The sequence below is a fragment of the Tessaracoccus rhinocerotis genome (assembly GCF_007197885.1).
GTDB classification, from domain to species: Bacteria; Actinomycetota; Actinomycetes; order Propionibacteriales; family Propionibacteriaceae; genus Arachnia; species Arachnia rhinocerotis.
In genome coordinates, this window is record NZ_VKKG01000002.1 from 338,054 (window position 1) to 452,344 (window position 114,291).

104 protein-coding genes and 1 riboswitch (2 of these 105 only partly in view) are annotated in these 114,291 nt (G+C 70.2%); of the genes, 57 read left to right on the forward strand and 47 right to left on the reverse strand.

The window, feature by feature from the left end; all coding sequences use genetic code 11:
• The 4 genes in view from FOJ82_RS06700 to FOJ82_RS06715 are tightly spaced (at most 44 nt apart) and all read right to left on the reverse strand, a layout consistent with a single transcriptional unit that may run on beyond the window.
• Positions 1-712, reverse strand: the 5' portion of a protein-coding gene (locus tag FOJ82_RS06700; RefSeq protein WP_143937686.1) for an N-acetylglucosamine kinase. It extends 182 nt beyond the left edge of the window; 712 of the gene's 894 nt are visible here — the first part of the coding sequence; it begins with the start codon at positions 710-712; its stop codon lies off the left edge, out of view.
• On the reverse strand, positions 709-1,734 hold the full coding sequence (locus FOJ82_RS06705; protein ID WP_143937687.1) for a DUF2510 domain-containing protein: 1,026 nt from the start codon (positions 1,732-1,734) through the stop codon (positions 709-711). Before FOJ82_RS06705 ends, FOJ82_RS06700 begins: the two co-directional genes overlap by 4 nt.
• Positions 1,735-1,778: 44 nt before the next feature.
• Positions 1,779-2,636, reverse strand: coding sequence for a DUF2510 domain-containing protein (locus FOJ82_RS06710; RefSeq protein ID WP_143937688.1), 858 nt, complete (start codon positions 2,634-2,636; stop codon positions 1,779-1,781).
• Between the two features lie 7 nt (positions 2,637-2,643).
• Positions 2,644-3,483: a DUF2510 domain-containing protein gene (locus FOJ82_RS06715; RefSeq protein WP_185975661.1), complete on the reverse strand. Its 840-nt coding sequence runs from the start codon at positions 3,481-3,483 to the stop codon at positions 2,644-2,646.
• Between the two features lie 178 nt (positions 3,484-3,661).
• Here FOJ82_RS06715 and FOJ82_RS06720 point away from each other — a divergent pair, with 178 nt between their 5' ends.
• Positions 3,662-4,954 (forward strand): glutamine synthetase family protein, encoded by a 1,293-nt coding sequence (locus FOJ82_RS06720; protein ID WP_221933070.1) that lies wholly within the window; start codon positions 3,662-3,664, stop codon positions 4,952-4,954.
• A gap of 17 nt (positions 4,955-4,971) precedes the next feature.
• Here the strand turns inward: FOJ82_RS06720 and FOJ82_RS06725 are convergent, their stop codons facing one another.
• On the reverse strand, positions 4,972-5,445 hold the full coding sequence (locus tag FOJ82_RS06725) for a sterol carrier family protein (RefSeq protein ID WP_143937691.1): 474 nt from the start codon (positions 5,443-5,445) through the stop codon (positions 4,972-4,974).
• Positions 5,446-5,522: 77 nt separating this feature from the next.
• Here FOJ82_RS06725 and FOJ82_RS06730 point away from each other — a divergent pair, with 77 nt between their 5' ends.
• Complete coding sequence (locus tag FOJ82_RS06730) at positions 5,523-8,441, forward strand: bifunctional [glutamine synthetase] adenylyltransferase/[glutamine synthetase]-adenylyl-L-tyrosine phosphorylase (protein ID WP_143937692.1); 2,919 nt, start codon at positions 5,523-5,525, stop codon at positions 8,439-8,441.
• Positions 8,442-8,446: 5 nt separating this feature from the next.
• Here the strand turns inward: FOJ82_RS06730 and FOJ82_RS06735 are convergent, their stop codons facing one another.
• The gene (locus FOJ82_RS06735) at positions 8,447-9,163 is read right to left on the reverse strand and encodes a DsbA family oxidoreductase (protein WP_143937693.1); all 717 of its coding nucleotides are present in this window, start codon (positions 9,161-9,163) and stop codon (positions 8,447-8,449) included.
• Between the two features lie 58 nt (positions 9,164-9,221).
• Positions 9,222-9,356: riboswitch (FMN riboswitch) on the forward strand.
• A gap of 75 nt (positions 9,357-9,431) precedes the next feature.
• On the opposite strand from FOJ82_RS06735, the gene FOJ82_RS06740 reads away from it, so the two are divergent.
• From FOJ82_RS06740 to FOJ82_RS06755, 4 genes are all read left to right on the forward strand, one after another.
• The gene (locus FOJ82_RS06740) at positions 9,432-10,277 is read left to right on the forward strand and encodes an ABC transporter permease (protein WP_143937694.1); all 846 of its coding nucleotides are present in this window, start codon (positions 9,432-9,434) and stop codon (positions 10,275-10,277) included.
• Positions 10,274-11,278 (forward strand): ABC transporter substrate-binding protein, encoded by a 1,005-nt coding sequence (locus FOJ82_RS06745; protein WP_143937695.1) that lies wholly within the window; start codon positions 10,274-10,276, stop codon positions 11,276-11,278. Before FOJ82_RS06740 ends, FOJ82_RS06745 begins: the two co-directional genes overlap by 4 nt.
• 225 nt (positions 11,279-11,503) lie before the next feature.
• A complete protein-coding gene (locus FOJ82_RS06750; RefSeq protein ID WP_143937696.1) occupies positions 11,504-12,874 on the forward strand; it encodes a dicarboxylate/amino acid:cation symporter in 1,371 nt (456 codons plus the stop codon).
• 66 nt (positions 12,875-12,940) lie between these two features.
• A complete protein-coding gene (locus FOJ82_RS06755) occupies positions 12,941-13,360 on the forward strand; it encodes a glutaredoxin family protein (RefSeq protein ID WP_143937697.1) in 420 nt (139 codons plus the stop codon).
• Positions 13,361-13,420: 60 nt separating this feature from the next.
• Here the strand turns inward: FOJ82_RS06755 and glnA are convergent, their stop codons facing one another.
• The gene (gene glnA, locus FOJ82_RS06760; protein ID WP_143937698.1) at positions 13,421-14,842 is read right to left on the reverse strand and encodes a type I glutamate--ammonia ligase; all 1,422 of its coding nucleotides are present in this window, start codon (positions 14,840-14,842) and stop codon (positions 13,421-13,423) included.
• Positions 14,843-14,956: 114 nt separating this feature from the next.
• Between glnA and FOJ82_RS06765 the strand changes: the two genes are divergently transcribed.
• The gene (locus FOJ82_RS06765; RefSeq protein WP_143937699.1) at positions 14,957-15,376 is read left to right on the forward strand and encodes an RDD family protein; all 420 of its coding nucleotides are present in this window, start codon (positions 14,957-14,959) and stop codon (positions 15,374-15,376) included.
• Here FOJ82_RS06765 and FOJ82_RS06770 read toward each other — a convergent pair.
• Genes FOJ82_RS06770 through FOJ82_RS06780 form a run of 3 tightly spaced genes read right to left on the reverse strand, consistent with a single transcriptional unit; the run spans position 15,344 to position 17,468 of the window.
• Positions 15,344-15,946, reverse strand: a complete 603-nt coding sequence (locus FOJ82_RS06770) for a TetR/AcrR family transcriptional regulator (RefSeq protein WP_143937700.1) — start codon at positions 15,944-15,946, stop codon at positions 15,344-15,346. The two genes, FOJ82_RS06765 and FOJ82_RS06770, sit on opposite strands and share 33 nt — an antisense overlap.
• On the reverse strand, positions 15,943-16,737 hold the full coding sequence (locus FOJ82_RS06775) for an ABC transporter permease (RefSeq protein ID WP_143937701.1): 795 nt from the start codon (positions 16,735-16,737) through the stop codon (positions 15,943-15,945). Before FOJ82_RS06775 ends, FOJ82_RS06770 begins: the two co-directional genes overlap by 4 nt.
• A complete protein-coding gene (locus FOJ82_RS06780) occupies positions 16,734-17,468 on the reverse strand; it encodes an ABC transporter ATP-binding protein (RefSeq protein ID WP_143937702.1) in 735 nt (244 codons plus the stop codon). The genes FOJ82_RS06775 and FOJ82_RS06780 overlap by 4 nt, the downstream gene beginning before the upstream one ends.
• A 165-nt stretch (positions 17,469-17,633) precedes the next feature.
• On the opposite strand from FOJ82_RS06780, the gene FOJ82_RS06785 reads away from it, so the two are divergent.
• From FOJ82_RS06785 to FOJ82_RS06825, 9 genes are read left to right on the forward strand one after another with little or no spacing between them, the layout of a single operon-like run.
• Complete coding sequence (locus FOJ82_RS06785) at positions 17,634-19,130, forward strand: S8 family peptidase (RefSeq protein ID WP_143937703.1); 1,497 nt, start codon at positions 17,634-17,636, stop codon at positions 19,128-19,130.
• Positions 19,127-19,699 (forward strand): RNA polymerase sigma factor, encoded by a 573-nt coding sequence (locus FOJ82_RS06790; protein ID WP_143937704.1) that lies wholly within the window; start codon positions 19,127-19,129, stop codon positions 19,697-19,699. The genes FOJ82_RS06785 and FOJ82_RS06790 overlap by 4 nt, the downstream gene beginning before the upstream one ends.
• On the forward strand, positions 19,696-20,169 hold the full coding sequence (locus FOJ82_RS06795) for a hypothetical protein (protein WP_143937705.1): 474 nt from the start codon (positions 19,696-19,698) through the stop codon (positions 20,167-20,169). The genes FOJ82_RS06790 and FOJ82_RS06795 overlap by 4 nt, the downstream gene beginning before the upstream one ends.
• 1 nt (position 20,170) lies before the next feature.
• Complete coding sequence (locus FOJ82_RS06800; protein WP_143937706.1) at positions 20,171-22,663, forward strand: CHAT domain-containing protein; 2,493 nt, start codon at positions 20,171-20,173, stop codon at positions 22,661-22,663.
• A 59-nt stretch (positions 22,664-22,722) separates the two neighbouring features.
• The gene (locus FOJ82_RS06805) at positions 22,723-23,670 is read left to right on the forward strand and encodes a metal ABC transporter substrate-binding protein (protein WP_221933055.1); all 948 of its coding nucleotides are present in this window, start codon (positions 22,723-22,725) and stop codon (positions 23,668-23,670) included.
• Positions 23,667-24,416, forward strand: coding sequence for a metal ABC transporter ATP-binding protein (locus FOJ82_RS06810; protein WP_143937708.1), 750 nt, complete (start codon positions 23,667-23,669; stop codon positions 24,414-24,416). The genes FOJ82_RS06805 and FOJ82_RS06810 overlap by 4 nt, the downstream gene beginning before the upstream one ends.
• Positions 24,413-25,321: a metal ABC transporter permease gene (locus FOJ82_RS06815; protein ID WP_143937709.1), complete on the forward strand. Its 909-nt coding sequence runs from the start codon at positions 24,413-24,415 to the stop codon at positions 25,319-25,321. Before FOJ82_RS06810 ends, FOJ82_RS06815 begins: the two co-directional genes overlap by 4 nt.
• Positions 25,318-26,190: a metal ABC transporter permease gene (locus tag FOJ82_RS06820; protein WP_143937710.1), complete on the forward strand. Its 873-nt coding sequence runs from the start codon at positions 25,318-25,320 to the stop codon at positions 26,188-26,190. Before FOJ82_RS06815 ends, FOJ82_RS06820 begins: the two co-directional genes overlap by 4 nt.
• 9 nt (positions 26,191-26,199) lie before the next feature.
• Entirely contained in the window at positions 26,200-26,871 is a 672-nt protein-coding gene (locus tag FOJ82_RS06825) for a metal-dependent transcriptional regulator (RefSeq protein ID WP_143937711.1), read from the forward strand.
• A 36-nt stretch (positions 26,872-26,907) separates the two neighbouring features.
• Here the strand turns inward: FOJ82_RS06825 and FOJ82_RS06830 are convergent, their stop codons facing one another.
• Genes FOJ82_RS06830 through lipB form a run of 4 tightly spaced genes read right to left on the reverse strand, consistent with a single transcriptional unit; the run spans position 26,908 to position 31,078 of the window.
• Entirely contained in the window at positions 26,908-28,671 is a 1,764-nt protein-coding gene (locus FOJ82_RS06830) for an ABC-F family ATP-binding cassette domain-containing protein (protein ID WP_143937712.1), read from the reverse strand.
• A 7-nt stretch (positions 28,672-28,678) separates the two neighbouring features.
• Complete coding sequence (locus FOJ82_RS06835) at positions 28,679-29,446, reverse strand: DUF4191 domain-containing protein (protein WP_143937992.1); 768 nt, start codon at positions 29,444-29,446, stop codon at positions 28,679-28,681.
• Positions 29,443-30,387: a lipoyl synthase gene (gene lipA, locus FOJ82_RS06840; RefSeq protein ID WP_143937713.1), complete on the reverse strand. Its 945-nt coding sequence runs from the start codon at positions 30,385-30,387 to the stop codon at positions 29,443-29,445. The genes FOJ82_RS06835 and lipA overlap by 4 nt, the downstream gene beginning before the upstream one ends.
• Positions 30,388-30,397: 10 nt before the next feature.
• Positions 30,398-31,078, reverse strand: a complete 681-nt coding sequence (lipB, locus tag FOJ82_RS06845) for a lipoyl(octanoyl) transferase LipB (protein ID WP_246099787.1) — start codon at positions 31,076-31,078, stop codon at positions 30,398-30,400.
• A 72-nt stretch (positions 31,079-31,150) separates the two neighbouring features.
• Between lipB and rarD the strand changes: the two genes are divergently transcribed.
• Positions 31,151-32,038, forward strand: a complete 888-nt coding sequence (rarD, locus tag FOJ82_RS06850; protein WP_143937715.1) for an EamA family transporter RarD — start codon at positions 31,151-31,153, stop codon at positions 32,036-32,038.
• Between the two features lie 33 nt (positions 32,039-32,071).
• On the opposite strand, the gene sucB is transcribed toward rarD, so the two are convergent.
• The gene (sucB, locus tag FOJ82_RS06855) at positions 32,072-33,871 is read right to left on the reverse strand and encodes a 2-oxoglutarate dehydrogenase, E2 component, dihydrolipoamide succinyltransferase (protein ID WP_143937716.1); all 1,800 of its coding nucleotides are present in this window, start codon (positions 33,869-33,871) and stop codon (positions 32,072-32,074) included.
• A gap of 58 nt (positions 33,872-33,929) precedes the next feature.
• Positions 33,930-35,327: a dihydrolipoyl dehydrogenase gene (locus tag FOJ82_RS06860; protein ID WP_143937717.1), complete on the reverse strand. Its 1,398-nt coding sequence runs from the start codon at positions 35,325-35,327 to the stop codon at positions 33,930-33,932.
• Between the two features lie 90 nt (positions 35,328-35,417).
• Between FOJ82_RS06860 and FOJ82_RS06865 the strand changes: the two genes are divergently transcribed.
• Positions 35,418-36,314 (forward strand): hypothetical protein, encoded by an 897-nt coding sequence (locus FOJ82_RS06865; RefSeq protein WP_143937718.1) that lies wholly within the window; start codon positions 35,418-35,420, stop codon positions 36,312-36,314.
• A gap of 21 nt (positions 36,315-36,335) precedes the next feature.
• A complete protein-coding gene (locus tag FOJ82_RS06870; protein ID WP_143937719.1) occupies positions 36,336-36,674 on the forward strand; it encodes a hypothetical protein in 339 nt (112 codons plus the stop codon).
• Here FOJ82_RS06870 and FOJ82_RS06875 read toward each other — a convergent pair.
• Positions 36,668-38,167, reverse strand: a complete 1,500-nt coding sequence (locus tag FOJ82_RS06875; protein WP_143937720.1) for a leucyl aminopeptidase — start codon at positions 38,165-38,167, stop codon at positions 36,668-36,670. The two genes, FOJ82_RS06870 and FOJ82_RS06875, sit on opposite strands and share 7 nt — an antisense overlap.
• Before the next feature lie 56 nt (positions 38,168-38,223).
• Between FOJ82_RS06875 and FOJ82_RS06880 the strand changes: the two genes are divergently transcribed.
• Entirely contained in the window at positions 38,224-38,559 is a 336-nt protein-coding gene (locus FOJ82_RS06880) for a hypothetical protein (RefSeq protein WP_143937721.1), read from the forward strand.
• On the opposite strand, the gene FOJ82_RS06885 is transcribed toward FOJ82_RS06880, so the two are convergent.
• A complete protein-coding gene (locus FOJ82_RS06885) occupies positions 38,532-38,738 on the reverse strand; it encodes a hypothetical protein (RefSeq protein WP_143937722.1) in 207 nt (68 codons plus the stop codon). The two genes, FOJ82_RS06880 and FOJ82_RS06885, sit on opposite strands and share 28 nt — an antisense overlap.
• Positions 38,735-39,391: a DUF3043 domain-containing protein gene (locus FOJ82_RS06890; protein ID WP_143937723.1), complete on the reverse strand. Its 657-nt coding sequence runs from the start codon at positions 39,389-39,391 to the stop codon at positions 38,735-38,737. The genes FOJ82_RS06885 and FOJ82_RS06890 overlap by 4 nt, the downstream gene beginning before the upstream one ends.
• A 131-nt stretch (positions 39,392-39,522) precedes the next feature.
• Here FOJ82_RS06890 and FOJ82_RS06895 point away from each other — a divergent pair, with 131 nt between their 5' ends.
• From FOJ82_RS06895 to FOJ82_RS06925, 7 genes are all read left to right on the forward strand, one after another.
• A complete protein-coding gene (locus FOJ82_RS06895; protein ID WP_143937724.1) occupies positions 39,523-40,338 on the forward strand; it encodes a PspA/IM30 family protein in 816 nt (271 codons plus the stop codon).
• Positions 40,335-40,703, forward strand: a complete 369-nt coding sequence (gene pspAA / locus FOJ82_RS06900; RefSeq protein ID WP_185975662.1) for a PspA-associated protein PspAA — start codon at positions 40,335-40,337, stop codon at positions 40,701-40,703. The genes FOJ82_RS06895 and pspAA overlap by 4 nt, the downstream gene beginning before the upstream one ends.
• A 23-nt stretch (positions 40,704-40,726) precedes the next feature.
• Positions 40,727-41,584 (forward strand): glycerate kinase, encoded by an 858-nt coding sequence (locus FOJ82_RS06905; protein ID WP_143937725.1) that lies wholly within the window; start codon positions 40,727-40,729, stop codon positions 41,582-41,584.
• 85 nt (positions 41,585-41,669) lie between these two features.
• Complete coding sequence (locus FOJ82_RS06910) at positions 41,670-42,017, forward strand: HesB/IscA family protein (protein ID WP_143937726.1); 348 nt, start codon at positions 41,670-41,672, stop codon at positions 42,015-42,017.
• 108 nt (positions 42,018-42,125) lie between these two features.
• A complete protein-coding gene (gene ctaC / locus FOJ82_RS06915; RefSeq protein WP_143937727.1) occupies positions 42,126-43,007 on the forward strand; it encodes an aa3-type cytochrome oxidase subunit II in 882 nt (293 codons plus the stop codon).
• Complete coding sequence (ctaD, locus tag FOJ82_RS06920) at positions 43,004-44,746, forward strand: aa3-type cytochrome oxidase subunit I (RefSeq protein ID WP_425472487.1); 1,743 nt, start codon at positions 43,004-43,006, stop codon at positions 44,744-44,746. Before ctaC ends, ctaD begins: the two co-directional genes overlap by 4 nt.
• On the forward strand, positions 44,743-45,141 hold the full coding sequence (locus tag FOJ82_RS06925) for a cytochrome c oxidase subunit 4 (RefSeq protein WP_143937728.1): 399 nt from the start codon (positions 44,743-44,745) through the stop codon (positions 45,139-45,141). Before ctaD ends, FOJ82_RS06925 begins: the two co-directional genes overlap by 4 nt.
• 71 nt (positions 45,142-45,212) lie before the next feature.
• On the opposite strand, the gene FOJ82_RS06930 is transcribed toward FOJ82_RS06925, so the two are convergent.
• The 9 genes from FOJ82_RS06930 to ctaE form a co-directional block, all read right to left on the reverse strand.
• Positions 45,213-46,376: an ABC transporter permease gene (locus FOJ82_RS06930; RefSeq protein ID WP_143937729.1), complete on the reverse strand. Its 1,164-nt coding sequence runs from the start codon at positions 46,374-46,376 to the stop codon at positions 45,213-45,215.
• On the reverse strand, positions 46,373-47,254 hold the full coding sequence (locus FOJ82_RS06935) for an ABC transporter ATP-binding protein (RefSeq protein ID WP_143937730.1): 882 nt from the start codon (positions 47,252-47,254) through the stop codon (positions 46,373-46,375). The genes FOJ82_RS06930 and FOJ82_RS06935 overlap by 4 nt, the downstream gene beginning before the upstream one ends.
• 89 nt (positions 47,255-47,343) lie before the next feature.
• The gene (locus FOJ82_RS06940; RefSeq protein WP_221933072.1) at positions 47,344-47,991 is read right to left on the reverse strand and encodes a response regulator; all 648 of its coding nucleotides are present in this window, start codon (positions 47,989-47,991) and stop codon (positions 47,344-47,346) included.
• Positions 47,991-49,250, reverse strand: coding sequence for a sensor histidine kinase (locus FOJ82_RS06945; RefSeq protein WP_221933056.1), 1,260 nt, complete (start codon positions 49,248-49,250; stop codon positions 47,991-47,993). Before FOJ82_RS06945 ends, FOJ82_RS06940 begins: the two co-directional genes overlap by 1 nt.
• Complete coding sequence (locus FOJ82_RS06950; protein ID WP_143937731.1) at positions 49,247-50,701, reverse strand: GuaB1 family IMP dehydrogenase-related protein; 1,455 nt, start codon at positions 50,699-50,701, stop codon at positions 49,247-49,249. Before FOJ82_RS06950 ends, FOJ82_RS06945 begins: the two co-directional genes overlap by 4 nt.
• 88 nt (positions 50,702-50,789) lie before the next feature.
• Positions 50,790-52,514 (reverse strand): cytochrome bc1 complex cytochrome b subunit, encoded by a 1,725-nt coding sequence (gene qcrB, locus FOJ82_RS06955; RefSeq protein WP_143937732.1) that lies wholly within the window; start codon positions 52,512-52,514, stop codon positions 50,790-50,792.
• Positions 52,514-53,593 (reverse strand): cytochrome bc1 complex Rieske iron-sulfur subunit, encoded by a 1,080-nt coding sequence (gene qcrA / locus FOJ82_RS06960; RefSeq protein ID WP_143937733.1) that lies wholly within the window; start codon positions 53,591-53,593, stop codon positions 52,514-52,516. The genes qcrB and qcrA overlap by 1 nt, the downstream gene beginning before the upstream one ends.
• Complete coding sequence (qcrC, locus tag FOJ82_RS06965) at positions 53,590-54,390, reverse strand: cytochrome bc1 complex diheme cytochrome c subunit (RefSeq protein ID WP_143937734.1); 801 nt, start codon at positions 54,388-54,390, stop codon at positions 53,590-53,592. The genes qcrA and qcrC overlap by 4 nt, the downstream gene beginning before the upstream one ends.
• 26 nt (positions 54,391-54,416) lie before the next feature.
• Complete coding sequence (ctaE, locus tag FOJ82_RS06970) at positions 54,417-55,094, reverse strand: aa3-type cytochrome oxidase subunit III (protein ID WP_484421957.1); 678 nt, start codon at positions 55,092-55,094, stop codon at positions 54,417-54,419.
• A 216-nt stretch (positions 55,095-55,310) separates the two neighbouring features.
• Here ctaE and FOJ82_RS06975 point away from each other — a divergent pair, with 216 nt between their 5' ends.
• Together FOJ82_RS06975 and trpD are read left to right on the forward strand one after the other, a co-directional pair.
• Positions 55,311-55,724, forward strand: a complete 414-nt coding sequence (locus FOJ82_RS06975) for a response regulator (protein WP_143937736.1) — start codon at positions 55,311-55,313, stop codon at positions 55,722-55,724.
• Positions 55,721-56,755 carry an anthranilate phosphoribosyltransferase gene (trpD, locus tag FOJ82_RS06980; RefSeq protein ID WP_143937737.1) on the forward strand — a complete coding sequence of 345 codons (1,035 nt, stop codon included), beginning with the start codon at positions 55,721-55,723 and terminating at the stop codon, positions 56,753-56,755. The genes FOJ82_RS06975 and trpD overlap by 4 nt, the downstream gene beginning before the upstream one ends.
• Here the strand turns inward: trpD and FOJ82_RS06985 are convergent.
• Together FOJ82_RS06985 and FOJ82_RS16945 are read right to left on the reverse strand one after the other, a co-directional pair.
• Entirely contained in the window at positions 56,742-57,398 is a 657-nt protein-coding gene (locus FOJ82_RS06985) for a prepilin peptidase (RefSeq protein ID WP_143937738.1), read from the reverse strand. The genes trpD and FOJ82_RS06985 overlap by 14 nt on opposite strands.
• A 119-nt stretch (positions 57,399-57,517) precedes the next feature.
• Positions 57,518-58,453 (reverse strand): sunset domain-containing protein, encoded by a 936-nt coding sequence (locus tag FOJ82_RS16945; RefSeq protein ID WP_143937739.1) that lies wholly within the window; start codon positions 58,451-58,453, stop codon positions 57,518-57,520.
• 128 nt (positions 58,454-58,581) lie between these two features.
• Between FOJ82_RS16945 and FOJ82_RS06995 the strand changes: the two genes are divergently transcribed.
• Positions 58,582-59,091, forward strand: a complete 510-nt coding sequence (locus tag FOJ82_RS06995; RefSeq protein WP_143937740.1) for a peptidylprolyl isomerase — start codon at positions 58,582-58,584, stop codon at positions 59,089-59,091.
• On the opposite strand, the gene FOJ82_RS07000 is transcribed toward FOJ82_RS06995, so the two are convergent.
• A complete protein-coding gene (locus FOJ82_RS07000) occupies positions 59,078-60,871 on the reverse strand; it encodes a DEDD exonuclease domain-containing protein (protein ID WP_143937741.1) in 1,794 nt (597 codons plus the stop codon). The two genes, FOJ82_RS06995 and FOJ82_RS07000, sit on opposite strands and share 14 nt — an antisense overlap.
• Positions 60,872-61,021: 150 nt before the next feature.
• On the opposite strand from FOJ82_RS07000, the gene FOJ82_RS07005 reads away from it, so the two are divergent.
• From FOJ82_RS07005 to FOJ82_RS07045, 8 genes are all read left to right on the forward strand, one after another.
• A complete protein-coding gene (locus FOJ82_RS07005) occupies positions 61,022-62,137 on the forward strand; it encodes a ScyD/ScyE family protein (RefSeq protein WP_143937742.1) in 1,116 nt (371 codons plus the stop codon).
• Positions 62,138-62,483: 346 nt separating this feature from the next.
• A complete protein-coding gene (locus tag FOJ82_RS07015; protein WP_143937744.1) occupies positions 62,484-63,572 on the forward strand; it encodes a C40 family peptidase in 1,089 nt (362 codons plus the stop codon).
• A gap of 29 nt (positions 63,573-63,601) precedes the next feature.
• A complete protein-coding gene (locus FOJ82_RS07020; RefSeq protein WP_143937745.1) occupies positions 63,602-64,342 on the forward strand; it encodes an alpha/beta hydrolase in 741 nt (246 codons plus the stop codon).
• 36 nt (positions 64,343-64,378) lie between these two features.
• The gene (locus tag FOJ82_RS07025; RefSeq protein WP_143937746.1) at positions 64,379-65,143 is read left to right on the forward strand and encodes a lysophospholipid acyltransferase family protein; all 765 of its coding nucleotides are present in this window, start codon (positions 64,379-64,381) and stop codon (positions 65,141-65,143) included.
• Positions 65,144-65,156: 13 nt separating this feature from the next.
• Positions 65,157-66,323 carry a sensor histidine kinase gene (locus tag FOJ82_RS07030; RefSeq protein ID WP_143937747.1) on the forward strand — a complete coding sequence of 389 codons (1,167 nt, stop codon included), beginning with the start codon at positions 65,157-65,159 and terminating at the stop codon, positions 66,321-66,323.
• Entirely contained in the window at positions 66,284-66,988 is a 705-nt protein-coding gene (locus tag FOJ82_RS07035; RefSeq protein WP_143937748.1) for a response regulator, read from the forward strand. The genes FOJ82_RS07030 and FOJ82_RS07035 overlap by 40 nt, the downstream gene beginning before the upstream one ends.
• A 61-nt stretch (positions 66,989-67,049) precedes the next feature.
• Positions 67,050-68,435, forward strand: a complete 1,386-nt coding sequence (locus tag FOJ82_RS07040; RefSeq protein ID WP_143937749.1) for a class II 3-deoxy-7-phosphoheptulonate synthase — start codon at positions 67,050-67,052, stop codon at positions 68,433-68,435.
• The gene (locus FOJ82_RS07045) at positions 68,432-69,454 is read left to right on the forward strand and encodes a threonine aldolase family protein (RefSeq protein WP_143937750.1); all 1,023 of its coding nucleotides are present in this window, start codon (positions 68,432-68,434) and stop codon (positions 69,452-69,454) included. Before FOJ82_RS07040 ends, FOJ82_RS07045 begins: the two co-directional genes overlap by 4 nt.
• Here FOJ82_RS07045 and FOJ82_RS16160 read toward each other — a convergent pair.
• From FOJ82_RS16160 to pknB, 5 genes are all read right to left on the reverse strand, one after another.
• A complete protein-coding gene (locus FOJ82_RS16160; protein ID WP_185975664.1) occupies positions 69,441-71,222 on the reverse strand; it encodes a PQQ-dependent sugar dehydrogenase in 1,782 nt (593 codons plus the stop codon). The genes FOJ82_RS07045 and FOJ82_RS16160 overlap by 14 nt on opposite strands.
• 64 nt (positions 71,223-71,286) lie before the next feature.
• Positions 71,287-72,768 carry a PQQ-dependent sugar dehydrogenase gene (locus FOJ82_RS07060; RefSeq protein ID WP_185975665.1) on the reverse strand — a complete coding sequence of 494 codons (1,482 nt, stop codon included), beginning with the start codon at positions 72,766-72,768 and terminating at the stop codon, positions 71,287-71,289.
• A gap of 91 nt (positions 72,769-72,859) precedes the next feature.
• On the reverse strand, positions 72,860-74,773 hold the full coding sequence (locus FOJ82_RS16165; protein ID WP_185975666.1) for a fibronectin type III domain-containing protein: 1,914 nt from the start codon (positions 74,771-74,773) through the stop codon (positions 72,860-72,862).
• A 108-nt stretch (positions 74,774-74,881) separates the two neighbouring features.
• Positions 74,882-76,126: a hypothetical protein gene (locus FOJ82_RS07085; RefSeq protein ID WP_143937757.1), complete on the reverse strand. Its 1,245-nt coding sequence runs from the start codon at positions 76,124-76,126 to the stop codon at positions 74,882-74,884.
• 55 nt (positions 76,127-76,181) lie between these two features.
• The gene (gene pknB, locus FOJ82_RS07090) at positions 76,182-78,320 is read right to left on the reverse strand and encodes a Stk1 family PASTA domain-containing Ser/Thr kinase (protein WP_143937758.1); all 2,139 of its coding nucleotides are present in this window, start codon (positions 78,318-78,320) and stop codon (positions 76,182-76,184) included.
• 181 nt (positions 78,321-78,501) lie between these two features.
• Between pknB and FOJ82_RS07095 the strand changes: the two genes are divergently transcribed.
• Positions 78,502-79,179, forward strand: a complete 678-nt coding sequence (locus FOJ82_RS07095; RefSeq protein WP_143937759.1) for a beta/alpha barrel domain-containing protein — start codon at positions 78,502-78,504, stop codon at positions 79,177-79,179.
• Here the strand turns inward: FOJ82_RS07095 and FOJ82_RS07100 are convergent.
• Both FOJ82_RS07100 and FOJ82_RS07105 read right to left on the reverse strand, forming a co-directional pair.
• Positions 79,152-81,530 carry an HAD-IC family P-type ATPase gene (locus FOJ82_RS07100; RefSeq protein ID WP_143937760.1) on the reverse strand — a complete coding sequence of 793 codons (2,379 nt, stop codon included), beginning with the start codon at positions 81,528-81,530 and terminating at the stop codon, positions 79,152-79,154. The genes FOJ82_RS07095 and FOJ82_RS07100 overlap by 28 nt on opposite strands.
• Entirely contained in the window at positions 81,520-82,611 is a 1,092-nt protein-coding gene (locus FOJ82_RS07105; RefSeq protein WP_143937761.1) for a polyprenyl synthetase family protein, read from the reverse strand. Before FOJ82_RS07105 ends, FOJ82_RS07100 begins: the two co-directional genes overlap by 11 nt.
• Positions 82,612-82,676: 65 nt before the next feature.
• Here FOJ82_RS07105 and FOJ82_RS07110 point away from each other — a divergent pair, with 65 nt between their 5' ends.
• A complete protein-coding gene (locus FOJ82_RS07110) occupies positions 82,677-83,468 on the forward strand; it encodes a carbon-nitrogen hydrolase family protein (protein ID WP_143937762.1) in 792 nt (263 codons plus the stop codon).
• On the opposite strand, the gene FOJ82_RS07115 is transcribed toward FOJ82_RS07110, so the two are convergent.
• A complete protein-coding gene (locus tag FOJ82_RS07115; RefSeq protein ID WP_143937763.1) occupies positions 83,455-84,624 on the reverse strand; it encodes a pyridoxal phosphate-dependent aminotransferase in 1,170 nt (389 codons plus the stop codon). The genes FOJ82_RS07110 and FOJ82_RS07115 overlap by 14 nt on opposite strands.
• Before the next feature lie 74 nt (positions 84,625-84,698).
• Here FOJ82_RS07115 and FOJ82_RS07120 point away from each other — a divergent pair, with 74 nt between their 5' ends.
• Positions 84,699-85,598, forward strand: a complete 900-nt coding sequence (locus FOJ82_RS07120) for a methylenetetrahydrofolate reductase (protein ID WP_143937764.1) — start codon at positions 84,699-84,701, stop codon at positions 85,596-85,598.
• Here the strand turns inward: FOJ82_RS07120 and FOJ82_RS07125 are convergent.
• The 4 genes from FOJ82_RS07125 to FOJ82_RS07140 all read right to left on the reverse strand — a co-directional run bounded on the left by FOJ82_RS07125 (position 85,552) and on the right by FOJ82_RS07140 (position 89,869).
• Entirely contained in the window at positions 85,552-87,768 is a 2,217-nt protein-coding gene (locus tag FOJ82_RS07125) for a HelD family protein (protein ID WP_143937765.1), read from the reverse strand. The two genes, FOJ82_RS07120 and FOJ82_RS07125, sit on opposite strands and share 47 nt — an antisense overlap.
• 61 nt (positions 87,769-87,829) lie before the next feature.
• Positions 87,830-88,384, reverse strand: coding sequence for a DUF1707 SHOCT-like domain-containing protein (locus FOJ82_RS07130; RefSeq protein WP_143937766.1), 555 nt, complete (start codon positions 88,382-88,384; stop codon positions 87,830-87,832).
• On the reverse strand, positions 88,381-89,562 hold the full coding sequence (locus FOJ82_RS07135) for an FAD-binding protein (protein WP_143937767.1): 1,182 nt from the start codon (positions 89,560-89,562) through the stop codon (positions 88,381-88,383). The genes FOJ82_RS07130 and FOJ82_RS07135 overlap by 4 nt, the downstream gene beginning before the upstream one ends.
• A 37-nt stretch (positions 89,563-89,599) precedes the next feature.
• Positions 89,600-89,869, reverse strand: coding sequence for an acylphosphatase (locus FOJ82_RS07140; protein WP_143937768.1), 270 nt, complete (start codon positions 89,867-89,869; stop codon positions 89,600-89,602).
• 250 nt (positions 89,870-90,119) lie between these two features.
• Between FOJ82_RS07140 and FOJ82_RS07145 the strand changes: the two genes are divergently transcribed.
• Genes FOJ82_RS07145 through dinB form a run of 4 tightly spaced genes read left to right on the forward strand, consistent with a single transcriptional unit; the run spans position 90,120 to position 95,636 of the window.
• Positions 90,120-90,392: a DUF6504 family protein gene (locus FOJ82_RS07145; protein WP_143937769.1), complete on the forward strand. Its 273-nt coding sequence runs from the start codon at positions 90,120-90,122 to the stop codon at positions 90,390-90,392.
• Positions 90,392-90,724, forward strand: coding sequence for an SAV_6107 family HEPN domain-containing protein (locus FOJ82_RS07150; protein ID WP_143937770.1), 333 nt, complete (start codon positions 90,392-90,394; stop codon positions 90,722-90,724). Before FOJ82_RS07145 ends, FOJ82_RS07150 begins: the two co-directional genes overlap by 1 nt.
• The gene (locus FOJ82_RS07155) at positions 90,721-94,464 is read left to right on the forward strand and encodes a DNA polymerase III subunit alpha (RefSeq protein WP_143937771.1); all 3,744 of its coding nucleotides are present in this window, start codon (positions 90,721-90,723) and stop codon (positions 94,462-94,464) included. The genes FOJ82_RS07150 and FOJ82_RS07155 overlap by 4 nt, the downstream gene beginning before the upstream one ends.
• On the forward strand, positions 94,461-95,636 hold the full coding sequence (gene dinB / locus FOJ82_RS07160) for a DNA polymerase IV (RefSeq protein WP_143937772.1): 1,176 nt from the start codon (positions 94,461-94,463) through the stop codon (positions 95,634-95,636). Before FOJ82_RS07155 ends, dinB begins: the two co-directional genes overlap by 4 nt.
• A 4-nt stretch (positions 95,637-95,640) precedes the next feature.
• On the opposite strand, the gene FOJ82_RS07165 is transcribed toward dinB, so the two are convergent.
• The 4 genes from FOJ82_RS07165 to FOJ82_RS07180 all read right to left on the reverse strand — a co-directional run bounded on the left by FOJ82_RS07165 (position 95,641) and on the right by FOJ82_RS07180 (position 100,525).
• On the reverse strand, positions 95,641-96,036 hold the full coding sequence (locus FOJ82_RS07165) for a DUF3040 domain-containing protein (protein WP_185975667.1): 396 nt from the start codon (positions 96,034-96,036) through the stop codon (positions 95,641-95,643).
• 75 nt (positions 96,037-96,111) lie between these two features.
• Positions 96,112-98,289 carry a transglutaminase TgpA family protein gene (locus FOJ82_RS07170; protein ID WP_143937774.1) on the reverse strand — a complete coding sequence of 726 codons (2,178 nt, stop codon included), beginning with the start codon at positions 98,287-98,289 and terminating at the stop codon, positions 96,112-96,114.
• Entirely contained in the window at positions 98,286-99,536 is a 1,251-nt protein-coding gene (locus FOJ82_RS07175; RefSeq protein WP_143937775.1) for a DUF58 domain-containing protein, read from the reverse strand. Before FOJ82_RS07175 ends, FOJ82_RS07170 begins: the two co-directional genes overlap by 4 nt.
• Positions 99,537-99,538: 2 nt before the next feature.
• Positions 99,539-100,525: an AAA family ATPase gene (locus tag FOJ82_RS07180; protein ID WP_143937776.1), complete on the reverse strand. Its 987-nt coding sequence runs from the start codon at positions 100,523-100,525 to the stop codon at positions 99,539-99,541.
• A gap of 187 nt (positions 100,526-100,712) precedes the next feature.
• Between FOJ82_RS07180 and mraZ the strand changes: the two genes are divergently transcribed.
• The 12 genes from mraZ to FOJ82_RS07240 all read left to right on the forward strand — a co-directional run.
• Complete coding sequence (gene mraZ / locus FOJ82_RS07185; protein WP_143937996.1) at positions 100,713-101,147, forward strand: division/cell wall cluster transcriptional repressor MraZ; 435 nt, start codon at positions 100,713-100,715, stop codon at positions 101,145-101,147.
• Between the two features lie 140 nt (positions 101,148-101,287).
• Positions 101,288-102,250 carry a 16S rRNA (cytosine(1402)-N(4))-methyltransferase RsmH gene (rsmH, locus tag FOJ82_RS07190; RefSeq protein ID WP_143937777.1) on the forward strand — a complete coding sequence of 321 codons (963 nt, stop codon included), beginning with the start codon at positions 101,288-101,290 and terminating at the stop codon, positions 102,248-102,250.
• Positions 102,247-102,762 carry a cell division protein FtsL gene (ftsL, locus tag FOJ82_RS07195; RefSeq protein ID WP_143937778.1) on the forward strand — a complete coding sequence of 172 codons (516 nt, stop codon included), beginning with the start codon at positions 102,247-102,249 and terminating at the stop codon, positions 102,760-102,762. Before rsmH ends, ftsL begins: the two co-directional genes overlap by 4 nt.
• A gap of 290 nt (positions 102,763-103,052) precedes the next feature.
• Positions 103,053-104,816, forward strand: coding sequence for a peptidoglycan D,D-transpeptidase FtsI family protein (locus FOJ82_RS07200; RefSeq protein WP_143937997.1), 1,764 nt, complete (start codon positions 103,053-103,055; stop codon positions 104,814-104,816).
• On the forward strand, positions 104,809-106,344 hold the full coding sequence (locus FOJ82_RS07205) for a UDP-N-acetylmuramoyl-L-alanyl-D-glutamate--2,6-diaminopimelate ligase (RefSeq protein ID WP_143937779.1): 1,536 nt from the start codon (positions 104,809-104,811) through the stop codon (positions 106,342-106,344). The genes FOJ82_RS07200 and FOJ82_RS07205 overlap by 8 nt, the downstream gene beginning before the upstream one ends.
• Positions 106,341-107,771 carry a UDP-N-acetylmuramoyl-tripeptide--D-alanyl-D-alanine ligase gene (locus FOJ82_RS07210; RefSeq protein WP_143937780.1) on the forward strand — a complete coding sequence of 477 codons (1,431 nt, stop codon included), beginning with the start codon at positions 106,341-106,343 and terminating at the stop codon, positions 107,769-107,771. Before FOJ82_RS07205 ends, FOJ82_RS07210 begins: the two co-directional genes overlap by 4 nt.
• Positions 107,768-108,838 carry a phospho-N-acetylmuramoyl-pentapeptide-transferase gene (gene mraY / locus FOJ82_RS07215; RefSeq protein ID WP_143937781.1) on the forward strand — a complete coding sequence of 357 codons (1,071 nt, stop codon included), beginning with the start codon at positions 107,768-107,770 and terminating at the stop codon, positions 108,836-108,838. The genes FOJ82_RS07210 and mraY overlap by 4 nt, the downstream gene beginning before the upstream one ends.
• Positions 108,820-110,301, forward strand: a complete 1,482-nt coding sequence (murD, locus tag FOJ82_RS07220) for a UDP-N-acetylmuramoyl-L-alanine--D-glutamate ligase (protein WP_143937782.1) — start codon at positions 108,820-108,822, stop codon at positions 110,299-110,301. Before mraY ends, murD begins: the two co-directional genes overlap by 19 nt.
• Positions 110,302-110,304: 3 nt before the next feature.
• Positions 110,305-111,552, forward strand: coding sequence for a putative lipid II flippase FtsW (ftsW, locus tag FOJ82_RS07225; protein WP_143937783.1), 1,248 nt, complete (start codon positions 110,305-110,307; stop codon positions 111,550-111,552).
• Entirely contained in the window at positions 111,549-112,646 is a 1,098-nt protein-coding gene (murG, locus tag FOJ82_RS07230; protein WP_143937784.1) for an undecaprenyldiphospho-muramoylpentapeptide beta-N-acetylglucosaminyltransferase, read from the forward strand. Before ftsW ends, murG begins: the two co-directional genes overlap by 4 nt.
• Complete coding sequence (murC, locus tag FOJ82_RS07235) at positions 112,643-114,094, forward strand: UDP-N-acetylmuramate--L-alanine ligase (protein ID WP_143937785.1); 1,452 nt, start codon at positions 112,643-112,645, stop codon at positions 114,092-114,094. Before murG ends, murC begins: the two co-directional genes overlap by 4 nt.
• On the forward strand, positions 114,091-114,291 hold the 5' end (the start) of the coding sequence (locus FOJ82_RS07240; RefSeq protein WP_143937786.1) for a cell division protein FtsQ/DivIB. It continues 525 nt past the right edge of the window; 201 of the gene's 726 nt are visible here — the first part of the coding sequence; it begins with the start codon at positions 114,091-114,093; its stop codon lies beyond the right edge, outside the window. Before murC ends, FOJ82_RS07240 begins: the two co-directional genes overlap by 4 nt.

Consider the following 114,291-nt stretch of genomic DNA (forward strand, 5'->3'; position numbering starts at 1 on the left):
CCCGGGGCTCGGCCCCGACGCTGCGCAGGCCCGAGGCGACGCTGTCGGCCAGGTGGCGGCCCGCCCGCAGCGAGATGTCGCGGCAGACCGTGTCGGTGGCGGAGAGCTCGGAGACCACACGCGCCCACGCGGCCACCCGCTTCACGCGGCCGGTGTCCGCCTGGATCTCGAGGTAGAGGCGGGCCAGGTCGCCGAACTCGCGCTCGGCCACGGCCGTGAGCTCGGTCCGGGGGCCGCGGCCGTCGAAGGCGGCCAGCACGGCGCTGAGCGCCTCGCGCCCGATCCAGAACCCGGAACCGAGGTCGCCCAGGAGGTGGCCCCAGCCGTCGACTCGCAGGACGCGTTCCGGGCCGACGGCGAGGGTCACGGCGCCGGTCCCCGAGGCGATGACGGCGCCCTGGGAGACCCCGAGCGCGCCCAGGTAGCTCGTGGCGGAGTCATGGGCGAGCAGGACGCTGCCGGCCGTGCCGCCCAGCAGGTCCGCGAGGGCCGCGGCGGAGTCGCCCGGGCCGAGGCCGGAGACTCCCGCGGCCACGACGTCCACGCGCCGGCCCTGCAGCGCGGACCCGACCAGTTCGGCGAGCTGCTCCAGCAGCGGACGGTGGCTGAGGATGCCGCTGGACTCCGGGCCGGGGCGGGTGTGCCCACCCTCGGTGAGCAGGGTTCGGATGCCCGACTGGCCGCCGTCGAGCGAGAGCTGTGTGAGGGTCATGAGAACACCAGGTCCGCGAAGGCTTCCTGCACCAGGTCGTAGTCCTCCTCGGAGCTGTCCGGCACCACCGCGATGCCGACGTGCAGTTCTCCGTCGCGCTCGGCGGTGACCACGGTCACCCAGTCGCGGCCGACCCCCTCGACCCCGGTGACGTCGACGTCGACGTCCAGCCAGGTGACCGCGTTCTCTGCCTGCGAGTCGAACGCGAAGACCGTTGCCCCGGCGAGGTGGTCGCCGTAGAACTCCGAGCTGAGCATGCACTGGGCGAGCCGGACGGCGGCCTGTTCGTGGCCCTCGAACCCGTCAGCCGCGTCGAGGGTCCCGACTGTGACGCTGGCCATCCAGTCGTTGCCGTAGTCCTTGTACTGCGAGTTGGAACCCCACACCCAGGGGTACTGGATGGGCTGGGCCGTGAAGCCGGGCACGGCGGGGAAGCTGAGGCCGAGGCTGGACTCGATGCGCCCCTCGGCGTTCTCCTCGCCGCGGGCGTCGTCGGCGGTGCCCTCGCACTCGAGCGGCGTGAGGGTGTCGCCCTCGGCCACGGTGGTCACGGCCTCGTCGGTGGGCTCGGGCTCCGGTGTGGTCGGGTCGGGCTTCGGGTCGGTCGTCTCCGGCGCGGGCGTCGTCGGGTCCGGCTCGGCCGTGGTGGCGGCCGGCTCCGGGGTCGTGTCCTGCTGCGTGGTCGCGGTGACCGAGGGGGCGGTCCCGGGCGTGGTCTGCGGGGCCGCGTCACGGAAGAACAGGAGCCAGGTGCCCAGGCCGATGATCAGGGCCACCGACACCGCCAGGGTGATCCAGAGGGCGAGGGTGCTGCCGCCCCGCGGGGCCTGTGGCGGCTGGCCGGGCTGCTGCTGGTGCTGGGGCCCGTGGCTGCCCGGCTGCGGCGGGTACTGCTGCGGCGGGTTGCCCGGGTACTGCGGGTACTGGCTGGGTTGCTGGACCTGGTCGGTCCAGCGGACGCCGTCCCAGTACCGACGGCCGCCACCGCCTCGAGGATCTGGGTACCAGCCGGGTGCAGACATGGGACAGATTCTAGCGATCGGGGCAGTGTGCGGGGGATCGGCGATCAGTCCACCCGCAGGGTGTCGGTGGCCTCGGCCACCTCCTGCAGGTTCTCCTCGTGGTCGATCGTGGCGCAGGAGATGAAGATCGAGAACGTCTCCGCATCACCGAGGTCGAGCACGATGATGTCCACGACGTCGCCCTCGATACCCTGCCCGAAGTTCGCGACGCGCACGTTGGCGGTGATCCGCCAGCCGCGCTTGCCCTGGAGTTCGAACTGCTCGTTGAGGAGGTCCTCCCGCCCGGAGAAGTCGTTGAACAGGGAGGAGGACGACATACAGGCCATGATCGACTCCGCAGCCTGCCGCGGCGAGGTGAAGCCCTCCTCCTTCCTCACCGTCCCGACGCTGAGGTTCGACTGCCAGCCATCGACGATGATGCGGGTCTGCGAGTTGTGGTCGTAGATCCAGGGCATGTAGACGGGGTCGGCGCGCCAGTCGTCACGGGCCTCGAAGGACAGCCCGCCGCCGTGCATGCGTCCGTCGGGTGCGATCTCGGAGCGGTCGTCGTCGCTGTTGTCCGGGCACTCCACCAGGTCACCGGGGCCGAGGTCGTCGGGGTTCGTGGGCGTCTCCGTCGGCTCCAGCTCGTTCCACTGGCTGCCCGAGGGCCGGGCGGAGTTGGTGTCCTCCGGGGTCTGCGGGAACAGCGCGGCCGGGCGCCACAGCAGCGCCACGAGCACCGCGCCGGCCACCACCAGCGCCACCACGAACCAGATCCAGGACCTGCGCCCGCCCGGGCCTCCGTCGGGAACCTGGCTCCCGGCGCTGCCGCCCGAGGTCTGGTTGGTCCACGAGTTGCCGTCCCAGTAGCGAAAACCTCCGCTGTTGGCGGGATCCGGGTACCAGCCGGGTGCTGACATCGGCTGCTCACCTCCTGCTGAGTGATTCGAGGGCCGCGGCCACCTGGTCCTTGCGGTGCTGGTCCTCGATCGGCGCCTGGGTGTGGAAGAGGGTGAGGCTGTCCTCGTCCCCGGCGTCGAGCACCACCACCACGATCTCGTCTCCCGTGACGGGCTGGTCCGGGACGTTCCAGAAGTTCTGGCGGATGATCCAGCCGCTGACGCCGTCGGAAGTGGTGAACGCCTCGTCGGCCAGCGGTTCGCGGTGGTCGAGGGTGCGGTAGTAGTACGAGGTCGACATGCAGTCCGACAGTTGGTGGGCGGCGGTGCGTGGGTCAGCGCTGAAGTCCTCCTTCGACACCTGCCCGATGGCCGTGATCGCGACCCATCCCTGAGCCACCTCCTCCACCTGGCCGGAGCGCTCGGAGGCGAAGTCGATGGTCCAGCCGCCGCCGTCGTCCCAGCCGGGTACCCCCATGAACCCCATCCCACCCGAGACGTACCAGTCGCCCTGTGGGCCCAGGTCGTAGCCGTCCACGTAGGGGCAGGCGACGGGGCGGCCCTGGCCGTCGGTGGGCTGCGGTGAGGTCGGGGTCTCGGTGGGCTCCATCTCGTTCCACTGGCTGCCGGTGGGCTTGGCGGAGTTCGTGTCCTCCTGGGCTGCGAACGGGTTGCTGCTCCAGGGGCGGAAGATCAGGAGGGCGACCACCACCCCCACGGCGACCAGCGCGACGAGCACGGCGTAGAGGGGCTTGTTGCTCCGGCCCGTGCCGGTTGCGGAGCCGACGACGGGCGCCCAGGACCTGCCGTCCCAGTAGCGGGGTTGGCCAGAGCCGCTGGGATCTGGGTACCAACCGGGCTGACTCATGTGCCCATTATTGCCAATGCCGCAGGTCAGGTCGTCGACCGATCGGCGGATGCAGCGTTTCGGCGGGCTCCCCTCCACCGAATCGGGGCGCCCACGAACGGCGAACCGAAACACGCTCGTCACATTCACAAGGCACAATTGACGCATGGATAGGCAAACGGAGTACGTCCTGCGCTCGATGGAGGAGCGTGACATCCGATTCGTGAGGCTCTGGTTCACCGACGTCCTCGGCTCACTGAAGTCGGTGGCGATCGCGCCTGCGGAGGTCGAGGGCGCCATCTCCGAAGGCGTCGGGTTCGACGGTTCGGCGGTTGAGGGCTTCGCACGGGTCTTCGAGTCGGACATGGTGGCCCATCCGGACCCGTCCACGTTCCAGGTGCTGCCGTGGCGCCAGATGGAGCGCGGCACCGCCCGCATGTTCTGCGACATCAGCCTGCCCGACGGCTCCCCGAGCTTCGCGGACCCCAGGTACGTCCTCAAGCGCGCGCTCAACAGGGCCGCGGAGGCCGGGTTCACGTTCTACATCCACCCCGAGGTGGAGTTCTTCCTGCTGCGCGAGCTCAACCCGCCGGTCCCCCTCGACGAGGGCGGCTACTTCGACCACACCACGCTCGGCGACGGCACCGACTTCCGCCGCGACGCCATCACCATGCTCGAGCAGATGGGCATCTCGGTGGAGTTCAGCCACCACGAGGCCGCCCCCGGGCAGCACGAGATCGACCTGCGCTACGCCGACGCCCTCACCATGGCGGACAACATCATGACCTTCCGGGTGGTGATCCGCGAGGTCGCCGTGAACCAAGGTATCCACGCCACCTTCATGCCCAAGCCCTTCTCCGACTTCGCCGGGTCCGGGATGCACACCCACATGTCGCTGTTCGAGGGGGACACCAACGCCTTCTACGACGGCGCCGACGAGTACCGGCTGTCCAAGACCGCGCGTCACTTCATCGCCGGCCTGCTGAAGCACGCCCCGGAGATCACCGCCGTCACCAACCAGTGGGTCAACTCCTACAAGCGGCTCAGCGGCGGCAGCGAGGCCCCCACCTACGCCTGCTGGGGACGCGCGAACCGCTCGGCGCTGATCCGCGTGCCGCAGTTCTCGCCGGGCAAGTCGTCCTCCGCGCGGATCGAGTACCGCGCCCCGGACTCGGCCGTCAACCCCTACCTCGCCTACGCGTTGATGCTGAACGCGGGCCTGGCCGGGATCGAGGGCGAGTACGAGCTCCAGGAGGAGACCGAGGACGAGGTGTGGCGCCTGTCCGACCGCGAGCGCAGGTCGCTGGGGATCCAGTCCCTGCCGCGCAACCTCGACGAGGCGCTGCGGATCATGGAGAACAGCGAGCTCGCTGCCGAGACGCTGGGCGAACACGTCTTCGAGTACTTCATGCGCAACAAGCGCGAGGAGTTCGAGGTCTACCGGGCCCAGGTGACGCCCTGGGAACTGGAGCGCCACATCCGCGTCCTCTGAGGGACGCGGCGGGTGCTTCAGAGGGGGAACGCCCTGGCGGCGTCGGCCGCGTGCGCCCCAGAGGCCGTGAGCTGTGGCCGGGCCGTCTCCCAGTCGATCCAGCCCGTGGCCAGCCCGAGGAACACCTCCGGCGAGATCTCCACCACGTTCGGTGGGGTCCCGCGCGTGTGGCGGGAGCCCGTCTCGAAGCCGATCTGCACCGCCGCGTACGGCGGCACCCGTACCTCGATCGTCGCGCCCGGGTGCAACTTGCCGAGGCGGCTGCACGCGGCCCTGGCCGTAGCGGCCGTCAACGCGTCGCCGAGCTCCAGGTGATGCTCCTGCGCGGACGAGGCCAGGTCCAGGAGGGTCTGCGTCAGGTCCGGGCGCTTGCGGTTCAGCTCGGCGTCGAGGCTGAGTTGGTGGCCGGCGGCGCGCGGGCAGTCGACGGCGAACAGGCAGGCGATGAGGTCCCGCGCGGCGCTGACGACGGGTGCGGTCGGCTTGAACACACCCTCAGGCTAGTCGAGCCGGTTCCGCGACCTGGCAACACCCCCTGCGAGGCGCCCATGCTGGATAGTCTGGCCGGATGAGCAGGGTGACCACGACAGTCGGTGACTTCGCACGCCGGGGCTTCGACTCGGCGTCCGGGGCCGCCACCGTGTGGCGCCGGTGGCACGAGGCCGTCGGGGGCCCACCGCCCGTCGGGCTCGACGTCTTCGAGCCGGCGGCGTACCGGGACCAGGCGCTCGAGGCGCTCGCCAGGATGTGGGAGGCGGACGCCGCGCTCGTGGACCGCATCGTCGCCGAACCCGACTGGCTGCGCCGCGTGGTCCTGGTGAGCGGAGCCTCCAGCGCTCTGGCACGCTTCCTCGTCAGGCACCCCGGCGAGGCGGAACTCCTCCGGAGCGCGGGTGAGCACCGCACCCACCAGGAGTGGCGGGAGTTCTTCGAGGGGCGGTGCGCGCCCGTCGACGGCGTGGTCGAGGGCAACGCGGACGTCCTGCGCAGGGCCAACCACGCGGCGCTGTGCGAGATCGCCGCCCGCGACCTGTCGGCCCCCGACCCGTTCGCGATCATCCACAAGGTGGGCGCCGAGCTCAGCGCGGTCGCGGATGCCGTCCTCGAGATGGCGCTGGCCCACGCGCGCTCCGAGGTGCCCGGCTGGGAGAAGGTCCGGCTCGCAGTGCTCGCCATGGGCAAGTGCGGCGCGGGCGAGTTGAACTACATCTCGGACGTGGACGTCATCCACGTCGCCGAGCCCGTCGAGGGGGTGGGTGTCGACGAGGCCATGGCGATCGGGGGACGGCTGGCCGGCGCCCTGGCGCGGGTCTGCTCCGCCCACAGCCGGGAGGGCACGATCTGGCCGGTGGACGCGGCCCTGCGGCCCGAGGGCAAGGCCGGTCCGTTGGTCCGCACGCTCGACTCCTGCCGCAAGTACTACTCGGATTGGGCCAAGAACTGGGAGTTCCAGGCACTCATCAAGGCGCGCCCCGCCGCCGGTGACCTGGCCCTGGGGCAGGAGTTCTGCGACATGGTGGGGCCCAAGGTGTGGCAGGCCGGCCAGCGCGAGGGCTTCCTGTCCGAGGTGCGCGCGATGCGGCAGCGCGTGATCTCCTTGATCCCGGACAAGCACGCGGACACCGAGATCAAGCTCGGTGCCGGCGGGCTGCGCGACACCGAGTTCTCCGTCCAGTTGCTGCAGCTCGTCCACGGCCGGGCCGACGACCGGATCAGGGGGCGGGGGACCTTCGAGGCCCTGCGTGCCCTGGTGATGACCGGCTACATCGGCCGCTCCGACGGCGTGGAGCTCGAGAACGCCTACCGCTTCCAGCGCGTGCTCGAGCACCGCGTGCAGCTGCTGAACCTGCGGCGCACCCACCTCCTGCCCGAGGACCCGATGGCGCTGCTGCACGTCGCCCGTGGCCTGGCCAGCACCCCCGATGAGGTGGTTGCCACGTTCAAGAAGTCCCTGCGCAGTGTGCTGCGGCTGCAGCAGCGCATCTTCTACTCGCCGCTGCTCGACGCCGTCAGTTCGCTGCCCACCGACACCCTGAAGCTCTCCGACAACGCGGCCCAGACCCGGATGCGAGCCCTCGGGTTCCTCGACCCGCGCTCGGCCCTGGGCCACATCAAGGCGCTCACCAAGGGTTCCTCGCGCAGCGCCGAGATCCAGCGCCAGCTGCTGCCCGCGATGCTGCAGTGGTTCGCGGAGGGTCCCAACCCGGACTTCGGGCTGCTGGCCTTCCGGCAGCTCTCGGAGACGCTCGGCAGCACCAGCTGGTACCTGCGAGCCCTGCGCGACGAGGGATTCATGGCCAAGCGGCTGGCGCGGATCGCGTCGTCGAGCCGCTACGTGGTGGACCTCCTGCGGCGCGCTCCCGAGATGGTCCAGATGCTGGCCAGCCGGGAGGAACTGCGTCCGCGCACCGCGGCCGAGCTCTCGGCCTCGATGACCAGGGCAGCCGGTCGCCACGAGGACCCTGGCAAGGCGATCGCCTCCGTGCGGGCGATGCGACGCTCCGAGCTGTGCCGGATCGCGCTCAGCGACGTGCTGGGCGAGGGCGACCTGGACACTGTCTGCCTCGGCCTGTCCAACCTGGCTGCCGCCTCGATCGACGCGGCGCTGGTGATCGCGGGCCGCGGGACGGACGCACCGCCGGTGGGGGTGATCGCGCTGGGTCGCTGGGGCGGACGCGAGATGAGCTACTCCTCCGACGTCGACGTGATGTTCGTGGTCGACGACGACACCGGCCCAGAGGCGTTGGCCGCCGCCACGCAGGTGGTGCGCGTGGCCTCGGACATCCTGGGCAAGCCGGGGCCGGACCCGGCGCTCGTGATGGACTCGGACCTGCGTCCCGAGGGCAAGGACGGACCGCAGGTGCGCACCGTCTCCTCCTACCTCACGTACTACGAGAAGTGGTCCGCCACGTGGGAGGCCCAGGCGCTGGTGCGTGCTCGCGCCGGGGCGGGGGACAGGGACCTGGCGGCGCGGGTGGTGGCCGGGATCGACCACCTCCGCTACCCCGACGGCGGGCTGGGCCACAAGCAACTGGTCGAGATCCGCAAGCTGAAGTCGCGGATGGAGTCCGAACGGATCCCGCGCGGGGTGCCACGGGAGCGGCACCTGAAGCTGGGCAAGGGCGGCCTCTCCGACGTCGAGTGGACGGTCCAACTGCTGCAGTTGCAGCACGGCGCGGAGCTGGAGTCGTTGCGCACCACCTCGACGATGGAGGCGCTCGTGGCCCTGGAGCAGGAGAAGCTCCTGACGCAGCAGCAGGCGACCGCGCTGCGGGAGGCGTGGCAGCACGCCAGCCGCCTGCGCAACGCGATCATGCTGGTGCGCGGCCGGGCCAGCGACTCACTGCCGGCCGACTACCGGGAGCTGGCCGCCATCGCCGAGCTGATGGGGGACCACTCGGGGCTGACCTCCCACCTGCTGGAGGAGACCCGGCGGCTCCTCAGGCGCGCCTCCCAGGTGGTGGACAGGATCTTCTGGGAAAGCTGAGCCCCTCAGCAGCCCTCGGGACCGCAGGCGGGCGCGTTCTCGGTGCCGGGAATGGTGATGAACGACGGCGTGGCCGGCTTGATCTCCTCCCACACCTGCTCCAGGACCTGGGTGAACACGGACGAGTCCTGCGCGCCGGAGACGCCGTACTTGCCCTCGAAGACGAAGAACGGGACGCCGCTGACGCCGATGGCGCTGGCCTGGTCGATGTCGGCGCGGACGGCGGCGTTCAGCTCGTCGCTGACCAGGGCCGCGCGGGCCGCGTCCTCGGTGAGGCCGTTGTCGGTGCCGATCCGCACCAGGACCTCCTCGTCACTGATCGCCTCGCCCTTCTCGAAGTGGGCCGACAGCAGCGCCTCCTTGACGGCGTCGACGTCGAGCCCGGCCTGCTTGACCGCGTGCAGCAGCTGGTGGGCCTTCATCGAGTTGGCGGGCACGAGGGAGTCGAAGTCGTAGGAGAGCCCTTCACCGCGGGCCACCTCGGTGACGTGCGCGAGCATGGCTGCCACCTGGTTGGCGGGCATCCCCTTTGCCTGCTCAAGGTACTCGTGCTCGGAGAGCTCCGAGCGCTCCGGGAGCGTGGGATCCAGCTGGTAGGAGTGCCAGGTGACCGAGACCTGGTCCTTGGCCCCGAAGCCGTCCAGGGCCTTCTCGAACCGCCGCTTGCCGATGAAGCACCACGGGCAGGCGATGTCGGACCAGATGTCGATGTTCAGAGTCATGGGACCCAGTGTAGTTGTAAAATCAACTACATTGGGGTGATAGGATCCAGCCACACACAGCGTGTTCCGGGGTCGGTGAAAGTCCGAACCGGCGGTTACAGCCCGCGACCCTCCCACTGCCGCAAGGCGACCGGAGGTTGACTCGGTGGAACTCCGAGGCCGACAGTCAGAGTCTGGATGGGAGGAACGCGTGGTTGCGGTCGCGCCCTGACGGGTCGACCGCCGCTGAGCGAACCCCGGAACCTGACAGGAAGGTACCGGGGTTCAGTTGTCCACGAAGGAGCGCAGCAGGGCGCGTGAGTTCGCGCGCCTCGGCGTCTGGTCCGCCTACCCGGCGCGGACCCGTCCGGCCCACGGCCCGGAGCGGTGGCTGCCCGCCACCGTGGCCGCCGTCGCCCTGCTCGGGGTCTGGCTGGCCGCCACCCGCGGCGACCTCGTCCCGGACGCGTTCCTGCCCGACGCCTTCGCCGTGTGGGACCGGCTCGTCGTGTGGACCGGCAACGGCACCATCTGGCGCTACCTCTGGCCCACCGTCGTCGCCGCGCTGATCGGCTCGGCCATTGCCGTCGTCGCGTCGCTGGTGCTGGGCATCCTGATCGCCCACTCCCGCCTGCTGGGAGCGGTCATCGAGCCGTTCGTGGCCTTCTCGCAGGCCATTCCCCTGGTGGCCATCGCGCCGCTGCTCGCGCTGTGGATCGGCTACGGCATGGTCCCAATCGCCGTGCTGTGCGCCCTGGTTGCGTTCTTCCCGATGGTGACCACCACCGTCGTCGGGTTCCGCAGCCTGGACATGCGCATGGTCGAGAACGCGTGGCTCGACGGGGCGGGCTTCCGCGCCCGGTTGTGGCACGTGGAACTGCCAGTCGCCGCGCCCGCGATCCTGGCCGGGATCAGGGCCGGCTTCGTGCTGTCCATGACCGGCGCCATCGTAGGCGAGTTCGTCATCGGGGGCGCCGGACTCGGCACCCTGCTCACCATCTCCCGCGAGGCCACCGACACCGTCGGCGTCTTCGCCGTCCTCGTCTGGATCGCCGCCGTGGCGCTGGTCCTGCAGGGCATCATCCAGGCCGCGGAGCACATCAGCGTCCGCCGACTCCAAGGAGAGACCACATGAACCTTCGACGCCGCACCCTGCTCGCGGGCGCGCTCGGGCTCCCGCTCACGGCGCTTGCCGCCTGTGCGCCGCAGGAGCAGGCGCCGCCGGAGTCCGCGCAGCCCACGGATGTAAAGACGAGGCTCACCGTCGGGCTCACCTACATCCCCAACGTGCAGTTCAGCCCCTTCTACCTGGCGGTGGCGCAGGACGTGTTCGCGCGCAGCGGGCTGGACGTGAGGCTGCGACACCACGGCGCCCAGGAGGACGCCTTCGGTGCCCTGCTCTCCGGCGAGGAGGACGTGGTGTTCGCCTCCTCCGACGAGGCGGTCGTCGCGGCCGTCCAGGCCCCCGAGCTGCGGACCTTCGCCACGGCGTACCAGACCTTCCCGGGCGTGGTGATCGTCCCTGCGGACGCAGGTGTCACCACTGTCGCTGACCTGCGCGGCCGACGCGTCGGGATCCCCGGGCACTTCGGCTCCACCTACTACTCCGCCCTGGCCGCCCTCCACAACGCGGGCCTGGACGAGGCCGACGTCGAGCTGACCGACATCGGGTTCACCCAGGTGGCCGCCCTCAGCTCCGGCAAGGTGGACGCCATCGTCGGGTTCACCAACAACGAGACCGTCCAGTTCCGGATGTCCGGCTTCGACGTCGTGGAGCTGCCCGTGCAGCCCGCCGACGAGGTCTCGCTCGTCGGCCCCGGCCTCGTCACCGTCGCCGGGCGCCTGGAAGACGCCGTCCTGTCCCGGGTCGCCGAGGCGATGCGCGAGGCCGAAGCCATGATCATCGCCGACCCGGAACTGGCGATGACCGCCACGCAGGAACACGTCCCGACCCTGGCCGACGAGGCGCAGCGCGAGGCCGCAGCGGCAGTGCTGGAGGCCACCTCGGGTCTGTGGTTGCGCGACGGTGAACCCAGCGTGGCGGTCGACGAGGCGGCCTTCGAGCGCATGGGCGGTTTCCTCGTCGACGTCGGGATCATCGAGACCGCGCCGGCGGAGACGACCATCATCCTCTGAGGGACGGCTACGCCCACGGCGAACTGGTTTTGACGAACGACTTGGGCGGTGTTTGGATGGGCCCCATGGACCTGATGCTCGTGACCCGCCCCTGGGTCGACCTGTGCCGTCAGCGCTCCACGGCCTGTCGAGTCTGACTCCGGACCGTCTCCCAGCCCGATCGTCCAGCAGGGCACTTCCGTGCGCACCCCGTGCGATCCCCGAATACCCAGAGAAGAGACCGGCATGTCCGCAACCCGTGAGGCCGCCGCCGAAGAGGCGTCGCCCGAGAAGACCCCCTCCAGGAAGAACCCGCTGAGCAAGTTCAGCGTCCAGGTCGTCATCGGCCTGGTCGCGGGCGTGGCGCTCGGCTTCGTCGCCGTCGGCATCGGTACCGGCGCCGACGGCGAGCCGAACTGGCTCACCGCCACCCTCTCCGAGATCGGCGGCGCCTACGTCAACCTGCTGAAGCTGCTGGTGGTGCCGCTGGTGGTCACCGCGGTGATCAGCTCCATCGCCCGCCTGCGTGAGGTCGCCAACGCGGCGCGCCTCGCCGTCCAGACCCTGGTCTGGTTCGGCATCACAGCCCTCGCCTCCGTGGTGGTGGGCCTGGCCGTGGGGCTCGTCTCCGGCCCCTGGCTCACCGCCGGCGTCTCCGGGGAGGGTGCCGCCGAGCCGAGCCGCGTGGGCTCCTGGTGGGCGTTCCTCGCCGGACTGGTCCCGAGCAACATCTTCGGCCTCGAGGTGGGCCTGCGCGGATCGGCCGAGGCCGGGTTCACCGCCAACCCGAGCTTCAACGTGCTCCAGATCATCGTGCTGTCGATCGCCTTCGGCGTCGCCGCCCTCAAGGTGGGGGAGAAGGCCGCCGGGTTCATCGAGTTCACCGAGTCCGCGCTCGCCGTCGTGCAGAAGGTCCTTTGGTGGGTCATCCGCCTCGCCCCCATCGGCACCGCCGCCCTCATCGGGCGCGCCATCGCCACCTACGGCTGGAACTCGCTGGCGTCGCTGGGCACCTTCGCCATTGCGATCTACGTCGGACTGCTGCTGGTCTGGGTGATCGTCTACCCGGTCATCCTGCGCGCCCACGGCCTGTCGGTGCTGCAGTTCTACAAGAACGTCTGGCCCGTCACGACCCTCGGGTTCGTCACCCGCTCCTCGATGGGCGTGCTGCCCGTCACCGAGCAGGTGACCGAGCGAAACATGGGCGTGCCGCGCTCCTACGCCAGCTTCGCGGTCCCGCTCGGCTCCACCACCAAGATGGACGGTTGCGCCGCGATCTACCCGGCGATCGCCGCCATCTTCGTGGCACAGTTCTACGGCGTGGAGCTGGGCATCACGCACTACCTGCTGATCGCGTTCGTGTCCGTGCTCGGCTCCGCCGCCACCGCCGGCACCACCGGCGCGACGGTGATGCTCACGCTGACGCTGTCCACCGTCGGGCTCCCGCTCGAGGGGGTCGGCCTGCTGATCGCCGTCGACGCCATCCTCGACATGGGCCGCACGGCGCTCAACGTCACCGGCCAGGCACTGGTGCCCACGATCGTCGCCAAGCGCGAGGGCATCCTCGACGAGGACGTCTACAACTCCAACCCGGAGTTCGAGGGCGTCAAGATCTGACACCGCCGAAAGGCACCTGCTGCCGCGGAGGGGTCGGGTCGAACGGCCGGAGCGTACGGTTGTGCCATGAGGGAACGCAACATCGCCGTGGCCACGTCCATGCTGCCCATCGTGCTCGCCGTGGTCCTGGTGCTCACCGGTGACGCCAGCCCTTGGTGGGCGGCGGCGGCCGTGGTCGTCGGCGGTGGACTGGCCTGGTTCCTGCTCCGCGGGGGGCGGCACACGCCGTGGGAGAGGGCGCGCCGGCTGGTGGCGCCCGGCCACGCGGTGGTGTTCTGGAAGCCGGGCTGCAGCTACTGCGAGCGGCTGCTGCGCGCGCTGGGCGACGACAGCCGCGTCACCTGGGTCAACGTCTGGAAGGACGAGGCGGCCAACGCCGAGTTGAGGAGCCACAACAACGGCGACGAACTGACCCCGACGGCGCTCGTGGGCCCCGAGGTCCTGCGCAACCCGAGCGCCGACGAGCTCCGGGCCGCCCTGGCCTGAGGTTCCCCGAACGCAGGAAGGCCCCCGCCGAGTGGCGGGGGCCTTCGAGCAGTCAGCGGCTCAGAGTGCGTAGTACAGCTCGAACTCGTGCGGGTGCGGACGGACCTGGATGGCCTGGATCTCGGCGCGCTTGAGCTCGATCCACGTCTCGATCAGGTCGGGCGTGAACACGTCACCGGCCAGCAGGAACTCCTGGTCCTCCTCGAGCGCGTCCAGCACCGCGCCGAGCGTGGTGGGCACGGTGTCGACGGTCGCGTGCTCCTCCGGCGGCAGCTCGTAGAGGTCCTTGTCGATCGGGGCCGGGGGCTCGATCCGGTTCTGGATGCCGTCGAGGCCGGCCAGCAGCATGGCGGCGAACGCCAGGTACGGGTTCGACGACGGGTCCGGGCAGCGGAACTCGACGCGCTTGGCCTTCGGGTTGGACCCCGTGATCGGGATGCGGATGCAGGCCGAACGGTTTCGCGAGGAGTAGACCAGGTTCACAGGAGCCTCGAAGCCGGGCACGAGGCGGTGGTAGGAGTTCACCGACGGGTTGGTGAACGCCAACAGGGCCGGGGCGTGCTTGAGCAGGCCGCCGATGTACCAGCGGGCGGTGTCGGAGAGGCCGGCGTAGCCGTTCTCGTCGTAGAACAGCGGGTCGCCGCCGTCCCACAGCGACTGGTGGCAGTGCATGCCCGAGCCGTTGTCGCCGAAGATCGGCTTCGGCATGAAGGTGGCGGTCTTGCCGGCCTCCCAGGCGGTGTTCTTGACGAGGTACTTGAACTTCATCACGTCGTCGGCGGCGGTCAGCATCGTGTTGAAGCGCCAGTTGATCTCCGCCTGGCCGGCGGTTCCGACCTCGTGGTGCGCACGCTCGACGATCAGTCCCGAGTTCTCCATGTGGCGCACGATGTCGTCGCGGAGGTCGCCGAAGTGGTCCACCGGGGCGACCGGGAAGTAACCACCCTTGTACTTGACCTTGTAGCCACGGTTGCCGCCGTCCTCGACGCGGCCGGAGTTCCAGGCGCCGGCCTCGGAATCGATGTGGTAGTAGGCGCTGTTCGACGTGGAGTCGAAGCGGATGTCGTCGAAGACGTAGAACTCGGCCTCGGGGGCGAAGTAGGCGGTGTCGGCGATGCCGGTGGAGCCGAGGTAGGCCTCCGCCTTGCGCGCGATGTTCCGCGGGTCGCGGGAGTAGGGCTCCTTGGTGAGCGGGTCATGCACGAAGAAGTTCACGTTCAGCGTCTTCGACTTGCGGAAGGGATCGACGAATGCGCTGGTGGGATCAGGCAGCAGTGCCATGTCCGACTCGTGGATCTTCTGGAATCCCGTGATTGACGATCCGTCGAAGGACAGGCCGTCGGTGAACACCTCCGGGCCGAAGGATCCGGCCGGGACGGTGAAGTGCTGCATGACGCCCGGCAGGTCGCAGAAGCGGCAGTCGATTGTCTCGATGCCCTCTTCCTTGACGTAGGCCAGGAGCTCTTCTGCGCCGTTGAACATTGGTGGTTTTCCTCCATTTTGGCTTGTGACTGTGGAGAGCCTATGGGCCCGCGATTGCTCCACAGTTGCTGCAGGGTAACAGCCACGTTACACAGGCCCGGATAAGCTTCGGGCGTGACGGACAACAAGCTCTATCCCGGTTCCACCCTCGGCCTGCCTGCCGCGGGGCGCGGTTCACTGGCCGGGTGGTGGCCCCGGATCGGGGCCCTCGTGGGTGACTGGGCGGCGAGCACGGTGGTGGCGATCGCCATCTTCGGCTGGGCCGGCGTCTACCAGGACGCTCGCGGCTCCTTCACCGTCCTCGGCGTCTACCTCGTGGAGGCCACGGTCCTCACGATCCTCACCGGGGGCTCGTTCGGGCAGCTGATCGCGCGCATCGGCGTGATCCGCGTCGACGGCGGGCCGCTGGGCATCTGGCGCCCCGTCGCCCGTACGCTGCTGAAGTGCCTGGTCATCCCGCACGTGGTGCTGGGGGCCGAGCGGCGGGTCATGACGGACCTGCTACTGGGCACCGCCGTCGTCAACCGCCGCTGACGGCAACTCGCCCGTCAGGTAGCGCTGGATCGTCGGGCCGACGAGTTGCACCACCTCCTCGCGCGGCATCGAGGCCATCGGCTCCATCCGCACGAGGTACTTCGCGACGAAGATCCCCACGAACTGTGAGCCGACCAGCACCGCGCGCTTCGCCCGCTGCTCCGGAGGGCCGTCCAGGTGGCCCACGAGCAGCCTGAGGATCCGGTCGCCGACGAACCGGCGCAGCAGGTCCGGATGGCTCGCGATGCCGCTGCGCATGACGGCCCGCAGCGCCGGGCCCGCCGGCGACTCCATCAGGCCGAGGGCTGCGCGCACCAGTTCCTCACCCCACTCATGCCGGGGGAAGGACGTGACCCGCTCGATCAGTGAGTCCGGCGACGCCCCGCGCGAGAGGACCTCATCGAACAAGTCGTCCTTGCTGCCGAAGTAGTGGTGGATCAGCGCCGGGTCGACGCCCGCCTCGCGCGCGATCGCGCGCATGCTCACGCCGTCGAAGGACTTGGCGGCGAACAACGATGCCGCGGCGTCGAGGATGCGCGCCCGGGTGCGCTCGGACTTGGCGGGGCTCATCGGGACTGCCTCGGCATCGAGCGGGAGGCCACGAACAGGAAGACGACGACGATGCCCGCGAGGAGGCCCAGCCGCCCCCAGGTGGCGCCGGAGACTGTCTCGTTCGCGGCGACGTCGACCACCGAGTCCACCGCCCAGGTCATCGGCAGGAAGTCGGCCACCACGCCCAGCACGTCAGGCATGTGCTCCTTCGGCACGAACAGGCCGCACAGGAACAGCTGGGGCCCGATGAACACCGGCATGAACTGGACGGCCTGGAACTCGGTCCTCGCGAACGCACTGGCCAGCAGGCCGAAAGCGACTCCGACGAGTGCGTCCAGCAGCGCGATCAGGATCAGCATCCAGGCGGTCCCGGCGATCTCGACACCCATCGGTCCCAGCACCAGCAGCCCGAGGAGGGTGGCCTGGGCAACCCCCAGGAACCCGAACACCGCGCCGTAGGAGGCCAGCAGGTTCCAGCGGCTCAACGGGGTGGTCAGCAGTCGCTCGAGGGTTCCCGAGGTGCGTTCCCGGAGCATGGTCACAGATGTCACTATGAACATCAGCATCATGGGCAGGATCGCGAGCATCATGGGTCCGATGGTGTCGAAGGGTGCCCGCCCGCCCGGCGGGACCGGCACGTCGACGAATGCGTACCAGAGCAGCGAGACCAGGACCAGGGGCATCACGATGATGATGCCGATGGTGCGCGGGTCGGCGCGCAGTTGCGCCGCGATCCGCCCCGTGGTCGTCAGCGCTGCCGGGAGGTGGGGACGCGTGCGGCTCGCTGCGTGCCGTGCCGTGGTCGTCATGCCGCCACCTCCTGCTTGATGAGGGTGAGGAAGGTGTCCTCGGGCGTGGCCGCTCCGGTGCGCTCCTGCAGCTCGTCGATCGGCGCGTGTGCCAGGAAGTGGCCCTCGCGCATCAGCAGGATCGAGTCGCAGCGGGTGGCCTCGTCCATGACGTGGCTGGAGACCAGGAGCGTCGTTCCCTGCCGTGCGAGTGCGTGGAAGTGCTCCCACAGCGACTCCCTGGTCAGGGGGTCGAGGCCGACGGTCGGCTCGTCGAGGACCAGGAGCTCCGGCGACCCGACCAGCGCGCAGGCGAGCGAGGCGCGGCTGGCCTGACCGCCGGAGAGGATCTCCACCCGCCTGCCGGCCAGGGCGGTGAGCTCGACGGCGTCCAGCGTGCGCGCGACGTCGTCGGGGCCGGCCCCCACGAGGCGTGCGAAGTGGGCCACGTTGTCGCGGATGGACAGGTCCCTGTACACACTCAGCGTCTGGCTGGTGTAGGCCACCCGGCGGCGCAGCGCCTCGTCGGCCGCCGGCCGGCCGAGCACGGTCAGCGATCCCGAAGTGATCCGCTGCACGCCCACCATCGCGCGCATCAGGGTGGTCTTCCCGCAGCCCGACGGGCCCAGGAGTCCGGTGACCGAGCCCGGGGCGAGGTCCATCTCGAGCCCGTGGAGGACCTCGTTCCCGGCCCGGTGCACCACCAACGCGCGGGCCGAGACAGCGGATTCCACAAGCGTTGAATTCAACATGTGTTGAACGCTACGCCGCTGCCATCGGCTCCGCAAGGGTTCGGCGTAACCGGCTCCGTGCGGCGGGGTTGGCCACTAGGCTGCCGCAGAGGGGTCCGGGGATGTATCACAGCTTGCGCGGGGCCCTCTTGGGAGGTGTCAGGAACCAACAGTGGAGGGACCCGAATGTCACCGCAGGAAGCCGTACTGAATCCGTACCCGCAGTTCGACCCCTACGTCGCGGCGGCCTGGGGGATCAGGGTGGCCACGTCCGAGGCCGGTCGCGCGACCGCCTACGTGGCCGACTCGCTGCTGGTCACCTCGGAGCGGGGAGCCATGGCGGGTCTGGTCGACAAGGTGGCGCGGGTGGCGAAGGAACTCGGTCTGGGGCTGGAATCCACAGACCTGGGTGTTCCCGCCGAGACGGACCTCCCCGGCGAGGGAATCGTCGCCGAGACCAACAAGATCACCCTCCACGGCGTGGCCGGACCCGTCGATGCGCTGACGGTGCTGGAGCGCGTGGGGGAGGGGCAGGGCGTGGCCCTGGACCACATGCTGGTCGCGACGCCCTACTACGCGGGGATGCCGTACTACGCCGGAATGCCGTACTACGCGGGGATGCCCTACTACGCGGGGATGCCGTACTACTCCGGCGTCGGGGCCGCCGCCAGCAGCTACGGTGCGCCGGGGATGGGAGGACGTGCGCCGGTGTCAGTGGTGCTGCCCGACCCGGCCTGCCGCCGCCGCGAACTGAAGCGGCCACCCGTGGTGGTGATCCCGGACACGGGCCTCGAGGACCATCCGTGGTTCCGTGACCCGGCCCTGGCCACCTCGGAGGTCTACGTCGACGGGCAGCTGCTCGGCCGCTTCGGGACCGTTCCCGGCTCGGCCACACCGGAGCCGCCCCGCAACCCACTCGACGGCAGCGTGCTGCCCTACGCCGGCCACGGAACCTTCGCGGCCGGCCTGGTCCGACAGCTCTGCCCGGAGGCCCGGATCCTCGGCATCCCCGTCATGGCCGACGACGGGGTGGTCGCGGAGTCCTGCCTCCTCGCCACGCTCAACTCGCTGCGCTCGCGCCAATTGGACGCCATCGCCCAGGGCCGCCACGAGGACCTGTTCGACGTGCTCTCGCTCTCTCTCGGGTACTACCACGAACGGCCCGAGGACGCGCTGTCCGACGGCCCGCTCATGCTGGTGCTGCAGCAGCTCGGACGCCTCGGGGTCCTCGTGGTGTGTGCGGTGGGCAACGACTCGACGACCGCGCCGAACTTCCCGGCCGCCTTCGCCGTGGAGCCGCACGCCCCCGACGCACTGCCGATGGCCGGGGTCGGGGCCACCAACCCGGACGGCACCGTTGCCTACTTCAGCAACGCCGGGCCCTGGGTCGGCTGCCACCGCCCGGGGGCAGCCGTGGTCAGCACCATGCCGGTGGCGCTCGGCGGCGACCGCCAGTCCATGGCCGCGATGCAGCTTCCGGCCCAGCAGCGCGGGACCATCGACACCGACGACTTCTCCGGCGGCTTCGCCACCTGGAGCGGCACCTCGTTCTCGGCGCCCGTGCTCGCCGGTGAGCTGGCCGCCCGGCTGGCCGCCGACGGCCGCCCCGGGGTGGAGCTCGAGGAGGCCGTCGAACTCGGTTGGTCGGCCCTTGCCGACGAACTCGGATGGAAGCGGCCATGACCGCCGCCACCAGCCTCGCGGAGCGCGCCTCCACCCTCTTCGAGGGCTACCGGGACGGCGAGCCGGGGCGCCTCGACGGGCTCGTGGAACTGCTCACCCCGACGCTGTGGCACGTCGCGCGCGCCTGTGGCCTGGACCGCTCCGACGCCGAGGACGTCGTCCAGACGGCGTGGCTGCGGCTCGTGGAAAAGCAGGCCACCGTGGAGAACCCCAAGGTGGTCCTCGCGTGGCTCGGCACCACCGTGCGGAGGGAGGCCTGGCGGGTCCGCAAGGAGCGCCGCCGCTCGATGACGTGGGAGGAACCCCCGGAACAGGCCGACGCCGGCCCCGACCCGGCCGACGCCGCGGTGCTGGGCGAGACCCAGCGTGTCCTGTGGGGGCACTTCAGGAAACTGACGCCCCGTTGCCAGGCACTCCTGCGTGTGGTGAGCCGGGGCGGGCGGCCGGACTACGCGGTCCTGGCCGAGACCCTCGGGATGCCGGTCGGCTCGATCGGACCCACCCGCGGCCGCTGCCTGGCCGCCCTGCGCAAGGCGCTCACCTCCGACCCGACCTGGAGCCAGACATGACCGAAGCCTTCCAGCAGCCCATGGACGAGCTCGACGAGGAGATCCTCGAGCAGGTCCTTGACCTCTTCGACGCCCTCGACCCACCGCCGGCGGACCTCACGGAGGAGGTCGTGGTCGCCATCTCGCTCGCAGCCCTGGACGCAGAGATCGCCACCCTGCAGGACGAGTCCGCCCTGTTGTTGCGCACCACCGGAGCGTCCCCGACCGATGCCGTCACGTTCACCAGTTCGGCGGTGCAGCTGATGGTCTCCACCTCCGAGGACGAGGGCGACAACCTCCGGATCGACGGCTGGGTCACCGGGGGCGGCGTCGAGGTGGAGCTGATGCGCGGCACCGAGTCCACCCCGGCGGTGGCCGACGCCCACGGCCGGCTCGTGTGGCGGAGAGTGCCCCGCGGCCAGGTCCGGTTCCTGATCCACCCCCCCGCGTCCGGAGCGCGGCCCGTGCTGACGCCGGTGATCGAGCTCTGAGGTGACTGGGACGGACCCCGTCGAACAGGCCGGGGAGGCCTACCAGGAGGCGCGGGCAGCGATCGCGCAGTACCGCCTCCAGGACGCGCGCGCCCACATCGCCCGGGCGCTGGAGCACCTGGGTGGGGCCGAGGCGTCGGAGGAGCGGTTCGAACTGGGGATCCGCATCCGTGTGACCCGGTCCTGGCTCACCTCCGACTCCGACGGGCTGGCCGCGGCCCTGGCGGAGGTGGAGGCCGTGCGTGAGGAGGCGGCCGCCGCGGGGCGGGACGACCTGCGGGCCGTCACCCACGTCCAGGCCGGTGTGCTTCGTGCCCGGGCGGGATTCGTGGAGGAGGCGCTCGACGAGTTGCGGCCGGCGGTGGAGCTGTCGGCACGCCTCCCGGTCGAGGACCGCGTCAGGCTCCTGCTGAACAAGGGCACCATGGCCTCCGAAGTGGGGCACCTGGCCGAGGCGGCCACGGACCTGTCCGCGGCCGCCGCCCTCGCCGTCGACCTGCCGGACCACGCCTTCATGGCGATGCACAACCTCGGGTTCGTGGAGTACCTCCAGGGCGATCTCCCTGCCGCGCTCCACACCATGCGCATGGCCGACGACCTGGACGCACCCGTGGACCGCTCAGTGTCGCGCCTCGACCGGGCCCGCGTGCTGATGGAGGTGGGCCTGCTCGACGACGCGGCGGAGCTGCTGGCTCGCACGGTCGAGGACATGCGCGGTGCGGGGATGGCCGACGAGCTCACCAGCGCGCTGCTGGACCGAGCCAGGTGCGAGCTGCTGCGGGGCAACACCGCCACCGCCTCGGAGCTGGCCGAGGAGGTGGTCGCACGCGCCGACGAGCGCGGCGAGCAACTCAGGTCCCTCGCGGCCGCCGGGGTGCGCGTGGAGGCACTGCTGGCAGGTGGAGCCGACGACTCCGGGGCCGCCGAGGAGGCGGCTCGCCTCGTCACCGCTGCCCGGTCAGCCGGCATGGGGCTGCTCGCGGACCGGGCGGAGGCCGTGCGCGTCATCGCGGGGTCGAGGCTCGGGGCCGTGGCACCCGACGACGCCACCCGCGCCGCGCTGGAGCGGCTGGCGGCGTCCCCCTACTTCACCACGCGGCTGCTGGCCGGCCGCGCAGAACTGGCGTTGACCCCCGACGAGGAGCGCCGCGCGGACGTCGTCGCCGGGGCCATCGAGGACCTCGCCCGCGCCAAGTCCGGCATGGCGAGCCTCGACCTGCGCACGGCCCTCACCGTCCACGTGGAGCCGATCCTGGCGATGGACCTGGAGCGGGTCGTGGCCCGTGGCGACGCCGCCGGGGCGCTCGTGGTCACCGAACGGTGGCGGGCGGCCCTGGACACCGTCCCTTCGGTCAGGCCGTCGGCGGACCCCGACGTCGCCGCCCTGTGGTCCCGGCTCAGGAAGCGGCACGAGGAGTTGCGCGACGCCCCGGCCGAGGCCGTGGCCGGTCTGCAGACGGACGTGGCCGAGCTCGAGCGGCAGTTGCGTGAGCGGTCCTGGCGGGGTGCTGGGGAACGGCTCGAGCGGGGGACCGGCGGGCCGCGGGGGACACAGCACGCCGAGCCGAACCTGCTGAGCTACTTCTGGGCCGACGGCGGAGCGCACCTGGTGCACGTCCCACCCGGCGAGCCCGCCCGGCTCGCCCGAGTGGGCCCGGCGGACGAACTCTCCGAGCTCGTGACGCGTGCGGTCTCCGACGCGGCGGCGCTCTCCCACGCCCCGCCCGGACCGTTGGGGGCCGCAGTGCGCAGCTCACTGGAGGAGGAGTTGGCCGAACTCGACCGGATGCTCCTGCCACCCGAGCTCGGGCCGGGTCCCGTCGTGGTCGTCCCCAGCGGCAGGCTCGCCCGCCTGCCCTGGGGCATGCTGCCCCGGCTGCGGCAGCGGGGACTGACCCTGGCGCGCTCGGCCGCGCTCTGGCGCGACGGCGCGACCGCAGTGACAGGCGGCCCGCGCGTCGCCGTGGCGAGCGGCCCGGAAGTGGCGCTGGCACAGCAGGAGATCGGGCGCGTGGCCGCGAACTGGGAGCTCGCGGAACTCGTCCCCGGGGAACCGGGCGCGGTCAGGGAGGCGCTGCGCCACCACGACGTCGTCCACGTGGCCGCGCACGGCCGGCACCGGGCCGACAACCCGCTGTTCTCCTCGATCCGTCTCCACGGCGGCTCGCTGTTCGCGCACGAACTCGAGGGCCTGGACGTCCGATCGAGCCTCGTGGTGCTGTCCGCCTGTGGTGTCGGCAGGGCGAGGCTGCGTCCCGGGGACGAGGCCCTGGGCCTGACCTCGAGCCTGCTGGCTCTCGGTGTGCGGGCGGTGGTCGCGCCGCTGACCGACGTGCCCGACGCGCTGGCGTGCGAGACCATGGCCGCCCTGCACCATGGCCTGGCCCGGGGCATGCCAGGGCCGGAGGCCTTGGCCGCGGCGGCCGGTGGCGACCCCCTTGCCCGCAGCTTCACGTGGTTCGGTTCCGACTGGAGGGCACATGTTTCGCAGTGACTAACTTGAAATGTTCGAGGGGTCGAACTTAAGATCTGGGAATCAACATGGAGGTTCCCGTGCGAGCGAGTGCGACGAGGTTCCTGCCGGTGGTGCTGGCCAGTGCGGTCGCCCTCGGCGGGTGCGGCACTGCCGCGGGCGCCGGCGAGGAGTCGCTGACAGTCGTTGCCACCACCGGCTACCTCGCCGACGTCGCGGCCGAGGTCGCGCCCGGAGCCAGCGTCACCACCCTCGTCGGCCCGGGTGGCGACCCACACACCTACCAGCCCTCCACCCGGGACATCCAACAGATCCTCGACGCCGACCTGGTCCTCTGGACGGGGTTGCGACTTGAGGCCCAGATGGAGGAGGTGCTGCGCGGGCAGGACGAGCGCCAGCTCGCCGTAGCGGAGACGCTGCCGGAGCACCTGCTCCTGGGACTGGAGAGCACGGGTGCCGACGGCGTGCCGATGAGCGATCCGCACGTCTGGAACAGCCCGGAGGCCTGGGCGCTGGTGGTGGGTGAGGTCGCGGCCCGGCTCGCGGCCGTCGACCCGGGGGGCGCCGTCGGGTATCGGGAGCGGGCGGACGCCTTCGTCGTGCAGATCGCCGAGGCCGACCGGTGGGCGGGCGCGCTCATGGCAGCAGTCCCCGAGACCGACCGCATCCTGGTCACGGGCCACGACGCGTTCAACTACTACGGGCACACCTACGGCCTCGAGGTGCGCGCCACCGACTTCATCTCCACCGACGCCCAGCTCAGCGCCCGCCAGCTCAGCGAGTTGGCCGACCTCGTCGCCAGGGAGCAGGTGCCGGTCGTCTTCGCCGACAACCAGGCCAACCCCCAGGCGATCACCAGCCTCACCGAGGCGGTCGCGGCGCGGGGGTGGGACGTTGCGATCTCCGACGCCGAGCTCTACGCCGACTCGCTGGGCGTCGGCCCGGAGGTGGACAGCTGGCTGGAGGTCTTCGAGCACAACACGCGCGCTATCGCCGCCGCCCTCGGAGTTCCGGAGGAGGAACGATGACCGAAACACCCGCCTGCTCGGTGCGCGGGCTCAGCGCCGCGTACGGGACCACGCCCGTCCTGCGCGACGTGGACCTCGAGGTGCCGCGCGGCGTGGTGCTGGGGGTGGTCGGTCCCAACGGTGCTGGCAAGTCCACGCTCCTGAAGGCGATGCTCGGCCTGGTGCCCCCGCTGGCCGGGCAGGTCGAGTTCTTCGGGCGCCCGCTGTCGCGGGTCCGGGCCCGGGTGGGGTTCATGCCGCAGGCCACCACCGTCGACTGGGACTTCCCGACCACCGTGCGCGACGTGGTCACGATGGGCACCTACGGCTTCCTCGGATGGCTGCGTCGCCCGGGGCGGGTGGAGCGGGAACGCACGGGCCGGGCGCTGGAGCAGTGCGGCATCGCCGACCTCGCGCGCCGGCAGATCGGGGAGCTCTCCGGAGGCCAGCGCCAGCGGGTCTTCCTGGCCCGCACCCTGGTCTCGGAGCCGGACCTGTACCTCATGGACGAGCCCTTCGCGGGCGTCGACGCCCGCAGCCAGCAGGCGATCGTCGGTGTGCTGCACGGGTTGCGGCAAGCCGGCCGGACGGTGGTCATCGTGCACCACGACCTGGCCACCGTGCGGGACTACTGCGACCACGTCGCGCTCCTCAACGGCACCGTGGTCGCCAGCGGCCCGGTCGACGCCGCGTTCACTCCCGAGAACGTGCGCCGCGCCTACGACGTCGCGACGGCCGACGACCCCTTCCTGGACGTCATCGGATGAACCTGTTCGAGTTCCTCGGGAACCACACCTACCGGATGGTGTTCCTCGGAACCGCTGCCATCGGGCTGGCGTCCGGGGCGCTCGGCGCGTTCGCGTACCTGCGCAAGCGCTCGCTGGTCAGCGACGTGATCTCGCACGCGGCGCTGCCGGGGGCGCTGGGGGCGTTCCTGGTCGCCGTCCTGCTCGGTCTCGACGGCCGGAGGCTCGCGCTGCTGCTCTTGGGGGCCCTCCTGGTCTCGGGTCTGGCGGTGGCGGCCTCCGGCCACATCGCCCGCGCCTCGAAGGTCCGCGTCGACACGGCCATGGCGATCGTCCTGACGGTCTTCTTCGGCGCGGGAATGCTGTTGATGAGGGTGATCTCCGACGGTCCCTACCCGGGCAAGGGTGGAATCCAGGACTACCTGTTCGGCAACGCGACGGTGATCACCCGTGCCGACCTCGCCACCATCGTCGCGGTGGCCGCCCTCGCCATCGGTGTGATGGTGGTGTTCTGGAAGGAGTTCTCGCTGCGGACCTTCGACCCGGCGCACTCGGCGTTCCTCGGCTTCGGGCGAAGAGTGGACGGCCTGATGTCGGTCGCCCTCGTGCTGGCCGTCGTGATCGGGGTGAAGGCAGTGGGGCTGGTGCTGATGGTGGCGCTCGTCGTCACCCCGGCCGCCGCCGCGCGGCAGTGGACGCGCCGACTGCCCACGATGGTGGCCCTGTCCGCGCTGATCGGGGCGATGGGCGGCGGTCTGGGCACCTACGTCTCGGTGAACCTCGGCGCCGTCCCCCCGGGACCGGTGGTGGTGCTGGTGCTGTTCACGGTCTTCGTGGTCTCGCTGCTGCTGGCCCCCGGCCGCAGCGTGGGCCACCGGCTCGTGCAGCGCGCACGGGTCCGCAGGGCCCTGCGGGAGACAGCATGAGCTTCCTCGTGGGCGTCGTCCTGCTCGCAGTCGTCACGGCCGTCGCGTGCGCGCTGCCGGGGACCTTCATGGTCCTGCGCCGCAGCTCGATGCTGGTCGACGGCATCAGCCATGCCGTGCTGCCGGGAATCGTGCTGGGCTACTTCCTCACGCGCAATCCGGACTCGCCGTGGCTCCTACTGGGCGCGGCGCTGTCCGGGCTCCTGGTGGTGCTGGGCAGCGAGTACCTGACCCGGACCGGCCTGATCGCCGGTGACGCGCCACAGGGCCTGGTGTTCCCCGCCCTGTTCAGCGTCGGCGTGATCCTGGTCTCGCTCGAGTTCTCCGACGTCCACCTGGACACCCACACCGTGCTGGTGGGTGACCTCAACCTCGCGGGATTCCGGCAGCTGACAGTCGGCGGCCTCGACGTCGGACCCGCCGCGCTCTACGTCATGGCCGGCGTCGCCGTGCTGAACGGCGCGTTCGTCTGGCTGTTCTATCCCCGCCTCAAGCTGGCGACCTTCGATCCCGCGTTCGCCCGCAGCCTGGGGATCCCGACGGGCCTGCTCAACACCGCCCTGATGCTGCTGGTGGCGGTGACGGTGACCGCCGCGTTCAACGTGGCGGGGGCGATTCTCGTGATCGCGCTGATGGTGGTTCCCGCAGCCTCGGCGTTCCTGCTGACCAAGCGCCTGTCGCGGATGATCGCCGTCACGCTGGTGATCGCCGTCGGGGGTTCGTTCGCGGGCTTCTGGTTGGCGTACTTCCTCGACGCCCCCACCAGCGCCGGGATGGCGGTGTTCCAGGGGATCGTGTTCGCCGCGGTGTTCGTGGCCACTCAATCACGGCGAACGGTGCCGGTCGGCGGCGCCGCGGCGGCCCGGTAGGCTCCGAGCATGTCGGTCTCCGAGCTCTCGGCCAGCGCGCAGAACCACCTGAAGGTGATCTGGGGCTTGCAGGAGTGGTCCGACGACCCGGTCCTGCCGTCCACGATCGCCGAGAAGTCGGGGCTGCGGCCCTCGTCGGTCTCCGGCGCGATCTCGAAGCTCGTGGAGCGCGGCCTCGTGGAGCACGAGCCCTACGGCGCGGTCCACCTCACCGATGCGGGCCGCCGCCTGGCGCTGGACATGGTGCGCCGGCACCGGCTGATAGAGACGTTCCTGGTCCGGGCCCTCGGGTACGGCTGGGACGAGGTCCACGACGAGGCGGAGGAGCTCGAGCACGCCGTCTCCGACCTGATGGTCGAGCGCCTGGACGCGTTCCTCGGCCACCCGCGGCGCGATCCGCATGGTGACCCGATCCCGGCCGTCGACGGCTCGGTCCAGCAGCCGCGGGCGGAGCGCCTCTCGACGGTTGCCCCGGGCCGCTACGTCGTCGAACGGATCTCCGATGATGATCCGGACCTGCTGCGGTTCTTCGCGGACAACGGCATCGAACTCGACGTGGAGCTGGTGGTGGGGGAGGGGCCGGCCTACTCGGGGGCCATCACGGTCGGTGTGGGCGGCGGGGCACCGTTGCCGCTGGGTCGCGCCGCGGCCGAGGCCGTGCGCGTTTCCTCCCTGGACTGACCCGCACCAGGCATTCGCCGGTGGCCCGGTCGGCGCTCAGTCCTCGGCGGCCTCGAGCCACGCTTCCTCGAGCTCGTCCTTGCGGGTCTCGGCGGCCCTGAGGTCGGCGTCGAGCGCGCCGAGCGACTCGTAGTCGCTGGCGGCCGCGGCCATGGCGACGTGGATCCGCTCGATCTCCGCCTCCACCTTCCCCAGCTGTGACTCGAGCCGGGAGAGTTCCTTCTTGCGTTGCCTGTCCTCCGCGGAGCTCGAGCGCTTCCTCGGACCGGCGGCCTGTTCGGCGGCCGCCGCGTTCGCCTCGGCGACCCGACGGCGGGCGAGGTACTCGTCGACGCCGCCCGGCAGCAGCACGCAGGAGCCGTCCCCGAGCAGTGCGTAGCTGACGTCGGTGACCCGCTCCAGGAAGTACCGGTCGTGGCTCACGACGATCAGGGTGCCGGGCCAGGTGTCGAGGTAGTCCTCGATGACGTTGAGGGTGTCGATGTCCAGGTCGTTGGTGGGTTCGTCCAGGATCAGGACGTTGGGCTCCTCCAGGAGGATCCGCAGGAACTGGAGGCGACGGCGCTCACCGCCGGAGAGTTCCCCGATTCGGGTGACGAGCTTGTCGCCGGTGAACCCGAAGTCCTCGAGCAGGTTCCCGGCGCTCGCGTCGCGGCCGGTGGCGAGCTTGGTCTCCTGCTTCAGGCGGGTCACCGAACCCAGCACGGTGTCACTGTCGTCGAGTTCACCGACGGCCTGCGAGAGGTACCCCACCCGCAGGGTCTTGCCGCGCTTGATCTTGCCGCCGTCCACGTCGCGGGTTCCGACGAGCAACTCCAGCAGGGAGGTCTTGCCGGCGCCGTTGACGCCCACCAGACCGATCCGGTCACCGGGGCCGATCGACCACGTCAGGTGGTCCAGCAGGGTGCGCTCGCCCGCGCGGTAGACGACGTTCGTGAGGTCGAAGACGTCCTTGCCGAGGCGGCTGATCGCGAACTTCTCCAGACCCAGCTTGTCGCGTGCGGGCGGGACGTCACTGATGAGCTGCTCAGCCGCGTCGATGCGGAACTTCGGCTTCGACGTGCGGGCCGGGGCCCCCCGCCGGAGCCAGGCGAGTTCCTTGCGGGCGAGGTTCTTGCGGCGGGCCTCGTTCGAGGCCGCCTGGCGCTGCCGCTCCACCCGCGCCAGGACATGGGCGGCGTAGCCGCCGTCGTAGGCGTCGACGACCCCGTCGTGCACCTCCCAGATGTGGTTGCACACGGCATCGAGGAACCAGCGGTCGTGGCTGACGACGAGCATGGCCAGGCCCGCCCGCGTGCGCTCGGCGAGGTACTCCGCAAGGAACGAGACGGCCTCGACGTCGAGGTGGTTGGTGGGCTCGTCGAGCACGATCAGGTCGTGGTGGCCCATCAGCACCTCGGCGAGGCCGACGCGCCGACGCTCGCCGCCGGAGAGGGTCTCGATGGGACGGTCGAGCTCGATGCCGGCGAGCAGGGTGTGCACGAGCAGCCGACGCTGCGGCACGGCCGCCCAGACGTGGTCCGGCGCGTCGTCCAGCAGGACCTTGCGGACCGTCTCGCCGGGGACGCCGACGTGCTGCTGCCCGAGGACGCCGATGGACACGGAGTTGGAGATGGTGACGCGGCCCTCGTCGGGCTCCAACTGGCCGGTGAGGATTCGCAGGAGGGTGGACTTGCCGTCGCCGTTGCGTCCGACGACGCCGATCACCTCACCGGCGGCGATCCCGAGGGAGACCCCGTCTAGCAGGGTGCGGGTTCCGAAGCCGTGGGTGACGGATTCCAGGTTTACGAGGTTCGCCACTTGTTGATCAGCGGCCGCGCATGGCCTGGCGGGAGCCCTTGGTGCTGAGCGGGCCCTTCGGGATGGGCAGCTTCGGGCGCATCGCGTCGAGGGCGCGCAGTCGGGCCTGCACCTCGACGACCTTGGCCGGGCTGAGCTGCTTGGGGAGCTTCTTGATGTGGTCCACGAGCTTGTCCAGCGGCACCTGGCCGGCGCCCTTGCCCATCTGGACCACCTGGACCACGACGCCGTAGGAGACCTGCTCGTGCTTGCGCTTCTCGCTGGCGAGCTGGGCCTTCAGCGCCTTCGCGTCGCCCTCTCCGATCAGGATCAACCCGCCGGGGCCGATCGCGCGGTGGATGACGTCCACCGAGTTGCGGTTCCGGGTGGCGGTGATCACCGGGGTGTAGGACCACTTCTTGGGCAGCATCTGCAGCGCGACCTCGGCGGAACCGGCCTGGCCCTCGTAGCGCTTGTAGGCGGCGCCCTTGGCGCGGCGCACGAAGATCAGCATGGCCACCAGCAGGCCGGCCATCAGCCCGGTGACCAGCCACATCCACCACGGCGGAACGAACAGGCCGATGACCACGAACACCGCGGCCGTACCCAGTCCCGCACCCAGGAGGATCCAGGGCAGGGGCTTGTCGTGCTGCGCGGTGACCTTGTAGGACTCGCGGATCTGGCGCAGTTGCCCCCAGTCCGCGGGGTCGGTGGAGTTCTTCCTGCGCAGCTTCTCGGCCCTTGCCTCGGCCTTCTGCCGGGCCGCCAGTTCCTTGGCCTTCTCGCTTGCCATCAGCTCTCCCAAATACTCTTCTCGTTGCGGGCACCCATCGCGGTCCGGTACAGGCGTCCAGCTCGGTAGGACGAGCGGACCAGCGGCCCGGACAGCACTCCAGAATATCCGATCTCCGTGGCCTCCTGCTCCAGCTCCTCGAACTCCTCGGGGCGGACCCAGCGGTCGATCGGGTGCAGCGTCGCGTTCGGGCGCAGGTACTGGGTGATGGTGATCAGTTCGGTGCCTGCGTCGTGGAGGTCCTGCAGCGCCTGCGAGATCTCCTCGCGGGTCTCGCCCATGCCCAGGATCAGGTTGGACTTGGTCACGAGGCCCTCGTCGCGCGACCACTGCAGCACCTCGAGGGAGCGGTCGTAGCGGAAGCCGGGACGGATCCGCTTGAAGATCCGCGGCACGGTCTCCACGTTGTGGGCGAACACCTCGGGGCGGGCGTCGAAGAGTTGCTGGAGGAGCTCCCGTCGCCCCGAGAAGTCCGGCGCCAGCATCTCGACGCCGACGCCCGGGTTCACCGAGTGGATCTGGCGGATCGTCTCCGCGTAGAGCCAGGCGCCCTCGTCGGGGAGGTCGTCACGGCACACACCGGTCACCGTTGCGTAGCGCAGCCCCATCTTCTTCACCGAGCGGGCGACGCGCATCGGCTCGGCGGGGTCGTAGCCCTCCGGCTTGGCGGAGGTGATCTGGCAGAAGTCGCAGCGACGGGTGCACTGGTCACCTCCGATGAGGAACGTGGACTCCCGGTCCTCCCAGCACTCGTAGATGTTGGGGCAGCCGGCCTCCTGGCACACGGTGTGCAGGTCGCCCTCGTTGACGATGTTCTGCAGGTCCTTGTAGTTGGGGCCCATCTTGGCGGTGGTCCGGATCCAGGAGGGTTTGCGCTCGATCGGAGTCTCCGAGTTCTTCGCTTCGACGCGGAGGAGACGACGGCCTTCTGGTTTCACTGTCACGCCAGCCACCCTACCCTGCCGCACCCGCGCCGCGGCCGGGGGCCAGCTCGCCACTCAGGTGCCTGGTGAGCAGTGGCTCCAGGTCCGCCGCGACGCCAGCCACCGTCCACTCACCCGGGGCCTCCTCGACGACGGAGGTCACGCCCGCGTCCGCGATCCCGCAAGGGATGATGTTCGCGAAACGGGTGGTGCTGGGCTGCACGTTGAGGGCGAAGCCGTGCATCGTCGTGCGCCTTGCCACCCGGACCCCGATGGCGCAGATCTTGCGTTCGGGACGCTCGCCGTCGGCGTCGAACCAGACGCCCGTGCGCCCCTCCACCCTGCGGGGTGCCAGGCCGTAGCCCTCCAGGAGCTCGATGACGGCTGCCTCGAGGCGACGCACGTGGTCAACGACGCCGACGCCGTCGGCAAGGTGGACGATGGGGTAGCCGACGAGTTGGCCGGGCCCGTGGTAGGTGATCCGTCCGCCGCGGTCCACGTCCACCACGGGGGTGCCGTCGAAGGGACGCTCCTGCGGCTCGGTCCGGCGTCCGGCCGTGTACACGGGCATGTGCTCGTTGAGGATGACGTGCCCCGGCCGGAGGTCGGCCGCGACCTGGGCGTGTATTTCGCGCTGGTAGTCCCAGACCTCGCGGTAGTCAGTCAGCGACGGCTCTCGTCCCAGTCCCAGGTACTCGTAGGTCAACGTCACCTCGCCATCGTAGCCCCGGTCCCGGGAGCCCCGGATTGGTGTTCGGGTCCGCGCAGGGACGAGGATGCACCCATGGACAAGGGGTTGCTCTACGGCGGTGGTGCCTACCTGCTGTGGGCGCTGTTCCCGCTGTACTTCAAACTGCTGGAGGACTCGCCGGCCCTGGAGATCATCGGCTACCGGGTGGTGTGTTCGCTGCTGTTCTGCGTCCTGCTGCTTGCCGTCGGGCGGCAGTGGCGAGCGGTGCGCGCCGTGCTGTCCAACCGGCGCGCCACCTGGACGCTCGCCCTCGCCGGAGTCCTGGTGACCGCGAACTGGACGTTCTACGTCGTCGGGGTGAACTCGGGACGCACGCTGGACGCAGCACTTGGCTACTTCATCAACCCGCTGGTGGCCGCGGTGCTGGGCGTCGCCGTGCTGGGGGAGCGCCTGAGCCGGGTGCAGTGGGTGGCCTTCGCCGTGGGCACGCTCGCGTGCGCGGTCCTGATCGTGGGCTACGGCCAGGTGCCGTGGATCGCCTTCGGCGTGGCGGGCACGTTCGGTGTCTACGGACTGATCAAGAAGCAGGTCGGGGCCAAGGTGCCGGCCCTGGTCGGTCTCGGGGTGGAGACGGCCGCGGTGACGCCGGTGATGATGGCCTACCTGGTGTGGCTGGGGTTGGCCGGGGGCTCCACCGCCGACCCGGGCACGGCCTACGGCTGGTTGATGTACCTGGCGGGCCCGATCACGGCAGTCCCGCTGCTGTTGTTCGCGGCCGGCGCCAGGCGACTGCGCCTCGTCACGCTGGGGATGATCCAGTACATCGCGCCCATCGGGCAGTTCGTGCTCGGCTGGCTCGTCTTCGACGAGCCGATGCCCGCCCAGCGGTGGGTGGGGTTCGTGCTGGTGTGGACCGCGGTGGCGATGTTCGTTGCCAGCGCCGTGTCCCGGGTGGGACGCAGAGGGCGGCAGCCGGCGTGAACCGACTGCCGCCCATCGACGGTGGAGCTGGGCTCAGAGGCCGAACTCGCTGCCGAAGTCTCCCTCTTCCAGGCGGGCCTTGACGGCCGACAGGAACCGAGCCGCGTCCGCGCCGTCGATGAGGCGGTGGTCGTAGCTGAGCGAGAGGTACATCATGTCGCGGATCGCGATCGTCTGGCCGCCGAACTTGTCGATCACGACCACGGGGCGCTTCACGAGCGCACCGGTGCCGAGGATCGCGGCCTCGGGCAGGTTGATGATCGGCGTGTCGAACAGCGTTCCGGCCGAGCCGTAGTTGGTGATGGTGAAGGTGCCGCCGGACAGGTCGTCGGGGCCGACCTTCCCGTCCCGCGTGCGCTTCGCCAGGTCGCCGATCTTCTTGGCCAGGCCGGTGAGGTTCAGGTCTCCGGCGTCCTTGATCACCGGGACCATCAGTCCGCGCTCGGTGTCCACCGCGAGGCCGATGTTCTCGACGTCGTGGTAGGTGACAGTGCCCTCATCGGTGTCGATGGTGGCGTTCACGACCGGGAACTGCTTGAGGGCCTCGACCACGGCGGCCGTGATGAACGGCAGGTAGGACAGCGAGGCTCCCTCGCGCTTCTTGAAGTCGTCCTTCACCTGCGCCCTGATCCGGCTGATGGAGGTCAGGTCCACCTCGACCGTCGCGGTGAGCTGGGCCGAGCCCTGCAGCGAGGCCACCATGCGGCTGGCGATCACCTTGCGCATCCGGCTGAGCTTCTCGGTCTTGCCACGCTTGGCGGTGTCGACAGGTGCGGCTGCCTTGGCCGCCGGTGCGGCTGCGGGTGCCTTCTCCGCAGCCGGAGCGGCTGCCGGCTCGGCGGCCGACTTCTTCGCGGCCTCGGCGGCGGCGAGCACGTCCTGCTTGCGGATGCGGCCGCCGACACCGGTGCCGGTCAGTCCCGACAGGTCGACGCCGTGCTCCTTGGCGAGCTTGCGCACCAGCGGGGTCACGTAGGTGGCGTCGCCCTCGGCCTCGGCCGCCCGGCGAGCCACGGCCGCCTTCACGGCCTCGGACTGCTCGGGCTTCTCGGCGGGAGCCGGAGCCTGCTTCGGCTCCGGTGCGGGCGCTGCCTTCTCCGGCTCCGGCTCGGGTTCCGGCTCGGGCTCGGGCTCGGGTTCCGGCGCGGGCTCGGGCTCGGGTTCCGGCTCGGGAGCGGCAGGAGACTCCTGCTCGGAGGTGGCAGCTTCACCGACGACGGCGAGGACGTCGCCCACCTGGGCCACGTCGTCCTCGTTGAAGCGAACCTCCAGCAGGGTTCCGGCGACGGGGGAGGGGATCTCGGTGTCGACCTTGTCGGTCGATACCTCGAGCAGCGGCTCGTCCACCTCGACGGCGTCGCCGACCTCCTTGAGCCAGCGGGAGATGGTGCCCTCGGTCACGGACTCGCCCAGCGCGGGCAGCGTGACCTCGGTGGACTCGCCGGTGGACGCCGGCGCCTTCTCTGCTGGGGCCTCGGCCGGGGTTGCCTCCTCAGTGGGTGCTGCCTCGGCTGGTGCGTCCTCGGCGGGTGCTTCGTCAGCAGGCTCCTCAGCGGCGGCGTCGTCGGAGCCGGAGTCCGAGGACCCGGACTCGGCGGCGTCCCCGACGACGGCCAGGACGTCACCGACCTGGGCCACGTCGTCCTCGTCGAACCGGATCTCCAGCAGCACCCCGGCGACGGGGGAGGGGATCTCGGTGTCAACCTTGTCCGTCGAGACCTCGAGCAACGGTTCGTCGACCTCGACGGTGTCCCCAACCGCCTTCAGCCAGCGGGAGATGGTGCCTTCGGTCACGGACTCGCCCAGGGCCGGCAGGCTTACTTCGGTGGACATGGGTATGTGGCTCCTTCGCTGAGCTTTGTCTGGCGTTCGGTTCCTAGACTAGCCCGCCTCAGCCGTGCATGTGCAGCGCGGCCCCGGCCAGCTGGAGGTTGGCCTCGGCGAGCGCTTCACCGAGGGTCGGGTGTGGGTGGACGACGTCGCGCACGTCCTCCGGAGTGGCCCGCCAGTTGACGAGCAGGGCGCCCTCGGTGATCAGTTCCGCCACGTCGTCGCCGATGGCATGCACCCCTACGATCTCGCCCCCCTTGCGGCGGATGATGCGAACCAGGCCCGGTTCCCTCTCGCCCGGTGCGCGCAGGATGAGGGCGCGACCGTTGCCGCGCAGGTGGAAATCGGCGGTCTCGACCTCCCCGACGGAGCGCGCCTGCTCCGTGGTCATTCCCACCGAGGCCACCTGGGGGGAGGAGTACGTGATGCGGGCGATGTCGCGATCCTTGGGCAGGACGGGAACACCGGGGAACCTGCCCTCGAGCTGCGCGATCCGCTCCGCCACGAACATGCCGTGCGCGTAGCCGCGGTGCGCCAGCTGGGGCCCCTTGACCAGGTCACCGACGGCGAACACGCCGCGCTGCGAGGTGGCGAGGAACTCGTCGACGGCGACGTGGGCCCCGTCCAGGCGCAGTTCCGTCTCGGCCACCGGTGCGACGTTGGGGCGTCGCCCGACGGCCACCAGCACCAGGTCCGACGACAGCGCCTCGCCGCCGACGGTGACCTCGACGCCGTCGTCCGTGGCCCGGGCGCCCTCGACGGCCGCCCCGAGCCGGAGGTCGATGCCGCGCCGCCCCAGTTGCCGGGCGAGGATCTCGCTGAGGTCGGGCTCCTCCGTCGGTAGGAGGCGGGGGAGGGCCTCGACGAGGGTGACCTCGACACCGAGGTCGTTCCACATGGACGCGAACTCGACTCCGATGACGCCGCCGCCGATGACGACTGCACGTCGCGGCAGCCGCTGCAGCCGGAGTGCGTGCTCGCTGGTGATGATGCGTTCCCCGTCCACCGGCAGGCCGAGCGTGACCGGCTCGGCGCCGGTTGCCACCACGATGTTGCGGGCGCGCAGGATGGAGCCGTCGAGGTCGATCCCGGGCCCGAGCTCGTCCACGACAAGGCGCCCGTCGCCGGGGACCACCTCGACGTTCCGGGAACGCAGCAGTCCCTCGAGTCCCTTGTGCAGCCCTCCGACCACCTGCTCCGCGTACTCCCGGACCCGGGCCGCGTCGACGTCGCCGCCCTGCGCGCTGATTCCGAAGGAGGGGGCGGCCGCCACCGTCCGGCGGACGTCGGCGGCGTGCAGCCAGGCCTTGGTCGGGATGCAGCCACGGTGCAGGCAGGTGCCGCCCACCGGTCCGCGGTCCACCATCACCACGCCGAGTCCCAGTTGGGCGGCGCGCAGCGCGGTGGCGTATCCGGCCGAGCCGGCTCCCAGGATGGCGACGTCGTGGCGTTCAGTCATGGGCCCAGTCTGGCACGCGGTGCAGTCGTGGTGCCTCCGGTGACCTCCTGCCGTACTAGGATGCCCGGGCAGCGCCCTGCGTGGATGCGGATGGAGTTGATCGCCGTGAAGTCGTTCGTCGGAAGGCCGACTGTGCTGGCTCTCGTCACGGTCCTCGCCGCCTCGGCGTCCTTCGTGGGGGCCGTGCAGGTGGCCACCGCGGCCCCCGTGGTGGTCGAGCTCGCCGCCACGGAGATCCTGCCGGGCGGCGAGACCAGCATGACCATCAGTGGCTGTTCCGTCGGGGCCGAGCTGGTGGTCTTCGACGGCTCCGAGCAGGAGGGCCGCAGCATCGTCGTCGCCGACGAGACCCTCCCGATGACCGTGCCCGTCTTCCACGACTCCTTCCCGCTGGCTGCCGGAGGCCGGGGCGTCACGGTGCAGGTGGGTGCGGACTGCCTGCCGGCGGCGGGGTCGCAGGAGGCTCCGACGCAGTCCCGCCAGAACGTCTACGTCTACGGCAGCTGGCTCACCGCCGAGCCCGAGGAGTTCACCGTCGGCTCCCCGGTGACCTTCACGGCCGGGGACTTCCCCGCAAGCAGCCTGGTCTCGGTCGAGCTCTATGCCGCGGGGGGAGCCGAGCTCCTGTTCACCTCCCCGCTCGGGACCGCCCGCGAGGACCGCAGCGTCAGCGGGGTGGTCACCTTCCCCGCGGAACTGGAGTGCGGCACCTACGCGCTGGACGTGGTCTCGGGCGACTTGTTCGTCGCGGCCGAGCTCTACATCTGCGAGGAACCCGAGCCGACCCCGACCCCGACCCCGACGCCCAGCCCGAGCCCCACGCCGACGCCGTCGGCCACGTCAGCGGCGACCTCGACCCCGGCAGCGGCTCCGGAGCCCAGCACCAGCCCGACCCGCACCGCCACGGCCACGCCGTCGGCCACCTCTGCGGCGACGCCGGCCGGTCAGCGACGTGCAATGCCGGGCCTTCCGCGCACCGGCAACTGACCAGACGGGCATACTGGCTGCGTGGGATGGTTCAGACGACGCAAACAGCAGGCACAGGCCGATCGGGAGTCCCGCGAGGTCCCCGACGGCCTGCGTGAGCACCTGTCCCAGTTCGTGAGGAGCCGCCGCGGCGTCGAGGCGTGGCTCGAGCAGCCCACCAGTTTCAACAAGCCGTCCATCCTGCTGGTGGCCGCCGACGGCGAGTCCACCCGACGGGCCATCCCGTCGGTGGACTACGGCTACGAGTTCGCCGCGGACCACGACCTCCCGGCCTACGACGCGGGAGTCGTGCCGTACCCGCAGCGCATGCGCGACTACGGCGCGGACAAGCGCCGCGCCGCACGTCGCATCGTCTACTGAGCCGCCAGCTGGGTGGCCAGCGCCACCAGCGTGCGCACCGCGACACCCGTGCCACCCTTGGGTGTGTATCCGTGGGGGGCGTCCTCGTTGTTCGCCGGCCCCGCGATGTCGAGGTGGGCCCAGGTCACGCCGTCGGGCACGAACCGCTGCAGGAAGGCCGCGGCGTGCAGCGCACCGCCCCAGCGGTTCTTTCCCCCGGAACGGAAGTCGGCGATGTCCGACTTCAACTGCTCTCGCACGTCGTCGGTGATGGGCAGCTGCCAGAACTCCTCGCCGGCCGCCTCGGCCGCGTCCAGGACCCGGTCAGCGGTTTCGTCGTCGGAGGCCATCAACCCAGCGATCCGCATGCCCAGCGCCACCATGCACGCGCCGGTGAGGGTTGCGACGTCGACGATCATGTCGGGCTGGTCGAGTGCGGCCCGGCCGATGGCGTCGGCCATCACCAGCCGGCCCTCGGCGTCGGTGTTGTAGTTCTCCACGGTCTGGCCGTCGAACATCGTCAGGACGTCGCCGGAGCGGTAGGCGGACCCCGACGGCATGTTCTCCGCCATCGCCGCGTAGCCAGTGACCTTGATCCTCAGCCCCAGCGCCGCGATCGCCTTGACCGCCGAGATGACGGCGGCCGCACCCGACATGTCGAACTTCATGCCGGCCATGCCGCCTGCGGGCTTGATGTCGAGGCCGCCGGAGTCGAAGGTGATGCCCTTGCCCACCAGCGCCAGGTGGAACTTCGCGCCACGGGGGGAGTACTGCATCCGCACCAGCCTCGGCTTGCGGCTCGAGCCGCCACCCACCGCGAGGATGCCACCGTAGCCGCCCTTCTCCAGGGCCTTCTCGTCCAGCACCTCGACGGTGACGCGCTCGTCCCTGAACGCCGTGCGGGCCTGCTCCGCGAAGGTCTCGGGGTACAGGACGTTCGGGGGGAGGTTCACCCAGTCGCGGGCGCGGTAGACCGCCTCCGAGACCACGGTGGCCGTGGAGATGGCCTGCTTGAGAGGGCCGGAGGAGGCGGCAACGAGGGTGATCGCCTCGACGGCTGCCTGCTGTTCGGACCTGCTGACCCGGGGCGCGGAGTAGGCGCCGAGCGCCGAGCCCTCAGCCGCAGCCTGGACCAGTTCCGGGTCCGCCAGCTCGAGGGAGACCGCCACGGAGAGCTGCTTGGCGCCGCTCAGGCCGGCGACGGTTCGGAGAGCGCAACCGGTGGCGCGGCGCAGCCGGTCCGGGGTGACGTCCACGTCACCCAGGCCCACCACGACGACCCGCCTCGGGCACGGGGGAAGCACGACGGTGCTGCCGAGCTTGGTGGTGGCGCCCAGCGAGAGGGCGAGGTCGAGCAGCTTCTCCGACAGCGCCTTGCGGGCGGCCCGCTCCAACTCGGGCGTGGCGCCGACGAGTGTGGGCCTGCCGGAGGTCTCGGCGAGGCCGAGCACGACGACGTCGGCCGATGCCTCGATGGTGGCGGACAGTTTCAGGTCAGGCAGAGTTCGAGTCACGTCGGCCAGCCTACTCACTGGCCCGGCGCAGGGTGGGGCGGGTAGCCTTGCTCGACGTGATGAGACGTCTTGGCCTGTGGGCCTTCGTGGTGGCAGGCCTGGCGCTGGTGGCGTGGGGAGTGGCCACCGTGGTCGCCCCGTCGGCGAGTTGCCGCGGCGTCGAGATGCATCCCGGTGACACCTGCTCCTACTACGCCCGGGACGACACCAGCACCGAGCGCCTCCAGACCTACGACCAGCGCATCGCTGCCGCGCGCGAGCAGGGCCCGACCGTCATCGTCGTGGGTGCTCTCGCCGCGGCGTTCGGAGTGTTCGTGGCGCTGCGCCCCGCTGCCGGGGCCGCGCGTGAGGTGCCGGCGGAGGCTCAGTCGTCCAGCGACATCGGCCCGTAGACGAGCCGGTCCTCCTCGAACAGGCTGACGTCGGCGACGCCGTGGCCCTGCAGGTCGGTGTGGAACAGGCCGAGCCACTCCTCGGCCCGGGCCTGGTCCTCGAACTTCGGCAGCAGCCCGCCGGCCGCGAGATCCGCGACGTCGTAGTCGCCCGAGATCGGCTCCCAGCGGTAGCTCATTCGAATCCGCCGCGGGGGATGGTCGGGGTGGGGCGGCGGAATCGGCGAATCATCAGCGCCCGGTTGAACATGTACATCAGCAGGCCGCGCTTCGGCGTGCCCGGGAGTCGCTCGTCCAGGATCTTCTTGAAGCTGCGCCACATGAAGAAGGTGTTGATCACCGCGGCACCCATCAGGACCCACAGGCCGAGGGCGATGGAGGAGCTCAGGGCAAGGTTGCTGGTGGTGAACATGACGGCAGCCATGATCACGATCATCGCGGGCAGCATGAACTCGTTGATGGTCCAGCGGGAGTCGACGAAGTTGCGCAGCAGGACCCGCTCAGGGGAGCGCTCCTGCCGGTCGAACGCCTCGGCCTGCGACTCGGCCCTGGCGGCCCTGTCCTTCTTGCGTTGCTCCTTGGGGGTCAGAGTGGGGTGAAGCCGCTCCATCCGCTCGGCCTCGGCCTGCTTGCGCGTGCGGGTGGGGGCTGCCTTCTTCTGCGGCTGCCGGGGGACGACGATCTTCTCGGGGCCGGCACCGGCACCCGCGGCGGGGGCATCGGCCCGCTCCGGCTCCTGCACCGGCTCTGTCCTCGGGGTCAGCGAGACCCGGTCCAGCCGCTTCGTGCTGGAAGTCTTGTCGGTGCGCTCATAAGGGCGGAACAGTCCCACGATGAATTTTCCTCCGGTCCGTGAAAGGCACAGTCTAGTTGACCGAACCCGGGTCGAATCAGGGTTGCACCCCTCGCGGGTGCGCTGTGCAGCGGGTAGCGTTGTCCGCACACCGCTCTGGAAGGAAAACTGTGGCAGGCATCTTTGAACGAATCGCCTTGATGTTCAAGACCAAGACGAACAAGGTACTTGACAAGTACGAGGACCCGAGGGAAACCCTGGACTACTCCTACCAGCGCCAGCTCGACCTGCTGCAGAACGTGCGCCGCGGCGTCGCGGACGTGGCCACCAGCCGAAAGCGCGTCGAGCTGCAGGCGCAGAAGATGAACCAGGAAGTCGAAAAGCTCACAGTGCAGGCCCAGCGTGCGCTTGAGGCCAACCGTGAGGACCTCGCCCGTGAGGCACTGACCCGCAAGAGCGGCCTCCAGACCCAGCTCGCGGACCTGCAGACGCAGCACTCCGCGCTCCAGGGCGAGGAGGAGAAGCTCGTCCGGGCCAGTTCCCGCCTCCAGGCGAAGGTCGATGCGTTCCGCACCCGCAAGGAGACGATCAAGGCCACCTACTCCGCCGCGGAGGCGCAGACGCGGATCAACGAGGCCTTCACCGGCATCTCGGAGGAGATGGGCGACGTCGGGCTCGCCATCCAGCGGGCCGAGGACAAGACCCTGCAGCTGCAGGCGCGTGCCTCGGCCGTTGACGAGTTGCTGGCCTCCGGCGCCCTCGAGGACCCCACCGGCAGCACGCGTGACGACATCACCCGCGAACTGGACGCGCTCGCCTCGGACGCCACCGTCGAGAACGAGCTCGCGGCCATGAAGGCCCAGCTCACCGGCGGCCCCGACCCCCGCGCCCAGATCGACGCACCGTCGGCGCAGGCGACGCCGGGACGGGCCCCCCAGGGCCAGCAGGGCCACCCGCAGGCGGGACCGGCGGAGGGCCAGGCATGATCGTCAGGATTCTGGGCCGCGGGCAGTGGGTGATGGAACCGGAGCAGTTGATCGCCCTCAACGAGATCGACGCCGCGGTGGAAAAGGCCGTGGCAGACGGTGATGCCGTGGCGCTCAAGGCGGCGCTCGAGGAACTGGTCGAAGGCGTGCACGCCCACGGCGTCGAGGTGCCGGATGAGGTGCTCGCCGAGTCGGACCTGGTCCTGCCAGACGTGGATTCCACCGTCGAGGAGGTCCGCGCCCTGCTGGACAGCCAGTCGGAGTACTACGGGCTGATTCCCGACGCGGAGAACTTCGAGGGCGAGGCGGACGTCGTGCGTGCCGAGGGCGTCGAGCCCGGCACCGCCGAAGAGCCCAGCCCTTGAGAGTCCTCGTAGCATCCGACGCCATGGCGGGCCTCGGTCCGAGGTCCGCCTCGGAGGTCATCGCAACCGCCTTCGCCGAGCAGGGTGCCCAGGTCGCCGTCATTCCTCTCGGGAGTGGCGGCGACGCCCTTGCCGACGCGCTCTCGACCATCGACTCGGCCGCCGAGCTCGTCGTCGCATCCGACATGGACGCGCTGCTGGGATCCCTCGTGGCGGGGGAGAGCCCGCTCTACCTGGACCTGACCGGGCTGGCGCCCGTGCCGCTGGCGGAACTCGTGGCCGCGGCGACCCCTGAAGTGGTCGGGAGGCTGCGACGCGAAATCGGTGGGCGCCCCGTCGCGGCCGTCGTGCCCGACGACGGCGCGGACGCACCCCTCACGGGACTCTCCGGGATGCTCGCCGAACTGGGCCGCCGTCGCGGCGCCGAACTGTCCGAGACCATCTCCGAGGACACCCGCGCGGAGAAGTGGGCTGCCGCCATCGGGACGGACCCGCTCGCACCGGGAGCCGGAGCGCTCGGTGGGCTGGGAGCCATGGTCCAGGCCCTCGGCGGCACCGTGACCTCCGGCCTGGAGCTGTGTCTGTCGGCCTACCGGGCACCCGAGGTGATGGCCAGGGCCGACGTCGTCGTGACCGGCACCGCGCAACTGGACTTCCACGCAGTCGGCGGACCCGTGGTCAAGCGCCTGGCACAACTGGCCGAGGGTGCGCTGCGCCCCATCGTGGTCATCGCCGGACGAACGTTCGTGTCCGCTCGCGAGCTCAGGCTCGCGGGGATCGAGGCCGCTTACGCGGTGCTGCCGGGTGCCGGGGACGACGTGCCCTCCGTGGAGCAGCTCGCCGCCGCCGCGCAGCAGGTGGCCACCACTTGGCGTTGGTGACGCACCCGAGACCAGGGTTGCGTTTCCGATTGTGGGCGTACACTGTGGAGTCGTACCCGCTTCAACTTCTCTCCCGGGAGCAAACGTGACAGACACCCAGACCGAAATCTCCGGCATCGTCCTCACCGACGTCGCCGTCAGCAAGATCCGCTCACTCCTGGAGGGTGAGGGCCGCGACGACCTGAGCCTGCGCATCGCGGTGCAGCCCGGTGGCTGCTCCGGGCTCCGGTACCAGCTGTACTTCGACGACCGCTCGCTCGACGGCGACGTGGCGAAGGACTACGACGGCGTCAAGGTCGTCACGGACAAGATGAGCGCTCCCTACCTCGGCGGCGCGAGCATCGACTTCGTCGACACGATCGAGAAGCAGGGCTTCACCATCGACAACCCGAACGCGACCGGTTCCTGCGCCTGTGGAGACTCCTTCCACTGAGGAATCCCCGGATCACGACACAGTCGTGTCCAACAATGCCACCCCGCCCGGCACAACGGTGCCCCGGGGTGGCTTTTACGTTAGTGTGTGGGCAGTAGTGGCAAGCAGATGGGAAGACAACCTGTGACTGGGAAACTTGGGCGTGCCAGGGGCCGCTCCGGACGTCTCCTCCGACGAGTGGCAACGCTCGGTGGTGTCGGGGCGCTCGGGCTCTTGGCGGGATGCTCCGGGCAGGCGGCTCGTTTCGGCCTTCCGGAGGCTGCGTCGGCGCAGGCGCCGAACATGGCAAACCTGTGGGTCGGCGCTTGGATCGCGTCGCTGATCATCGGCGGACTCGTATGGGGTCTGATCGGTTGGTCCGTGATCCGGTACCGCCACAAGGAGGGCATCAACTCCGCCCCCCGCCAGACCAAGTACCACCTGCCGCTCGAGCTGCTCTACACGCTCGTGCCGTTCCTGATCGTCGGCGTCCTGTTCTTCTACACGGTGCGCGCCGACGACGCGATGAAGGCGCAGTCCCCGAACCCGGACGTCGTGATCGACGTGATCGGTCAGAAGTGGTCATGGACCTTCAACTACAACGAGGCCGACAATCCGGCGATCGGCACGGACGCCCATGAGGTGGGCACCCTGGAGAAGATCCCGGACCTGTACCTACCCCTGAACAAGACCGTCCGGATCAACCTGAACTCCCCGGACGTCATCCACTCCTTCTGGGTCCCGTCGTTCTACTACAAGCTCGACGTCGTCCCGGGTCACCCGAACTCGATGGACGTCACGCCCACCAAGCTCGGCGTCTTCGATGGCAAGTGTGCCGAGCTGTGCGGCACCTACCACTCACTCATGCTCTTCGAGGTCCACATCGTGACCGAGGAGGAGTACAACGAATACGTGAAGGAACTTGCCGCCAGCGGCAACGCCGGCGTCAAGGAGCTTCCCACCAGCTCCGAGGACACCCTTCCCGAGTACGAGAACGAGGGGGAACATTGAGCAGCATCGCAGCCCGGGCGACTTCCGCCGAGGAGCGCCCCGCCCAGCGTGCGGCAGAGTCCACGCAGGGCGCACACATCATGAAGTACCTGACGACCACCGACCACAAGGTGATCGGCAACATGTACTTCTTCACCACGATGGTCTTCTTCGCCTTCGGCGGCCTCCTGGCGCTGGCCATCCGTGCGGAGCTCGCCAACCCGGGCATCCAGTTCCTGAACTACGAGACGTTCAACCAGTTCTTCACGATGCACGGCACGATCATGCTGCTGATGTTCGCGACGCCAATGTTCGCGGGCTTCGCGAACGCGATCCTGCCGCTTCAGCTCGGTGCACCCGACGTCGCCTTCCCGCGCGTCAACGCATTCGCCTACTGGCTCTACCTGTTCGGGTCGCTGATCGCCTGCGCCGGCTTCCTGAGCCCGGGCGGCGCCGCCAGCTTCGGCTGGTTCGCCTACGCCCCGCTGTCGAACTCGATCCACTCGCCGGGCACGGGCGGTGACATGTGGCTGATGGGCCTCTACCTGCTCGGCTTCTCGTCGATCCTGGGTGCCGTCAACTTCATCACCACCATCATCTGCATGCGGGCACCGGGCATGACGATGTTCCGCATGCCGATCTTCAGCTGGAACATCCTGGTCACCTCGATCATGGTGCTGATGGTGTTCCCCGTGCTGGCCGCCGCGCTCCTGGTGCTCGGGTCCGACCGGATCCTGGGCAGCCACGTGTTCGACGCCGCCAACGGCGGACCGATCCTGTGGCAGCACCTGTTCTGGTTCTTCGGGCATCCCGAGGTCTACGTGATCGCGATCCCGTTCTTCGGCATCATCACCGAGGTCCTGAGCGCCTTCAGCCGCAAGCCCGTCTTCGGCTACTACGGCCTCGTGTTCGCCACCCTGGCGATCGGCACGCTCTCGGTGTCGGTCTGGGCCCACCACATGTTCGTCACCGGCGCGGTGAACCTGCCGTTCTTCTCCTTCATGACGTTCCTGATCGCCATCCCGACCGGCGTGAAGTTCTTCAACTGGATCGGAACCATGTGGCGGGGCGCGATCACGCTCACGGCCTCGATGTTGTTCGCGATCGGCTTCCTGACCACGTTCCTGTTCGGTGGTCTCACCGGCGTCATCCTCGCCAGCCCGACCCTCGACTTCCAGGTCTCCGACACCTACTTCGTCGTCGCCCACTTCCACTACACGGTGTTCGGCACCGTCGTGTTCGCCACGTTCTCCGGGTTCTACTACTGGTGGCCGAAGTTCACCGGCAAGATGCTCAACGAGACCTGGGGCAAGGTGCACTTCTGGCTCCTGTTCTTCGGGTTCCACACCACCTTCCTCGTCCAGCACTGGCTGGGTGTCGAGGGCATGCAGCGACGGATCGCCGATTACGGCGCCTGGGAGGGCTTCACGCTGCTCAACCAGGTCTCCACCTTCGGAGCCTTCCTGCTGGGCGTCTCGATGCTGCCGTTCATGTGGAACGTGTGGATCACCCGCAAGTCCCCGAAGGTCACCGTCAACGACCCGTGGGGCTGGGGCCGTTCGCTGGAGTGGGCCACCTCGTGCCCGCCGCCGCGCCACAACTTCCACTCGCTGCCGCGCGTGCGTTCCATGCACCCGGCGTTCGACCTTGCACACCCGGAGCTCGCCGAGGAGGACGAGGCGGAGTTCGCCGAGTTGCTCGGGCAGGAGTCCGAAGACGATGAGGAGCTCGAGCTCCTCGGGGGAGGTAAGCAGCAGTGAGGGCCGAGAAGTGGACATTCTGGTTCATCGCGATCTACTTCGGCATCGTCGCTCCGGTCTACTGGATCGTCGCCCGTGAGATCGCAGGCACCTTCGCGCTCGGCTTCACCGCCCTGCTCGGGGTCATCATCGCCGCCTACCTGACGATCACCGCGCGCACCTTCGACCCCCGCCCGGAGGATCGCAAGGACGCCGAGGTGATCGAGGGCGCCGGCGAGTACGGCTTCTTCGCCCCGTCGAGCATCTGGCCCTTCTGGGCCGCCGTCACCGCGGCACTGATCTTCCTGGGCCCGGGCACCGGCCAGTGGTGGATCAGCCTGCTCGGTCTGGGCATGGGCGTCTGGGCGCTGTCGGGCTGGCTCTTCCAGTTCTACCGCGGCGACTACAAGCACTGACGAGACGGACTCCGTCCGAACCGAGAAGGACCCGCACCCCGACCGGGGTGCGGGTCCTTCTGCGTGCCGGCTCAGGAAGCCTTGGAGAACAACTCGCCGAGCTTCAGGATGCCGGAGGTCTTCATCAGGCCCCGGCGGTAGATCAGGGAGCCAAGCCTGATGCTGAAAACCATGAAGACCCCGCACAGCAGCAACGCGACCAGGGCGTCGAGCCAGCCAGCGGTGCCGTTCAGGAGCCGCTGGGGCATCACCACGCTGGAGACCACGGGAACATAGCTGAGGACGGTGGCGAGCGACCCACGGGCGAAGAAGCCGGCCAGGTAGACGACCATCAGGATCATCATGAGTGGCATCGTCGTGTTGTTGATGTCCTGCACCCTGGTGGCCATCGCACCAGTGGCGGCCCAGAGGGTGCTGAGCGCGGCGAAGCCGACGACGAAGAACAGGACGAACCAGCCGATGTTGGGCAGCAGCACCGGCAGGAAGGCGCCGAACTCGGTGATGGAGACCCCGATGGCGCCCATCGCGATGAACAGGAGCAGCTGACCCAGCGCCATGATGGTGTTCCCGAGGGCCTTGCCCACCAGCAGGTCGCGAGTGGGCACAGCGGCGCTGAGGATCTCCACCAGCCGGGACTCCTTCTCCTCCACGACGCTCTGGGCGATCTGCAGTCCGTAGAACATGGCGGACATGAAGAACAGGACGGAGAACACCATTCCCGTCACGAGGGCCACCACTGCGTCGTCGGCGACCTGCTCGCCGGCGAGCCGGACCTCCACCTGCGAGCCGACCTCCAGTTCCGCGGGGTCGATCCCGAGGGCCTCCGCGTTGGTGGCGGTCACGTACTTCGTGATGGCGCTCTGGATCGCGCCGGTGCTGGTCTCGATGCTCTCCACGACGAGGTCCCAGCCATCGTCGGTCCGGCTGATCCCGGCGTCGATGGACCCGGCCTCGATCGCCGAGTCGAACTCGTCGGCGGGCATCTCGACCACGTCGATGGGCTGCTCCGACTCCGCCACGGCTATGGCCACCACCTCGCGGCCTGCCTCGTCAGTCACACCGACGGTCATGTTGCCCTGTGCGGAGGCGAACAGGAAGCTTGCCCCGAGGCCGAGCCCGATCAGTGCCACCACCACGGCCGTGGAGATCCAGAAACCCTTGTCGGCGAGTTTCGCCATGATCTCGCGCCTCGCGACGATCCACCAGGGGAACCTCGGCTTGGTGTAGGTCTTCATCGGGTCACCTCTCGGTAGATCTCGCTCAGTGGGCGGACGGTGGGGCCGAAGGCGCGCACGGCACCCCGGCTGATGGCCTCGTGGAGCACCGCCTGCTCGGAGGCGACGTCGGTGAACGCCACGTGGGCCTCGCGACCGTCCAGGTCCAGGACCTGGACGCCGGGGAAACCGCGCAACCAGCCCAGGTCGACCTCGCTGCGGATCCGGTGCTGCGACTGCCCGGCCTCGCGCAGCTGCTCGACCGAGCCGTTCGCCACCACCCTGCCCTTGGCGAGGATGATGATGTCGTCGCACAGCCGCTCCACCAGGTCCAGCTGGTGGGAGGAGAACAGCACCGGGACGCCGCGGGCGGTGAACTCGCTGAGCACGGTGAACATCTCGTCCACGGCGTCCGGGTCGAGACCGCTGAACGGCTCGTCGAGGATCAGGCACTTGGGGTTCGCCATGACCGCGGCGGCGATCTGGACGCGCTGCTGGTTGCCGAGGGACAGCTTCTCGAGCTTGTCGCGCATCCGCTCCCCGAGGCCGAACCGCCGCAGCAGGTGCTCGGCCGCCTCACGTGCCTCGCGGTGCGGCATGCCGTGGAGCTCGCCCAGGTACACGAGCTGGTTGCGCACCGGTTGCTTGGGATAGAGACCACGCTCCTCGGGCATGTAACCGAACTGTGCGCGGTCGGCTGCCGTCACGGGCGCTCCGTGCCACAGCACTTCTCCCGAATTCGGCTGCAGCAGCCCCATCACCAGACGCATGGTGGTGGTCTTGCCGGCGCCGTTGCCACCGACGAAGCCCGTGAACTTGCCCGGATCCACCTCGAACGACACATCGTCGACCGCGGTCAGGTCTCCGAAGCGTCGGGTCAGGTTCTTGATCTCCAACATATGTGCTCCCTTCCACCGACAACGATGGCAGCCGGGCGGCGCACCGGGCATCGGGCAGCCGGGTGAGATGTGGAGACAACGCCTCCTCCTCAGGAGGGAGAGACGAGTCCGTTCTCGTAGGCGTGGATGACTGCCTGGACCCGGTCGCGGACGCCGAGCTTGGCCAGACAGGCGGACACGTGGGTCTTCACGGTGGCCTCGCCGACGAACAACTCCTCGGCGATCTCGGCGTTGGACAGGCCCCGGGCGACGAGCACCAGCACGTCCCGCTCCCGGCCGGTGAGGCGCTCGAGTTGAGGGCTGGTGGCGGGCGGGCGGCGTCGGCCCGCGACCGCCTCCACGATCACGCGGCGTGTCACCTCGGGGGCCAGCAGCGCCCCGCCGTCGGCGACCGTGCGGATGCTCTCGACCAACCGCTCCGGCTCGGCGTTCTTCAGCAGGAAGCCCGCGGCGCCGGCCCTGAGCGCCTCGAACAGGTAGTCGTCGCGGTCGAAGGTGGTCAGGACGATGACCTCGGGACCGTCGGTCGAGGTGATCCGTCGGGTTGCCTCGATGCCGTCCATGACGGGCATCTCGATGTCCATCAGGACGATGTCGGACTGGGTGGCGGCGGCGAGCTCGACGGCCTCGGCTCCCGTGCCGCACTCGCCGACGAGCTCGATGTCGTCCTCCACGCTGAGCATCAGCGCGAACGCCCGGCGCACGAGGACCTGGTCGTCCACGAGGATGATCCGGATCACCGGGCGCCCCCGACAGCCAGGGGGAGCCGGGCGCGCACGCGGTAGCCGCGTGTCTGCCGGGGTCCGATCTCCGTGGAGCCGCCGAGCGCCTGCACCCGTTCGCGCATTCCCACCTGGCCCAGCCCGCCGCCGGCCGTTCCCGTACGTGGGAGCCCGTCGTCGAGCACCTCCACCTCCACCATGTCGGGCTCGAGGCGCAGCACCACTCGGGCGCTGGTGGCCGTGGAGTGCTTGCGCACGTTGGTCAGGGCCTCCTGCACGACCCGGTAGAGGGTCGCCGACTGGGACACGGTCAACCGGTCGACGAGCTCCTGCTCGCCGACCAGGTCGTGCTCGACGCCCAGGCCGAGGGTGGCGACCTCCTCGAACAGCCCGGGCAGCTGGCCGAGGCTGGGCCGGGGGCCGCTCGGGTCCTCGTCGGGGTTGCGCAGGGAGCCCAGGACGGAGCGGAGCTCCGAGACCGTCTGGCGGGCGGAGTCCTCGACGGTGCGCAGTGCCTGGGCGGCCGCCTCCGGCCTCCTCTCCATGGCGCGGCGGGCGGCCGCAGCCTGGACCCCGATGAGGGCGACGTGGTGCGCCACCGAGTCGTGCAGCTCGCGTGCGATCCGCAGGCGCTCCCCGACGATGGCCTGGCGGGCCAGCTGGCCGGCCTGCTGCTCGACGAGCTGCTCCGACTCCGCCAGCTCGTGGTCGGAGCGGGCCCTCAGCCAGGCGTTGCGACCCAGCCAGGTGGCGCCCCCGAAGTAGGCGATGTTGACCAGCACCTGCGAGACCACGAGCGGGATCGGGACGTCCTCGTCGGTGGCGCGCAGCGACGCGATGCCGCCGGCGATGTCGATTCCCACCCAGGCTGCCATGCCGAGGAGCACGGCGAGCGTGGCGAGCATCAATGCCTCGCGGTTCCTGGCCCATGCCATGGCGGAGTAGAGGCCGAGGAAGTAGAGCACCTGCATGCCCGGCTGGATGACGACCAGTGGCATGAGCAGGCCCACGACGAGGAAGTGGACTCCGGTGGCCAGCAGCAGCACCAGGACGGGGAACCGCCTGCGGAACGCGATCAGCACGCCCGCGAGACCGATGGCAAGCAGGGACCAGGGCAGCTTGGCCTCGTCCTCGTAGCCGGGCAGCGAACTGGTGCCCAGCTGGCCGGTGACCGACAGCACCATCAGGGCGAGCGCCACGACGACGTCCTTTCGGACACCGCCCGTCGGCATCGGGCGGACGAACGAGTCGTCCAGCCCGAAGAAGTCTCTCACCAGCTCTTCTCCACGGGCCGTCCCTCCTCGAACCCGGAGCCGGACTGGACACCCACCACGGCGCGCTCGGCGAACTCGGTCAGGTTGCGGGCACCCGCGTAGGTGGCCGACGAGCGCACGCCGGAGGTGATCCAGTCGAGCAGGTCCTCGATGCCGGGGCGGGCCGGGTCGAGGTACATCCGCGAGGATGAGATGCCCTCCTCGAAGAGGGCCGCCCGGGCCCGGTCGTAGGCCGACTGCTCACGCGTGCGCTGCCGCACGGCGCGGGCCGAGGCCATGCCGAAGGATTCCTTGTACGCGCGGCCCTCGTGGTCGAACAACTGGTCGCCGGTGGACTCGTGCGTCCCGGCGAACCAGGACCCGATCATCACCGAGCCCGCGCCCGCCGCCAGGGCCAGGGCGACGTCGCGGGGGAACTTGACCCCGCCGTCGGCCCAGACGGACTTGCCGAGCTCGGCAGCCGCGCCCGCCGCCTCCAGCACCGCCGAGAACTGGGGGCGGCCGACGCCGGTCTGCATGCGCGTGGTGCACATGGCACCGGGGCCGACGCCGACCTTGATGATGTCCGCACCGGCCTCCACCAGGTCCACCGTGCCCTGTGCGGTGACAACGTTGCCGGCGACCACCAGGACGTGGCGTCCCGTCTCGCCCGCGTAGGCGTCGCGCACGTCCCGCGCCACGCGCAGGGCCCCGATCATCTTCTCCTGGTGCCCGTGCGCGGTGTCCATCACCAGCACGTCAGCACCGGCCTCGAGGGCGGCGCGGGCCTTGGCGGCCACGTCGCCGTTGATCCCGACGGCGACGCCGGCCCGGAGCCGGCCCTGCTCGTCCAGGGCGGGGGAGTAGATGTTGGATCGCAGTGCGCCCTTGCTGTTCATGATGCCGACCAGGCGCCCGCCGTCGACCACGACGGCGACCTTCTGGTGCTGCTCGGAGAGCTTGTTGAACACGTCCTCGGGGCTGGCGCCGACGTCCATCAGGCTGACGTCGGTGGTCAGCACGTCCTTGGCCTGCGCGAAGCGGTCCGCGCTCCTGGCGTCCGACGCGCTGACCAGGCCGAGCACCTCGTCGCGCTGCACCACGACGGCGACGCCGTGGGAGCGCTTGCCGATGAGGGTGAGGGTCTCGCCCACGGTCGTGTCGGGGGCGACGGTGATGGGGGTGTCGAACACCGGGTGCGCGGCCTTGACCTTGGAGATGGAGCGGGCCACCACGTCGGCCGGAATGTCCTGCGGGAAGATCGCCAGCCCGCCGCGCCGCGCCATCGTCTCGGCCATCCGGCGCCCGGAGACGGCCGTCATGTTGGCGGCCACCAGGGGCAGTGGCGTGGCGAGGCCGTCGGTGGAGGTGAGGTCCACGTCCAGGCGGGAGGTGACGTCGGATCGGCCCGGGACCATGAACACGTCGGAGTAGGTCAGGTCGTGGGCCGGGGTCTCGTTCAGGAATCGCACGGGCCAAGTATGTCAACTCCCGGTCCGGAAGACGAAGCAGGCCCGCCCCACGTGGGGCGGGCCTCCTCGGCCGGGTACTGGGCCCGGGTCAGTCGTTGGCGGGTTCGGGCTGACGGTCCTCGAGTGCCTGGTGCTCCGCCTGGCCCTCGAGTTCGTGGCCGTCCTCGCCGTGGTGGTCGGCCTCGGCGATCTCCGCGGCCGTGGGCTTGGGGACGTCGTGGCCGAGGTACCAGCGCGACAGGCGGGCACGCGTGCTGGAGACCTCCTGCGAGATCCGCACGCCGTTCTCGTCGGTGTCCGGGGACACCTCGAGGGGTTGGCGCTGGACGTGCTGGGTCAACAGGAACTTCTCGTTCTCGTGGATCGGCAGGTGCGGCTCGGAGTAGCCGCCGCCGGGGGAGCGCTGGATGATGCCGGTCTCGGAGCCGTGCAGCACCCGTTCGCGGTCCTTGCGCTGCAGCCCGAGGCAGATCCGCTTCGTGACGATGAACGCGATGACAGGACCGAGGAACACCAGGACCCGCAGCGCGACCGTGATCGCGTTCAGGCTGAGGCCGAACCGGGTGGCGACGATGTCGTTGCCACCGGCGATCAGGAACAGCGCGAAGCAGACCATGCCGGCAACGCCGAACGCGGTGCGCGTGGGGGCGTTGCGCGGACGCTGCAGCAGGTGGTGCTCGCGGGTGTCGCCGGTCAGCCAACGCTCCACGAACGGCCACAGCCCCAGCAGGGTGAACAGCAGGCCCATCAACCCGACACCGGGCAGGAACACGTTCCAGGACCAGGTGGTGCCCAGCACGTGGGTCTCCCAGCCGGGCATGATGCGCACGGCGCCCTCGAGCCAGCCCATGTACCAGTCCGGCTGGGAACCGGCGGTCACCTTGGCGGGGTCGTAGGGCCCGTAGAGCCAGACCGGGTTGATCTGGACCAGGCCGCCCAGCAGGACGCTGAACCCGAACACGACGAAGAAGAAGCCGCCGGCCTTGGCCGCGTAGACGGGGAAGACGGGGTATCCGACGACGTTGTTCTCGGTGCGGCCGGCGCCGGGGAACTGGGTGTGCTTGTGGTAGACCACGAGCGCCAGGTGCAGCGAGACCAGGCCGAGCAGCAGGCCGGGGACCAGCAGGATGTGCACCATGTAGAGGCGCGCGATGATCAACTCGCCCGGGAACTCACCACCGAAGACGAAGAACTCCGCCCAGGTGCCGATGATCGGGATGGATCGGATCAGGCCGTCGGCGAACCGCAGGCCGGTGCCGGAGAGCAGGTCGTCGGGCAGCGAGTAGCCGGCGAACCCGGCGATGGTGGACAGTGCCATCAGGCCGATGCCGACCAGCCAGTTCACCTCGCGCGGCTTGCGGTAGGCGCCCGTGAAGAACACGCGAAGCATGTGCACGAACGCGGCGGCGACGAACAGCAGGGCGGCCCAGTGGTGGATCTGGCGGACCAGGAGGCCACCGCGCACGTCGAAGCTGATGTGCAGCGTGGAGGCGAACGCCTCGGAGACCGGGATGCCCTTCAGGAGCTGGTAGGTGCCGTCGTACTCGATCTCGGCCATCGACGGCTTGAACCAGATGGTCAGGAACACGCCGGTCAGCAGCAGGATGATGAACGAGTACAGGGCGATCTCGCCCAGCAGGAAGCTCCAGTGGTCGGGGAACACCTTGCGCAGGGCGAATCGGCTGATCTTGCCCAACCCGACTCGGTCGTCGCCCCACTTCAGTGCTGGGGCGGCAGGGTTCCGCTTGGTGGTGGGAGCCACGGCGGGCTCGATGACGGGGGAGGCGTCACCGATCGTGGTTGGCCTTGCCATCACTGGTCACCGTCCTTGAAGTCTTCACTCGAGTCGCGCTCGAAGTAGCTGGGGCCCACGGGCACCGTGAAGTCGCTCTGCGCGACGAGGTAGCCGTCGCTGCTGACCTTGATCGGCAGCTGGGGCAGGGAGCGGGCCGCGGGGCCGAATACCACCACGCCGGAGTTGCCGAGGTCGAACGTCGACTGGTGGCACGGGCACAGCAGGTGGTGGGTCTGGCGCTCCCACAGGCTGATGGGGCAGCCGACGTGGGTGCAGATCTTGGAGTAGGCGAGGATGCCGCTGACGTGCCAGTCCTTGCGGGAGTCCGGGATCTTGATCGACTCCGGGTCCATCCGGACGATGACGAGGGAGGACTTGGCCTTCTCGACCTGGAACGCGGAGCCGTGGAACTGCTTCAGGTTCTCGGGCTGCGCGTTGACGAGCTGCCCGATCTCGAGGTGCTCGGGACGGATGGGCCGCCACGTCTCGTCGTTGACGAGCTTGACGCCCTCGGCCCAGATGGTGCGCTCGATGGTCTCGGCGCGCTTGCTGCGGGTGGGCCACGGGCCCATGTCGGCCAGCAGGACGACGGCCGGGAGCACCGCGAACCCGAGGGCGCCGGCGAGGGCGCCGCCGATGAGCTTGCGACGGCCGAGTCCGGACTGCTTGGCGCCGGCCTCCCACTCCTCGACGAAGACCGCACGGTCCTCCTCGCTCGAGGCGGCGGAGTGGCGCATCTCAACGCTCTCCTCGTCGCCCATGATCACGCGGGCCCACTGGATCAGCGCGAGCCCGATCAGCAGCACCGCGAGGCCGGAGGTGAGACCGAGCCAGAAGTTCTGTGCGTTGGCGGTGAGGAAGTGCACCTCGCCGAAGCGGACGTCCAGCAGCAGGTCGTTCGGGACGGCGAAGTAGACCACCAGGAACGCGATGGCCAGCAGCGGGACTGCGGCCAGCATGCCGACGACGGCGGCGTAGGCGCGGTTGCCCGCGGCCTCGTTGGCGTCGGTGTAGCGCTCGACGTGCTCCTCCAGTCCGGGGTTCGGCACCGAGTGGCCCAGGTCGGGGTCCTTGACGGGCAGGTTGTCGTGGCTCATCGGGCTCGGGCCCCCTTCTTGGCGATCCAGCCGCCGACGATGATCAGGCCGCCGATGCCGACGATGAAGATCCAGAATCCCTCGGAGACCGGGCCGTTGCTGCCGATGGGCTGGCCGCCGTATGTGGGGGCGTCCTGCTGGGCGTCGATGAACCCGATGATCTTGCGGACGTCCTCGTCGTGCAGCACGTCCTTGGAGAACACGGGCATCTGCTGGGGCCCGGTGCGCATGGCCTCCCAGATGTGCACGTCCTCGGTCTCGAAGAGCGAGGGTGCGTACTTGCCGTTCGGCAGGGCGCCGCCGCCGCCGACGATGCCGTGGCAGGCGGAGCAGTTGGCGCGGAACAGGGCGCCGCCCTGGGCGACCTCCTCAGCGGTGAGGCCCTCGGGGGAGTACTGGTCCTCCTGCGGGACCTCCGGTCCGGTGCCCAGCGAGGCGACGTAGGCGGCCACGGCGTCGATCTGCTCCTGGGAGTAGATGACGGGGCGTGCGGGGATCTGGACCTCGGGGCGGGCGGCGGGCATGCGTCCGGTGCCCATCTGGAAGTCGACGGACGCCGCGCCCACGCCGATCAGGCTGGGGCCCTGGGTGGTGCCCTCGCCGTTGAGGCCGTGGCAGGAGGAGCAGCTGACGTCGAAGAGGGCCTTGCCCTCCTCGATCTGCTGGGTCATCTCCGTCTCGGCGGAGGTCTGCTGGGGGGCGACGAACGAGTAGCCGAGCCCGACGGCCAGTAGCGCCAGCACGAGCAGCAGCGGCTTCGCCGCCGAGTGCTTGCGTCGCTTGGACAAAAACTTCACGATGTTCTCCTGGTTGTCTCTCGGGCTCAGCGGAGGAAGTAGAGGACGCCGAACAGGACGATCCAGACCACGTCGACGAAGTGCCAGTAGTAGCTGACGACGTGTGCGGAGACGGTCTGCTCGTGGGTGTGGGTCCGCGTCATGTACGAACGTGCCAGAACGAAGAGGAAGGCGATCAGGCCGCCGATGACATGGAGGCCGTGGAAACCGGTGGCGAGGAAGAAGATGGACCAGTAGACGTTGGTCGAGATGAAGAAGCCCTCGCTGAACAGCGTGAAGTACTCCCACACCTGGCCCGCGACGAACGCGGAGCCCAGGACGAAGGTGATGGTGAACGCCTGCCGCATCCCCCACTTGAGCGGGTTCAGCCAGGGGCCGTTCACGCGGCCGCGCTCGGCGGCGTTCGCGCCGATCTGGCAGGTGAACGAGCTGAGCACCAGGATCGCGGTGTTGATGCTGCCGAAGGGCACGTCGAGGTGCGTGGTCATCGAGTCCCACAGGCTGACGCCGTCGCCGGCCTGCTGCGTCGTGACGTTGCGGATCCAGAAGTAGGCCGCGAACAGGGCGGCGAAGAACATGAGTTCACTGGCGAGCCAGATCATGACGCCGACGCTCAAGGTGTCGGGGCGCCCCTTGGGCTTGTTGAGGCGGGACGGTGCGATGGGGTGGATCGCGTCCGTCGGGACCTCAATGGGTGTTGTCAAAGTCTCATGTTTGCTGGCCACGCGCCCCATTATGGCCGCAAACGCCCCGGTATGCACAAGGTAGAACGGTTGTGTCCGTACACCACCTGTGGTACCGGGTGCCGACCGGGGTGCCCTAAGGCCTCTCGTGGCCCCATGGCACGAGGTTGGCTACGATTCGTTCCAGGTGCAAAGGTAGCGATACCGCGGATCGCGGTGGCGAGGATGGCGAAAGACATGAGTGACGACCGAGACACCCTGAAGGTGCTCCTGTTCTCCGACGACCGGACGGTTCGTGAGGACATCCGACTCACGCTCGGACGCAAGGTGGCCCGGGACCTCCCCGAGATCGAGGTGTTCGAGGTCGCGACCGGACCCGCGCTGCTGCGCACCCTGGACGCGGGCGGCACCGACTACTCGCTGATCATCATGGACGGCGACGCGCAGCCCGAGGGTGGCTACGGCCTGGCGCACCAGGTGAAGAACGAGTACGTGGACTGCCCGCCCGTCCTGCTCCTGATCCGCCGCGTCGCCGACGCCTGGCTCGGGACCTGGACCCAGGCCGAGGCGCTCTCCCCGTTCCCCGTGGACCCGATGCGCCTCCCCGAGCAGGTTGCCGAGCTGCTGCGCGGCAAGGTCGTCGCCCCGTGAGTTTCTCGTGGCCCGACATCCTCACCGGACTCGTCCGGAGCGAGGGGCTCGAGGCCGAGGCCGCCGAGTGGGCGCTGAACGAGATCTTCAACGGCCGTGCCAGTGAGGTCCAACTCGCGGCCCTGCTCGTCGCGCTGCGCGCCAAGGGCGAGACCGAGGACGAGATCTCGGGCCTGTCCGCCGCGATGCTCGCCAACGCCACACCGATCCTCCTCGACGACGAGGCCGTGGACGTCGTCGGCACCGGCGGGGACCGTGCAAACACCGTGAACATCTCGACCATGTCCGCGATCGTCGCCGCCGCGGCGGGCGCGAAGGTGGTCAAGCACGGCAGCCGCGCCGCGTCGTCGCAGGCCGGGACCGCCGACACCCTCGAGGCACTCGGGGTCAACATCATGCTCGAGCCCTCCCGCCAGGCCGCGGTGCTCGACGAGGCCGGCATCGTGTTCCTGTTCGCGCAGCTCTACCACCCGGCGATGAAGAACGTCTCCGGCGTGCGCAAGCAACTGGCGATCCAGACCACCTTCAACTTCCTGGGCCCCCTGTCCAACCCGGCCCGTCCCAGGGCCATGGCGCTCGGGGTTGCCAATGACGACATCGCCCCCGTGATCGCACGGGTGCTCGCCGGCCGCGGTGTGCGCGGCCTCGTGTTCCGCGGCTTCGACGGACTGGACGAGCTGACCACCACGTCGCCCTCCGACGTGTGGCTGGTCACCGACGGACGCGTCCACCGCACCACGCTCGATCCGCTCGACCTGGGCCTGCAGCCCTCCGCGCCGGCGGACCTGACCGGCGGCCCGGCCGAGCACAACGCCCAGGTGGTCCGTGATCTCGTGGCAGGCAAGTCGGGCCCGGTGCGGGACATCGTTGTGCTGAACGCGGCCGCCGCGCTGCTGGCCTACCGCGGGGTGAGCCCCGTACTGGACCTGGTGGAGCAGCTGCGCGAGACCATGACCGACGTCCGGAGCGCTATCGACTCGGGTGCCGCCGAGGCGCTGCTGGGCAAGTGGGTGGAGATCACCAACCGCTGAGCCACGTCGCCAGCACGGGGCCGAGCCACAGCGCAGGCCCGTACGGGAAGTGCGCCGGGCCACCGCGGCGACGGTTGCCGACGGTGTGGGCCACAGCCCACAGGGCTCCCACCGAAGTGCCTGCCAGGATGCTGGTGAGCCAGTGCTGCGGACCCGACGAACCGGCGACGACGCCCACGATGGCCGCCAGCCGCACGTCCCCATAGCCGAACCCGGTGCCGAGCCGCCACACCATGTGGAACAGCCCGAGTGCCGCGAGTCCGCCCGCCAGCCCGGCGAGCGCGGCGCGCCAGTCCGTGGTCCCGAGCGCGATCAGCCCGAGGAGTACCTGCGCCAGGCACAACTGGTTCAGCCTGCGGGGCAGCCAAGTGGTGCGCAGGTCCACCCACACCAGCGCTGCGCCGGCGCCCAGGTAGGCGGTCCACAAGAGCAGGCGCGGCTCGCCGGCGCCGGGCAGCACCAAAGTCGCGGCGAGGAGGGCGAGGACAGCGGCTCCGAGCACGTCGCGCGCGCCGGCCAGGGCGCCGTAGTCGGGGGCAGTCTCGCCCTCGTCGAGATGCGGCGCGGGGAGCCTTGGGACCACGAACCGCTGGTGCAGGGCGGCGGAGGCCGTCGCGGCGGCTGCGGCCAGGACCCAGATCATGGCGCGAGGCTATCGGCGCACCGGTCCGCTGCGCAGCGGTGGCCGGCTGCCTGTGGAAAAGTGCAGGGAATGCCAGAGGCGCCCACCGGGATCTCGGTGGGCGCCTCTGGCGGAATGGGTCAGCGCTGGGCCTTGGTGAAACCGGCGGCCTGGGCTGCCTCCTCGGAGTTGAACCAGACCTCGGCGATGGTGCGCTCGTACCCGCCGGAGCCGGCGAGGTGGTACTTCTTGGAGCGCTCGTTGCCCTTGATGGCGAAGCCCTCGGGCGGGTTGCTCCCGACGTAGGCGCCCTCACCGTACTCGGGAGTGGCAGTCGCGTCGGTCGACTCCGTGGTGGGAGCGTCCTCTGCGGCGGTGGCCGTCTCGTCGACGGCTTCCGTGGCGGTCTCCTCGTCGACGGGCGAGCCGTCGGTGGGGGCGTCGGTGGCCGTGCTCGGAGTGGCCTCCTCGTCGCGCATGCGCGCGGCCGTCGCGAAGCTGTCGTTGTTGTTCACGTAGGCCTTGGAGGGCTCGTGGGCGGTCCAGCCGTCGTCCTTGGGGGTCAGGAAGTGACGGACGGCGGCCACCGCGCCCGCGACGATGGCGCCGATGGCGACGACCTTCCCGAATGCCTTGAGCTTTCCGCCCTTCTTCTTCGGCTCGAGTTCGCCCTTGAGGGCAAGGGCCGCGGCCTCGCCGCGCTTGCCGGCCTCGACGAGGGCGGGGTGTTCGGCGACGTCGTGCAGCATCGTCTGCAGGCGGGGGAGCAGGTCGTCGGAGACCTTGTCCTTGGCGGCCTCGACTGCCGGCGCGACCTTGTCCAGGGCGTCGCGGATGTGCGGCTCCCAGGAGTCCAGCCTCTTCGAGGCGTAGTCGGCGGCGCGGACCCCAGCGTCCCTGGCGGCCGGGACGGCCCGCTTCTGGGCCTCGTCGATGATGCCCGCAGCAACCTTCTGGGCCTCGCCCAGGAACTCGGATGCGCGCGCGATTCCATCGTCGAGGACCTTCTGGCCGGCGTCGGCGGTGGTGGCGGCGGCTTCTGCGGCGGCCTTCTTGAGCTCTCGTGTCTTGTTCACGATTTCCTCCAATTGGTTTGGCTCGTGGTCGAGCGTCTACCACGCTACCGCGTCGTGGGTTCCCGACATGGCAATTTGGGCCGCACCCAGTAGGTTGGCCGGACAAGACCTCCAACGAAAGGACGAGAATGAGCACCGCGACCCTCCACACCACCGTGGGCGACATCGTCATGGAACTGTTCGACGACCAGGCGCCCGTCACCGTCGCCAACTTCACCGGACTGGCAGGCGGCACCAAGGAGTACCGCGACGCCGAGACCGGTGAGACCAAGACCGGGAACTTCTACGACGGAATCAAGTTCCACCGTGTCATCGACGGCTTCATGGTGCAGACCGGCTGCCCGCTCGGCACCGGTACCGGCAACCCCGGCTACCAGTTCGCCGACGAGTTCCACCCCGAGCTGAGCTACGACCGCCCGTACCTGCTCGGGATGGCCAACGCCGGCCCCGGCACCAACGGTTCGCAGTTCTTCATCACAGTCGTCCCCACCCCGCACCTGAACCGTCGCCACACCATCTTCGGTGAGGTCAAGGACGAGGAGAGCCGCAAGGTGGTGGATGCGATCGCCGAGACCGAGACCGACTTCCGTGACCGTCCCACCACTGACATTGTGATCAAGTCCGTCACCCTGTCCTGACCCTGTGCCGACGGCGGCCGGCCCGGTGGTCGTCCGCCAGTTCGGGCGGGAACGCCAGGTCCAGCGCCGGGGCCCTCCTGCCGATCAACTCTGCGGTGAGGGCCTCGGGCTCCAGGCCCGCGTGCAGGGGCCAGGACCACTCGCCGTCGACGGACAGCAGCCGCACGCCGTCGGATTCCAGCCAGGCCGCGATCCGCTCCGCCTCCTCGACGCTGCCTGCGGGGATTCCCCCGTCCGGTTGCAGCACGGTCTCGGAGACCCCCGCCAGTTCCCGTGCGACCTCCCGGACCTCGCTGGTGGTGGCCGTGGCCGCGCCGGCCAGCTTCCCGAACCGGATGACATGGATGGCCCAGCCCGTGCCCTCCCGGGCCGTGGCCACGATCTCCCGGCAGGCCGCCAGCGAGCGGAGCCGGTGGTGGCGCACCGAGGTCCGGTAGAAGGCCTTCAACCGCTCGGTGACCGCGGCGGCCTCCTCGAAGCGCTCCTCCTGCGTGAGCCTGCCGAGCCGTTCCCTGACCGAGCGGAGCACGGGCCGCACGTCGAGCGCCCACGCGCGGCGCACCTCCTCCACCACCGCTGCGTAGCGCTGCGCGCCGTCGCCCAGCTCGCACGGTGCCAGGCACCTGCCCATCTCCGCCAGCGCGCAGGACTGGGAGGGCCTCGTTGCCGAGAGCCGACCCCCACACTGCCGCAGCGGGTACGCCTCGTGGATGGCCATGGCCGCCTCCTGGGCGGCCTCGGTGGAGCTGAAGGGCCCCCAGAACGTCCCCTTCCCGGTCACCTTGCGCACCACCGACAGGCGGGGGAAGGCCTCGTCGGTCAGTTTCAGCCACTGGAGCTTCTTCTGGTTCCTGGAGCGCCGGTTGTAGCGCGGTGCATGCGCGGCGATCATCCGCAGCTCCCGCACCTCGGCCTCCAGGTGCGTCGAGCAGCGCAGGAACCGTAGCCCGGTGGCGACGCGCACCATCTCGTGGATGCGTCCGCGCTGCTCGGAGGCAGAGAAGTAGCTGCGGACCCGGGCGCGCAGGTTGTTCGACTTGCCCACGTAGAGCACCTCCGAGCGCCGCGTGCCGTCGGCGTCGGGCCCGTCGTGCAGGAACCAGTAGACGCCGGGCCCTTCGGGGGCCTCCTTCGCCCACACGCGCTTCGCCCTGCGGTCCGGCGACACCCGGGCGGTGAGCTCACCGAGGTCCTCGAGGGTGTGCACACCCAGGTTCCCGACCCGCTCGAGCAGCCCGTGGAGCACGTCGACGGTGGCGCGCGCGTCGCTGAGTGCCCGGTGGTTGGGCACCGTGGTGGCGTTGAAGTGTGCGGCCAGCGTGGCGAGCTTGCAGTTGCGGACCTCCTCCTTGAGCAGTACCTGACGGGCGAGCGTCACGGTGTCAACCACCGTCGGACGTCGCCATGGCATGCCGAGCTCCTGGTGGGCGCGCTGGATGAATCCGACGTCGAACGGGGCGTTGTGGGCCACCAGCACGCAGCCGGCCGCGAACTCGGCAAAGGGAGGCATGGCCTGCGACAGGCGCGGCGCGTCGGCCACCATCAGGTCCGTGATGCCGGTCAGGACCTGGATCATGGGCGGGATGGGGCCGTGCGGGCGCACCAGGGTCTGGAACTCCCCGACGATCTCCCCGCCGCGGACCTTGACGGCGCCGATCTCCGTGATGGCGGAGTCCTTCCCGCCCCCCGTGGTCTCGAGGTCCACGACGCAGAACGTCACCTGGGACAGGTGCGTGCCAAGTTCCTCGAACGACGGCTGCTGCGGCTGGGAGTCATGCATGCCAGGGACCCTATGCACGCCCACTGACAATGCCGGCCGGGGATGCCCGGCGTCTTGTGCGCCACCCATTTACGTGGGAGGACTTCGGACGTAACGTGATCAGGTGCGACGGGGCACAGGGCCCCGGCGCCGGAGAACACAGGGGGAACCATGCAACGAAGCACTGCGTCCACCGCCATCGCACTGATGGCCCTCGTCCTCACATCCGCAGCCGCCCTACCCGCAGCCGGCAACGGCGGCGATGACCCGCCCGCCGTCGAGGTGGTTGCGTCCGGGCTCGACAGCCCACGAAAGCTCTCGTTCGCGCCGAACGGCGACCTGTACGTCGCGGAGTCCGGCGCACCGTCCGACGCCCCGGGCGCCTGCTTCGAGCACCCCCAGTTCGGGGAGGTGTGCGTCCACCACACCGGCGCCGTCACCAAGATCTCGAAGAAGGGCGCTCAGACCCGCGTCGTCGAGGGACTGCCGTCCGCGGTGAGCGCCCAGGAGGCGAACGGTCCCTTCGACGTGCTCGTCAAGGGCAACACCCTCACCATCGCCATGGGCATGGGGGGAAGCCTGGAGCACCGCAACCAGTTGGGAGCCGACGGCTCCCTCCTCGGAACGATCGTGGACGCGCGGCTCAAGGGCAAGGACGTCCAGCCCTCCGTGCGCGCCGACCTTCTCGCCTTCGAGGCGGCCAACGACCCCGACGGCCAGGGCATCGACTCCAACCCGGTCGATCTGCTCAGTGTCGGCAAGGAGATGATCGCCGTTGACGCCGGCGGCAACGACGTGCTCCTGCTCGGCGGCGGGGACGACGGAGTTCGCGGAGCAATCGCCGTGCTGGACCCGGTCATGGTCTCACCAGCACCCTTCCCGGGGGCGCCAGACCCGTTCCCGGCCCAGCCGGTGCCCACCGTGGCCACCGTCGGACCCGATGGGCTGCTCTACATCGGCCAGTTGACCGGATTCCCGTTCCAGTCGGGGGCTGCCAGCATCTTCCGGTACGGTCCCGACGGTCTCGAGGTCTATGCCACCGGCCTCACGAACGTGACAGACATGGCCTTCGCCGGTGACACGCTCTACGCGGTGCAGATCTCTGACGAGGGGATCCAGAGCGGACTCACCGGCTCGCTCGTCGAGGTCGACCCGGGCGGTGACCACACCACGGTGGTCGGGGACCTGTTCGCTCCCTACGGGCTCGCCATCCGCGGTGACGACGCCTACGTCACCACCGGATCGGTCGCCCCTGGCGGACAGGTCATCAGGGTGTCCCTGCGCTGAGGCGCGACGCCGCACGCCCGGCCCACCGGGGCGAGTTGTCAGTCCCCGGGTGCAGGCTGTCGGACATGGCTACTTTGCATGTTGATTGCGACGGCTGCACGATGCGTGGGCCGGCGTGCGGTGACTGTGTCATGTCCGTTCTCCTGGGCCCGCCCGGGAGCACGGCTGATTTCGTCGAGGAGGAGCAGGAGGCCCTCGACGTGCTGGCCCGGGCGGGCCTCGTGCCACCACTTCGGATGGTGTCGGGAACGGGCCCGGACCGAGGCGTGGAACCGTTTGAGGATAGGCTGAGGGTCGTCTAAGATTCTCTCAGCTTGTACTTTCCTCCGATCACTGGAGTTCCACCTTGAAGAAGTTCCGTCTGGCTCTCGTGGGCCTGCTCAGCGCAGCCACCGTGATGGGTTTCGTCGGCCAGGCCGCCGCAGACCCGGAGGCCGTCGCCCAGGCGAAGGCGGACCTCGACCGGATCCAGCAGGAGTCCTCGGCGATCGACCAGCAGATCATCGAGGCGATCGTCAGGGCCGAGGAGTCCGAGGAGAAGCTGGCCCGGGTCAAGGCTGACCTCGGTGCCAAGGAGGCCCAGGTCGACGCCATGGCCGCAGATCTCGGTGCACTTGCGGTGATCCAGTTCCAGTCAGGCGGTTTCGACCTGACTGCGCAACTGCTGACGAGCGACTCGGAGAGCAGCTTCCTGTCGAGCCTCGCCACCATCCAGAACGAGACGGACCGCAGCAACGCGGACCTCCAGGCCCTGCAGGTGGGCCAGTCCGAGGTCGAGAAGCTTCGTTCCGAGGCAGAGCGGACCGACGCGGCCCTCCGGGCGGACCTGGCGGCCCAGCAGCAGCTGGCAGCCGAGTACGACCAGAAGGAGGCCGAGGCGGAGGCCGTCTACAAGCGGCTCGACGCCGAGGAGAAGGAGCGCCTGCGCCAACTGGAGCTCGAGCGCCAGCGCCAGCAGGAGGAGGCCGACCGGCGTGCAGCAGCCGCCGCCGCCCAGGCATCGCGCGACCGTGGCACCCAAGCCGCCGCCGGCGGCCAGCAGGCTCCAGCCAGCGCAGCCGCCCCCGTCGCCGCCGGGAACGCCAGTTCACGTGCGCTGGGCGCCGTGGCAGCGGCCAAGGCCCAGGTGGGCAAGAGCTACCGCTGGGGAACCTCGGGACCCAACACCTTCGACTGCTCGGGACTCACCAGTTATGCCTACCGTCAGGTGGGGATCAACCTCACCCGCTCGTCGCGTGGCCAGGCAGGTCTGGGCACCAAGGTCGCCAAGAGCGACCTGCAGCCCGGTGACCTCGTCTTCTACTACAGCCCCATCAGCCACGTGGGCATCTACATCGGCAACGGCAAGATCGTGGATGCGGCCAACCCCCGCTCGGGCGTTCGCATCACCTCGCTGAACTCGATGCCGTACGTCACGGCGCGACGCGTCGCCTGAACCGGCCCGTCGCCCCTAGGCTGGCCGTCATGCACGAGATCTGGCCGGAGGCCCAAACCCTCCACATCGGCGACGGCGACATCGGAGTGGTGGTCAGCCACGGGTTCACCGGCTCCGTCCAGTCCGTGGCCGGCTGGGGCGCCGCCATCGCAAGGGACGTCCCGGCCAAGGTGATCGTCCCCAGGCTCACCGGTCACGGCACCCGCTGGGACGACATGCACGACGTGGCGTGGACGCAGTGGCTGGAGGACGTGGACGCCGCCTACAGGGAGCTGGCCGCCACCTGCAGCCAGGTCTTCGTCGCCGGGCTCTCCATGGGCGGTGCGTTGGCGCTGCGGCTGGCGCAGACCCGCGACGTGGCCGGGGTGCTGCTCGTGAATCCCGGCATCTCCTCGCGCAACGTGCTGCTCGAGCTCAGCGGAGTGCTGCAACACGTCATCAGGAGGCAGCCGGGCATCGCCTCGGACATCGCGAAGTCGGGAGTGGCCGAGAGCGGGTACCAGTCGGTCAGCGTCCCCGCCGTCTGGACGATGACCAGGCTGTGGGCCCGTGTCAGGGCCGATCTCGAACGCGTCACGGCGCCGGTGATCCTGTTCCGCTCCGACGTTGACCACGTCGTCGACGACTCCAGCCACCGCAGGATCCTCGCGAAGCTGCCGCGGACGAGGCTGGTGCCGCTGCCGAACAGCTACCACGTGGCCACCCTGGACCACGACGCCCCTCTCATCGAGCGGGAATCGGTGGAGTTCATCCGTCGCCACGCCCACTAGAGTGGGCGCCTGAGCGAGAGATTGGAGCCTGGAACGGTGTGGTACGGATTCTTCAAGGCGGCCCTCTTCGGACCCCTCGTGAAGTACGGGTTCAGGGCACGCATCGTGGGTGCCGAGAACGTGCCCGTGGGCGGGGGAGCGATCCTCGCCAGCAACCACCTCGGCGCCATGGACTCCATCGTGGTACCGGCCATGCTTCCCCGGCACCTGACGTTCCCTGCCAAGGCGGAGCTGTTCACCGGTGAGCACGGGCTGGGATCCAAGATCGTCGCCTGGTTCCTCAAGGCCATCAAGATGGTGCCGATGGACCGTGGTGGCGGTCGGGCCAGTGCGGAGTCCCTGGGGGCCATCGCGAAGGTGCTCGCAGAGGGCGAGGTCGTGGCGATCTACCCCGAGGGCACCCGCTCGCCCGACGGCCGGCTGTACAAGGGCAAGACCGGGATGGCCCGCATGGTGCTGGCCAACGACGTTCCCGTGATCCCGGTGGGGGTGGTCGGGACCCAGAAGGTCAAGGGACTGTTCGGCATTCCCTGGATCCGGCGCCCGCTGGTCATCGTGGGCGAGCCGCTGCGCTTCAGCCAGTACGCCAACCAGCCGGGTGACACCCGCACACTGCGCTGGGTCACCGACGAGACGTTGTACGCCATCCAGCAGCTGACCGGCCAGGAGTACGCCGACGTCTACGCCAGCCGCGTGAAGGTGGGTGACCTGAAGGACAAGGGCTCGGACGCCTTCGTGCTGCCCCGGCCCGGGGGTGGGGAAGCGCCCCCGGTGCAGTCCCCGGTCGTGGACCGTGGGTGAGCAGTCCACCCGGGTGAGCTGGCTGAAGGCGACCAGCTCCTGGTTCCGGCACGGCTACGACCTGCTCGGAAGATCGCTGAACGTGCTCCTCCTCGTCCGGGGGGTGCTCGCCCTGCACGCGGTCGTGCAGAACCTCGTCCTCGTGATGCCGCAGGCCGCGAACCCCCTCGCCGTCGCACTCGTGACCGCGGTGGTCGTCGGCTGGACCGCGTTCGTGTCCTGGCGGTTCCGCAAACCCTCGGGCCGCACCGTCGGGATGTTCCTGGCCGACCTGGCCGTGACGCTCGCCGTCGTCGCGAGCACCGCGTTCGTCGTCGGCGAGGACTCCACGACGATGCCGCTGGCCGCCCTGTGGATGGTGGGCTCCTCGCTCTACGTCGCCGTGCTGTCCAGCCGCCGGTGGGCGTTCGCCAGCGCGTTGGCCGTGAGCGCCGTCTACCTGCTCGCGTTCCGCGAGATCACCCTCGGGCACGTCAACATGGTCCTGATCACCCTGATCTCCACCTACACGCTGGGTGAGCTGATGAGCCAGTTCAAGGCGTCGATCACCGAGCAGGAGCGCGAACGGATCCGGACTGTCGCCCTCGCCGAGCGGGAGCGGTTGTCCCGGATCGTCCACGACGGCGCCCTCCAGGTGCTGGCGCTCGTGGAACGCGAAGGGCCCTCCCTGGGCCCCAGGGGCATCCGGCTCGCCGCGCTCGCCCGTGAGTCCGAGTCGCAGCTGCGGAACCTGCTGCGGGACCGCGAGATCGTCGACGACGAGCAGGCTGAGGAGGCGCTGGTGGACCTCGCCGCAGCCCTCGACAAGTACCAGAGCGCCAGGGTCACGGTCTCCACCATGGCCGGCCAGGTGATGGTTCCCCGCCTGGTTGTGGACGAGGTGGAGGCTACGCTGTTGGAGGCGCTGAAGAACGTCGAGAAGCACGCCGGGAAGGATGCCGAGGCATGGGTGCTCCTGGACCAGGAGACCGATGACGAGGTGATTCTCTGGGTTCGTGACAACGGCGTCGGGATGTCGGCGGACCAGGTGACCGATGCATCCATCCGGGGTCGGATGGGCATCAAGGACTCGATCGTCGGCCGGATGTCGGCGCTGGGCGGGTCGGCGATGCTGAAGTCGTCACCCGGTCTTGGGACGGAATGGGAGCTGCGGTTCCCAGTGGACATGGGAGAGTTGTGACCGTGGAGGGACGCAAGCGAGTGATGCTCGTCGATGACCACCCGATGTGGATCGACGCGCTCAGCGAAGACCTGACCGAGGTCGGCTTCGAGATCGTCGCCGTAGCGAAGAACGGGACGGAGTGCCTGCAGCGGGCTCGCGCAACGAAGCCCGAGGTGGTGGTCATGGACCTCCAGATCCCGGATCCCGACGGCGCCTCCTGCACGGAGATCCTGCTCGGGGAGTTCCCCGACCTCCACGTCCTGGTGATGTCCGCCTCCGGGGAGCGCGACGACGTCCTGCGCGCCATGAAGGCCGGTGCGAAGGGCTACCTGGTGAAGTCTGCCTCCAAGGCCGAGTTGATCGAGGGCGTGCAGCGCACCGCCGTCGGTGACGCTGTGTTCACCCCCGGCCTGGCCGGTCTGGTGCTCGGCGAGTTCCGTCGCATGGTCAACGTCGCACGGGCCCACAACGAGGAGGGACCGGTGCTGACCACCCGGGAGATCGACGTGCTGCGGCGCGTCGCCAAGGGGCTGGCGTACCGGGAGATCGCCGAGGAACTGTTCGTCTCGCACCGCACCGTGCAGAACCACGTGCAGAACGTGCTGCGCAAGCTGCAGCTCCACAACCGCGTCGAGCTCACGCTCTACGCCATCGACCAGGGGCTGCACGACCCCAACGAATGATCCGTTCCACGCCTGCCGGAGCGGTCGGGGACCGTTCTGGTTGTGCTGTAGCCTGACCGGCATGCCCACCAATATGTCCCGGGAAGAGATGCGCTCGCTGCCGATGCTCCAGCAGCCGACCTATCCCGACCTCAACGCGGTGGACCGCGTCGTCGACCAGATCGAGACCCTGCCGCCGCTGGTCTTCGCCGGTGAGGCCGACGACCTGCGCGAGAAGCTCGCGGACGTCGCCCGCGGGCGCGCCTTCCTGCTGCAGGGCGGTGACTGTGCCGAGTCCTTCGAGACCGTCACGGCCGACAACATCAAGGGCAAGCTGATGGTTCAGCTGTCCATGGCCGTCGTGCTCACCTACGCGGCCCAGGTCCCCGTCGTGAAGGTCGGTCGGATCGCCGGGCAGTACGCCAAGCCGCGCAGCAAGGACACCGAGACACGCGGGGACGTGACGTTGCCCTCCTACCGTGGCGACGCCATCAACGGCTTCGCCTTCGACGCGGAGGCCCGCGTCCACGACCCCAGCCGACTGGTGCGCATCTACAACGCGTCGGCCGCGACGCTCAACCTCGTGCGTGCGTTCGTCAAGGGCGGGTTCGCCGACCTGCGCGGCGTCCACACCTGGAACCGCGACTTCGTCGGCAACTCCCAGGTGGAGCAGGAGTACGAGGAACTGGCTGCGGAGATCGATCGCGCCCTCGCCTTCATGGTGGCCTGCGGCGTCGACGACCGCGCCCTCTCGGAGATCGACTTCTACGCGAGCCACGAGGCCCTGCTGCTGGAGTACGAGCGGGCGCTGACCCGCGTCGACTCGCGCTCCCAGAAGCTGTACGGCACCTCGGGGCACATGCTGTGGATCGGGGAGCGGACGCGCCAGCTCGACGGCGCCCACGTCGAGCTGCTGAGCCGGGTCCAGAACCCGCTCGGCATCAAGCTCGGCCCCACCACCACGCCCGAGCAGGCGATCGCGCTGGCGGACAAGCTGGACCCGGACCACGTCCCGGGCCGGATCACCTTCATCACCCGCATGGGTGCCGGCAAGGTGCGCGACGTCCTGCCGGACGTCGTCTCCGGCGTCGAGGCCACTGGCCGCAAGGTCGCCTGGGTCTGCGACCCCATGCACGGCAACACCTTCGAGGCCGTCAACGGCTACAAGACGCGTGCGTTCGTCGACGTCGTCGAGGAGGTCAATGGCTTCTTCGACGTCCACGACCAGCTCGGCACGTGGCCCGGTGGCATCCACGTGGAACTCACGGGCGACGACGTCACCGAGTGCGTCGGCGGGGCCACCCAGCTCTCCGAGTCGGACCTGGCCACCCGCTACGAGACGGTGTGCGACCCGCGCCTCAACCGCAACCAGTCCCTGGAACTGGCATTCACCGTCGCCACCCGGCTCCGTGAGGGCCGCCTTCGGCGCGAGAACCCCGTGCAGGCCTTCCAGGCACGCGACCTGTGATAGACCTCCGCAGCGACACGGTCACCCGGCCGTCCGCCGCGATGCTCGAGGCCATGGTCTCGGCGGCCGTCGGCGACGACGTCTACGGTGAGGACCCCACCGTTCGCGAGCTCGAGGCCCGCACTGCGGAACTGCTCGGGCACGAGGCCGGGCTGTTCTGCCCGACCGGCTCCATGGCCAACCTGCTCGGCGTCTGGCTCCACGTCCCCGTCGGTAGCGAGGTGCTCTGCGACTCGGTGGCCCACGTCGCGCGCGCCGAGATGGGAGCGCACGGGGCGCTGCACGGGGTCACGATGCGCACCTGGACCTCCGAGCGGGGGCGGGTGGTGGCCGACGACGTGCTCGCCATGCTGGCGATTGACTGCGGCCCCTACCTGGTGGAGACCGCCTGCGTGGCGGTGGAGGACACCAGCAACTTCGGCGGCGGCACCGTCCAGGACTTCGGCGAGGTCTCAAGGCTCAGCGCGGAGCTCGCACGCGTGGGCGTTCGTCGCCACCTCGACGGCGCCCGCCTCGCCAACGCGGCAGCGGCCACCGGCCGCCGGCTGGCCGAGTACGGGGCACTGTTCGACACGGTCAGCATCTGCCTGTCCAAGGGGTTGGGGGCGCCGGTGGGCAGCGTGCTGGTGGGCAGCTCCGCCGACGTCGCCGGTGCCCGAGTGCAGCGCAAGCGGCTTGGCGGCGGCTGGCGCCAGGCCGGTGTGCTCGCGGCCGCGGGCCTCTGGGCGCTGGAGCACAACCTGCCGCGGATCGGCGAGGACCACGCTGCGGCCCGCGCATTCGCCGACGCGGTCGCCACCAGGGCTCCCCATGCCGTCGACGTCGACTCAGTGGAGACCAACATCGTGCTGCTGCGGGCACCGGGCGCCCGGACCGTCGCAGCCGCCTGTGAGGAACGGGGCGTCCGGTTGAGCGTGTTGGGCCCCGAGAGCCTCAGGGCCGTCACCCACCTCGACGTGTCCCTCGAGGACTGCGCCGAGGCGGGGCGCGTCGTCGGGGAGCTCCTCAGCCCTCGCTGACCAGCCGGTAGGAGATGATCCGGTCGTTGCCGCCTCCGTTGGACGTCAGCACCCAGATGGTCCCGTCTGGGGCCGCTACGATGTCGCGCAGCCTCCCCGGACCGTTCTGCAGCACAGCCGTCCTGCTGGTGTCGGGGCTGTCGTCCAGCATCACCCACATCCGTTCACCCCGGAGTGCTGCCAGGTAGAGGTTGTCGGCCAGCCACAGCAGACCGCTCGGGCTGGCCACGTCGGGGCTCCAGACCGAAACCGGGTTGACGTAGGCCGGGTCGTCCTCGTCGCCCTCGACGACGGGCCAGCCGTAGTTGGCGCCGGGAGTGATGATGTTCAGCTCGTCCCAGGTGCTCTGCCCCAGCTCCGAGGCCCACATGGTGCCGTCGTCGGACCAGGCGAGCCCCTGCACGTTGCGGTGCCCGTAGCTCCAGACCCGGGTCTCGTACGGGTTCCCCGGCGCGGGGCTGCCATCGGAGGGCTCCACCCGGAGGATCTTGCCGGCCAGGGATCCCAGGTCCTGTGAGTTCGAGGTCTCGCCGGCGTCCCCCGTGGCGATGTAGAGGTATCCGTCGGGGCCGAAGGCGATCCTGCCGCCGTTGTGGTTGCTGGCCTTGGGGATGCCGGTGACCAGCGGGGTCTGGTCGGTGAGGGTGAAGTCGTCACCGTCGCGCGAGAGCGTGAAACTGACCACCCGGTTGTCGTTGACGGAGGTGTAGTAGGCGAACAGCCGGTCTGGGATCTCCGGGCTGTGCGCGAGTCCCAGCAGCCCGCCCTCGTTGTCGGCATCCACCCCCGCGACGTCCGCGACGGTCACCACACTGCCGTCGATGATCGTGCTGATGGTGCCCGCATTGCGCTGGCTGAACAGCGGCCGTCCGTCGACGAAGACCAGCGACCACGGGATCTGGAGGCCTTGGGCGATCACCGTCCCGGGCGCCTGCGGGAGCATCAGCGTGGGTTCCGTCGGCGTGGGGGTCGGTGTGGGTGTTGGTGTGGCGCTCGGTGTGGGTGTGGGTGTTGGTGTGGCGCTCGGTGTGGGTGTGGGTGTTGGTGTGGCGCTCGGTGTGGGTGTGGGTGTCGGTGTGGCGCTTGGTGTGGGTGTCCGCGTGGGCGTCGGGGTCGCGCTGGCAGTGGGTGTTGGGGTGGCGCTCGGTGTGCGGGTTGGCGTGGCGCTCGGTGTGGGTGTCGCGCTCGGTGTGGGGGTCGGTCCGGGGGTGATTGTCGGCTCTGGGCCCGGGGACAAGGTGGGGCTCGGCGTCGGGTCACCGGGGCGCGCGGGAGTTGTGAAGCGCACCAGGTTGTTGAGCACCCAGGACTTGACCCACCGGTGGTTGCGGTGGCCGTCGCGGTCCAGGTAGGAGCGGATCACGGCTGACCGGACGTAGGTGCGACAGCCGTTGCGGCCGGTCTCCGGGGTGTCGCAGACGTTGCGCCACAACCGACCGTCCGCAGCGGTCCATTCACCGTCAGAGGCCAGAGGGTTGTCGGCCCAGAGACTGCGGGGCGAGGTCTTGTAGGTGAGTGAGTTGAACACCCAGCCGTGGCGCTGCTCGTACCCGCTGCCGGTCTGGACCACAGTGGTGGCCCAGATCAGCGTGGTGCAGCGCTCGGTCTGCGAGTAGGGCTCACAGGTGGTCCGCCATTCGCGCCCGTTGACCGTGTGGCGGCCCTCGGTGGTGTAGACGTCCACCTCGGCACGGGCCGGCGTGGTCTGGGCCAGCGGCAGCAGCGCCGCCACCAGAGCGATGACCACTGCGATTCGTGTGGATTTCACTGGATTTCCCCCGTCGTCATGAAATCTGGCGGCAGGCACTCGGGCGCGCCCGCCGTGGTGGTGCTCAACTGGTCAGCGTGTACCTGATGATCTCGTCGTTGGAGTTGTTCGATGTCAGCACCCAGATCGAGCCGTCGGGGGCCGCCACGACGTCGCGCAGCCGGCCCGGGGACCCGCGCAGGGTGGTGGTCATCGTGCCTGCCGGGTCGTGGTCCAGCATCACCCACATCCGTTGGCCCTGAAGAGCCGCCATGTAGAGGTTCTTGTCCTTCCACAGCAGACCGCTCGGGCTCGCCTCATCAGGATTCCAAGTGGCAACTGGGTTGATGAACTCGGAGCGGTTGCTCGCGCCCTCGACCGTGGGCCAGCCGTAGTTGCCGCCCTTGGTGATGCGGTTCAGCTCGTCGTAGTCGTTCTGGCCCAGTTCGGAGGCCCACATGGTGCCGTCGGCGCCCCACGCCAGTCCCTGGACGTTTCGGTGGCCGTAGCTCCAGACCAAGTTGCCGAACGGGTTGTCCGACGGCCTGGTGCCGTTGGCGTTGACCCGCAGGATCTTGCCGGCCAGCCTGGACCTGTCCTGCGGTTGGTCGCGCAGGTTGGCGTCGCCCGTCGCGATGTATAACTTGCCGTCGGGGCCGAACGCGATCCGTCCGCCGTTGTGCGCCCGGGCCCTCGGGATCCCACTGACCAGCACGTGCGGGTTCGTGAGCCTGAGCGCGGTCCCGGTTCCGGAGATGTCGTAGCTGACCACCCGGTTGTCGCTGGTGGTTGTGTAGTAGACGAAGAGCTTGTCGCGTTCCGTCGGGCTGTGGGCCAGGCCGAGGAGTCCGCCCTCCGCCTCGGCGTGCACGGCGCTGATGGTCAGCACTGTGGAGACCCGACCGCCGACGATGGTGCTGATGGTCTTGCGGTCCCGCTGCGTGAACAACGGCTGCGAGCCGACGAACACCAGCGACCACGGGTTGTCCAGCCCGTCCGCGAGCACCGTGCCCCCGGTGGGCAGCCGCAGCGTGCCCGGCGTGGTCGGGGAGCCGGGAGTCCCGGGCTGCAGGGCGCCGAACCGCACGATGTTGTTGAACACCCACTTCGTGGTCCAGCGATGGGCCCGGTTCCCTGAAGGGGCCAGGTAGCTCTCGACCACGCGGGAGCGGGTGTAGCTGCGGCAGCCGTTGCCGCCGGTGATGGCCGTGTCGCATTCCGTGCGCCAACTGCGCCCGTCGCTGGCCGTCCAGCTTCCCGGTCGCCCGAGGGGGTTGTTCGCCCACAGGCTGCGCGGCGAGGGCTTGTAGGTGAGGTTGTTGAACACCCAGGCGTTGCGCTGCACGAACCGGGAACCCGACTGCACCACCGTCGTCGCCCAGATCCGGGTCGTGCACCGCTCGGTCTGCGAGTAGGGCACGCAACTCGTCTGCCACTGGCGGCCGTTGACATTGTGGGTGCCCGGGGTGGTGTAGACGTCCACCTCCGCCCGGGCCGGGAGCGGCTGTGCCAGCGGCAGCAGGGCCACCGCGAGGACGGCGAAAAGCAGGGCACGAACGGACTTCACATTTCCCCCATGTGATCGTTTTCGTTTGGGCATCAGCGCCCAAGCCGTTCCTTAGGCTATGTCACGGTCTGGCAAAAGTCGATGGATACGTTCACGATTCCAGCGGCGGCGTCCGGCCGGAGATCGATGAGACGGGGGAGTAGTACTTCTCGTCCCCGATGAGTCGGTAGGCCCTCACCTCGAACGTGTACGCGGTGTCCGGCTGGAGGTTCTGGAACTTGAACCCGGGGTCGGGGTCGTCGCACGGGGCGGTGGGGAAGGTGCCGTGCAGGTGCCAGTCCGCGAACTCGCCGCCGCGCATCTCGTAGAAGATGTCCGGCTGGCAGATCCCGAACGACTCCTCCACGCGGTAGATCACGATACTGATCGATGTCTCGGTCTGGTTGACGGGCCCACGAAGTCTGGGTGCCGACAGGACCTTGGGGTCGAACGTCGCGGACGGCTCCGGGGTCGGCTCCAGTGGGGGCGTGTGCGTCGGGCTCGTCGTGGGCGTCGCGGTTGGACTCTGGGTTGCGGTCGGTGTGGCGCTCGGGCTGGTCGTGGGCGTCGGGGTGGCGGTGGGTGTCTCACCCGTCGTGCTGCCCATGGCGGTGATCGCGGCCGAGAAGGACTTCGTGCCGTCGATGGTGAGCACGGCACGGACCCCGAGTTCGTACTGGGTCCCCGGTACGAGGCCGTCGAACTTGTAGCCGACCCGCTCGCGCTCACAAGCGGCATCGAAGCCGCCGGCGTCGGCCCAGCCGCCCGCGTCGACCCGGACCTGGTAGGTGATCCGGGGCGAGCACACCCCGTCGGAGTCGATAGGACGCAGGAAACCGACACTGATGCTCGTGTCCGTCTGGTTGGTCACCCCGATGTTCCTCGGCGCGGTGGTGTCGGTCGGGGTCGAGGTCTCGGACGCCGATGCCGTGGCGCTGGGGCTGGGCGTGTTCGAGGGCGTGGCGCTCGGGGTTGGCGACGCGGGCGCGGTCGGCGGCGTCCCTGTGGTGCTGGCTGTTGTCTGGGCAGACTCTGAGTAGGTCCTCGTCCCTGCCTCCTCGCGCACCGCGCGGATCTCGAGGACGTACTCCGTGCCCGGGGTCAGTGCCTCGAACTTGTAGCCGATCGTTCTCCGGTCGCAGGCCGCGTCGAAGTTGCCGACGTCGTGCCAGGCCCCGGCGTCCACGCGGACCTGGTAGGTGAGCCCGGGTGAGCAGCCCAGGTCGTCTGCGGACCGGGTGAAGCGGAAGCTGATCGAGGTGTCACTGCGACCCGAGATCCCCTCGAACGAGGGGGCGGCCAGGCCAGTTCCGGGTGTGGCCGACTCGGTCGGCTCGGGGGTGGCTGTCGCCGTCGCCGTCACGCTTGGGGTCGGGGTCGCGGTTGTGCTCGCCGCCGTGGCGCTCGCGGTCACCGTCGCCGTCGCGACCGGGGTCGTGGGCGTCGTCGGCGGAAGCAGGGTCTTGGTCGCAGAGGGCGTGGTGCGGGCGGTCCGGGTGGGCGTGGGAGCCGTCGGGGTGAAGTGCACGATGTTGTTGAACACCCATTTGTTTACCCAGTGGAAGGTGCGGTTGCCACGGCGATCGAGTCGGGACTCGATGACACTGGACCGGGTGTAGGCGCGGCAGGCGCCGTTGCCGGTGGCGGCGGTGTCACACTCCACGCGCCAGCCGCGGCCGTCCGTGGCAGTCCAGCCGAACGCGGCCCCCGGTTCGCCGTAGCCGCCCAACGGGTTGTCTTCCCACACGGAGCGGGGCGAGGGCTTGTACGTCAGGTTGTTGAACACCCAGTCCGTTGACTGGACGAATCGCCCACCAACCTGCTCCACCTGGGTGGCGAGGATCTCGGTGCGGCAACGGTCCACATTGGAGGAGTACCGGGTGCAGGCCGTCCGCCACTCCCGACCGTTGACCTGGTGCAGACCCTCCTCTGTGTACACGTCCGTGGCCGTGGCGCCTTCCGACGAGACGCCGGTGACCAGCGCGATCGCCGGTAGCACGATGCTGAGCAGCCGCAACAGTTTCACGATGTCCCCCGACCTCGTACACCCCCAGTGGACCCGCAGCGGGCTCACGGCAGCAGGTCAGCAGCCTGGAAACACGGTCGTTCCCAGTCGGTGAAGAGTTCTCTCAGTTCAGCGGTTGTAGTCCTCGACCTCCGTGATGGGCCGCGGCCAGGCGCCGAGCTCCTTCCAGGTGAAGTCCGGGACGCGGGCGAAGAAGCCGCGCAGGAAGTCGGAGAACCAGGCCAGTTCCTGCGGGTTCCAGTCGCGACGCTCCACGAGGATCCGGCCGTTGCCCTCGATGCTGAACGGGACCGGACGGGCCCGCAGGAAGTACTCCATCTGCCGGGGATGCACCACGTCGTGGGCGAAGCGTGCCGACGGGCTGCGGACCTTGAACGCGTCGTTGAAGGCGGTGGACTCGAAGCTCAGCTTCTTGCCGAACAGGCCCCAGTTGAACGAGATCTCGTGGAAGCCGAAGGTGGTCTGGAACTCGCAGATGACCTCCGAGTGGTGCTCGGTGCGGGTGGTGGTGTTGCCCTTGGAGTCCGTCGAGGTGTGGGTGGTCTCCCAGTGGTGGGTGAGCCGGATGAAGGGCAGCCCGAAGTTGCTGGACGTGACGATGTCCTCCGCGCGGTGGTTGCGGCCACCGCGGGTGTGGTTGACCAGCCCCAGCATGCTGTCGTCGCGGGGCACGTAGGACCAGTGCGGCAGCCCGTGGAAGGACAGGTGCTGCGGCGCCGGGGGACCGCTGAACTGGACCGCGGGGGAGGCGACGATGGCTGCGTGCACGCCGGCCAGCCACTCGACGGCGGTCGCGAGCTCGTCGACGTCACGCGGGACGTGCAGCATCACCAGTTGGTCGTGGTCGATGGACAGGTCGACGCGCATGGGTTTGCCGTCGGCGTCCGTCGGCGGCCGGCTGGTGGCGCCCGCCACCGCCGAGAACACGGTCCGCCCGAAGTCGGGGTCCGGGGCCACCGCCTGCAGCGGTCCCGGGTTCACGACCTGCCCGGTGATCGCCTCCCGCGGGGAGGACTGCTCGAACAGGTAGAACTCGGGCAACGACCTGGGCAGGCGCATGGTGAGGACGTAGCCGTCACTGCGGAAGAACTGGCTCCGGTAGCGGAAGGCCTGGAAGCCGGTGCCGCCCTGCGAGGCACCCAGCACCTGGTCGTCGACGCTTCGCGAGAACCCCAGACCGAACGGCGGGACGTTGAGTCCGACGATGATCGCGATGCCCGGGCTCTCCACCCAGGTCCAGCCCTTCGCACGGATCGCCTTGACGTATCTGTGCTTGCGGACGACGAAGAAGACCCCGATCCCGATCCCCACCGCCAGTACGGCGAGCAGGATCCAGAGCAACGGCGATTCCATGGCAGCTCCCCCTGAAGAAATGACACTGCCTCGAGTGTAGGGAACCGTCGCGTCACTAGGAGACGAGCAGGACCACCGTGCTGCCCTCGGCAACCGACGAACCTCGCCCGGGCTCGGTGCCCGAGGCGATCTCCAGGGCGAGGGGGAAGTCGGTGACGTAGCGCTTGTCCACCTTGAGGCCGAGGTCCTCGAGGATCTGCGTGGCGTCGTCGGTGCTCTTGTAGCGGACGTCCGGGATCTCGACCATCACCGGTCCGAGTGACTTCACGATGGCGATGTCGTCGCCCCTGAATCCGGTGCCCGAGTTCGGGGTCTGGGAGATGACGAGGCCGGCCCCCACCGAGGCGTTGTGCTCCTCGGTCACGGACACGTCGAAGCCCGCGTCCTCCAGGGCCTTCTTCGCGGCCGCGGCGTCGCGTCCGGTGTGGTCGGCGACGTCGATCGGCTGTGGGCCCTTGGAGACGGTGAGGTCGACCACGGTGTCTCGCTTCAGGGCGGCGCCCACCTCCTGGGAGGCCGCGGTTACGATCCCGGCCGCCACCGATTCGGACCAGGACTCCGTGACCGTTCCCACGAGCAGGTTCTGCGCGGCCAGCAGGGAGCGGGCCTCGTCGACGCCCTTGCCCACCACTTCCGGCATGCCGTAGCGCTCCGGCCCCTGCGACACCGTGATTGTGACGGTGTCCCCGCGCAGCAGGCGGGAACCGGCCCCCGGGTCTGTGGAGACCACCATGCCGGCGGCAACGTCCTCGGAGTAGTCGGTGAGCGTCTCTGCACGCAGGTCGTTGGCGGCCACCGCCGCCAGTGCCTCCGCCTCGGTCGCGGCCACCATCGTCGGGACGACCGTGAACCTCCCTGACATCCACCACCAGGAACCGATCCCCGCCCCCGCGGTCAGCAGCAGCACCAGGACCAGCGCGACGATGCCCCGTCGGCGACGGTGCACGGGGGAGTGGGACAGGTGCACGTTGGGGAACACGGGCGTGCGGCTGAGGCGTGGCTGCCTACCCGAGTCCTCGCCCCTCGGCGAGACCGGGGAACGACGCTCCAGGGGTGACTCCACCCGCCCGCTCGGGCGGGGCCGCACCGGTTCCCAGGCCGGGGCCGGGTGCCGCGTCAGGACTCCGGTGGCGGCCGTCGAGGCGTGGTTCGGCAGCTGAGCCGACGCGTGGCTGCGGGGGTGGCCCGAGGCCGTGGCGCCGACAGCCGCTGCGATCGGGCGCGGCCGCGGCGTGGGGCGGGGCGCGATCGCCTGGGTCAGGTCACCGTCGCGGGCCACCACGGGCTGCAGGCTGCGCGCCAGTTCGGGGTTGTCGGCCTGCGGGTCCTTGAGCAGCGCCGCCCGGACCTCGCGCAGCCGCCTGAGCATGGCCCTGCCGTCGGCCAGGCGGTTCTCGGGATCCCTGGCAGTGCAGGCCGCGACGAAGGCGTCCACGTGGTCGGGGATCCGCCACCCCTTGTGCCCCTGGGCGGCGAACCGCTCCGACGGGGCGGTCACGTCGACGTTCACGTGCCGGTATGCGATCTGGTAGTTGTTCTCGCCGGTGTGGGGCTTGGTGCCGGTGAGCATCTCGAACGCGACGATGCCCGCGGAGTAGATGTCGCTGCGGGTGTCGGGGCGCGAGTGCGTGACCAGCTCCGGCGGCAGGTAGCTCGCCGTGCCGACAAGCACCCCGGTGGCCGTCATCTGCGGTGAGGTCATCAGGCGGGCCAACCCGAAGTCGGCCACCTTGACCTGGCCACGGGTGGAGATCAGCACGTTCTCCGGCTTGATGTCACGGTGCACGAGCCCGGACTCGTGTGCGCAGGCGAGCGCGGAGACGATCGGCTCCAGCAGGTCCAGTGCGTCGACGGGTGACAGGGGTGCCTCGCGGCTGATCACGCGGCGCAGCGTCTCGCCCTCGACGAACTCCATAACGATGTACGGGCGACCCAGTGCCGTGCCCTGGTCGAAGACGCCCACGACGGCGGGATGGTTGAGGGTGGCGGCGGCGCGGGCCTCCCTGTCGAACTTGGCGGCGAACTCGTCGTCCTCGCCCAGGTCGGTGCGCATGACCTTGACGGCGACCGTGCGAGTGAGTCGCTGGTCGCGTGCGCGATAGACCGTTGCCATTCCGCCCCGTGCAAGCTTCGCCAAAATCTCGTAGCGATCGTCCAACACGGTGCCAACCAACGGGTCGTAAGTGCTGCTCATCAAGAACTGCTCCAAACACGGTCGGGGAAGGAGGCCGTGTCAGCCCGTGGGGATGATTCTAGGCACCGGCAGCGAAAGGCGCGCGTTAGGCGCGCCGGGCGGAAGTATCGCACGGGCCACCGACAAACACAGAAATCCGCATCGCCGCCCCGACCGGGGGTCCGCCGGTTACGCTGGGGACGTGACTGCACTGATGAGTCTTGGCTCGCGACTGGCGCTCGCACGCGTTGCGCTGCACGCCCGCTCCGACCAGTCCGACATCGACCGGCTCGCCCCCGTGATCCGGGCGGGAGTGGACCTGCTGGTGCTCGAGGCCAGCGGCGACGACTCCCGAGACGCGGACACTCTGGGAGCCTTCCGCGAGGTGTACGCCCACGTGCCGCTGCTGCTGGCAACCACCAACGGCGACTGCGCTGAGGACGCTTCGGCCGACGTCGTGCACCTGGAGAGGCCGGGCTGGAAGCTTTGGGGGTCCTACCCCAGAGGGCACCAGTGGAGCCTGCTGGGTCGCAACGCCTGCGACGCGCGGACCGTCAGGCGGCCGGGTGACGAATGGCAGTACCTCTTCGTCGGGCCGCTCACTGCCGACGACACTGACTCCCCGCCCTTCGTGGAGGCCGTGTCCCGGCAGCGGCCCTTCAGCAGCGAGGCGCTGCCCTGGTTCGTCCTCGGCGACTTCAGCGCGCAGTCAGTGGCCCCGTTCCTTGCGGCCGGTGCCCGTCGGGTGGCGCTGACCGACGCGGTGCTCGACGACCCGGATGCCGTGGCTCGCGTCGGCGCCGTCAGGGCGGCCGTGGAGCACGCCTGGAGCAGCGACGCCGACGCCAAGGCCTACCGGTTGGCGGCCGCCGGCCTCTGAGGCAGGACACGGGGGCGGTCCCCGCGGATCATTGCGGTGACCCACCAGGTCAGTTCCACCGCACCCATCCCGGCCAGGCCCGCCACGAGGCCCGCACCCATCGCTGCGGTGTTGGAGATGTCCAGGTGGAAGAAGGTGGCCGCGGGCTCCCACAGGAAGATCGCGGCGTAGAAGGCGTAGCCGAACCCCACCAGCGCCAGCCGCCACACGAACCATGGGCGCGATACCACCGCGAGCACCCAGGAGGCCGTCATGATCAGCGCGGCGAGGGTGGCGGTGGAGGCCTGCACCTGCAGGGCGTCCGAGACGTCCCCCAGGCCCCGGGTCACCAAGTAGGTGACGAAGGAGACGGTCGCGATGATGAGGCCGAACGGAATCCCCGCGGCGAGCGTCCGCCGGACGAACCCGGGGCGGGCCCGCTCCCGGTTCGGGGCGAGGCTGAGGAGGAACGCCGGGATCCCGATGGTGAACCATCCCACGATCGTCATGTGCAGCGGCAGGAACGGGCTTGGCAGCCCCATGACCCCCACCAGCAGGGCCAGGGTGGCGGCGTAGACGGTCTTGGTCAGGAACAGCTTCGCGACCCGCTCGATGTTCCCGATGACGCGGCGGCCCTCCGCCACCACGTGCGGCAGGGTCGCGAACCGGTCGTCAAGGAGCACGATCTGGGCGACCGAACGCGTCGCCGGGGAACCGGAACCCATCGCGACCCCGAGGTCCGCGTCCTTGAGGGCGAGGACGTCGTTGACGCCGTCGCCGGTCATCGCGACGGCGTGGCCCTCGGACTGCAGGGCATCCACCATGCGGCGCTTCTGTTGCGGGGTGACGCGCCCGAAGACGCTGCCGCCGTTCACCGCCGCCCGGAACGCGGTGTCGTCGTCGGGGAGGCCCCGGGCGTCGACCGCGTCCTCCGTCGACACGCCCAACTGGCGCGTGACGGCACCCACGGAGGCCGCGTTGTCGCCGGAGATGACCTTGACGGCGACGTCCTGGCCCCGGAAGTACTCGAGGGTCTCGCCGGCGTCGGGCCGCAGCAGCTGCTCCAGCACCAGCAGTGCCATCGGTGACAGGTCGCCCGGCGAGTCGGGCGCGTCGACGACCGCCGAAGCCTCCGCCAGCAGCAGTACCCGGCGTCCCGTCGCGCCGATCTCCTCCGCGCGCCGCGCCACCGCGCCACCTGCCAGGACGTCCGGCGCGCCCAGCACCCAGTTGCCGTGACCGGCGAAGGACGCCCCGGACCACTTCTTGGCGGAGGTGAACGGCGCCCTGCCGATGACCTGCCACCGGTCCCGCGCCGGGGCGACGTCCCCCGCGATGGCCTGCATGGAGGCGTTCGGGGTGGGGTCCGCCGCCACGAGCTGCGAGAGGACCTCGCGGATCTGCTCCTGGTCGGCCCCGTCGACCTGGACGATCTCGCCCAGGGTCATTGCGTTCTGGGTGAGGGTTCCCGTCTTGTCCGCGCAGACCACGCTCACCCTGGCCAGGCCCTCGATCGCCGGCAACTCCTGCACCAGGGCGTTGCGGCGACCCAGCCGGATGACGCCCAGCGCGAAGGCCATCGACGTGAGCAGCACCAGGCCCTCGGGCACCATCGGCACGAGCGCACCGGTCATGCGCAGCACCATCTCCCGCCAGGTGGTGTCGTCCTGGTTGAACTGCACCCAGATGGTCAGCAGGCCCACCGGCACGAGGATGAAGCTGATGAACTTCAGGATGGCGTCGATGCCCTGCCGAAGCTCGGAGCGCACGAGTGTGAACCTGGCGGCCTGGGCCGTGATCTGGGCGGCGTAGGCGTCGGCCCCGACCTTCCGTGCGCGGTAGTAGCCGGTGCCGGAGACCACGAAGGCGCCACTGAGGACCTCGTCACCCATGACCTTCGGCTCGGGGTCCGCCTCGCCGGTGAGCATGGACTCGTCCAGTTCGAGGTAATCGGCCCAGACCACCTCGCCGTCGACCACCACCTGGTCGCCCGGGCCGACGACGATCAGGTCGTCCAGGACCACCTCGTCGCGGCTGATGGTGTGGCGCAGCCCGTCCCGGATCACCGTGGGGTGGGCCTCGCCCACCACGGCCAGCCTGTCCAGGGTCCGCTTCGCCCGCAGCTCCTGGATGATGCCGATGATGGAGTTTGCGATGATCAGGGTGCCGAACAGGCCCTGCGTGACCTGGCCCGTCGCCATCACCAGCACGAACAGGATGAACAGCATCACGTTCACACGGGTGAACACGTTGGCCCGGACGATCTGGCCGGTGCTCCGGCCGGACCGGGCCGGGAGGATGTTGACCTTTCCCTCGGAGACCCGCTGCGCGACCTCGTCGCTGGTCAGGCCCCCGTGCGGGTCATCGGTCACGCTTCACGCTCAGCTCGGCGAGCCGGGTGAGCGCGGTGCGGCCCTCGGGAGTCATCTCCGCGGACCCCAGCGCGGCGAGCGCGTCGGCGGTTCCCCGTGCGATGAGCTCCTCGACGTGGCCGTGGGCGCCGGTGGCCTCGATGACGTCCCGGGCGGTGGCGACCTGCTCGTCGGTCAGTTCCTGGTGGCCGAGCATCGCCTCCAAGGTGCGCCGTTGGGTGGCGTCGCCGCGGTCCAGCGCGGTGAGGACCAGGATGGTGCGCTTGCCCTCACGCAGGTCGCCGCCGGTGGGCTTGCCGGTGGCCGCCTCGTCGCCGTAGACGCCGAGCACGTCGTCGCGCAGTTGGAAGGCGGCGCCCAGCGCGGAGCCGAACTCCCCGAGGGCGGCCTGCAGGCGTGGGTCGTCGCCGCCGAGCGCGGCACCCGCCTGCGCGGGGCGGCGCACGGAGTAGCTGGCGGTCTTGTACTCCAGGATGCGGCGGGCGTCGGCGAGTTCCTCGGCAGGGGTGGCCGACCCGGTGACTCCGTGGGCAGCGCTGACGTCGAGGAACTGCCCGGCGGTCACCTCGGTGCGCATCGACGCCAGCTTCGTGCGTGCCCGCGCCGTGGCCTCGGCCGGCATCCCGGAGTTCTCGAACAGCTCGAGGCTCCACACCAGCAGCAGGTCCCCGAGCAGGATCGCGGCCGCGGTGCCGTAGTCGTCGGCGTCGCCCCGTCCGCCGGCCGCGCGATGGTGGGCGGCGAACTGGCGGTGCGCGGAAGGGATCCCGCGCCGGGTGTCGGAGGCGTCGATCAGGTCGTCGTGGACCAGCGCCGAGACGTGCAGCAGGTCCAGGGATGCGGAGGCCCGAAGCAGCGCCGTCGCGTCCTCGGGATGGCCGGCCGCGGCGACGTGCGACCAATAGCAGAACGCCGGGCGCAGCCGTTTGCCGCCGGCGCTGAAGGTGCGCGCCAGTTCCAGCATCGGGGTGCCGCCGATCTCGGCGACGACGTCTGCCTGACCGTCGAGGAAGTCGGAGATGGCGCCGCCGATTCCGTTCAGGAACTCGGGGCCGAGGGGGTTCGAGGGATCTGGCTGCACGGTTCCGAGTCTATTGGTAGGGACAATCGGGGACATCACCCATCCCCGGGTGGTTGAGTATGGACATGCGCATCGCACTCGCCCAGATCACGGCCTCGACGGATCCGCAGGCCAACTTGGAACTGGTCGGCGACCTGTGCCGCCGCGCCGCCGCCGCCGGAGCGGAACTGGTGGTGTTCCCGGAGGCCACGATGTGCTCCTTCACCGGTTCGCCCGCGGAGGTGGCCGAGCCCCTCGACGGTTCGTGGGCCACCACGGTGCGGGAGCTGGCCACCAGGCTGGGGATCACGGTGGTGGCGGGGATGTTCACCCTCGCCGCCGACGGGCGCGTACACAACACCCTCCTGGTGACCGGGGCCGTGGAGGCGAGCTACGACAAGATCCACCTCTTCGACGCCCTTGGCCACCGCGAGTCCGATGACGTCGCGCCCGGCTCCGAGCCCGTGGTCGTCGAGATCGGTGGCGTCGGCGTGGGCTTGGCAACCTGTTACGACGTGCGCTTCCCGGCGCTGTTCACCACCCTCGCGGAACGCGGCGCGGAGGTGGTCCTGGTACCCGCCGCGTGGGCGCCCGGCCCCGGCAAGGTCCACCAGTGGCGCACGCTCACCACGGCCAGGGCGCTCGACTGCACCTCGATCGTCGTGGCCGTCGACCAGGCGGGCGTCGACGACGTCGAGGTGAGCGGCCCTCCCACGGGCGTGGGGACGTCGATGGTGGTCGCCGCCGACGGCGCGGTGCTGCACGAGCTCGGCTCCGGCCCGGAACTCGTGGTGGTGGACGTCGACCCGAGTACCGTCGGCGAGGTCCGCGAACAGTTGCCGGTGCTTCGCAACGCGGCGGTGCTCAGCGCAGGCTGAGGCGGCGCACGCCCTCGTCCAGGACGGCGTCCTGCTTGCTGAAGGCGAACCGCACCGTGGTGCGCCACTGCTGCGGGTGGTCGCTGAACACCGGCACGGGGATGGCGGCCACGCCGCGCTCGGTCGGCAGCCGGCGGCAGAACTCGACGGCGTCGTCGGCCCCGATGCCGCGGACGTCCGCGCACACGAAGTACGTGCCGTCGCTGGCGGCCGGGGTCAGGCCCATCGCCTCGAGTGCAGCACTGAGCCGGTCCCGCTTGCCCCGCAGCGAGTCGCGCAACCGCGCCACCCACGCCTGCTCATGGCGCAACGCGTGGGCCACCGCCGGCTGGAACGGTCCGGCGCCGACGTAGGTGAGGAACTGTTTGGCCGTGAGCACGGCGTCGAGCAGTGGTTTGGGTGCCAGGGCCCATCCGGTCTTCCAGCCGGTGACGTTGAACGTCTTGGCGGCGCTGGAGACGCTCACGGTGCGCTCCCTCATGCCGGGCAGTGTCCCGATCGGGATGTGGGGCGGTCCGAAGGTGAGGTGCTCGTACACCTCGTCGGCGAGCACGAGGATGTCGTGCTCCACCGCGAGTTCGGCGATGCCGCGCAGCTCCGCGTAGGTGAACACCGTGCCGGTGGGGTTGTGGGGGGAGTTCACCACCAGCATCGCCGTGGCGGGGGTGATGGCGCGGCGCAGCGCGTCCAGGTCGACGCCGAACCGGTGGCCGTCGCGTGCCAGCGGAACGCTCACACGCCTCGCGCCCGCCAGCGCAACCGCGGCGGCGTAGGAGTCGTAGTAGGGGTCGAGGAGGATCACCTCGCTGCCCGGCTCCACCAACCCCAGCACGCCGGCCGCGATCGCCTCGGTGGCGCCGACGGTGACGAGGACCTCCTCGTCGGGGTCGAACGTGCCCGCGCCCCGCGAGTGCCTGTCGTGGGCGACGGCGTGCCGCAGCTCGGCGAACCCCCGGCCAGGCGGGTACTGGTTGTTGCCGGCGGCGATCTGCTCGCGGGCGATCTCCAGCATCCGTGCAGGGCCGTCCCAGTCCGGGAATCCCTGGCCGAGGTTGACGGCGTCGTGGACACGTGCCAGTTCGGACATCTCGGCGAAGATCGTGCCCTGGAAGGCAGCGAGACGGGAGACTGTTCGTGGGCGGTCGGCTGCAGGCATGACGTCGATCCTACGCATCTCATGCTCGGCCGGGCGGTCCGTCGGCGGGAGCGGCTTCTCCTATCCTTGGCCGCATGTCCACCGCCCCCCACGACCCGAGGACCGTCGCCCAACTGCTCGCCGCGGCCGACTCGCCACTGCTGAGCTACGAGTTCTTCCCGCCCCGTAGGAGCGAGGAGGAGCAGAAGTTCTGGACGACGGTTGAGAAGCTGGAGCAGCTGGAGCCGGACTTCATGTCGGTCACCTACGGGGCGAGCGGGTCCACCAGGGACCGCACGATCGAGGCCACGCGCCTGCTGGCCGCCCGTGGCACGCTCACGGTGGGTCACCTCACGTGCGTATCGCAGTCCCGCGAGGACACGGCCCGCACCCTCGGTGCCTTCGAGGACGCCGGCGTGCACAACATCCTGGCGATCCGCGGTGACATGCCCGGTGGGCCGCACGTGCCGTGGGAGCAGCACCCCGAAGGCATCGCCACCGCCACCGAGATGGTGGAGTTCATCAAGTCCCGCGGCGAGTTCTGCGTGGGAGTGGCGGCGTTCCCGAACGTCCACCAGCCGGACAACGACCCGGAGCTCGACGCCCGGATCGTCGTCGAGAAGGCGGCGGCCGGGGCCGACTACGCCATCACGCAACTGTTCTTCGAGGGGCACCGCTACGTCGAGCTCGTGGACCGGGTCCGTTCTCGCGGGTGCGACATCCCGATCATCCCGGGCATCGCCCCGCTGACGGTGATCACCCAGGTCGAGCGCTTCGCGCAGCTCGCCGACTGCGAACTGCCCGCCGACTTCGTCGCCCAGCTGAACGCCGCCGGGGACCCGGCGGAGGTGCGCCGGATCGGGATCCAGCGGGCCGTCGACGTGTGCCTCGAGGTCCTCGAGGCGGGCGCGCCCGGCCTGCAGTTCTTCACGCAGAACCGCTGGATGGCTACGACAGAAGTGATCGCCAGGCTGCCGGGGTACCGGGCTCGGTGACGTCCAGCGTCGTCATCCGCTGGGTGGCGCGGGTGAGGGCGACGTAGAGCACGCGCTCGGCGCCGGGGGCCTGCGCGACGATCTCGTCCGGAGAGAGCACCAGGACGCCGTCGTACTCCAAGCCCTTGGCCTGCAGGGCGGTGACCACGACCAGGCGCGCCTCCAGGGCGGCCAGTTTCGGGTCGGACATGGTGAGCTTCGTCACCGCAGTGAGGCGGGAGGCGGGGACGACGACGCCGACGGTGCCGCTGACCTGGCCGGCCAGCTCCCGCACGTGGCGCAGCAGGTCCGCGTCGAGGTCCGCCGGGGTGGTGGTGGCCAGCTTGGGCTCCACGCCGGTGGAGCGCACGGCCCGGGGGAGGTCCGCCTCGGGGAACACCTTGACGATCACCTTGGCCGCGAGGTCGAAGACCTCCTGCGGGGAGCGGTAGTTGGTGCTCAGCGTGAACGTGCGGCGCGGGCCGCGGCCGACGATCTCGTCCAGCGACCTGGCCGTCTCGTCCTGGTGGGGGTAGGAGCTCTGCGCCGGGTCCCCGACGATCGTCCAGGAGGACTGGGGCCCGCGACGGCGCAGCAGGCGCCACTGCATCGGCGTGATGTCCTGGCCCTCGTCCACGAGGATGTGCGCGAAGGTGCGCTGCGGGTCGGCGTCCGGGTCCTCGACGCGCTCGGAGCGCAGCACGTCGGCCGTGGTGACCAGCTCGTTGACCGCGTCCAACCCGACGAACAAGGGCTCGTCGGAGTCGTCGGGGTCCACCGGTGCGGGGCCGAGGATGTCGAGCAGCTCGTCCAGCAGCGCCATGTCCGCCACTGACCAACCCGTGATCTCGGAGTCCTCGCCGTCGTGCTGCAGCCAGGTGTAGCTCTCCACGAGGTCAGCGCGCTCCTCGGGGGTGAGTCTCGGCGCCACCTGCTCGACGATGCGGGGGTCGGCCAGGCGTGCGAGCACCTGTGGGGTGCTGAGCGCGGGCCACCAGGCGTTCATGAACATCTGCAGGCTCGCCTGCTCACGGATCAGCGACTCGACCTCGTCGTCCCCGAGCTCGACGTCGTCGGACAGCTTGCGGGCCAGCGCGGCCACCACCTGGTCCAGGGCCTGGCCCCGGCCGCGGTTCAGCTTGGTGTGTGACAGGACGTTGTCACGGATCCGGTTCAGCTCGTCCTCGTGGAGCATCAGCACCTCGCCCTTGACCGTCACGCGTACGCGCAGGGTCTCCGGGCCGGAGATCAGCGGCAGCCGCACCAGTCGGCGCAGCACGTCGAGCATCCGGAGGCTGCCCTTGAGGGTTGCGGCCGAGGCACGGTCCACCCGCTCGCTGGCCATGCCGAGGACGTCGCTGGCCACGGAACCGATCGCCTTGAGGGTGACGGAGTCCTCGCCGAGGCTCGGCAGCACGCGCTCGATGTAGTTCATGAACACGTTCGAGGGGCCCACCACCAGCACGCCGCCCTTCTCGAGGCGGGCGCGATTGGAGTAGAGGAGGTACGCGGCGCGGTGCAGTGCCACGACCGTCTTGCCGGTGCCGGGGCCGCCGGCGATGACCGTCACGCCCTGGTACGGCGCGCGGATGGCCTCGTCCTGCTCCGCCTGGATGGTGGCGACGATGTCCTTCATGGTGCGTCCGCGGGCGCGGGTCAAGGACGCCATCAGTGCACCCTCGCCGAGGATGGGCAGGTCGGTCTCGGCGTCGGTGTCCAGCAGGTCGTCCTCGAGACCGACCACCTTGTCGTCGCGGCAGCGCAGCACGCGACGCCGGACCACGCCCATGGGGTCGGTCTGGGTGGCCCGGTAGAACGGCTCGGCGGCCGGGGCGCGCCAGTCGATCACCAGCGGCTCGTACTCCTGGTCGCGCACGCCCAGGCGGCCGATGTGGCGGACCTCGTCGGCGGGCTCCGACATGTCCAGCCGACCGAAGACCAGTCCCTCGTGCTCCGCGTCCAGCACCGCCAACCGCCTGGCCGCCTGGTAGGCGAAGGCGTCGCGTTCGAACAGCGCGGTGCCGTCCTCCTCGCGCATCCAGTTGGTACGGTCCGACAAGAAGATCTCGCGGCCCTGGCGGGCCACCTGCTTCGCGCTCGCCGTCGCGTTCGCGAGGTTGGCGTAGACCTTGTCGACGTGGGCCTGTTCCAGAGCGATTTCTCGGTCCAGGTCATGGCGTGAAGTGGTCAAAAGATTGCATCCTCAACTAGAGACTGACGTACAAGCTTACCCCGCCGCGCCACCGGGTCCGTCAGGAGTCGTACCGGTTGGGATCGGGCAGCTGGTCGCTGCCACCGTGGCCGGGGTGCCGGTCGCGGGTGCGCCGCAGGGCGAAGACCCCGAGCAGCGGGACCACTCCCAGCAACCCGAAGGGGATGTGCCCGAGCACCACGAACGCCGTCACCGCCACGACGACCAGCATGGGAAGGCCGTAGGCGAGCACCCTGTTCCTGCTCCGGTCGGGGAGTCCCGGGCCGGTGCGGACGGCCAGCTCCCTGCGGTGCCACCCCGTCGCGCCGGGGGCGGGCTCGTCCTTGCGGCGGAAACGGCTGGGCCGGGCACCGGGTGACGCGGGGGCCGGAACGACGAGGTCGGAGATGATGGGGACCAGGTCCCCGAGGTGGTCGGCGCCCAGTGCCGCGTCGAGGCGCTCGGAGTGCTCCTCGGCGCGCAGGCGCCCCTCGGCGTAGGCGTTCGCGAGGATCGAGGCGGCGTGGTCGCGGTCCCTGTCCGAGGCGCGCAACCGGCGGCCGGCGCGCCCACGGGGGTCGGTGCTGAAACCGGCCCAGGGGCTCTGCGTGCTCATCGTCCAAGCCTACCGGGGCGGAAGTCCTTGTTCGTGGGCCGGGGGTCCTCGCCGGTGAGGCGCTCGTGCAGTTCGTAGACCGCCAGTGCAGCGCTGCCCAGCTCGGCCCACGGCTCCGCACCGGCGGGCGACGAGGCGGAGGCCCGCAGCACGTCCGAGACCACCGGCGGGCGCCGCAGCCAGTGCCGGGCGCTGCGGGTCTCGAGCCCCCAGGCCGGATCCCTGGTGGGGGCGTTGTGGTCGTGGACAGTGGCGAGGACGCCTCCCGGGGCGGGGCGCAGCCAAGTGGTGACGGGCCGCCGGCCGCTGTGGTCCACCGTCTCCGCGCCGCCCTCGACGGTTCCCTCCCGGAGCTCGTGCACCACCTGCGGTGCCGGCGCGGGTCCGGGGCCGCGGGCGGGGACCAGCGACGTCCGGGCGCGGGCGGGACGGCAGTCGACGTCCGGGGTGGAGGTGCCCCGTTCCACCACCTCGACGCCGCGCTCCGCGAGCCGGGCCGCCAGCAGGTCCACCAGGACGGACGGCCGTTGCGGGACACCGTCGGCGTCCACGAGCTGCCAGCGCCCGAAGAGCTGCTCCACGTGCAGGCGGACGGCGAGCAGGCCCGGGGAGCCGGGCGAGTCCCCGAGGTCCGTGACGACGCGGCCGAGGGGTGCCGGCAGGTCTGCGGCCAGGTCCCCGAGGCTGCGGTCCAGCCACAGGCTGCGGCGCTGCTCGCGGGTGGTGACGGGAGCCACGCCTTCCAGCGCGTGCCGGCGGTAGGCGAGCCAGAGCCCGTCGAGCCCGTCCACCAGGTTCCGCCACCGGGCTGCTGCCCCGGCGCCGAAGGCGGTCGCCACGGCCCGGTGCTGTGCCCCCCGGCCGGTGGGCAGGGTGACGACGGTGCCGTCGGCGAAGCGGTGCACGGCGGCGGGCGCCTCGGCCCACCCCAGGCGGGCCCGGTTGAGCTCGGCCTGCAGGTGGCCGCCGGACTTCTTGAACAGGTCCCGCCAAGTGGCCGGGAGGGAGATGACCTGCGGCAGCGCGTCGACGAGGTGGCCGCCCGGCCCCGGGGCGGCGGCCCAGCGGGTGCCGAGCGCCTCGCCGTCGGTCACGAGGCGGACCCGGTGGCCCAGCCGCGCCAACCTTGCCGCTGCGGCCATCCCTGCGATCGAGGGGCCGCGCACAGTCAGGGTCATGGGGCTGAGGATAGCGACAGCGTCCGGGGTGTCGGACTCAGGCCCGGACCTCGAAGTGCTTCGCCCCGGTCGGGTCCAGCTCCGCGGTCCGGAAGTCGCGCACCCGGGCGCCGGGCGGGCCGTCGGCCATCCAGTCCAGCAGCTGCTCCACGGCGTCCTCCGGCCCCTCGAGTTCGGCCTCGACGGCGCCGTCGCCACGGTTGCGGACCCACCCGCCGAGACCGAGCCCCTCGGCCCGCAGCCGGGTGCTCCAGCGATACCCGACCCCCTGCACGGTCCCGGTCACGATGACATGCACGCGTCTCATGTCCCCATCCTGCCCCGCCCTTGACCACCTGTCGGAGGGTGGGGTTATAGTGGGACACGTATCGAACAGTCGTTCGAATCCGAGGGTCTTGGGGAAGGGCTCGGTTCGAACCGATCGATACACCTGGGCCGCTTCGGGTCCGGCGTGGACTCGACCCCTGCGCCGGACCCGAAGCTTCCCGACGAGGGTCGAATCTCTGAAGCACATCCCGCCCGGAGCGCCGGGCGGACACCGATCCCGGGAGGCCCACATGCGCAGCTACGAAGAACCGATACACGTGCTGTTCAGCGATCAACCCAGGCAGTTCATCTGGCGGGGGAGGCTGCTCCTGGTCAAGGAGGTCCAGGGCCGCTGGAGCCGCTCGACGGCGTGGTGGCGGCACCCGGAGCCCGGCACCGGCGACCTCACCAGGGAGCGCGAGGTCTGGCGCGTCGAGGCCGGCAACGGCTCCCACCGCGGCGTCTACGAACTGGCCCACTCCGTGGGCGACGAGGACTGGGTGCTGCAGGCGGTGAGCGACTGATGGCCACGACTGATCCGACGCCGCGCCCAGCGGACCGCTACGTCCACGCCCACCGGCAGGCCGAGCAGGTGGCGCTGAAGGTGATCTCGGCCTCGCCGCGACGGTTCCGGGGGCGCCACGACGTCTGGGAACTGTTGGGACTGGTCGCGCCCGAACTGGGCGAGTGGGCCTCCTTCTTCGGCTACCTGTCGACGCGGGTCGAGGTGGCCGCCGCCGGCGAGCACGCCATCATCAGCGCACGCGAGGCCGACGACCTGGCCCGTGACCTCGAACGCTTCTGCGTCGACGCCGCCCGCCGCGTCAGACGGGTCGGGGAGAGGGGTGCCTCATGACGCCCTTCACCCACCTGAGGGTGGCCTCCGGCTACTCCTTCCAGTACGGCGCATCCCACCCGGGTGCACTGGTGGAGACCGCGGCGGAGCACGGCATGGACACCCTCGCGCTGACCGACAGGAACGGGCTCTACGGGGCGGTCCGGTTCGCCAAGGCGTGCCTGAAGGCAGGCATCATGCCGGTGGTCGGGGTGGACCTCGCCATCGGTGCCGGTGGCACACCGGTGCGCCGCCCCACCGCGGCCCGCGGCGGCCAGTTGCGTGACGAGCGGCTCCCGCGCGCCGTCGTCCTCGCCCGCTCCCGCAGCGGCTGGGGGACGCTGTGCCAGCTCATCACCCGGGTCCACCTCTCCGGCGAGCGCTCCGACCCCGTGGCCACCGCCGAACTCGTCGGCGCCCAGTGCGCGGGCCGGGACGTCGTCGTGATGCTCGGCGCGGACTCGCGCCTCGGGGAGCTCGTCGCCGCCGGTGACCTCGACGGTGCCCGCGACGAGGCCGCCCGCTGGCGTGAACTGGTGGGGGACTCCCTCGTGGTCGCCGCCACCAACCACCAGACCGGCGGCCGTGGCCCCACCTCGGCGCACCAGGCCGCAGGCATGGTCCACCTCGCCGAGGAGCTCGGCCTGCGCTCGGTGCTGACGAACATGGTGCGCATGGCCCGCCGCGAGCAGGCCGCCACCGCCGACGTCCTCGACGCCGCTCGCAGGCTGGTGCCGCTGGACCTGCGCAACGTGGATCGTCGCAACGCCGAGGGCCACCTGAAGTCCACGCCGGCGATGTCGGAGGCGGCCCGGGAGGTGGCCCGCCTGGCCGGGGTCGACGTCGAGGCCCTGCTCGGCCGCACCCGGGAACTCGGCGAGGAGTGCAGGCTGCACCCCATCGACGACATCGGGCTGGGGGAGATCCGGCTGCCCGAGTTCGAGACCCTCGGCACCACTCCCGAGCAGGCCCCGGCGGTGTTGCGGGCTCGTTGCGAGTCGGGGATCGCCGAGCGATACGGCACCCCGGCGCGCGAGGTGCTGGACCGCCTCGACGACGAACTCGCCGTGATCGGCAGGCTCGGGTTCGAGTCCTACTTCCTCACCGTCGCCGACGTGGTGGGCCTAATCGGCGACCTGGGCATCCGGTGCGCGGCCCGTGGCTCGGGAGCAGGGAGCCTCGTGAACTACGCACTCGGGGTCTCCGGGGTGGACCCGATCCGGCACGGCCTCCTGATGGAGCGGTTCCTCTCGCCGCTGCGGGTGGCGCTGCCGGACATCGACCTCGACGTCGAGTCCCACCGTCGTACGGAGATCTACGAGCGGATCCTCGAAGTGTTCGGCGGGCAGCGGGTCTCCTGCGTCGCGATGCTGGAGACCTACCGCGTGCGCCACGCCGTCCGCGACGTCGGCGCCGCCCTCAGCCTGCCGCCGGTGGAGGTGGACGCCATGGCCAAGGCGTTCCCCCACATCCGCGCCCGTGACGCCCGCGCGGCCCTGCGGGACCTCCCCGAGCTGCGGGCCGCCGGACTGGGCGAGAAGCGGCTCGAGGTGCTGTTCGAACTGGTGGAGTCCCTCGACGGACTGCCCAGGCACATCGCCCTCCATCCGTGCGGCGTGCTGCTGAGCGACTCCTCGCTGGGTCAGCGCACGCCCATGGAGGCCAGTTACGGCGGCTTCCCGATGAGCCAGTTCGACAAGGACGACGTCGAGGACCTCGGGCTGCTGAAGCTGGACGTCCTGGGCATCCGGATGCAGTCGGCCATGGCGCACGCGCTCGACGAGGTGGCACGTACCCCCGAGGCGGGTCCGGTGCCTGACATCGACGCCCTGGCGCCGTTCGACGACGACGCCACCTACGAGATGATCCGCAACCGACAGACGCTCGGCTGCTTCCAGATCGAGTCCCCCGGGCAGCGGGAACTGGTGGGCAAGTTCGGCCCGGAGACCTTCGCCGACATCATCATCGACATCTCCCTGTTCCGGCCCGGCCCCGTGAAGTCCGACATGGTCACCCCGTTCCTGGAGGCGCGGCAGGGCTGGCGGGAACCTGACTACCTCCACCCCAGCTTCATCCCCGCCCTGGAGCAGACCGGTGGGGTGGTGGTGTTCCACGAACAGATCATCATGCTGATCAGCATCGCCACCGGCTGCTCGCTCGCCCAGGGCGACGAGGTGCGCCGTGCGCTCGGGGACAAGGAGGGCCAGGAGCAGGTCCGCGAGTGGCTCTACCCGAGGGCCAGGGAACGTGGCTACGAGGAGGCCACCATCGACGAGCTGTGGTTCATCCTGGTCCAGTTCGCCTCCTTCGGATTCTGCAAGGCCCACGCCGCCGCGTTCGCGCTGCCCACCTACCAGTCGGCGTGGCTGAAGCGGCACCACCCGGCCCACTTCATCGCAGGCGTCCTCACGCACGACCCGGGGATGTACCCCAAGCGGCTGCTGCTGGAGGAGGCCCGCCGCATGGGGGTGGAGGTGCTCGGCCTGGACGTCAACCGCAGCCACGGCACCTACCGGGCCGAGCACCTGCCGCCCGACGGCTGGGGGATCCGCCTGTCGCTGGCGGACGTGAAGGGGATCAGCGGGACGGAGGTGGAGCGGATCGTCGCGGGCCAGCCCTACGCCTCGCTCAGCGACTTCTGGAACCGGGCCAGGGTGGACGAGCCGGTGGCCCGCAACCTCGTCCTCGCCGGGGCGTTCGACTCCTGCTACGGCATCGGTGCCCGCGCCGGGGTGCAGTCCCGCACCCGGATCACCAGACGGGACCTGCTGCTGGCGCTGGCGGACCTGCAGCGCCTGCGCCGCGCCGACAAACGCACCGCCACCAGGTCCCGGGGACGGCGTCGGACGCAGGTGGTCGCCGACGACCCGGGTTCGCTCGCCCGCGCCCAGAGCCGAGCCGCGGAGGTGGCCGAGCAGTTCGTGCAGGGCGCCCTGGACTTCGACGACGGCGAGGCCGAGTGCGACCTCGTCGCCACCGGGCTGCCGGAGATGGACGACGACGAGCGACTCAAGGCCGAGCTGGAGATCCTCGGCCTGGACGCCAGCCACCACATCATGGAGCGCTACCTGCCGTTCCTGTCCGCCATCGGGGCCACCAGCTCGCGCACCCTCCTTGAGCGGCGCAACCGCTCCGAGGTGCTCGTGGCCGGGGTGAAGGTGGCCACGCAGACGCCGCCGGTGCGCTCCGGGCGGCGGGTGGTCTTCCTGACCCTGGACGACTCCACCGGACCCGTCGACGCCACCTTCTTCGAGAACGTCCAGGGCCCGTACGCCGCGACGGTGTTCAACAGCTGGATGCTGCTGGTACGTGGCGTGATCCGCCGCACCGGACCGCGGGGCATCTCCATCCGCGCCACCGGGGCGTGGGACCTCGGGCACGTCCACGAGGCCTGGGCGAGTGCGGTCGAGGGCGGCGCGACGCCCGAGGAGGCCATGGGTGCGGTGACCGAGATCATCGAGGAGGTGCCCGAGGGCTACGGCATCGTCGGCGAGTGGATCCCCGACGAGTGGGGGGACGACGAGGAGCGCCGGGTCGCCCGGGCGAGGACGCTCGCCGGCGACGGTCAGGGGCAGGACGAGGAGCCGCCGCCGGATCCGCAGGACCACACCCGCGCGGGCGGGATGGGCCGGCGCCGGGTGCTGGTGCACGCCAGCGGGTTCAAGCAGTCGCCGTACGCCGACGTCAAGCCCGCCGGCACCGGCGCGGCCGAGGCGCCGCGCAAGCTGTGGCACTCCAGCCCGGGGAGCGCGGGACGATGAGTGCACCGGTGGTCATGCACGTGGACATAGACGCGTTCTACGCCTCCGTGGAGATGGCCCGGCACCCGGAGTTGCGGACGGTGCCGATGTTCGTCGGCGGCTCCAGCCGCGGCGTGGTGCTCTCGGCGAACTACCCGGCCCGGGCCTGGGGCATCACGTCGGGAATGCCCTCCACCAGGGCCCGCAGACTGTGCCCGCAGGTGGCGGTCATCCACCCCGACTTCGACCGCTACGGCGCCGTCTCCGACGCCATCGAGGAGATTTTCTGTGCCATCACCAACCAGGTGGAGATGGTCTCCATCGACGAGGCGTTCATCGACGTCACCAGTGCCCTGCGACGGCTGGGCGGCGACCCGGTGGCGATCGCGGAGGGATTGCGCGCCCAGGTGATGGACGAGCAGGGCGTGGCGTGCTCCGTCGGCATCGGCCCCAGCAAGTTCATCGCCAAGCTCGCCTCCAAGGCCGCCAAACCCGACGGGCTGCGGCTGGTGCGTCCCGACGACGTCATCGAGTTCCTGCACCCGCTGCCGGTGGAGGCCATCTGGGGCGTCGGGGAGGTGACCGCCGAGAAGCTGCACAGGCTCGGCCTGAAGTCGGTGCGCGACGTGGCCAACACCCCGAGGACGACGCTGCAGCGGGCGCTCGGCGACGGCTTGGGTGCGCTGCTGTTCGACCTCTCCTGGGGCCGCGACGAGCGGTCCGTGATCGCACGCGAGCCGGCCGAGCACAGCATCGGTTCCCAGGAGACCTTCTCGCGCGACACCGACGACGTGGAGGTCGTCACCACCGAGATCCTGCGGATGGCCGAGCGGACCGCCTCACGGATGCGGGCCCAGAAGATGGTCGGCCGGGTGGTGACGCTGTCGGTGCGGTTCGCGGACTTCACCACCATCACCCGCACCGGGACGCTGAAGGCTCCCACGGACCTGACGGGTGACGTCCACGCCGAGGCGATGCGGCTGTTCCGGCGCCTGAACCTGCAGCGCGCCAGGATCCGGCGGGTGGGGGTGCGGGTGGAGAAGTTGGTGCCGAAGGAGGAGACCTACCTGCAGCCTGCCCTGGACGAGCCGGAGGTGGGGTGGGCGCAGGCGGAGGCGGCGATGGACCGGGTGGTGCTGCGGTTCGGCCCGACGGCGGTGCGGCGGGCGAGGCTGACGCGGAAGGCGTCCTAGCGGGTCAGTTGTCCCCGCCGTCCTGGCGACGGCGCCAGCGTTCCTCGAGCTTCTCCATGAAGTCCTGGTTGGACGGCTTCGGGCCGGAGCCGTCGTGCGGTGCGCTCTGGGACTCGCCCTTGTCGTCCTCGCCGGCCACGCGCTGCCACGAGTTCACGCCGACGATGGCGGATACCAGCATCAGCACGAAGCCGAGGATGCTGACGACGGGGTGGACCTGGACGCCTGCGATCAGCACCACGATGCCCGCGATGAAGCCCAGTCCGGCGAGCGTCGCACGTCGTCGGTGCACCTTCACGGTGCCGGTTCCCCTGAGCGTCTCCGCCAACTTCGGGTCGTCGGCCATGAGCGACGCCTCAAGCTGCTCCAGCAGCTTGCGCTCCTGCTCTGACAAAGCCATCCCGAACTCCTTGCGTGTGGGCCGATGCCCCATTGTATGTCTGCCCCGCACCGGGTTAAAGGGGGTGTCCCCAGACTACGTCCCCGAGCGGGTCCGCAGGAGCGAAGCGGGCAGGAACATGGCACGTGCGTGCGACCCGCCGGGCTGCACGGCCACCAGGTCCTTGCGGAGGGTTCGCACCTGCTCCGCCAAGGTCGAGACGTCGGCGCCGTGGCGGGAGAACCGGGCACGTTCCACCGTCGAGGCGATGTCGGCCAGCACGGGAGCGCTGGACAGCGGCATGTCCTTGGTCATGCCGGCGGCGGCGAGCGTGGGGGTGTGGTCGTCCCACTCGATCCCGAGGTCGATGAACGTGGCCCTCACCTCGTCCCAGACGGCCTCCGCGGCCTCCGACGGCTCCTGCCCGGCCCGCAGGCGCCAGAAGCGCTGTCCCGTGCGCAGCAGGAACGGCAGCGCCGCCACCAGGGCCACTCCCAGCGCGATCCACAGGCCCGCGAGCGAGGTGGGCTCCTCGGCGTCGTCGCCCCGCCCGTCCTGGGTGGTGGGTGTCGGTGTGACCTCGGGCAGGTCTGTCTCGCCGGAGGTGGGTGACGGTGAGGGGCTGGGGGAGGCGGACGGCTCCGCAGTGGAGGCGACGTCGGGGTTGGTGTACTCCGGCGGCGAGGCGACGGACTTGGTGGGCTCGAACGGCACCCAGCCGAGACCCTCGAAGTAGAGTTCCGGCCAGGTGTGCATGTTGTGCGTGGTGACCGTGAAGCTGCCGTCCTCGTTGGCCTCGCCCGGGGTGAACCCGACCGCCATCCGGGCGGGGATCCCGGAGATCCGGGCCATCGTCACCATGCCGGAGGCGAAGTGGATGCAGTAGCCGGCGTTGGTGTTCAGCAGGAACTCGCTGATGGTGTCCAGGCTGGTCGACTGCGGCGCCGTCAGCGTGTACTGGAACTGCTCCGAGCGCAGGTAGGACTGGATGGCCAGTGCCTTCGCGCCGTCGTCGGCTGCGCCCGCGACGACCTCCTGGGTGAGCGTCGTGACGGCGGGGTCGATCCCCTCGGGGACCCGGAGCGTCTCGTTGCCGGCGGGGTCCGCGCCGGCCGCGGCTACGGAGACCTCCTCCAACGACGGGGTGGGCGCGACGGCGCGGGCGCGGTAGCCCAGGCCGACGGTCTGGTTGAGCCGGTCGTCGCCGGTCGCAACGACGGCGCGGGTGTTCGGGTCGTGGGCCCAGCGGCCGTCGGCCTGGAACGACTCGACGGCGAACGGTACCGGCAGGTACTCCGAACCGAAGTCCATCTCGACCTCGATCTCGATCTCCGTCCCCGGCGCGGAAATCTCGCCCAGGCCGCCGGTCTCCAACTGCATCGGCACCAGCTGCGCCCCGCTCGTGGTCAGGCGCGTGAGGGCGACGGTGCGCAGGTAGGTTGGCTCGCCGGTGCCGGTGCGGTAGGTCAGGACCTCGGTCTCCTGCGGCCGGTTCAGGTTCTGGTTCAACTCGATGGTGGGGTCCGACAGCTGGATCGGTGCGTCCTGGCCGGCCTCGAGCCACGGCTGCTTGGGGCCCATCGGCACCGACGGCGTCAGCAGCAGGGCCAGCAGTGCCGCGACCACCGCGAGCGCGACGCCGACCACCACCCGGGACGCCTGGAACTGACCCACCTGCGCGCGGGTGCCCGCCCGTCGGCCGCTGCCGAAACCGGTGGTGGCCAGGAGGATCGCGACGTAGCCCACGGCGACCAGGGCGAAGTGCCGCCAGCTCATCTCCCCGGGCAGTGCCAGGGCGCCGATCCCGTAGAGCACACTCAGCGGCGCCATCGCCCAGGCCGGTTGCTCGAGGCCGTTGACCAGGAGTTCCAGGGTGATGGTGACCAGCGCGAGGATCGCGGCTATCAGCCACAGCAGGCCGGTCTCGCTCGGCAACGGGAGCGCCCCCTCGCGGACCGTCGTGCTCCCGGATCGCGCCAGCGCCACCAGCGCGCCGACAGGGCCCGTGTCGGTGCCGCCGGTGATGGTGGCGGCCCGGTCCAGGCCGTTCCACACGAGCAGGACGAGCATGGCTGCCAACTGCAGCAGGATCGTCAGCATCCGCGGGGCGCGCGCCACGGCGCCGAGAGCCCCGACGACGCCCGAGGTCGCCACGACCAGACCCACCCAGGTCAGGTAGGCGCCGTCGACGAGCATCGGCTGCAGCGTCAGCGCCGACAGGAACGCGGTCACCGAGATGACCAGGGAGTTGAGGGGGGAGTGGGTGAACCTCATCGTGCCTCCCTGCGTGCGAGCATCGCCAGCCAGGCATCGGGTACGGACTGCCCGGGCCGATAGCGCTGGATGGTCCAGCCCTCGGCCTCCAGCAGGCGACAGGCGTCGTCGTGGGCGGCGACGACGGCCGCGCCCGCACCGAACGCCGCGGCGTCGGGGACCAGCGCGGCGCACTGCAGCATGCGGGAACCCACGGCGGTCAGCGCCGCCGCGTCGCCTGCGCCGAGCAGGCCGAGCGCCCCGACGATGGACTGGGAGTTGCCGGTACCGGTCGAGTCCTCCAGCCCCTCCATCAGGGTGCTGGCCTCCGACGGCGTCACATCGGTCAGGCGGCGCAGCATCCGCTGCCGGCCGCTCAGGTTGTCGACGTGGCCGGGGGACAGCACCTCCGAGTCGGCGGAGAGGATCGTCACGCGGTAGCGCGCTGAGAGCAGTTCGGCCGCCACAGAGGCGCCCAGGGAGATGCACCACTCGAGGGTCCCCTCCGGGCCCTCGCCGAAGTGCGCCCCAGCGCGGGTGTCGATCACCAGCGTGGCCGACGGGTCCCAGGGGTGCTCCTCGAGACGCACCATCAGCTCGCCCTGCTTGGCGCTCATGCGCCAGTGCACGCGCCGCAGGTCGTCGCCGTGCCGGTGCTCCCGCACCAGCACGTCGTCCTGGCCGGCCTGCCCGATGCGCTGGGGGGTGGCGTCGCCGGAGGAGCCCGCCCCCATGCTGTCCTTGAGGCGTGCCAGTGGGTGCACCCGCGGCGTGACGCTCAGCGTCGCGTCGTCGCCCGGGACGGACCAGCTGTAGCTCGCCATCCCCATCGGGTCGGTCGCGGTGGCGCGCAGCGGTCCCAGCCGGAAGTGGCCGCGGTGGTTGGCCTGCAGCTCGTAGCCGACGGGTTGCTGCCAGGCGCCGAGTCCGCGCACGAGCGAGAACTTGGCGTCGGAGCCGAACTCCGACGGCGCCCTGTCGCGGAAGTCGAGTGCCGAGACCGAGGCCGGGAAGCGGTTCTCCAGCTCGATCACCACCCGGGGGCGGCTGCCCAGCGGCACCTCCTCCGGCTCCACCCTGCGCTGCATCCGCAGCCGGGGGTGGGTCAGGCCCACGAGCACGAGCCCCAGGACGGGCAGCACCACCATGAGCAGCCCGATCCACACCACGTCGGGCTCGCCGATGACGGCGGCCGCGATCGCGATCGCGGCGCCGAGGACCAGCAGTGCCAGTCCCCGACCCGTCAGCCGCAGGAGTGGGGCGCGCAAGTTCAGCCCCGGCTCGGACGCGTCGTGTTGGCGACGATGCCGGCGACGACCTGCTCGTTGGTGAGGCGTGCCACCTGGGCGTCCACCGTCAGCAGCACGCGGTGCGCGAGCACCATGGGCGCGAGCCGCTGGACGTCCTCGGGGATCACGTAGTCGCGACCGGCCAGCGCGGCCTCGACGCGGGATGCGCGCATCAGGTGCAGGGAGGCGCGCGGGCTCGCGCCGAGGCGCAGGTCGGGGGAGGTGCGGGTGTTGTCCACCAGGGTGACGATGTAGTCGTTGATGACGGGCGCCACGTAGACCTGTCGGATGGCCTCGGTGGCCCGGGCGATGAAGCCCACGTCGGTCACCGGACGGATGCTGTCGAGGCGCTCGCCGCCGGCCTGCGAGGTGAGCATCGCCACCTCGGCGCGCCGGGCGGGATAGCCCATCTCGATCCTCGCCATGAACCGGTCCCGCTGCGCCTCGGGGAGGGGATAGGTGCCCTCCATCTCGATGGGGTTCTGGGTGGCCACCACCATGAAGGGGCGGCGCAACTGGTAGGTCTTGCCGTCGGCGGAGACCTGGCCCTCGGCCATCGCCTCGAGCAGCGCGGACTGGGTCTTCGGGGAGGCGCGGTTGATCTCGTCGCCGACGACGATGTTCGCGAAGATCCCGCCGGGCTTGAACTCGAACTCGCGGTTGCTCTGGTTGAACACCGACACGCCGGTGACGTCGCTGGGCAACAGGTCCGGCGTGAACTGGATCCGCTTCACGTCGCCGTCGATGGAGCGTGCCAGGGCCTTGGCCAGGGCAGTCTTCCCGACGCCCGGGACGTCCTCGATCAGGAGGTGCCCCTCGGCGAGCAGCACGAGGATCGCCGTGTGGATCTGCGCGGGCTTGCCCTCGATCACCTTGGCGATCTGCTCTGCCACCCGGTTGACGACGTCGGCCACCTCGGCCAGGGACGGGGTTGCGGCTGCTTCCTGCACCGGGGTCTCCTTCTCCATCTTCGGTGCCGACCCGACGACACTCCGGGCTTCAGCGTAGTTGCTCACCCAACCGGCGCGTGACGACGGCGTTCTCCAACGAGGAGCAGAACACGCCCGAACACAGCAGAAAGTGGGGGGAAGTGGGGTAATGTGGTGGCAAGTGGAGGGAACTGGATGACTTTTGGAGTGGAAGGGGGTGACGTCGGTGTTCCTCGGGACGTACCAGCCCAAGCTGGACGAGAAGGGTCGGTTGATCCTGCCCGCGAAGTTTCGCGACCAGCTCTCCGAGGGTCTCGTCGTCACCCGCGCCCAGGACCGGGCGCTGGCCGTCTACCCGATGTCCACCTTCAGCAAGCTGATGGAGGACATCAGCAACGCGCCCTCCACGGTCAAGAAGGTCCGCGACTACCAGCGCATGCTGAGCGCCGGCGCCAGCCACGAGGTGCCGGACAAGCAGGGGCGGGTCACCATCCCGCCGATCCTGCGGACCTACGCCGGCCTGGACCGCGACGTCGTGGTGATCGGCGCAATGAACCGGGCCGAGATCTGGGACCTGAAGGTGTGGGAGGAGTACTCGGCCAGCCAGGAGTCGGACTTCGCGGACCTGGACGGCGAGTTCATGTCGGGGTTGGGCCAGTGACCGGCAGCTGATGCGGTGGCTCCCGGCCGGAGCACGAGCCCTGACTTCACTTCCCCGATGTCAGGTCAGGTGGCCGGAAGGGAACCAGCGCAGCAGGTGCGGATGAGTGTTCGAGAAGTAGTTGTACCGAGAGGGTCGAGATGCAGGAACGGTTCGCCGACGTCCACGATCCGGTCCTGCGCGACCGGATCGTGGAGTTGCTACGCCCCTGCCTCTCGCGGCCGGGGGCCGTCTACGTCGACGGCACCCTGGGCCTGGCCGGGCACGCCCGAGCCATCCTCGAGGCCTTCCCGGAGGCCCGCCTCGTCGGCATCGACCGGGACCTCGACGCGCACGAGGTGGCCCGCCAGCGACTGGGGGAGCTCGCCGGGCGCGCCACCCTCGTGCACGCCGTCTACGACGAACTGCCCGACGTGCTGGCGGACCTCGGCATCGAGTCCGTCGACGCCATCCTGCTCGACCTGGGGCTCAGCTCGCTGCAGATCGACCGCACCGAGCGCGGATTCGCGTACTCCGTCGACTCCCCGCTGGACATGCGCATGAACGCGACCGACGGCCCGACCGCGGCCGACGTCGTCAACAGCTACGCCGCCGCCGACCTGGTGCGCATCCTCAGGCGCTACGGCGAGGAGCGGTTCGCCGACCGCATCGCCCGTGCAGTGGTGGCGGCCCGGGAGGTGGAGCCCTTCACGCGCTCCGGCCGCCTGGTCGAGGTGATCGCCGATGCCATTCCGGCGGCGGCCCGCCACACCGGGGGCCACCCGGCCAAGCGCACGTTCCAGGCTCTGCGGATCGAGGTCAACGACGAACTGCGGGCGCTCGAAGGAGTCGTCCCGGCAGCCATCGCGGCCCTCGACGTCGGGGGCCGCGTCGCCGTCCTGAGCTACCACTCCCTGGAGGACCGCCTGGTGAAACGGGCGTTCGCGGAGGGAGCCGCGGACCGGGCGCCGAGGAACCTCCCCGTCGTCCCCGAGTACCTCCAGCCCGAGCTCAGGCTCGTCACCAAGGGGGCCGAGCGTCCCGACGCCCACGAGATCGCCACCAACCCCCGAGCAGCCTCCGCCAGGCTGCGGGTCGCCGAGAGAATCAGGAAGGCAGCATGAGCGCACAGCCCGTCCATCTCGATTCCGAGCCGACCACCGGGGCCCCGCAGCGGCCCCGGCTGACGTTGCTCAGTTCGCAGCGACCCATGATGTCGAACGTGGGTTTCGGCGTCTTCATCGCCGTCCTCGTCGCCGTGGGACTGGCCCTCGTGATGGTGGTCACCACCTCCGTGGCGGCCCAGTCACGCGAACTCGCCGCCCTCCGCAAGGAGGCCACCGAGCTCGGATACACCGCCGCGGCGCTCACCACGGAGCTCCAGTCCATCTCCAGCAGTTCCTCCCTGGCGCTGCGGGCGGCCGACCTCGGGATGGTCCCCAACCCGTACCCGGCGTTCATCAACCTCGCCGACGGCAGCATCCTCGGCGAGCCGACCCCCGTGAGGGGCAACGAGGCGACCTACCTGCGCCAGTTGCCGCCTGTCCCGGCGCTGCAACAGCCCGAACCCGAAGTGGTCGCCGGAACCCAGGACGGCGTTGACCTGCCCGTCGCGCCGGCAGGAGGCAACCCGTGAGCACCGAGCGCCGCCGCAGCACCTCGACCGGATCCGACTCGAGGAGGTCTGCCGCATCCTCCAGCCGGGCGTCGACCGGGAAGGCCGGCGGAAAGTCGTCGTCCAGCCGTCCGGCGGCGAGGTCCAAGGGGAGGCCGACACAGCAGCGCCCGGCCACCAAGGGTGCGACGAAGAAGTCGTCGACGAGTCGGTCCACCACCCGCAGACCCGCCTCGACCGCGCGGGGACGCAGCTACAAGAAGGCCTGGCGGCTCCCCGTCGGCCGGTCCTCCACCCGCATCCGCGCCTTCATGGTGGTGATGGCGCTCGTGGTCACCGTCTGCATCGGGCGCGCGTTCCAGTTGCAGGCCTTCGACTCCGAGGCGATGGCCGCGCAGGCTGCCGAGAAGATGCAGTCCACCCGGGAACTGCCCGCCACCCGCGGCTCCATCACGGACCGCGACGGCGTCGTGCTGGCCGCCACCGAGCCGGCGATGCTGATCAGCGTGGACCCGGACATGGTGATGACCAACGGCGCCGACAAGCGCTACCCGATGAGCGAGCGCAAGCAGGAGGAGGCCGCCGCCGCCCCGCAGGCAGTGGCCGAGATCCTGGCCAAGCACCTCGGCGGTCGACCCTCCACCTACCTTGACACCCTCACCGAGGAGGACTCGCGCTACGAGATCATCGCCAAGAAGGTGCCGGCGGCCACCTGGATCGAGATCCAGAAGGACATGAAAGCCGGCTTCGACGGCGAGGGCAGGCGCCCGTGGTGGGGGCTCTTCGCCACCTCCGATCCGATCCGCACCTATCCCCAGCGCGCACTGGCCGGCAACGTCGTCGGCTTCGTCAACGGCGAGGGCGTGGGGTCCGCAGGGCTCGAGGCCGTCCTCGACGACCAGCTCGACGGCGAGCCCGGCCAGGAGGTCTACGACGCCTCCACCTACGGCCGGATCCCCCTCGGGGAGAACGTGATGACGCCGGCGGTCGACGGCGTGGACTTCGAGCTCACCCTGGACACCGACCTGCAGTGGTTCGCCGAGCAGGCGCTGGCCGACGGCGTGAAGAAGTCGGGGGCGGCCACCGGCATGGCGGTGGTCATGAACGCCAAGTCCGGTGAACTCCTCGCACTGGCCAACAGCCCCTCGTACAACCCGGCCAACCCCGGGGCGGTGGAGGACCCCGGCGACCTGAGCAACCGTGCTGTCAGCAATGCCTACGAGCCGGGCTCGGTGCAGAAGGTCCTCACGATGGCCGCGCTGGCCGACGCCGGCCTGGTCACCCCCGACACCAAGGTGCAGGTGGAGAGCAGGATCGCCTCCGGCGGTGGCTACGTGCGGGACTCCTTCAGCCACGGCACCCTGCAGCTCACCGCCCGCGGGATCATCGCCCAGTCCTCCAACATCGGCACCATCGAGCTCGCGAGGCTGATGGACAAGGGCGACCTGAGCTCCTACCTCGCCGACTTCGGACTCGGGCAGGCGCCGGGCTCCGGCCTGCCCGCCGAGACCGCCGGCGCCCTCCCCGGCGCGGACATGGCCGACTACACGCGTGACCAGATCTCCTTCGGGCAGGGGCTGTCGGTCTCCGCGGTGCAGATGGCCGCGGCGGTCTCCGCCGTGGTCAACGGCGGCACGTACCACCAGCCGACGATCCTGAAGTCCGCCACCGCGGCCGACGGCACGGCCCTGGAACTGCCGACGCCCGGCTCCCGCCGCGTCATCTCCGAGGAGGCCTCGGACATGGTGGTGAACATGATGGAGGCAGTCATCACCCAGGTCGGGAAGGACCGCGAGATCCCCGGCTACCGCACCGCCGGCAAGTCGGGCACCGCCCAGCGCTTCGACCCCGACTGCAAGTGCTACAACGGCTACACCGCATCGTTCGTCGGCGTCGCCCCCGCGGAGGACCCGCAGTTGGTGGTCTACGTCGTGCTGGACCAGCCCCGCAACGGCAACTCCGGCAGCAGCCTGGCCCTGCCCGTGGTGAACAACATCCTGCAGATGGCTCTGCCGCGCTACAACGTCCTGCCGTCCACCACGCCCGCGCCCGAGGAGCCCCTGACCTATGAGTGACGCCGCCATCAGGCCCTCCGGGATCACCGCGGTGCCCCTCGCCACGCTGCTCGGGGGCCTGGACCTGCGCGGCGACGCCGACGCACCCGTCCTCATCACGGGTATCAGCCTCGACTCCCGCGACATCGTCCCCGGCTCGCTCTACGTGGCGCTGCCCGGGCGGCACGTGCACGGAGCCGACTACGCGGCGGCCGCCGTCGCCGCAGGCGCCGTGGCCGTGGCCACCGACGCCGCCGGGGAGCGGGCCGCCCGCGCCACGGGCGTGGCGACCGTCGTCTCCGATGACCTCCGCCGCCAGATGGCGCTGCTGAGCAGCCGGGTGTTCGGCAACCCGGGCTCGAAGCTGGAGTTGCTGGGCGTCACTGGAACCAACGGCAAGACCACGACCGTCGCGCTGCTGGAGGCAGGCCTGGCCGCCGCCGGGAGGCGGGTTGGCACCGTCGGCACGCTCGGTTTCCGCCTGGACGGGCTGGCCGTCCCCTCGGGGCGCAGCACCGTCACCACGCCCGACTCGCCGGACCTCAACGCACTGCTGGCCGTGATGCACGAGCGCGGCGCCGACGCGGTTGCGCTGGAGGTCTCGAGCCACGCCATGAAGCTCGACCGCGTGGTGGGGCTGCGGTTCTCCGTGGCCGCCTTCCTGAACCTCGGCGAGGACCACATGGACTTCCACCACGACGTGGAGGACTACTTCGAGGCCAAGGCGTCCCTGTTCACCCCGGATTACACGGACCGGGCGGTGCTCTGGACCGACGACGAGCGCGGCGCCGAGATCGCCGGTCGTGCGGCTGCGGCCGGTCTCGAGGTGATCACGGTCGGGACCCGGGAGCAGGCACAGTACCGGCTCAGCGGGTACGAGCCGGTGGCCCCGCTGGGCGGCCGCGCCACGCTCACCCGTGATGGCTCCTCGGTGGAGTTGCGGATCGGGATGCCCGGAACCTACAACATGATCGACGCGGCCGTGGCCTTCGCGATGCTGGAGACCATCGGCACCGATCCCGACGACATCCTCGCCGGCCTGGCCGTCGCGCAGGTGCCCGGACGAATGCAGGCGCTGGAGCTGGGCGACGACGCTCCGACGGTGGTCGTCGACTTCGCCCACACGCCCCAGGCGGTGGCCGCTGCCCTTGACGCGCTGGTCGGCTCCTTCGACCGACTGGTCACGGTCGTCGGGTGCGGTGGCGACCGGGACGCTGCCAAGCGGCCCGCCATGGGGCGCGCGGCCGCAGAGCGCTCCGACGTCGTGATCATCACCGACGACAACCCGCGCACCGAGGACCCGGCCACCATCCGGGCCGCCACTCTCGCAGGTGCGCTGGAGGTCGGGGGCGACACCTTCGTGGAGGAGGTCCCGGGCCGGAGGGCAGCCATCCAGAGGGCGCTCGAACTGGCTGATCCGGCTACTGTTGTGGCGGTTCTAGGAAAGGGCCACGAGCAGGGGCAGCATGTTGGGGGACAGGTTCTCCCCTTCGACGACGCTGTCGAGGCTCTGAGCGCCTGGGACAGGATCAGGGAAGGAAGGTCATGAGGCCACGCAGGATCTCGGAACTGGTGGAGCTGATGCAGCCGGCAGCGGTGGAGGTGTTCGGTGACGACGCCGTCGTCGGGCCGGACGTAGTCATCGACAACCGTTCGGCGACCCCAGGATCGCTGTTCGTGGCCGTCCCCGGCCAGCGCGTCGACGGCCATGACTTCGCCGCATCCGCCGTCGAGGCTGGGGCCGCGGGCGTCCTCGGGACCCGGGCCACCAGGGCCGACGTCCCGCACCTGTTGGCGGAGGACCCGGTCCTGGGCCTGTCCTGGCTGGCCCGTGGCATCGTGCGCGAGGCCCGGGCCCGTGGGCTGGTGAGCATCGGCGTGACCGGCAGCTCCGGCAAGACGAGCACCAAGGACCTGTTGGCCCAACTCCTCGAGGAGGCCGGCGACACCGTCGCGTCCGAGGGCAACCAGAACAACGAGGTGGGCGTTCCGCTCACCGCATGCCGCGTCAATGACTCAACCGAGTTCCTGATCAGTGAGATGGGAGCCCGTGGGGTCGGGCACATCTCGTGGCTGACCTCCCTCGTCGGCCTGGACGTCGGCGTGGTGCTGAACGTCGGCACCGCCCACGTCGGGGAATTCGGCGGCATCGAGCGGACCGCACAGGCCAAGGGCGAACTCGTCGCGGACCTCGCCCCCGACGGCTGGGCGGTCCTCAACGGGGACGACGCCCACGTCACGGCGATGCGCCACCGGACCGAGGCCAAGGTCGCCTGGTTCGGGGAGGGTGAGCTCCCTGCCGGGGACATGCAGGTGCGCGCCACCGGTATCAGCACCAACGTGATGGGCCAGCCCTCGTTCACCCTCGAGGTGACCCGTGACGGGCGCACCGACTCGGCACAGGTCTCGCTCAGCGTCGTCGGCCGCCACCAGGTGTCCAACGCCCTGGCCGCTTCGGCGGCGGCACTGGCGGTGGGGCTGGACCTCGAGTCGATCGCATCGGTCCTGTCGCAGGCCGAGCCCCGCTCGAGCTGGCGGATGGAGCTGCGTACGAGGCCCGACGGCGTCCTGGTCCTCAACGACTCCTACAACGCGAACCCCGACTCCGTCGCGGCCGCGCTGCGGACCGCTGTCGAGCTCGGGCAGTACCAGCGCGCCGAGAATCCCGGGGCACGCGTCATCGCGGTGCTGGGGGACATGCTCGAGCTCGGGCCGCTGGCCGAGGAACTCCACGTCGCCATCGGTCGCCTGGCCGGTGATCTGCGGGTCGACGAACTGGTGGCCGTGGGCGAGTACGCCCAGTACCTGGTCTCGGCGGCCGAGGAGGAGGGCCTGAGGGCGCGGGTGCTCGCCCGCGAGGAGGTGGCCGGCTCGCTGGCGCTCTCGCCCGGTGACGTCGTCCTGGTGAAGGGCTCGCGCGGTATCGGCCTGGAGAAGGTGGCTGAGGAACTCGTGTCCGGGGGCGCCGCCCGATGATCAACATCCTGCTGGCCGGCGGCCTGTCCCTGCTGTTCGTAATGGTCGCCATGCCTCGCTACATCCGCTTCCTGACGGCCCGTCAGTACGGCCAGTTCGTTCGCGAGGACGGACCCAAGCAGCACCTCACCAAGCGCGGGACCCCCACCATGGGCGGCCTCGTGATCGTGGTGGCCGTCGTGCTGGCCTACTTCCTGTCCCACCTGATCCTGTGGAAACCCATCTCGATCTCCGCGGTGCTGCTCCTGGGACTCACGGTGGCGCTCGCCTTCCTGGGCTTCCTCGACGACTGGGCCAAGATCTCCAAGGAGCGCTCGCTGGGGCTGACGGCGCGGGGCAAGCTGGTGGGGCAGTTCCTGATCGGGGGCACGTTCGCAGTGCTCGCGCTGAGCTTTCCCGACGAGCGCGGCCTTCGGCCCGCCACCCAGTTCGTCTCCTTCCTGCGGGACGTGCCCTGGTTGTTCCTGCCCTTCTTCCTCGCCGTCATCTGGATCCTGTTCCTGACCATGGCCTGGTCGAACGCGGTCAACCTCACCGACGGCCTCGACGGCCTGGCCGCCGGCAGCGCCACCCTGGTGTTCGCCGCCTACGCGGTGATCAACATCTGGCAGTTCAACCAGTGGTGCTCGCGGACCTCCACGGCCGGACCACGGTGCTACGAGGTCCGGGACCCGCACGACCTGGCAGTCGTGGCGCTGGCGCTCGCGGGAGCCTGTTTCGGGTTCCTGTGGTGGAACGCGAAGCCGGCCAAGATCTTCATGGGCGACACCGGTTCCCTGGCACTCGGCGGCGCACTCGCCGGGCTGTCCGTCATGACCCGTACCGAGCTGCTGCTGGTGGTGCTCGGGTTCCTGTTCGTGATGGAGGTCGGCTCCGTCGCGCTGCAGGTGGCCTACTTCAAGTCGACGGGCGGCAAACGCATCTTCAAGATGTCGCCGATCCACCACCACTTCGAGCTCCTCGGGTGGCAGGAGGTGACCGTCGTGATCCGGTTCTGGATCATCTGCGGCCTGTGCGTGGCGTTGGGGATCGGGATCTTCTACGCGGAATGGGTGGTCACACAATGACCAAGGACTGGATGGACAGCGCCGACAGGCTCTCCGACTGGCCATCCGCCAAGGTGGTGGTCGCCGGGCTCGGCGTGTCAGGCTTCGCGGCCGCCGACGGGCTGGTGTCGCTCGGTGCGCAGGTCACCGTGCTCGACGAGTCCGAGGCCCACGCCGACAAGGCCGACCTCCTCGAGCGGCTCGACGTCACCGTGCGGCTCGGGAAGGGGACCACCGCCGCCCTGCCCGAGGATGCAGACCTGGTGGTCACCTCACCCGGCTGGCGCCCCTCTGCGCCGCTGCTGCGGCAGGCCGCCGAGCGCGGGGTCCCGGTCTGGGGCGAGACTGAGCTGGCCTGGCGGATGGTGCAGCCCGACAGGGCGGCCCCGTGGCTCGCGGTCACCGGCACCAACGGGAAGACCACCACCACGACGATGCTGGCGTCGATGCTGACCGCCGCAGGGTTGCGGACGGCGGCGGTCGGGAACATCGGCCGCCCCATCATCGAGGCCGTCCTCGACGACGAACCCTACGACGTGCTGGCCGTGGAGCTCTCCAGCTTCCAGCTGCACTGGATGAACTCCGTGCGGATGCACTCCGCCGCGGTGCTCAACCTGCACCCGGACCACCTCGAGTGGTACGAGGGCGCCCCCGACGCCTTCGACCGCTACGTCGCCGACAAGGCCAGGATCTACGAGGGACTCACGCACTCGGCCGTCTACAACGTGGCCGAGCCCGCCACCGAGCGTTTGGTGGAGGAGGCCGACGTCACAGAGGGTGCCCGCGCCATCGGCTTCACCCTCGGCACCCCGGGCCTGAGCATGGTCGGCGTCGTCGACGACCTCATCGTCGACAGGGCCTTCGTCAGCCAGCGCAGGGACTCCGCCCTGGAACTCGCCAAGGTCTCCGACGTCGTCCCGTTCGCCCCGCACAACGTGGAGAACGCCCTCGCGGCGGCGGCGCTGGCACGCAGCTTCGGCGTGCCGGCCAGGGCCGTCTCCCAAGGGCTGAGGGACCTGCAGGTTCCGCAGCACCGGATCCAGACGGTGGCCCAGGTGGACGATGTGACATGGGTGGACGACTCGAAGGCCACCAACCCGCATGCGGCCGACGCGGCCATGCGTGCCCAGGAGTCGTTCGTGTGGATCGCCGGCGGCCAGGCCAAGGGCGTCTCCTTCGACGACCTGGTGGCACGGCACGGGGGCCGGATGCGCGGGGCAGTGGTGCTCGGTGTGGACCGGGCCGAGATCGCGGAGGCTCTTGCCCGACACGCACCCCAGGTCCCGGTACACGTGCTCGACAACCCCGACACTGGGGTGATGGAGGAAGCCGTTCGACTCGCAGGCGACATGGCCCGTCCGGGAGACGTGGTCCTGCTCTCCCCGGGGTGCGCGAGCCTTGACATGTTCACCGGCTACGCCGACCGCGGCGAGGTATTCGCCGCAGCGGTCGAGCGCCTCACGAGACGGATCGACGAGGAGTAGGACATGGCAATCGCGACCGACGCAGCTTCCCCGGCCCGGCCGATCGACACCACCACGAGCTCGCGCCGCCGCGTCGTGGCATCCCCACTGACCGACTACTACCTGGTCGCCTTCACCGTCACCATCCTGTGCGCCATCGGCTCGCTGATGGTGCTGTCGGCATCCTCAGTGCTGGCGCAGGCGCAGGGCTCCTCTCCCTACTACTACTCGATCCGACAGTCCGTGTTCCTCGCGGTCGGCATCGTCGCGGCGGTCCTGATGAGCAGGCTCCCCACCAAGACCCTGCGCGGCCTCGGCTGGGTGGGGTGGTCCCTGTCCGTGCTGGCGCTGCTGCTCGTCCTCAGCCCGCTCGGCCACAACGTGAACGGCAACACCAACTGGGTCAACATCGGCGGGGCCAGGTTCCAGCCGTCGGAGTTCGCCAAACTCGGCCTGGTCATCTGGGCCGGGTCCGTCTACCACGCGCGCCGCGGTCGCCTGCACGAGCCGTTCCAACTGCTCGTCCCCTTCATCCCCGGTGCCGGGGTGCTGCTCGCGCTCGTCCTCGCCGGCCGGGACCTGGGCACGGGCATGGTGATCGGCCTCGTGGTGCTCGCGCTGCTGTTCTTCGTGGGGACGCCGTTCCGAGTGCTGGTGCCGCTGGTCCTCGGGGCCGCGGGCCTCGTCGGCGTCCTGCTGCTCGGGTCCTCCAACCGCATGAGCCGCATCATGGTGTTCCTGGATCCCCAGTCCAACACCGACCTCTCCTCGCAACCGATGGCAGCCCTGTACGCGCTGGCCTCCGGCGGCTGGTGGGGCCTCGGGCTCGGTGCCAGCAAGCAGAAGTGGGGCGGGCTGAAGGACGCCGCCCACACCGACTACATCTTCGCGGTGATCGGCGAGGAGCTCGGGCTCTTCGGCGTTCTGCTCGTGATAGCGATGGTCGCGCTCCTGGCCCGCGCAGGGTTCTCGATCGCTCTGAAGTCGGACAAGATCTTCAACCGCATCGTCGCAGCCGGCATCACGGCATGGTTCCTGATCCAGGCCCTGATCAACATCGGCGTGGTGCTGCACCTGCTGCCGGTGCTCGGCGTCCCCTTGCCGTTCGTCTCCTCCGGCGGCTCGTCGCTGCTGGCGAACCTGCTCGCCGTTGGCGTACTGCTGTCACTGGCGCGTGACACCCCGCAGGCACGCAAGCACCTGGCGGCCCGGCGCAAGAAGTCGCGCCCACGCATGACCAGCGTCCTGGCGGCCGGGAGCCGCAAGTCATGACGAGCATCGTCCTGGCCGGCGGCGGCACCGCCGGCCACACGTCGCCCCTGATCGCCACCGCGAAGGCGCTCCAGCAACTGGAGCCCGACGTCCGGCTCGTCAGCATCGGCACCGCGAAGGGACTCGAGACGAGGGTGATCCCCGCGGCTGGCCTGGAACTGGCGCTCATCACGCCCGTGCCGCTGCCGCGACGCCCGGGGATGGAACTGCTGAAGCTGCCATGGCGCCTCACGAAGTCCGTCCGCGAGGCGCGGGCCGTCCTGCGTCGGGCCGGCGCCCAGGCCCTCGTCGGGTTCGGAGGCTACGTGTCCATCCCGGCCTACCTCGCGGCCCGCACCATGCGGGTGCCCGTCGTCGTGCACGAGGCGAACAAGCTCGCCGGCATCTCGAACCGGATCGGTGCCCGGTTCGCGGCATTCACGGCCATCACCTTCCGGGAGACCGAACTGCCCGGCTCCACGCTCATCGGGATGCCGATGTCGAGCACCATCACGCACCCGAGCGTGGACAAGGTCGAGGCCCGGCGCCGGTTCGGCCTGGACCCGCAGCGCCCGACCCTGCTGGTCAGCGGCGGCTCGCAGGGTGCGGTCCGCATCAACGAGGCGGTCCTCGGCGCGCTGGATGAGATCCTCGGCGCCGGGGTGCAGGTGCTGCACGTCCTCGGGCCGAAGAACTTCTCGGAGGACTCCGCGGTGGTGGAGCACGCCTCCGGGGCGCGCTACCTCCCGGTTGCGTTCGTCGAGGACATGGCGGTGGCCTACGCCGCCGCCGACCTGATGGTGGCCCGGGCGGGAGCCGCGACGGTCATGGAGACCGCCGTGTCCGGCCTGCCGGTCGTCTTCGTCCCGCTGCCCTGGGGCAACGGCGAGCAGGCGCGCAACGCCGCCGAACTCGTCGCCGCCGACGCGGGCGTGATGCTGCCCGAGTCCCAGCTCAGTGCGGGTACGCTGGCAGCATCGGTGGTCCCACTGGTCACCGACTCCGCACGGCTCGCCAGGATGTCCGACGACGCGCGCAGGCAGTACCCTGCCGACGCCGCCGAGAACTTGGCGCGAGCCGTGCTCGAAGCAGCCCGTACGAAAGAAGCGAAGTGACCCTTCTCAACCCCATCGAAGTCGTTCCGGCGAATGAGGTCGGTCCGGTCCATTTCATCGCGATCGGCGGCTCCGGGATGAGCGGCATCGCGAGGATGTATGCGGACCTGGGGATCCCGACGTCCGGCTCGGACCAGAGCGACTCCTCCACCCTGCGCTCGCTCGAGCGCAGCGGCATCCGCACCTATGTCGGCCACGACGCGTCCCAGCTGGGCGACGCCGCCACGGTCGTGATCTCCTCCGCCATCCGGGCCGACAACGTCGAGCTCGTCGAGGCCCGGCGCAGGGGACTGCGGATCTGGCACCGCTCGGCGGCACTGGCGGCGCTGATGGTGGGCAAGCGGGCCGTCTCGGTGGCGGGCACGCATGGCAAGACCACCACCACCGCCATGACCGCGGTCATGCTGGCCGAGGCCGGCGCGGAGCCGAGCTACGTCATCGGCGGCCCCCTGTCCACGACGGGCTCCAGCTCGGCTGTGGGCTCCGGCGAGGCCTTCGTCGTGGAGGCCGACGAGTCCGACGGCTCCTTCCTGCAGTACCCCACCGAGATCGCGGTGATCACCAACGTAGAGGCGGACCACCTCGTCAACTGGCGGACCCCGGAGGCCTACGCCGACGGCTTCCGCGCCTTCGCCACGCGGCCCGCGGTGAAGTACGTGGTGATCAACGTCGACGACCCGGGCTCGCGCAGCCTCGCGGACGACCTCGAGGGGGAGGGACCGCAGATCATCCGCTACGGCGAGTCCCCGGACGCAGACATCCGCATCACCGACGTGACCCCCGACGGCAACGGCGTGCGCGCCACCATCACCTTCGGCGAGGACAGCGGCGAGATTCGGCTGCAGGTCCCGGGCAACCACAACCTGGCCAACGCGTCGGCCGCGTACGGCGCCGGCAGGATCCTCGGCCTGGGCCACGACGCCGCGGTCGAGGCCCTCGGACGGTTCGAGGGCACCCTGCGCCGGTTCCAGTTGATCACCGACACCGCCGGCATCCGGGTGTTCGACGACTACGCGCACCACCCGACCGAGATCCGGGCCGCCCTCACCGCCGCCCGCCGCGCCACCGAGGCGGGCAACGAGGCCACCGGGCTCCCCGGTCGGCTGATCGCCTGCTTCCAGCCGCACCTCTACAGCCGCACCGTCGACTTCTCCGACGAGTTCGGCGAGGTGATGACCATGGCAGACGTTGCGGTCATCAACGACGTCTGCGGTGCCCGCGAGGACCCGATCCCGGGGGTCACCGGCGAGCTCGTCGTCGACGCCGCCATCAAACACGGGGCCAGGGACGTGCACTACGTCAAGGAGAAGTACGACCTCCCGGACGCGCTCAACGAGCTGGCCCGCCCCGGCGACCTGGTCATCACCCTCGGCTGCGGCGACGTCACGATCGTGGGCCCGCTGCTCGCGGACCTCCTCGAGCAGCGCCCGGAGGCTGGCGCCCGTTGAGCAACACGACGTCGCCGGGCGCCTTCGCGAAGGCGCTGCAGGAGCGACGCCGCAGACAGAACCGGCGCAAGCTGTTCGGGATCATCTCCGGGGCGGGGGTCCTGCTGGTCGGCGCACTCGTCGTCTGGCTGCTGTTCTTCTCCTCGGTGTTCGCCGTCACGGACGTCCGCGTCACGGGCAACCAGTTGCTGGCAACC

Coding starts and splice junctions, on each gene's coding strand:
- FOJ82_RS06750 (WP_143937696.1), top strand. CDS start 11,504: ATGTCCGCAACCCGTGAGGCCGCCGCCGAAGAGGCGTCGCCCGAGAAG.
- FOJ82_RS07110 (WP_143937762.1), top strand. CDS start 82,677: ATGCGCATCGCACTCGCCCAGATCACGGCCTCGACGGATCCGCAGGCC.
- sucB (WP_143937716.1), bottom strand. CDS start 33,871: ATGTCCACCGAAGTAAGCCTGCCGGCCCTGGGCGAGTCCGTGACCGAA.
- FOJ82_RS06930 (WP_143937729.1), bottom strand. CDS start 46,376: ATGAAGACCTACACCAAGCCGAGGTTCCCCTGGTGGATCGTCGCGAGG.
- mraY (WP_143937781.1), top strand. CDS start 107,768: ATGATCAACATCCTGCTGGCCGGCGGCCTGTCCCTGCTGTTCGTAATG.
- ctaC (WP_143937727.1), top strand. CDS start 42,126: ATGGGAAGACAACCTGTGACTGGGAAACTTGGGCGTGCCAGGGGCCGC.
- FOJ82_RS06985 (WP_143937738.1), bottom strand. CDS start 57,398: ATGATCTGGGTCCTGGCCGCAGCCGCCGCGACGGCCTCCGCCGCCCTG.
- FOJ82_RS06825 (WP_143937711.1), top strand. CDS start 26,200: ATGTCGGTCTCCGAGCTCTCGGCCAGCGCGCAGAACCACCTGAAGGTG.
- FOJ82_RS07135 (WP_143937767.1), bottom strand. CDS start 89,562: ATGACCCTGACTGTGCGCGGCCCCTCGATCGCAGGGATGGCCGCAGCG.
- FOJ82_RS06860 (WP_143937717.1), bottom strand. CDS start 35,327: ATGACTGAACGCCACGACGTCGCCATCCTGGGAGCCGGCTCGGCCGGA.
- FOJ82_RS06885 (WP_143937722.1), bottom strand. CDS start 38,738: ATGAGCTACCGCTGGGAGCCGATCTCGGGCGACTACGACGTCGCGGAT.
- FOJ82_RS07205 (WP_143937779.1), top strand. CDS start 104,809: ATGAGTGACGCCGCCATCAGGCCCTCCGGGATCACCGCGGTGCCCCTC.
- FOJ82_RS07000 (WP_143937741.1), bottom strand. CDS start 60,871: ATGCATGACTCCCAGCCGCAGCAGCCGTCGTTCGAGGAACTTGGCACG.
- rsmH (WP_143937777.1), top strand. CDS start 101,288: ATGCAGGAACGGTTCGCCGACGTCCACGATCCGGTCCTGCGCGACCGG.
- FOJ82_RS07210 (WP_143937780.1), top strand. CDS start 106,341: ATGAGGCCACGCAGGATCTCGGAACTGGTGGAGCTGATGCAGCCGGCA.
- FOJ82_RS07140 (WP_143937768.1), bottom strand. CDS start 89,869: ATGAGACGCGTGCATGTCATCGTGACCGGGACCGTGCAGGGGGTCGGG.
- FOJ82_RS06865 (WP_143937718.1), top strand. CDS start 35,418: ATGGAGTTGATCGCCGTGAAGTCGTTCGTCGGAAGGCCGACTGTGCTG.
- FOJ82_RS06705 (WP_143937687.1), bottom strand. CDS start 1,734: ATGTCTGCACCCGGCTGGTACCCAGATCCTCGAGGCGGTGGCGGCCGT.
- FOJ82_RS07165 (WP_185975667.1), bottom strand. CDS start 96,036: ATGGCTTTGTCAGAGCAGGAGCGCAAGCTGCTGGAGCAGCTTGAGGCG.
- FOJ82_RS06905 (WP_143937725.1), top strand. CDS start 40,727: ATGGCGGGCCTCGGTCCGAGGTCCGCCTCGGAGGTCATCGCAACCGCC.
- FOJ82_RS07085 (WP_143937757.1), bottom strand. CDS start 76,126: ATGGAATCGCCGTTGCTCTGGATCCTGCTCGCCGTACTGGCGGTGGGG.
- FOJ82_RS06780 (WP_143937702.1), bottom strand. CDS start 17,468: ATGTTGAATTCAACGCTTGTGGAATCCGCTGTCTCGGCCCGCGCGTTG.
- FOJ82_RS07040 (WP_143937749.1), top strand. CDS start 67,050: ATGCCCACCAATATGTCCCGGGAAGAGATGCGCTCGCTGCCGATGCTC.
- ftsL (WP_143937778.1), top strand. CDS start 102,247: ATGAGCGCACAGCCCGTCCATCTCGATTCCGAGCCGACCACCGGGGCC.
- FOJ82_RS07170 (WP_143937774.1), bottom strand. CDS start 98,289: ATGAGGTTCACCCACTCCCCCCTCAACTCCCTGGTCATCTCGGTGACC.
- FOJ82_RS07005 (WP_143937742.1), top strand. CDS start 61,022: ATGCAACGAAGCACTGCGTCCACCGCCATCGCACTGATGGCCCTCGTC.
- FOJ82_RS07130 (WP_143937766.1), bottom strand. CDS start 88,384: ATGAGCACGCAGAGCCCCTGGGCCGGTTTCAGCACCGACCCCCGTGGG.
- FOJ82_RS06790 (WP_143937704.1), top strand. CDS start 19,127: ATGACCGCCGCCACCAGCCTCGCGGAGCGCGCCTCCACCCTCTTCGAG.
- FOJ82_RS07180 (WP_143937776.1), bottom strand. CDS start 100,525: ATGGAGAAGGAGACCCCGGTGCAGGAAGCAGCCGCAACCCCGTCCCTG.
- FOJ82_RS06730 (WP_143937692.1), top strand. CDS start 5,523: ATGAGCAGGGTGACCACGACAGTCGGTGACTTCGCACGCCGGGGCTTC.
- FOJ82_RS06935 (WP_143937730.1), bottom strand. CDS start 47,254: ATGTTGGAGATCAAGAACCTGACCCGACGCTTCGGAGACCTGACCGCG.
- qcrB (WP_143937732.1), bottom strand. CDS start 52,514: ATGGCAAGGCCAACCACGATCGGTGACGCCTCCCCCGTCATCGAGCCC.
- FOJ82_RS07155 (WP_143937771.1), top strand. CDS start 90,721: ATGACGCCCTTCACCCACCTGAGGGTGGCCTCCGGCTACTCCTTCCAG.
- FOJ82_RS07115 (WP_143937763.1), bottom strand. CDS start 84,624: ATGCCTGCAGCCGACCGCCCACGAACAGTCTCCCGTCTCGCTGCCTTC.
- dinB (WP_143937772.1), top strand. CDS start 94,461: ATGAGTGCACCGGTGGTCATGCACGTGGACATAGACGCGTTCTACGCC.
- FOJ82_RS07020 (WP_143937745.1), top strand. CDS start 63,602: ATGCACGAGATCTGGCCGGAGGCCCAAACCCTCCACATCGGCGACGGC.
- FOJ82_RS06815 (WP_143937709.1), top strand. CDS start 24,413: ATGAACCTGTTCGAGTTCCTCGGGAACCACACCTACCGGATGGTGTTC.
- FOJ82_RS07150 (WP_143937770.1), top strand. CDS start 90,392: ATGGCCACGACTGATCCGACGCCGCGCCCAGCGGACCGCTACGTCCAC.
- FOJ82_RS06775 (WP_143937701.1), bottom strand. CDS start 16,737: ATGACGACCACGGCACGGCACGCAGCGAGCCGCACGCGTCCCCACCTC.
- pspAA (WP_185975662.1), top strand. CDS start 40,335: ATGATCGTCAGGATTCTGGGCCGCGGGCAGTGGGTGATGGAACCGGAG.
- FOJ82_RS06755 (WP_143937697.1), top strand. CDS start 12,941: ATGAGGGAACGCAACATCGCCGTGGCCACGTCCATGCTGCCCATCGTG.
- FOJ82_RS06770 (WP_143937700.1), bottom strand. CDS start 15,946: ATGAGCCCCGCCAAGTCCGAGCGCACCCGGGCGCGCATCCTCGACGCC.
- FOJ82_RS06745 (WP_143937695.1), top strand. CDS start 10,274: ATGAACCTTCGACGCCGCACCCTGCTCGCGGGCGCGCTCGGGCTCCCG.
- FOJ82_RS06995 (WP_143937740.1), top strand. CDS start 58,582: ATGAGCACCGCGACCCTCCACACCACCGTGGGCGACATCGTCATGGAA.
- FOJ82_RS07035 (WP_143937748.1), top strand. CDS start 66,284: ATGGGAGCTGCGGTTCCCAGTGGACATGGGAGAGTTGTGACCGTGGAG.
- FOJ82_RS07145 (WP_143937769.1), top strand. CDS start 90,120: ATGCGCAGCTACGAAGAACCGATACACGTGCTGTTCAGCGATCAACCC.
- FOJ82_RS06785 (WP_143937703.1), top strand. CDS start 17,634: ATGTCACCGCAGGAAGCCGTACTGAATCCGTACCCGCAGTTCGACCCC.
- FOJ82_RS07120 (WP_143937764.1), top strand. CDS start 84,699: ATGTCCACCGCCCCCCACGACCCGAGGACCGTCGCCCAACTGCTCGCC.
- murG (WP_143937784.1), top strand. CDS start 111,549: ATGACGAGCATCGTCCTGGCCGGCGGCGGCACCGCCGGCCACACGTCG.
- FOJ82_RS06810 (WP_143937708.1), top strand. CDS start 23,667: ATGACCGAAACACCCGCCTGCTCGGTGCGCGGGCTCAGCGCCGCGTAC.
- pknB (WP_143937758.1), bottom strand. CDS start 78,320: ATGAGCAGCACTTACGACCCGTTGGTTGGCACCGTGTTGGACGATCGC.
- FOJ82_RS06735 (WP_143937693.1), bottom strand. CDS start 9,163: ATGACTCTGAACATCGACATCTGGTCCGACATCGCCTGCCCGTGGTGC.
- FOJ82_RS06715 (WP_185975661.1), bottom strand. CDS start 3,483: ATGAGTCAGCCCGGTTGGTACCCAGATCCCAGCGGCTCTGGCCAACCC.
- FOJ82_RS06795 (WP_143937705.1), top strand. CDS start 19,696: ATGACCGAAGCCTTCCAGCAGCCCATGGACGAGCTCGACGAGGAGATC.
- FOJ82_RS06710 (WP_143937688.1), bottom strand. CDS start 2,636: ATGTCAGCACCCGGCTGGTACCCGGATCCCGCCAACAGCGGAGGTTTT.
- FOJ82_RS07200 (WP_143937997.1), top strand. CDS start 103,053: ATGGTGGTGATGGCGCTCGTGGTCACCGTCTGCATCGGGCGCGCGTTC.
- qcrA (WP_143937733.1), bottom strand. CDS start 53,593: ATGAGCCACGACAACCTGCCCGTCAAGGACCCCGACCTGGGCCACTCG.
- FOJ82_RS06720 (WP_221933070.1), top strand. CDS start 3,662: ATGGAGGAGCGTGACATCCGATTCGTGAGGCTCTGGTTCACCGACGTC.
- FOJ82_RS06820 (WP_143937710.1), top strand. CDS start 25,318: ATGAGCTTCCTCGTGGGCGTCGTCCTGCTCGCAGTCGTCACGGCCGTC.
- rarD (WP_143937715.1), top strand. CDS start 31,151: ATGGACAAGGGGTTGCTCTACGGCGGTGGTGCCTACCTGCTGTGGGCG.
- murD (WP_143937782.1), top strand. CDS start 108,820: ATGGGTGGTCACACAATGACCAAGGACTGGATGGACAGCGCCGACAGG.
- FOJ82_RS06975 (WP_143937736.1), top strand. CDS start 55,311: ATGAGTGACGACCGAGACACCCTGAAGGTGCTCCTGTTCTCCGACGAC.
- glnA (WP_143937698.1), bottom strand. CDS start 14,842: ATGTTCAACGGCGCAGAAGAGCTCCTGGCCTACGTCAAGGAAGAGGGC.
- ftsW (WP_143937783.1), top strand. CDS start 110,305: ATGGCAATCGCGACCGACGCAGCTTCCCCGGCCCGGCCGATCGACACC.